Raw genomic sequence first — 86,463 nt, 5'->3', positions numbered from 1 at the left:
CTGCGCCGGAATGACGAGCGAAGAGGCCGTTCGCCGCCTCCGATCATTCTCACCCGCCCAAAACAAAAGCCCGGCTTTCGCCGGGCTTCTGTGTGTACCTTGCGTCGACGACTTAGGCGCCTGCGCCTTCGTCCTCGGTCACGGCCTTCATGGACAGGCGGATACGGCCCTGCTTGTCCACTTCGAGCACCTTGACCTTGACGATGTCGCCTTCCTTGAGCTTGTCGGAGACCTTTTCCACGCGCTCGCTGGAGATCTGCGAGACGTGCACCAGGCCGTCCTTGCCCGGCATGATGGTCACGAACGCGCCGAAGTCCATCAGCTTGGCAACCTTGCCTTCGTAGATGCGGCCCGGCTCGACGTCGGAGACGATCTGCTCGATGCGCGCCTTGGCGGCGTTGGCTGCTTCGCGGTTGACCGAGGCGATGATCACGGTGCCGTCATCGCTGATGTCGATGGTGGTGCCGGTCTCTTCGGTGATCGAACGGATGGTTGCGCCACCCTTGCCGATCACTTCGCGGATCTTGTCCGGATGGATCTTGATGGTGAGCAGGCGCGGGGCGAACTCGCTCATCTCGGTGCGGGCGGTGCTGATCACCTTGGCCATTTCGCCGAGGATGTGCAGACGACCACGCTTGGCCTGTTCCAGCGCCACCTTCATGATCTCTTCGGTGATGCCGTCGATCTTGATGTCCATCTGCAGCGCGGAGATGCCATCGGCACTACCGGCTACCTTGAAGTCCATGTCGCCGAGGTGATCTTCGTCACCCAGGATGTCCGACAGCACGACGAAGTCGCTGCCTTCCTTGACCAGACCCATGGCGATACCGGCGACCGGCGACTTCAGCGGAACGCCCGCGTCCATCATGGCCAGCGACGAACCGCACACCGAAGCCATCGACGAGGAGCCGTTGGATTCGGTGATTTCCGAAACCACGCGCACCACGTACGGGAATTCTTCGATGGACGGCTTGACCGCCTGCACGCCGCGCTTGGCGAGGCGGCCGTGGCCGATTTCGCGACGCTTCGGCGCGCCGAAGCGACCGGCTTCACCGACCGAGAACGGCGGGAAGTTGTAGTGGAACAGGAACGGATCCTTCGACTCGCCTTCCGGCGCATCGATGATCTGCGCATCACGGGTGGTGCCCAGCGTGGTCACGACCAGCGCCTGGGTTTCGCCGCGGGTGAACAGCGCCGAACCATGGGTGCGCGGCAGCACGCCGACACGGATGGAGATCGGGCGGACGTCGTCGAGGTTGCGACCGTCGATGCGGATCTTGGTCTTGAGGACGCCGTCGCGCATGGTGCGGTATTCGAGCTCGGCGAATTCCTTCGACAGCTCGGCCTTGTCCCAGCCCTTGGCTTCGACGTCGGCGGCCAGCGAGGCGAGCACGTCGCTCTTGATGGCAGCGATGGCGTCGCGGCGCTGCAGCTTGTCGCGCACCTGGAAGGCGGCTTCCAGCTGGTTGCCGACGGCGCCGGTGAGGGCGGCGATCAGCGACTCGTTGCGGGCCGGAGCGGACCATGCCATGGACGGACGAGCCGCCTCGGTGGCCAGCTCGGCGATGGCGCGGACGGCCACCTGCAGCTGCTGGTGACCAAACACCACGGCGCCGAGCATCACTTCCTCGGACAGCAGCTTGGCTTCGGACTCCACCATCAGCACGGCGTTGGCCGTACCGGCGACGACCAGGTCAAGCTCGGAGGTCTTGAGCTCGGTGGCAGTCGGGTTGAGCAGGTACTTGCCGTTGGCGTAACCGACGCGGGCAGCGCCAATCGGACCCTTGAACGGGATACCGGCGAGGCTCAGCGCCGCGGAGGCGCCCAGCATGGCCGGGATGTCGCCGTCGATTTCCGGGTTCAGCGACACGACCTGTGCGATGACCTGCACTTCGTTCTTGAACTCTTCCGGGAACAGCGGGCGGACCGGACGATCGATCAGACGCGAGGTCAGCGTCTCCTTCTCGGTCGGGCGGCCTTCGCGCTTGAAGAAGCCACCCGGGATACGGCCCGCGGAGTAGAACTTCTCGACGTAGTCGACGGTGAGCGGGAAGAAATCCTGCCCTTCCTTCGCCTTGGCATTGGCCACCACGGTGACCAGCACAACCGTGCCGCCCATGCTGACCATGACGGCACCAGAAGCCTGGCGGGCGATTTCGCCCGTCTCCAGTGTGACTTCGTGATTACCGAACTGGAATGACTTGGTTACTTTCGCCACTGTCTTTTCCTGAATTGGGAAGTGCGGCCAGAGTTGGCCGCTTTTTGACCTTCGCGCTCACGAATGAACGCGAACATCAACACTTAGCGACGGAGGCCGAGGCGCTCGATGAGGCCCTGGTAGCGAGCCAGGTCACGATCCTTCAGGTAGGCAAGCAGACGCTTGCGCTGGTTGACCAGCTTGAGCAGGCCGCGGCGGGAATGGTGATCCTGCTTGTGCGCCTTGAAGTGGTCGGTGAGGTGGTCGATGCGGGCCGACAGCAGGGCGACCTGCACTTCCGGCGAACCCGTATCGTTCGGCACGCGGCCGAAGTCAGCGATGATTTTGCCGGTCTGTTCAGCGGTAAGGGACATTGGTATCTCTTCCTAAAAAAGCGGTGCGAAGCTTGCGCAACGTCACGTTGGTGACGTTGCGCAAGCTTCGCCTTGATGAATGAAAAGTCTGGAACAAGCTCCGTATTGTAGCGACCGGAGCCCTATGACAACAAGACCGTCATAGTCAGTGGCTAGGTTTACCGTCCGGGGACAGGTTAAAACCCCGCACGATGCACAGTTTTCCGCCCACCGTCTCGCTCAGGGCGAGCAGGCGGCCGTCGTCGGCGAACACCGCATGCCGGCCAGCCAGGGCCGGATCCACTGGAATCTGCTGCCCCTGTGAGACGGCCAGGCTCTGCCCGGCGTCCAGGTGCATGGCGGGCAGATCGGCCAGGGCCGCGGAGACCGGCAACAGGTACGGCAACAGTGCCTCGTCGCCCTGCTCCAGTGCCGCCTGCAGCTGCTCCACCGTGACCATGGCCGGTTCTCGGAACGGTTCCACCCATAGCCGGCGCAGCGCGGTCAGATGGGCGCCACAGCCCAGGTCCTCGCCCAGGTCGACGGCCAAACTGCGCACATAGGTGCCCGAGCCACATTCGACGTAAAGCGTGAGGCTGTCAGCGGTGCGCGACACCACCTCCAGCCGGTAGACCTCCACCTCGCGCGAGGGCACGTCCACGGCCTCGCCACGGCGCGCCTTCACATACAGCGGCTCGCCGTCCAGCTTGATGGCGGAATAGATCGGGGGTACCTGGGTGATGCGTCCGCGCAGCTTGGCCAGTGAGGCCTCGATGACCTCGTCGGTGAGCGCAGGCACCGGCCGCTCCTGCACGATCTCGCCTTCAAGGTCTGCCGTTGACGTGGTGGCGCCCAGCCGGCACTCGGCCAGATAGGCCTTGCGCGAGCCCAGCAGCATGCCGGCCAGCTTGGTCGCCTCGCCGAAGCACAGCGGCAGCAGGCCGGTGGCGAGCGGATCGAGCGCGCCGGTGTGGCCGCCCTTCTCCGCCCGGAAAATACCTTTGCGTACGACCTGCAGGGCCGCGTTGGAGCTGAGCTCCAGCGGCTTGTCCAGCAGCACGATGCCGTGCAGGTCGCGGAAACGAATCTTGCGCTTCATGGGGGTTTTAGTTCTTGAAGCCTGTTCTGGAACTCACGTCAACGCTTGCTTCCCTCACCGTCATTCCGGCGAAAGCCGGAATCCAGTGCCTTTCGCTCTTGGGTTGCGCATAAAAAGGCGCTGGATTCCGGCTTTCGCCGGAATGACGGTGAAGGGTGACGAACGTCGAGGTGAGACGCGCGCAGACGCTCAGCCCTTCTCGCCTTCGCCTTCGCCCTCGCCTTCCTCATCCGCAGCCGGCATGCGTGCAGCTTCCTGCCGCAACAGGGTCTCGATGCGCTCGCCCTTGTCGACCGAGTCGTCGTACTTGAAGCGCAGCTCCGGCACGCGGCGCAGGCGCATGGTGCGGGACAGCTCGCGGCGAAATTCCACCGCCAGCTCTTTCAGCGCCTTCATGGCTTCGAGGGAACGCTCCGGCTGCAAGGCCGTGATCCACACCGTTGCCCAGTCGAGATCGCGGGTGACTTCCACGTCTGACACGCTCATCAATGGCAGGCCGTGGTCGCGCACGGCGGCATGGACCAGCAGGCCCAGCTCGCGGCGCAGTTCGGCGCCGACGCGGTCGGTACGTTTGAAATCGCGTGAGGGCATGGGGGTGCTCCTAGGTGTTTGCGCTCATCCCTGAACGCGAGGATCAAAAAGCGGCCGCCCATGGCCACACTCTTCAATGTGAGTGCCCACCAGCATGGCGGGACCCGAAAAAACGAAAGCGAGCGATGTGGTCATCCACACCGCCCGCCTCAATACCACCACTGCAAGTGTCGGCCCGGCGTGCGGGCCGTCCACTGTTACAGCGTGCGGGCCACCTCGATACGCTCGAAGCATTCGATCTGGTCGCCGACCTTGACGTCGTTGTACTGCTTCACGGCGATACCGCATTCCATGCCGTTGCGCACTTCGTCGACCAGGTCCTTGAAGCGACGCAGCGATTCCAGTTCGCCCTGGAACACCACGGTGTTGTCGCGCAACACGCGGATCGGCTTGCTGCGCTTGACCGTGCCTTCGATGACCATGCAACCGGCCACCGCGCCGAACTTGGAGCTGCGGAACACCTCGCGGACCTGCGCCACGCCGATGATCTCTTCGCGCACTTCCTTGCCCAGCAGACCGGAAGCGGCCTGCTTCACCTGGTCGATCACGTCGTAGATGATCGAGAAGTAACGGACATCGAGGCCCGAGGTATCGATCACCTTGCGCGCCGACGCATCGGCACGGACGTTGAAGCCGATCACCAGCGCCTTGGAGGCGGCGGCGAGGGTGGCGTCGGACTCGGTGATGCCGCCGACGCCGGCCGCGATCACGTTGACCTTCACGTTCTCGTTGCCGATCTGGCTGAGCGATTCGCGCAGTGCCTGCACCGAACCCTGCACGTCGGCCTTGACCAGGATGTTGAGCGTCTGCTGCTCTGCGCCCTGGGCCATCTGCGCCATGATGTCTTCAAGGCGGTTGGCCTTGCTGACCATGCGCGTTTCGCGACGCTTGAGCTGACGCTCGGCGGCCACTTCACGAGCGAGGCGTTCGTCGGCCACCACCACGAAGTCGTCACCGGCTTCCGGCACGCCGGACAGACCCAGCACCTGCACCGGAATGGACGGACCGGCTTCCTGCACGGTCTTGCCGGCTTCGTCGATCAGCGCACGCATGCGGCCATACTCGATACCGCAGACGACGAAGTCGCCGCGCTTGAGCGTGCCCTGCTGTACCAACACCGTCGCCACCGGGCCGCGACCGCGGTCCAGGCTGGATTCGATCACCACGCCGGAGGCGGGGCCATCTTCCACGGCGGTCAGCTCCATCACTTCGGCCTGCACCGAAATGGCGTCGAGCAGATCGTCGATGCCCATGCCGGTCTTGGCCGAGACCGGCACGAACGGGGTGTCGCCACCCCACTCTTCCGGAATCACTTCCAGATTGCCGAGGCCCTGCTTGACGTGGTCCGGATTGGCGTCGGACTTGTCCATCTTGTTGAGCGCCACGATCAGCGGCACCTTGGCGGCACGTGCATGCTGCACGGCTTCGGCCGTCTGCGGCATGACGCCGTCATCAGCTGCCACGACCAGCACCACGATATCCGTGGACTGGGCGCCGCGGGCACGCATCGAGGTGAACGCCGCGTGGCCTGGGGTATCCAGGAAGGTGATCACGCCCTTGGGCGTTTCCACGTGGTACGCACCGATGTGCTGGGTGATGCCACCGGCTTCGCCCGAGGCGACCTTGGTGCGGCGGATGTAATCCAGCAGCGAGGTCTTGCCGTGGTCGACGTGGCCCATGATGGTGACCACCGGCGGACGCGGCTTCTTCTCGCCCTCGAGCTCGGCGTTCTGCGTGTGGGCAGCCAGCGCGGCTTCGGCGTTGTTCTCGCTCGCCGCGACCGGGGTATGGCCCAGCTCTTCGACCACCAGCACCGCGGTGTCGTGGTCGATGGTCTGGTTGATGGTGGCCATCACGCCCATCTTGAAGAGGGCCTTGACCACTTCCGAACCCTTGACCGCCATCTTGTTGGCCAGGTCGGCCACCACGTTGTGGTCACCGATCACGACTTCGCGCACCACCGCAGCGGTGGGACGGGTGAAGCCATGCGGGCCGCTGGAGGACGGGCTGCTATACCGCGAGGTATCGCGGCTCGGGCCACGGCCGGCCTTGCCGCCACGCTTGTTGTTGCTGGAGCGGCGCGCACGGTCGGCGTCGCTCAGGTGCATCTCGCCTGCGGCGAAGCGCTTGCCACCGGGGCCTTCCTCGCGCTCGCGGGCATAACGGGTCTTGTTGCTGCTGCCAGCCGGTGCCGCGGCGCCTGCTGCTGCATTGGGAGCACCCGGCGTACGGGGTGCACCTGCGGCGGGCGCTGCTGCCGGAGCGGGGGCCGGAGCCGGAGCGGGCGCAGCCGCCACGACCACGACCTTCTTCTCGCGGCGACGCGGCTCGTGGATGGTCGGCACGATCATGCCCAGCGCGCTGTGATCGATGCGCTGGACCGACTGTTCGACCGGAGCCTGCTTTTCGGCGACTTCGGCGCTGACCGGCTCGACCGTCACCGGCGTGGGCTCGCTGCGAGTCGGTGCGGAAGCAGCTTCGGCAGCCACCTGGCGCTCCTGCTGTTCCCTGGCGCGCGCGGCGGCCTCAGCCTCGGCCTGCTGGCGACGCTGTTCTTCTTCGGCCTCGCGCTGGCGCTGAGCCTCGTCGGCGCGCTGCTGGGCTTCTTCCTGGCGGCGGCGATCCGCATCCAGGCGCTCGTTTTCTTCGTGGTCGCGCTGCGTCTGAGATTCCTGCAGCTTGCGCACGGCGTCTTCGCGCTCGACGTCATTGCCCGCTTCTTCGGCGATGACGCTGCGCTTGACGTAGGTCCGCTTGGCGCGCACTTCGACGTTCACCGTCTTGGCGCTGGCAGCGGCACCGCGGCCGCCCGGCGTGGCGACTTTGAGCTCGCTGACCTTGCGACGCTTGAGGGTGATCTGGCGGGGCGAGCTGTCGTCCGCTTCCGCGGGACTGATCTCGGTTTTGCCATGGGTACGGCGCAGGAAGCCCAGCAGCTTCACCTTTTCGGTGCTGCTGATGATCTGCTCCGGATCGGAGAATTTCATACCAGCTTCGCCCAGCTGCCCAAGCAGCCTGTCCACCGGCATGCCAAGTACCTTGGCAAGTTGTTTGATCGTTACGTCCGACATCGTGTTCTTTCTCCGCCGTTCCCGCGCTTAACGTCCGTGCGGCTTCGCCTGCACAGCCAACCCATCCATGGTGGAGGCATCTCAGCCCTCCTCGGTGCGCTCTTCCAGAGCGCTACCGCCCGCGGTTAGCCACCTTTCTCCAGACGAGCGATCATCGGCGCACGTGCTGCCATGATCAGCGCCGCAGCGCGTTCCTCGTCCATGCCATCGATGTCGATCAGGTCATCAACCGCGAGGTCGGCCAGATCGTCCACCGAGACCACTTCACGCGAAGCCAGCGCAAACGCGGTGGCTTCGTCCATGCCCGGCAGATGCAGGAGTTCGTCGGACGGCTGATGCTCGTCGATGCCCTCTTCCACGGCCAGTGCTTCGGTGAGCAGCGCGTCGCGGGCGCGGGCGCGGAGCTCTTCAACAATGTCTTCGTCGAAACCTTCCACGGCCAGCAGCTCGGCGCTCGGCACATAGGCGATTTCTTCGACGCTGGAGAAGCCTTCCTGCACGAGGATGTTGGCGATCTCCTGGTCCACTTCCAGCTTTTCCATGAACAGCTGGCGGGCGGATTCCTGTTCGGCCTCGCTCTTGGCGGCGACCTGGTCCTGCGTCATCACGTTGAGCTGCCAGCCGGTGAGCTTGCTGGCCAGGCGCACGTTCTGGCCACCGCGACCGATGGCCTGGGACAGCTTGTCCTCGGCCACGGCGATGTCCATCGAGTGCTTCTCTTCGTCCATGATAATGGACTGCACTTCAGCCGGCGCCATGGCGTTGATGACGTACTGGGCCTGGTTTTCGTGCCACAGGATGATGTCCACGCGCTCGCCATTGAGCTCGTTGGACACGGCCTGCACACGCGAACCGCGCATGCCGATGCAGGCGCCGATGGGATCGGTGCGGGTATCGTGCGCGACCACGGCGATCTTGGCGCGGTCGCCCGGATCGCGGGCACAGCCCTTGATCTCGACCAGGCCCTGGCCCACTTCCGGCACTTCGAGCTTGAACAGCTCGATCATGAACTCCGGCGCGGCGCGCGACACGAACAGCTGCGGGCCGCGGGCCTCGGAACGGACTTCGTAGAGGTAACCGCGCACGCGGTCGCCGACACGGGCCGATTCGCGCGGAATGGTGCGGTCGCGCGGGATGAAGGCCTCGGCATTGCTGCCCAGGTCCAGATAGACATTGCCGCGCTCGACGCGCTTGACGATGCCGGTGACCAGCTCGCCCACGCGTTCGCGGAAGGCGTCGACCACCTGCATGCGCTCGGCTTCGCGTACGCGCTGCACGATCACCTGCTTGGCGGCCTGCGCGGCGATGCGGCCGAATTCGGCGTTCTCGATCTGCGTCTCGATGTACTCGCCCACCTCGGCGCCTTCGCGCTCGTCGACGGCGTCCATCAGGCGCACCTGGTGGTACGGCGATTCCATCTCACCGTCGTCGGCGATGATTTCCCAGCGACGGAAGGTTTCGTAATCGCCGGTGTGGCGATCGATGACCACGCGGATATCCGGATCTTCGTCCGGATAGCGCTTCTTGGCGGCGGACGCGAGTGCCGCTTCCATGGCCTGGAAAATCACTTCACGCGGCACGCCTTTTTCATTGGCAACCGCGTCAACCACCAGCAAAAGTTCTTTGCTCATTGCAGCAACTCCGTAGACGCCGCCGGCGCCCCATCGGTTTTAAGTTGATTTACTTCGCGGCCTTCTTGCCCGGGGCTTTACCCGGCTTGGGCTGCGGCACATAACCGAGCGCCACCCAGTCGGGCACCACACGCGCGCTTTCCACGGCGTCATGGTCGAACTCGAAGGTCTTGCCTTCGGCTTCCAGCGAGATCCGCTCGCCTTCGACCGAGATCACCTTGCCGCGCAAGCGGCGACGTCCTTCCATGGGCGCCTTGAGCAAAATCTTCACTTCCGTTCCCGCCACCTTGGCGAACTGCGCCGCCGTGAACAACGGACGGTCGATGCCGGGCGAGGAAACTTCCAACACGTAATGACCCGGGATCGGATCTTCCACATCGAGCATGGCCGAGATTTCGCGGCTCGCCGCCTCGCAATCCTCGACGTTGATCTCGCGGCCTTCGATGTCGAGGAAGACACGCAGGGTACTCTGCCCCTGCGACGGGGTGAACTCCACGCCGATGCATTCCAGGCCAAGATCGGCCAGAACTTCCGTAAAGCGTTGAGCCAGTGCCTGCGTATCCATGATTGCCCTACCGTTACTGATCGCCAGAAACAAAAAATGGGCTCAAGCGGCCCATTCCATGCTCTTGAATAAGAGCGTCTCGCCGATGTCCCGACCCATCCAGACTCTTTCGGGGCACCTGGGGCGCAGCCAGCATCTAAGCGGCTTGTGACGCACGTGCGACGCTTCCTTGCGCCCAACAAAAAAGCCTCACGAGGAGGCTTTCTTGTTCTAAGAAAGATCTGGTAGCGGGGGTAGGATTCGAACCTACGACCTTCGGGTTATGAGCCCGACGAGCTGCCAGACTGCTCCACCCCGCATCAGAGTCCGCAAAGATTAGCGAGATGGCCGAATTCTTGCAAGCCTTTTCGCTAACTAATTTCACTTCATCGCCAAGAAAGCGTAACGGAGATGCGGCCGTCACGCCCCCAAATCAAGCAGTCTTCAGCCGACGAAAACGCTCTGGCACCAGCCGAACAGCGGGCCCCAGACGATGCCGAGCACCAGCAGCGCCAGCACATTCAAGGACAGTACCAGGCGTACCGAGACGTCCTTCTGCAGGTGCACTTCGGTGCCTTCCACCGGCTTGTCGAAGTACATCACCTTGACCACGCGCAGGTAGTAGTAGAGGCCGATGATGGCGAACACCGCGCCGACCAGGGCAAGCCACAGGTAGCCGGCATGGATCGCGGCCTGGAACACCAGCAGCTTGCCGAAGAAGCCGAACAGCGGCGGTACGCCGGCCAGCGAGAACATCACCAGCATCATCAGGAACGCAGCCCACGGCGAGCGCTGGTTGAGGCCCTTGAGATCGTCGATCTCTTCGCACTCGAAGCCGGCACGCGCCAGCGCCAGGATCATGCCGAACGCCGCGGCACTGGTGATCGCATAGCTGATCGCATAGAACAGCGACGCGGCATAGCCTTCCGGACCGGCATTGACCAGACCAACCAGCAGATAACCCATGTGCGAGATGGTCGAATAGGCCAGCAGGCGCTTGAGGTTGGTCTGCACGATGGCGACGATGTTGCCGATCGCCAGCGACAACACGGCCAGGCACGCCAGCATCAGCTGCCAGTGCTGGGACAGGTCGCCCAGACCCGAGGCCAGCAAGCGGTAGGCCATACCGAACGCCGCCAGTTTCTGCGCGGAACCGATGAAGACCGTCACCGCCGTCGGCGAACCCTGGTACACGTCCGGGATCCACATGTGGAACGGCGCGGCACCGAGCTTGAAGCCGATACCCACGATCATGAAGATCAGGCCGAACACCAGCAGATGCGGCATGCCGGTGTGGCCGGCCGCCGTGTGCAGGCGCACGAGGTCGAGCGTGCCGGTGGCGCCGTAGACCATCGACATGCCGTACAGCAGCATGCCCGAGGCCAGCGCACCCAGCACGAAGTACTTGATGGCCGCTTCCGAGGACAGACGCGAATCGCGGTTGAGCGCGACCAGCGCGTACGACGACAGCGTCAGCAGTTCCAGGCCCAGGTACACCATGATCAGGTTGCCGGCGGACACCAGCAGCATGATGCCGATCACCGCAAAGATGGTCAGCGTGTAGAACTCGCCCACGAACAGCTTGCGATCCTGCAGATAGGGCTTGGCGTAGAAGAACACCAGCACCGTGGTCAGCAGCGAGAAGACCTTGAGGATCTCCGCGACGCCGTCGCGGATGAACATGCCGTTGAACGCCGTGACCGCCTGGCTGGGCTGGCCGGCGACGACCAGGTAGATGGCCACCAGCAGGACGGCGATCGACAGCCAGTGCAGCACCGGGCGCTGCTCGGGCTTCATGAAGGCATCCAGCAACAGCAGCAAGCACGCTGCCGCCACCAGATAGAACTCCGGCAACAGGATCAGTATGTCATTGAGATTCGGCATGATCAGTCCTGCTTAAATCTTGTGGTTGCCAAGCTGGGTCACCAGCTGCGTGACCGACGAATCCATCAGGTGGATCAGCGGCTGCGGCCAGATGCCTAGGGCGAACACGGCTGCGGCGAACGCGCCCAGCACAAACCATTCGCGTCCGTTGAGGTCCTTCATCTCCGCCACGTGCGGATTGGTGATGTCACCCCACAGCACGCGCTTGACCATGTACAGCGTGTACGCGGCACCGATGATCAGGGTGAAGGCGGCGAAGAAGGCGATCAGCGGATTGGCCTGGAAGCTGGCCAGGATCACCTGGAATTCGCCCACGAAACCGCTGGTACCCGGCAGGCCGCTGTTGGCCATGGCGAACACCACGTAGAAGAAGCCGAACCACGGCATCACGTTGATGACGCCGCCGTAGTCCTTGATCTGGCGGGTGTGCATGCGGTCGTACAGGACGCCAATGCACGAGAACATCGCGCCCGAGACGAAGCCGTGCGAGATCATCTGCACCATCGCACCCTGCATGCCCAGCTTGGCGGCATCGAGGTTGTTGCTGCCGCGCACCAGCATGAAGGCGATGAAGATGCCCAGCGTCACGAAGCCCATGTGCGCCACGGACGAATACGCCACCAGCTTCTTCATGTCCTCCTGCACCAGCGCGATGTAGCCGATGTAGACCACCGCGATCAGGCTGAGCCCAATCACCACCCAGGCGTACGCATCAGCGGCGTCCGGCGTGATCGGCAGCGAGAAGCGCAGGAAACCGTAGCCACCGATCTTCAGCATCACCGCGGCCAGCACCACCGAACCGCCGGTGGGCGCTTCCACGTGGGCATCCGGCAACCACGTATGCACCGGCACCATCGGCACCTTCACCGCGAAGGCGATCAGGAAGGCGAAGAACAGCCAGGTCTGCTCCTTCATGCTCAGCGGCAGCGCCGCCAGCGTGGCCAGGTCGAACGAACCGGCCTTCAGGTACAGGTAGATCAGGCCCACCAGCATGAAGATGGAGCCGAAGAACGTGTAGATGAAGAACTTCAGCGTGGCATAGACGCGACGCGGACCACCCCAGACACCGATGAGGATGAACATCGGGATCAGCATGGCCTCGAAGAACACGTAGAACAGCAACGCGTCGGTGGCGCAGAACACGCCGATCATCAGGCCCTCGAGCACCAGCATGGCGGACATGTACTGGTGCGGGTTGGTCTGGATGACCTCCCACGCGCCCACGATCACCAGGATGCCGACGAAGCTGGTCAGCAGGATCAGGGCCACCGAAATGCCGTCGACCGCCAGGTTGTAGTGGACGCCCAGCGAGGCGATCCACACATGGCTTTCGGCGAGCTGCTTGGTGGCGTCTGCCGCGTTGTACAGCGGCAGCATGTAGAGGCTGAGCACGAAGGTGAGGACGGCGACCGCCAGGGCGATCCAACGCGCAGCGTTGGGTCGGCCGGAGCCGGCGAGCAGCACCGGGATGGCACCCACCACGGGGAGCCAGATCAGCAGGCTGAGCAAATGATTGAACATGGAGCAGGTTCCCTTATTGCCCGACCAGCCAATACCCGCCAAGCAGCAGGATAAGGCCGAGAATCATCGCGAAGGCGTAGTGATAGAGATAGCCGGACTGCAGGCGACGCATACCACCTGCAATACGGTCGACCAGACCCGCCGAACCATTGACCAGCACGCCGTCGATAACCGCTGCATCGCCGCCCTTCCACAGGGCACGACCCAGCGCCATACCGCCGCGCGCGAAGACGATGAAATACACCGCGTCGAACCAGTACTTGTGGTTGAGCAGGTTATAGATCGGCTTGAGCGCGTTCTTGATGCGATCGGCCACGGACGGGTTGAACAGGTAGATGTAGGTCTGGATCGCGAACGCGGTCAGCACCAGCAGGAACGGCAGCTGCAGGAAGCCATGCAACGCCATGCCCACCGAACCGTGGAACTCCTTGGCCAGCTCGCCGAGGACATTGTTCGCCTCGTTGACGTGGATGGCCGAACCGAACCACTCGCCGTAAAGCATCGGCTGGATGGCGAGGAAGCCCACGATGATCGACGGGATCGCCAGCAGGATCAGCGGCAGCGTCACCACCCACGGCGACTCCTTCGGCGTCTCGTGCATGATGCCCTGCTCGTGATGACCGTGGTCATCCTTGTGCGAGACATGATGGTGCTCGTCGTGCGCGGCATGGTCGTCGTGGCCGTGAGCATGACCGTGGCCATGATCGTGCACCACCACGAAGCGCTCCTTGCCGTGGAAGGTCAGGTACATCTGGCGGAAGGTGTACAGCGCGGTCACGAAGGCGCCGGCCATCACGCAGAAGTAGGCGTAGGTGGCACCCCAGCGATGCGACTCGCCCACCGCTTCGATGATGGCGTCCTTGGAATAGAAGCCCGCGAAGAACGGCACGCCGCACAGCGCCAGCGAACCGATCCACATGGTGATCCAGGTGATCGGCATGTACTTGCGCAGGCCGCCCATGTAGCGCATGTCCTGCTCATGGTGCATGGCAATGATGACCGAGCCGGCACCCAGGAACAGCAGCGCCTTGAAGAAGGCATGCGTCATCAGGTGGAACACGGCGCCGGCATAAGCGGACACGCCCAGCGCCACCGTCATATAGCCCAGCTGCGACAGCGTGGAGTACGCGACGACGCGCTTGATGTCGTTCTGCACGATGCCGATCAGGCCGGTGAACAGCGCGCCGGTGGCGCCGATGATCATCACGAAGCTGAGCGCGGTTTCCGACAGTTCGAAGATGGGCGACATGCGCGCCACCATGAAGATGCCGGCGGTCACCATGGTCGCGGCGTGGATCAGTGCCGAGATCGGGGTGGGACCTTCCATCGAATCGGGCAGCCACACGTGCAGCGGCACCTGGGCGGACTTGCCCATCGCGCCGATGAACAGGCAGATGCAGATGACGGTAGCAGCATCCCAATGCGTGTTCTGGGTGATCTGCAGGGTCTTGCCCACCAGCGTCGGCGCCGCGGCGAAGGCCGTGGTGTAGTCGAGCGTGCCCAGGAAATACAGCACGCCGGCGATGCCGAGCAGGAAGCCGAAGTCGCCCACGCGGTTGACCAGGAACGCCTTGAGGTTGGCGAAGATCGCCGTCGGGCGCTTGTACCAGAAGCCGATCAGCAGGTACGACACCAGGCCCACCGCTTCCCAGCCGAAGAACAGCTGCATGAAGTTGTTGCTCATCACGAGCATCAACATCGAGAAGGTGAACAGCGAGATGTAGCTGAAGAAGCGCTGGTAGCCCGGATCATCGGCCATGTAGCCGATGGTGTAGATGTGCACCAGCAGCGACACGAAGGTCACCACCACCATCATCATGGCGGTCAGGCGATCGATCATGAAGCCGACGTGGGCGCTGTAGTTGCCGATCTCGAACCAGGTGTAGATGTTCTGGTTATAGATCGGTGCGCCGCCCGAGGTGAGCTGGTACAGCACGTAGAACGACAGGCCGCAGGCGATCGCCACGCCCAGGATGGTCACGCTGTGCGAGCCGGCGCGACCGATGAAGCGACCGAAGAAGCCCGCCAGCAGGCAGCCGACGAGCGGTGCCAGGGCGATGGTCAGCAGAATGGAGGTAGACAATTCCATCGGGTCAGCCCTTCATGCTGTCGATTTCGGCGACGTTGATGGTGCTGCGGTTGCGGAACAGCAGGACCAGGATCGCCAGGCCGATGGCGGTTTCCGCCGCAGCCACGGTGAGGATGAAGAACACGAACACCTGCCCTGCCACGTCACCCAGGAAACGGGAGAACGCGACGAAGTTGATGTTCACCGCCAGCAGCATCAGCTCGATCGACATCAGCAGCACGATGACGTTCTTGCGATTGATGAACAGACTGGCCAGCGCGATGCAGAACAGCACGGCGCCGAGCACGATGAAGTGCGAAAGCGTGATCATGGGGTGGTCTCCTTGCCCGGTGCCGGCTGGGGCGCGGCGGGAACTTCCGCCGCCATCTTCACCACGCGGACGCGGTCACGCGGGTTGACGCGAACCTGCTGCGAGGCCTGCTGGTGACGCACGCCGGTGCGCTGGCGCAGGGTCAGTACCACGGCGGCCACCACACCCACGGTCAGGATCAGCGCGGCCACTTCGAACGGCAGCAGGAACTGCGTGTAGAGCGCATTGCCCAGCCAGGCGGTGTTGGACATACCGGCCACGGTGGCGGGGTCGGCGCCCATCACGGCCTGGTGCATCGCACGCACGCCGATCAGCGCGAGCATTTCGCCCAGCATGACCAGGGCCACGATGATGCCGACCGGCAGGTATTTGATGAAGCCCTCGCGCACGTGCTCCTGCTTGATGTCCAGCATCATCACCACGAACAGGAACAGCACCATCACCGCGCCCACGTAGACCACGATCAGGGCAATGGCGAGGAATTCGGCTTCGGCCAGCAGCCAGATGCAGGCGGTGCTGAAGAAGGTGAGCACCAGCGACAGCACGGCATGCACCGTGTTGCGCAGCGTGATCACGCCCAGCGCCGCCACCACGGTGACGGCCGCGAAGGCGTAGAAGCACACGAGTTGGAACATATTCGGATCGATCATGATGTCCCGTCCTCAGCGATACGCGGCGTCTTGAGCGCGGGCAGCCGCGATGTCCTGCTCGAAGCGATCGCCGATGGCGAGCAGCTGCGGCTTGGTCACCACGTTCTCGCCACGCTGCTCGAAGTGGTACTCATGGATGTGCGTCTCGACGATCGAATCGACCGGGCAGCTCTCTTCGCAGAAGCCGCAGAAGATGCACTTGAACAGGTCGATGTCATAACGCGTGGTGCGGCGCTGGCCGTCACTCTCGCGCGGGGCGGAGTCGATGGTGATGGCGAGCGCCGGGCACACCGCCTCGCACAGCTTGCACGCGATGCAGCGCTCTTCGCCGTTGGCGTAGCGACGCAGCGCATGCAGGCCGCGGAAGCGGTTGGACTTGGGGATGTGCTCCATCGGATAGCGCATGGTGTACTTGGGGCTGAACATGTAACGCATGGTCAGGCCCAAGCCCTTGAACAGCTCGATAAGCAGCAGGCTTTTGAAATAGTGAGTTACGCGGGACATGTTTCTTCAGCCTCCCGTGCCGACGGTGACCCAGCCGAAAAACTTCATGCAGCCGGCGACGAGGACCCAGACGATGGTGATGGGAATGAATACCTTCCAGCCCAGACGCATGATCTGGTCATAGCGGTAACGCGGGAAGCTCGCGCGGAACCACAGGAACATGAAGGCAAAGACGAACACCTTGACGAACAGCCACAGCACGCTCGCCTGCCCCACGATGCCCCACGAGGCCGGCAGCGGCGACAGCCAGCCGCCCATGAACAGGATCGGCGCCAGGAAGCTGATCAGGATCATGTTGGCGTATTCGGCCAGGAAGAACAGCGCGAACGCCGAGCCCGAATACTCCACGTGGAAGCCGGCGACGATTTCCGACTCGCCTTCGGCCACGTCGAACGGCGCGCGGTTAGTTTCAGCCACGCCCGAGATGAAGTAGATGACGAACACCGGCAGCAGCGGCCACATGAACCAGTCGAAGATGCCCTTGCTGCCGGCCTGCGCATGCACGATGTCGGTCAGGTTCAGGGAACCGGCCAGCACCAGCACGCAGACCAGGCACAGGCCCATGGCCAGTTCGTACGAGATCACCTGTGCCGCCGAACGCATGGCACCCAGCAGCGCGTAGCGCGAGTTGGACGCCCAGCCGGCCAGGATGATGCCGTACACGCCTAGCGAGGTCATCGCCAGCAGGTACAGCAGGCCGGCGTTGACGTTGGCCAGCACCAGCTTGTCGTTGAAGGGAATCACCGCCCAGGCGGCCAGCGCCGGGATCAGTGCGATCAGCGGCGCCATGTAGTACAGGGCCCGGTTCGCGCTGGTCGGAAGAATCACTTCCTTGATCAGCAGCTTGGTGACGTCCGCAAAGGCCTGCAGCAGGCCGAACGGGCCGACCTTGTTGGGCCCCATGCGCACGTGCATCCAGCCGAGCACCTTGCGCTCCCACCACACGTACAGCGCCACCGTGATGACCAGCGGCAGGACGATGCACAGGATGTAGACGATCGGCAAGCCGACTTGATTGATGAGCTGATCGAGCATGCGTTTACACCTTGCTCAGGGTGAGGGCTGCGCCGTAAGGCGGCAGCGAGACAGTGTCGTCGTGTGCGGCTTCGATCCAGGCCGCGCCATCGGGCACGGTCGCATCGATCGCCAGCGGCAGCACCGCGTCGCTCACGCGCACGGCATCGCCCTCGTCCAGGCCCAGGCGCTTGGCTTCATCCGCGTTGAGGCGGACGGCCGGCGCACGGTTGAGCGGGTGCTTGCTGAGTGCGGTCGCGCGACGGAGCACGGCATCGGACCGGTAGATCGGCCAGGTGGCGAGGCGGCTCAGGCCACCTGTCGACGGACGCGAGGACAGCTCGGCGCGCGGCTGATGCGCACGCTCGCTGATGCCTTCGCGCAGGCCGGCCAGGTCGTCGAACTCGAAACCGGCCAGCTTCATCACGCCGCCCAGTGCACGCAGCACCTTCCAGCCCGGACGCGCATCGCCCGGCGCCTTCGCACCGGCGGCCACGCTCTGCGCCAGGCCATCGACATTGACCAGGGTGCCGTCGATTTCCGGCAACAGGCCGATCGGCAGGATCACTTCGGCCACCTCGCGCAGCGCATCGCTGGCATAGGCGGTGAACGCCACCACCTTCTGCGCGCCCTTGAGCGACTTCAGCAAGGCAGCGCCGTCGGCCACGTCCTGCGGCTCGACGCCGTACAGCACATACGCCTTGCGCGGCTGGGCCAGCATGGCCTGCGCGTCGAGGCCGCCATTGCCCGGCAGCACGCCGACGCGGCCCAGGCCGACGGCGTTCGCACCGACCGGCAGTTCGTTGTAAGCGGCACCCGTCGCCTGCGCGATGAACTGCGCCACGGCACGCAGCCACGAGGCCTGCGGATGGGTGACGGCGGCTTCGCCGAGGATGACGACCGCGCTGCCGCTCTTCAGATCGGCAATCGCGTCCTTGTCACCCTCGTCGCACGACGCAGCGTGGATCGCATCGGCCAGGGCGGCCGGTGCGGTGGCACCCGCTTCGACCACGCCCTTGGCCAGCGACAGCAGCGCATCGACCAAGGCCTGCGGCGCCACGATGGCTTCGCCGGTCAGCTTGTAATTGAAGTTGAAGCTCGCCGGATTGACGGCGTAGACCTTGGCGCCCTTCTTCACCGCCTGATGGATGCGGTGATTGAGCAGCGGCATCTCGTGACGCAGGTCGGAACCGACGAGCAGCGCCGCCTTGATCTTGTCCAGCTCGGCAACCGGCTTGGCGAACGCCGTGGCGATCGCGTTGTCGGCAAAGTCCAGCTGACGCACGCGGTGATCGATATGCGCACTGCCAAGACCACGGGCCAGGCGCACCAGCAGGTCGCCCTCCTCGTTGGTGGTGGCTGGATGCACCAGCACGCCCAGCTCGCTGCCCGGCACGGCCTTGAGCGATTCCACGGCAGCGCTCAGCGCGTCGTCCCAGGTGGTGGTGACCCACTGGCCATTGCGCTTGACCTGCGGTGCGCCGACGCGATCGGCGGCGTACAGGCCCTGATGGCTGTAACGGTCGCGGTCGGAGAGCCAGCACTCGTTGATCGATTCGTTGTCGCGCGGCACCGTGCGCAGCACTTCACCGCGGCGCGTGTGCAGCCACAGGTTGGAGCCCAGCGCATCGTGATAGGCCACGGACGGCTTGGCGATCAGCTCCCAGGCGCGTGCCTGGAACTGGAACGGCTTGTTGGTCAGCGCGCCCACCGGGCAGACGTCGATGATGTTGCCCGACAGTTCCGTCTCGATGGTCTTGCCGATGTAGGTGCCGATCTGCAGGTTGTCGCCACGGCTCATGCCGCCCAGCTCGTACGTACCGGCGATTTCGCTGGTGAAGCGCACGCAGCGCGTGCACTGGATGCAGCGGGTCATCTCGGTGGCGACCAGCGGACCGAGGTTTTCATCGGCGATGGTGCGCTTGCGTTCGGTGTAGCGCGACACGCTGCGGCCATAGCCCAGCGCGACGTCCTGCAGTTCGCACTCGCCGCCCTGATCGCAGATCGGGCAATCCAGCGGGTGGTTGATCAGCAGGAACTCCATCACGTCCTTCTGGAACTTCAGGGCGGAGTCGGAGCGCGTGGTGACCTTCATGCCTTCGGCCACCGGGGTGGCGCAGGCCGGCTGCGGCTTGGGCATGGGCTTGCCGCCCATCTCCACTTCCACCAGGCACATGCGGCAATTGGCGGCGATCGGCAGCTTGCGGTGATAGCAGAAACGAGGAATGTTGATGCCGATGGCATCAGCCGCCTCGATGATCATGGCGCCCTTGCGGATCTGCGTGGGCTTGCCATCGACCTCGATGTTGATGAGGTCTAGGTTCGGTGCTGCGGGCTGCGCACTCATGCGGCGGCTCCAAGCTTGTCGTCGACGATGGAGCGACCGTTGACGATGTAGTACTCAAATTCATCCCAGAACTGGCGCAGGAAGCCCTGCACCGGCCACGCCGCGGCTTCGCCGAACGCGCAGATGGTGTGGCCTTCGATCTGGCCGGCAATGGCCTTAAGACGATGCAGGTCTTCCATGGTGCCGTTGCCTTCCACGATGCGATCCAGCACGCGGTGCATCCAGCCGGTGCCTTCGCGGCACGGCGTGCACTGGCCGCAGCTTTCCTTGTGGAAGAACTGCGAGATGCGGCGGGTGAAGCGCACCGTGCAGACGGTGTCGTCGAGCACCACGATGGCGCCCGAGCCCAGGCCCGTCTTGAGGTCGCGCAGCGTGTCGTAGTCGAACGGCAGGCCCTTCAGCTGTTCCGCGCGCAGCACCGGCATCGACACGCCGCCGGGAATCGCACCCTTCAGCGTACGGCCCGGACGCAGGCCACCGGCCATTTCCAGCAGCTCGTCGAACGTCGTGCCCAGCGGCACTTCGAAGTTGCCACCCTTCTGCACGCAACCGGAGACCGAGAAGATCTTCGGACCGCCGTTCTTGGTCTTGCTCTGCGCCAGGAACCAGTCCGCACCCTTGCGCAGGATGGCCGGCACCGAGGCATAGGTTTCGGTGTTGTTGATCGTGCTGGGCTTGCCGTACAGGCCAAAGTTGGCCGGGAACGGCGGCTTGAAGCGCGGCTGGCCCTTCTTGCCTTCCAGCGATTCCATCAGCGCGGTTTCTTCGCCGCAGATGTAGGCACCGGCGCCGAGTGCGCCATAGATGTCCACATCAAGGCCGGTGCCCTGGATATTCTTGCCCAGCAGACCGGCGGCGTAGGCTTCCTTCAGCGCCTCTTCGAAATGCTCGAACGGCTCGTGATGGAATTCGCCACGCAGGTAGTTGTAGGCCACGGTAGAACCGGTGCAATAGCACGCGATCGCCATGCCTTCGATCACCGCATGCGGGTTGAAGCGCAGGATGTCGCGGTCCTTGCAGGTGCCCGGCTCCGATTCGTCGGAGTTGCAGAGGATGTACTTCTGCATGGTGCCCTTGGGCATGAAGGACCACTTCAGGCCGGTCGGGAAGCCTGCGCCGCCGCGGCCGCGCAGATTGCTCTTCTTGATCTCGTCGATCAGGGCGGTCGGGTCGGGCTTCTCGGCGAGGATTTTCTTCCACGCTTCATAGCCACCCACCTGGGTGTAGCTGTCCATCGCCCACGGCTTGTCGAAATGCAGCGTGGTGTAGACGACCTGATGTTCTTGGGGTGCGGGTCCGTAAGCCATTGCGCCCAGCCCTTATTTCAAACCATCGAGGATTTCATCGATCTTCTGGATCGAGAGTCGCTCGTGGTAGTGACCATTGACGGTCATCGCCGGCGCGCTGGCGCAGGCGGCGATGCATTCTTCTTCGCGCTTCAGATAGACGCGGCCATCGGCGGTGCTTTCGCCCAGCTTGATGCCCAGCTTCTGCTCGCAATGTTTCACCAGATCATCGGCGCCATTGAGCCAGCACGAGACGTTGGTGCAGATGGCCACATTGTTGCGGCCCACCGGCTTGGTCTCGAGCATCGAGTAGAAGCTCGCCACCTCGTACGCCCACACGGCAGGCAGGTCGAGGTACTTGGCAACGGCGGTGATCAGCTCGTCGGTGAGGAAGCCTTCGTTCTGTTCCTGCGCGGCAAACAGCGCCTGGATCAGCGCCGAGCGCTTGCGGTCGGGAGGAAAACGGGCAACCCACTCCTCGATGTGATGACGAGTGTGTTCGTTCAGTACGACGAGCGGGTCGACGTTCTTGACCTGCGCGTAATTTCCGGTGGCTTTCATGTGTGGTTTCCTCCGGGCTCAGCGATCGACTTCGCCGAACACGAGGTCATAAGTACCGATCATCGCCACCACGTCGGCCAGCATGTGGCCGCGTACGGTGACGTCCATCGAGGACAGATGGGCGAAGCCCGGCGCGCGCAGATGCACGCGGAACGGCTTGTTCGCACCATCGGATACCAGGTAGCAACCGAACTCACCCTTCGGTGCTTCCACGGCGGCATAGGTTTCGCCCGCAGGCACGCCATAGCCTTCCGTGAACAGCTTGAAGTGATGGATCAGTGCTTCCATGTCCTCCTTCATGCTTTCGCGATGCGGCGGCGCCACCTTGTAGTTCTGCACGATCACAGGACCCGGGTTGGCCTTCAGCCACTTCACGCACTGCTGGATGATGCGGTTGGACTGGCGCATTTCTTCCACGCGCACCAGGTAACGGTCGTAGCAGTCGCCGCCCACGCCCACCGGGATGTCGAAATCAACTTCGGCGTACTTGGCGTACGGCTGCTTCTTGCGCAGATCCCATTCGATGCCCGAACCGCGCAGCATCACGCCGGTCATGCCCCAGGCCTGCGCCTTTTCCGGCGGGATCACGCCGATGCCGACCGTGCGCTGCTTCCAGATGCGGTTGTTGGTGAGCAGTTCTTCGTACTCGTCGACCTTGGTCGGGAAGTCGCTGGTGAACGCTTCCAGATAGTCGAGCATCGAACCTTCGCGCCAGGAATTCAGGCGCTTGAGGTCCTTGCCCTTGTGCCAGGGCGACTCGCGGTACTGCGACATGTGGTTGGGCAGGTCGCGGTAGACGCCACCCGGACGGTAATAGGTCGCGTGCATGCGCGCGCCCGACACCGCCTCGTAGACGTCCATCAGTTCCTCGCGCTCACGGAACGCGTACAGGAACACCGCCATCGCACCCAGGTCGAGCGCGTTGGAACCGATCCACATCAGGTGATTGAGGATGCGGGTGATCTCGTCGAACATCGTGCGGATGTACTGCGCACGCTCCGGCACCTCGATACCCAGCAGGGTTTCGATGGAACGCACGTAAGCGTGCTCGTTGCACATCATCGACACGTAGTCGAGGCGATCCATGTAGCCGATCGACTGATTGAACGGCTTGGATTCGGCCAGCTTCTCGGTACCGCGGTGGAGCAGACCGATATGCGGATCGGCACGAACCACGGTTTCGCCGTCCATCTCCAGCACCAGGCGCAGCACGCCGTGCGCAGCGGGATGCTGCGGGCCGAAGTTCATGGTGTAGTTGCGGATCTCTTGCATGATCAGTTATTCCGCCAGTTATCGGCCGCTTCGGCCTTGGCCTGCAGCAGGTCGGCATCGTCACGGATGACGCGCGGCACCAGCACGCGCGGCTCGATCGACACGGGTTCGTACACCACGCGCTTCTGCTCGGGGTCGTAACGCACTTCGACATTGCCGATCAGCGGGAAGTCCTTGCGGAACGGGTGACCCACGAAGCCGTAGTCGGTAAGGATGCGGCGCAGATCCGGGTGACCGTCGTAGATGATGCCGTACAGGTCGAACGACTCGCGCTCGAACCAGTTCACGCCCGGCCAGATGCCGGTCAGCGAGGGCACGATCGGCAGCGTGTCGTCTTCGCAGAACACGCGCAGACGCAGGCGCTGGTTGTTCTCCAGCGACAGGATGTGCACGACCGAGGCGAAGCGGCGCGGTGAGGATTCGGCATGCGGACGGTCAGCCCACTTGAAGCGGCCCACGGCCTCGCCTTCCACGCCACGCGAGAAGCCGGTGCCGGACACGGTTTCGGTGTCCCATTCGGTCTGGCCGTAGCCCAGGTAATCGATGCCGCAGACGTCGATCGGCACGCCAAAGCGGAACGAGGCTTCGTCGCGCAAAGCCGTGGCCACCGCGAGCAGGTCGGCGGCGGCCACTTCGGCGGTGACTTCGTTGCGGACGACGCTGATCGTCAGCGTGTCGCCGAATCGCGCGGACAGACGCTCGGCCAGCGAGTTGAAAGAGGTATCAGTCATGCTCTGCTGCGCCTTTGTCAGGAACGCGCGATGGTGTTGGTGCGGCGGATCTTCTTCTGCAACTGCAGGATGCCGTGGATCAGCGCTTCGGCCGTCGGCGGGCAGCCCGGCACGTAGATGTCCACCGGCACGATGCGGTCGCAGCCACGCACCACGGAGTACGAGTAGTGGTAGTAGCCGCCGCCATTGGCGCAGCTACCCATGGAGATGACCCACTTCGGATCGGGCATCTGGTCATAGACCTTGCGCAACGCCGGGGCCATCTTGTTGACCAGCGTGCCGGCCACGATCATCACGTCGGACTGGCGCGGGCTGGGGCGGAACACCACGCCGTAGCGGTCCAGGTCCAGGCGCGCGGCGCCGGCATGCATCATTTCCACGGCGCAGCAGGCCAGACCAAAGGTCATCGGCCACATCGAACCGGTGCGCGCCCAGTTCATCAGGGCGTCGACGCTGGTCGTGGCGAAGCCGCGCTGCATGACAGGGTTGTCTTCGGCCGGACGCAGGATGTCGTCCACCAGGTTCAACGGCTGCGGGTTGTGCATCACCCGGTCAAGCGACGAGATCACTCCCATTCCAGTGCTCCCTTCTTCCACACGTAAGCAAAACCAATGACAAGGAGCAGCAGGAACAGCGCCATTTCAATCAGCGCGATCAGGCCGATCTTCTGGAACACCACCGCCCACGGGAACAGGAAGGCGATTTCCAGATCGAAGATGATGAAAAGAATCGCCAACAGGTAGTAGCGCACGTCAAAACGCATGCGCGCGTCTTCGAAGGCTTCGAAGCCGCACTCGTACGGCGAGAGTTTCTCTGCTTCGGGGCGACGCGGACCTGCCAGCAGGCCAATGGCCAGCAGCACCACGCCAAGGCCGGCGGCAACGCCGATGAAGAGCAGAATGGGCCAGTATTCGGCAAGCACGGTGAAACGTACCTCCGCGCCTTCATTGGCGCATCAGTGACCGTCGGGGAAACGGTCCGCGGAACTTGGGTTCGGCATGGCCCGCAAGGGCCAAAGGCTAGGCGCCACGATCACCTGCATTGGGGGCAGCGAGCGTCCGACTTCCCTCGATCTGAATCGAGGGATCGCGACATTGTATCAGTGCGCTTAACAACAACAAGCCTTGACGGCTATTTGGAAGGAGATTTGCAGGGGTTTCTTCCAGCGGTCGTAAGCCATTGCGACCAAGGTCTTAGAGCCTGCTCACGATCTCCTCGTAGCCCGCGTTGTTCTTGAGTGGCCCCAGCCGGCAGCGCGTGGCGCCACGCGCTGCCGGCTGGGGGCCACTCAAGAACAACCCTTCGGGCCGGGTCTGTTTGCCCCCAGGACCGCGTCATCACTCAGTCGTGTACGGACGTACACTCCATCGTTCTTCCTTGTCCTGGGCGCAAACAGATCCCGGCGCGGGCCACGAGGAGATTGTGAACAGGCTCTACATGGTATGCGTCGGGCGCTCGGATCCGGTCAGGCCGGCCAGGATGTTCTCAATCCGGGTACGCGCCACTTCGCCATCGGACGATTCGTTGAACTGCACGCCGATGCCGGCCGTGCGGTTGCCCTGCGCACCGACCGGGGTGACCCAGACCACCTTGCCGGCCACCGACAGGCGCTCGCCTTCATCGGTGAGGTTGATCAGCAGCACCACCTCGTCGCCGAGGGCGTACTTCTGGGCCGTGGGGGCGAACAGGCCACCGTGCTTCAGATAAGGCATATAGGCGTTGTAGAGCGACGCCGTGTCCTTGATCTTCAACGAAATGATGCCCTGGCGGGCGGCAATGGCCGGATTCATGACTGCTCCTGTACGCCGCTGATGCAGCGCCCCTCAGCCGCATCGTAGCGAGCGGCCGGCCTTGGCCACAAGCGAGATGTCGACGGAATGTGACGGCGCTAGAGCTCGCACCAGCCCCAGCGGTCGAAGATCCAGGGCGACGGCAGATTCATGTGCAGCTTGAGGAAGCGCGGCCCCGGAGCGGCCGGATCCAAACCGTGCAGCACGTAACGTCCCTGCCCGTCCATGCTCAGCGGCGCCTGGCGCCACGGCCATTGGCGGACGCCGCGCTCGTCGACCAGGGTCAGGCGCAGCCAGCGCTGGAGCAGGCGCGATGGCTGCCATGGCAGGACGGCCGATTCGGCCGCCACCGATGTCCCGCGAACCGCCTGATACCGCTCGCCTCGATCGGCCAGACGGCGCATGCGCTTGCCGCTCAAGGCCATCTGGCTGCGATGGCAGGCGAGAGCGGCCATCTTGGTGGCGTGAATACCGACTGAGGAATCGAGCTTCACCCTGCCCTTGCCGGTGACTTCCTGACCGTGCACCAGGTAGGCCAGCATGCGCGGCGCCTCGCCGTCGGCACCGGCTACCGCCAGCCGGGTCAGCACATGGGCGGCGCCGTGATCGGGATGGTGATCGCCCAGCGCGGGCAAGGCGACCAGGGTGGGACGAAACGCCTCCAGGCACTGGACCACCATCTCGACACTGGCATCGAGCTGATCGCAAAGCCGACGGGTGATGCCCATGTCCGGCCAGCCCAGTGGCTGCAATGCCTCGCCGGTCACGCCCAATTGGGCCAGCGCCTGGGTGACCTCGGTACGCCGGCGCTCACCCCAGCGGCGGCGCTCGTCGGCGCCGATGCGCAGCCGGCGTTCCACCCAACGCTGCGGCCAGGGATTGTTGTCGCCATTGGTGAGCAGCAGGATCTGCACCTCGCCGCCGGCCTGGCGCACCTGCAGGATCAGCTCGCCGGTCGCGATCGATTCGTCATCCGGGTGCGGCGCGACGACCAGCAGTCGCGTCCGGGCATTCAGGCTCAAGCTCATATCAGCCTCCCGTGACAGGAGGCGCCGGACGCCAGCCGCGATCGAAGGCCTGCGACCACACATACGCCACGGGCGTGCCGCCGCTGAGCACCAGATGGTGGGTGCCGCGGCCCAGGAACCAGTGGTCCGCCGGCGGGGCGCCATCGAGGCTGCCGCTGAGGCGCTGGTGTCCATCGGTCACCACGTAGTCTCCGGGTACATTCACATCGATGGTCTGCTGGGGCTGATGATCGGCAAGCATACGGCCGGCGATCCAGATGTCGCCGCCCGCCTGCACATAATTGAGCATCACGAAGCGCGCGCTCGACGGCGGCAGGCGACGCAACACCACCAGCATGGTCCGATGGTTGACCAGGTCGTCGACGATGGTGTCGGCCATCTGCCCACGGCGCAGGCGCCGCATGGCCAGGCTCTCCAGCACGGGGTAGTAAGGGCGCATGCGGAAGATCGAGTCGCCCTTGGGGTCCATCACCGTGTCGGTTTCGTTCGTGTAGCGCAGCACGCTCGACAGCTCGTTGCGCTGTTCGGCCAGGTCGTCCTGCCACGGCGGCGCATAGGCTATGACGGTCGCCATTTCTGCCACCAGCAACACCAGCAACAACGCGCCGCGCAAGATCGGCCGCGTGTTCAGCCATTGCCAGGTCGCTGCCAGGCCGGCAGAGGCAATCGCGAGCGTCGGCAGCACCGGCAGGAAATCCTGCTTGGTAATGAGCGGCCAGATAAACCAGATCAGCAGCAGGTACAGACCACCCTGCAAGGCAAAGAACACGGTCCAGTCGAAACCGCCTTCCGAACGCTGGCGCGCTTCGCGCACGCAGAAGACCACCAGCACCGCCGCGAAAATCAGAAACCACAAACCTTGCTGCGCCGCATGCCGTTTGTTGGCGCCGCCGATGTTGTACTCGGCCAGCCCATACCAGGCGTCTTCCAGCAAGCCATGCGTGCCCAGCCAGATCGTCCAGATCGCCGGCACCACCAGCACACCCACCAAGGCCGCGATCCAGCAGCGCACACCGGCACGCGGCGCATGCGACGGACGCATCAGCCGCACCACGCCAGCCGAAACGATGGTGGTGACCAGCAGCACCAGCGTTTTCTGCGATACCGACAACGCGCAGCCCATCGCCAGGCCGGCGATGAAGTAACGCCACAGGCGCGGCGGCGCTCCTGCCACGAACGCCATGCCCAGCAGCCACATCGCCATCCACATGTCGTCGGTGCGGAACTGTCCGCTGACCACGAAGAAGCGCGGGAACAAACCGGCCACCAGCACGACCACGGCAGCGACGCGCCACCCGTAGAGCCGCTGCGCCATCCAGCCTGCCGAACCCAGCGCAATCACATACCAGAACTGCATGGCCAGGCGCAGCCAGGTCAGCACATCGGGACGGTTGTCCAGCCACTTGAGCAAGGGCGAGTGCAGCCAGCCGAATAGCGGGCCATGGTTGTCGAACACATCGCGGTACGGCAGCAGCCCTTGCGTCCACGCCCATGCCACGTGCGCGTGCTGCGCTTCGTCGGAGTTGAGCGTGTACGCATTGAGCCATGCCAGTCGAAGGACCAGCAGGAACAAGAGCGAAATCCACGGCCAAATGGGGAGCTGGCGTTGGGAGGCAAACTTCATCGGCGAAGCGTAGGCAGGCGGCCTGTCAGCGGCCTTTCCCTAGGGGAAACGCGGTGACTGCCACATGGTTGTCACGCTGGCCTCAGTGCCAGCGTGCAAGCAATTCCAACAGGAGCAGATCGCCGCGCAAGGGACCACGCAGTGATTCGCGCGTGCGATTGGCCGCCATATACCACTGGTCGAGCCCTTCGGCGTCCAGCTGACTGGCCAGCGGCCCCTGCCCCGCGGTGGCGCGCAACTTCAACTCTTCGGCCGCCGCCTGAGCGGCAAACCACAGGCGCTGCTGCGGCTCGTTGTCGAGCCAGCGGCGCGCCACTTCCATGGCCTCGCCACGTCCCGCCGCCAGCGCGCCGAGATCCTTGCGGACCTCCTGCCGACGCACGAGCGCACCTTGTTCGGCCCACGCGCGCGCCATGCCGGGATTGCCGCCTGCCGCATCGAGCGCAGCGGCAGCATCCTTGACGCCTTGCTGCTCCAGCCAGGCCAGCGCCTGCTCGCGCGGCGGCAAGTGAAATTCAATGCGCTGGCAGCGGCTGCGGATGGTCTGCGGCAGGCGCCAGGGCGCATCGGCGACCAGCAGCAGCAAGGTCTGCGGCGAGGGTTCTTCCAGCGTCTTGAGCAAGGCGTTCGCCGCCGCCGTGTTCATCGCATCGGCCGGATCGATGCACACGATCTGCCAGCCGCCGAACTGGCTGGACATGGCCAGGCGGGCGGACAGCTCGCGCACCTGGTCGACTACGATCTCGCTGCGCTGCACGCCGTCCTTGCGCAGGCCAAAACTCAGCGTGGCGAAATCCGGATGCGTGCCCGCCGCAAACAACAGGCAGCTGCGGCACTTGCCGCACGGCTCGCCGTGTTGCGGATGCTGGCACAGCAGACCCTCGGCGAAGCGGCGCATGAAGTCGCGCTTGCCCAGGCCTTCCGGCCCGCACAGCAGGAGCGCGTGCGGCATCGCATTGCGCTCACGCCGCGCCTGCAGGCGCTCCCAATGCTCCTCATGCCAGGGCATCACGCTCATGCGGTGGCTCCGAATAGATGATGCGTGGCATCGATGGCGGCAGCCAGCACTTCCGGCGGCGTCAGCGTGGCGTCGATGATGCGAAAGCGCACCGGCTCCACCGCGGCGCGCGCACGATAAGCCGCACGCACGCGCTCAAAAAAGGTATCGCCTTCGACTTCGATGCGATCGGCTTCGCCGCGCCCAGCGGCGCGGGCACGTCCGGTGGCGACGGGAAGATCCAGCAACAGGGTCAGGTCGGGCGTCAGACCGTGCGTCGCCCATTGTTCAAGCGTGGCGATGCGCTCGTTCGGCACACCGCGGCCACCGCCCTGGTAGGCATAGCTCGCATCGGTGAAACGGTCGCACAGCACCCACTGCCCCGCCGCCAGCGCCGGTTCGATGCATTCGCGCACCAGCTGCGCGCGCGAGGCGAACATCAGCAGCAATTCGGATTCGGCGCACATGCCGCGATGCGCCGGGTCGAGCACGATGGCCCGCACTGCCTCACCGAGCGGCGTGCCGCCGGGTTCGCGCGTCTGCACCAGATCCACACCCTGCGCGCGCAAGTGCTGCTGCAGGCCAGCGAGCAGCGTGCTCTTGCCGGCGCCTTCGCCGCCCTCAAGGGTGATCAACTTGCCTCGTGTCATTGGCATCGCTTCAGCTGAAAACAGGCCACGTTGCGATTGTGCTCGTCCAGCGTACTGGAGAACACATGCGTGCCGTCGCCACGCGCCACAAAGTAAAGCTCCGAACCCGGGGCCGGATGCAGGGCCGCTTCAATGGCGGGCTTGCCGGCCATGGCGATCGGCGTCGGCGGCAGGCCGGCGCGGGTATAAGTGTTGTACGGCGTATCGGTAGTCAGGTCGGACTTGTGGATATTGCCGGTGTACGACTCGCCCATGCCGTAGATCACCGTGGGGTCGGTCTGCAGCAGCATATGCGTCTGCAGCCGGCGCACGAATACACCGGCGATGCGCGCACGCTCATCGGCGCGGCCGGTTTCCTTCTCCACGATGGAGGCCAGGATCAGCGCGTCATACGGCGTGGCCAGCGGCACGTCATTGTCGCGTTGTGCCCACAGCGAGTCCAGCATCTTCGCCATCGCGGCGTGCGCGCGGCGCAGGATGTCCAGGTCGCTGTCGCCCTTCACATAGGCATAGGTCTCGGGCAGAAAGCGTCCCTCGGGCATTTCGCCCGGCGCGCCGATCTTGGCCATCAGCGCGGCATCATCCAAGCCCGCACCATCCTGCTTAAGACGATCCGCCTTTGCCAAAGCCTGGCGCAGGTCGCGGAAGTTCCAGCCGTCGACGATGGTGAAATTGCGCTGCAGGACTTTGCCTGCGGCCATATTGAGCAACAGCTCGCGCGGCGTCATGCCCGCGGTCAGCGCATATTCGCCGGCATGCAAGCGGCCGGCCACGCGCAGTTGCTCGGCCAGCACGCGCCAATACAGCGGGCGTGTCTCGGTCACGTGCTGCTCGCGCAACTGACCAACCACATCGCGCAGGCTGCTGCCCTTGGCCACATCGACGCTGGGCGTCTGCGGCGACACCGCCAGCGGCGTGCCGACGAAACGCTGGTAATCCATCCATCCGTAGGCGACGCCACCGGCGACTGCCAGCAACACCAGCACGATCAGGCTGCGCCAGAGCGCCCGCCCCTGCATCTTGTGTCCACTCATGCCTGCTCCATCGGAAAACCCAGGCCGCGCCAATGCTGTTGCAAAGCGCGGGTGACCGGCCCGGCAACATACACGGTATCGCCCACGGCCTGAACAGGCAGGATGCCGCGTACGCTGGAACTGAGGAAGACCTCACGGGCACGGGCAAGCTCCACCGGACGCAGGCCCTGGATGCGTACACCCGGGCGGCTGGCGAGTATTTCGGCGCGAGCCACGCCCGCCACGCCGCAGCGGTCCAGCGCCGGCGTGACCAGGGCGCCATCGAGCACGGCGAACAGATTGCTCATGGTGCCCGAGATGACTTGCCCCTCGGCATCGCAAAGCAGGCCTTCGGCCACCGTGGGATCGGACCATTCGGCGCGCGCCAGCACCTGCTCCAGGCGATTGAGGTGCTTCATGCCGGCCAGCAGCGGCTGCGCGGCCAGGCGGGTGTCGCACCAGCGCACGCGCAGGCCCTCGCGATAGGCATCACCGGTCATGGCCGGCGCGTCGAAGCCGGTCACCACGCGGGTCGGCGCAACGGCCTGAGGCGGGGCATAGCCGCGCTCTCCAAGCCCGCGCGTCAGCGTGATGCGCACGACCGCATCGTCCATGCCTTCGATCACCAGCGCCGCTTCGCGTGCCAGTTGCGGCGCGTCGGGCGCTGGCAGGCGCAAGCGGATGCAGCTCTCGCGCAAACGGTCCATGTGCCGCGGCCACAGTGGCGCCACGCCATCGACGAAGCGAACGGTTTCGAACAGGCCGTCGCCGTAGGACAAGCCGCGATCAAATGCCGAGACGGTGACAGACGGCGCACCGTTGACCAGTACGCGGTCCGTCATCAGCCCTGCACTCCCAATGCGCGCAGCAGACCGCGCGCCTTGGCGCGCGTTTCGTCCAGCTCTTTATCCGCCACCGAGTCAGCCACGATGCCCGCGCCTGCGCGCAGCGTGACGTCGGAACCTGCCAGGGTGAACGTGCGGATCAGGATATTGAGATCGAGATCGCCGTTGCGATCCAGGTAGCCGAGTGCGCCGGTATACGCGCCACGCGGCGCATCTTCCAGCGCGGCGATGATCTCCATGCAGCGCACCTTGGGACAGCCCGTGATGGTGCCACCCGGGAACGTGGCGGCAATCACTTCACCCGGCGTCACCGCGTCGCGCAGGCGACCGCGCACGTTCGACACGATGTGATGCACGTGGGCGTAACTCTCCACCACCATCAGCTCGTTCACTTCGACCGTACCCGGCACGCAGACGCGTCCCAGGTCGTTGCGTTCGAGATCGATCAGCATCACGTGCTCGGCGCGCTCCTTGGGATGCGTGCTAAGTTCAAGGATGCGGGCGGTGTCGTCGTCGCCCGGCGTGCGCGGCCGCGTGCCGGCGATAGGACGCGTCTGCGCCAGGCCATCGCGCACTTCGACCAGACGCTCGGGCGAGGAACTCACCACCGCCCATTCGGGCTGCTGGAACAGGCCCGCGAACGGCGCCGGGTTGGCTTGCCGCAGCGACAGATACAACTGCGCAGGCGAAACAGGCTTGGCGTAATGCGCATGCCAGGCCCGCGAGAGATTCACCTGGAAAATATCGCCGGCGTGCAGATGTTCATGGATGCGCGCCACGCCATCGAGAAACAGCGCAGGCTCGTCCTCGCTGCACGCATCGGGTGCAGGCAGCGCAGGCAGTTCGATCGCTGCGCAGAGATCGGCTTCCATGGCATCGAGCAGATCGTGATGCCCCTGCTCCGCCACCAGCACCGTGCAGCCACGCGCGTGGTCGACGATCACCGCCGCCGGACAGCGCATTGCCACTGCCGTCGGCAACACCGTCGACGAACGAAGCTGCAGGCGCGTTTCGATCTCGCCAACCAGCTCATAGGCGAGAAACAGCAGCCAGCCGCCATGGAACGGCAAATCGCTTGAGTCATCACGCGGCAACCGTGCCGCACGCCATGCCTGATCCAGCGCGCCGAGAAAACCGCCCTGCATCGACTCGCCCTGACCGTCGATGAGTTGCCCATCGGCACGCAGGGTCAACGCTTCCTGCGGAAACGCGAACAGAATGTCGTAGCGCGACTGCGGCGTACCATGGGTCACGCTCTGCAGCAGGCCCGGATAGCGCCCCGGAAATGCAGCGGCCGGCGCGAGGAGATCGCGCCGGCCGTGCAGGGTCTTGCGATGTAGCGTGGTCACTTCGCTCAAATGCGACGGAATGCCAGCGTACCGTTGGTGCCGCCGAAGCCAAACGAGTTGGAGATGGCCACGTCGAACTTCGCTTCGCGCGCGATGTGCGGCACGAAATCCAGATCGCAGCCTTCGCCCGGCTCGTCCAGGTTGATGGTCGGCGGCAGCACCTGGTCGCGCAGGGCGAGGATGGTGAAGATCGCTTCCACACCGCCAGCGGCACCGAGCAGGTGACCGGTGGCCGACTTGGTCGAGCTCATCGCCAGCTTGTAGGCGTGGTCGCCGAACACGCGCTTGGCGGCCAGCACTTCACCCAGGTCGCCCAGCGGCGTGGAGGTGCCGTGCGCGTTGACGTATTGCACGTCGGTCGGGTTCAGATGGCCATCCTTCAGCGCCGTATCCATGCTGCGCGCCGCACCTTCGCCACCTTCGCTCGGGGCGGTGATGTGGAAGGCGTCGCCGCTCATGCCGAAACCGACCAGCTCCGCGTAAATCTTCGCGCCGCGCGCCTTGGCGTGTTCGTACTCTTCCAGCACCAGCACGCCGGCGCCGTCGGACAGCACGAAACCATCGCGGTCCTTGTCCCACGGACGGCTGGCCTTGGTCGGCTCGTCGTTGCGCGTGGACATGGCCTTGGCCGAGCAGAAGCCCGCCATCGCCGTACCGGTGGTGGCGAACTCGGCGCCGCCGGCGATCATCACGTCGGCATCGCCGTACTGGATCATGCGCGCGGCCAGGCCGATGTTGTGCGTACCGGTGGTGCAGGCGGTGACGCAGGCGATGTTCGGGCCCTTCAGGCCGTACATGATCGACAAGTGACCGGACACCATGTTGATGATCGAGGACGGCACGAAGAACGGCGACACGCGACGCGGTCCCTTGTCGTGCAGTTCGATCGACGTATGTTCGATGGTGTGCAGGCCGCCGATACCGGCTGCCACGGCCACGCCGATGCGCGGTGCGTTCGCTTCCGTCACTTCCAGGCCGGAATCGCGCAGGGCTTGCGTGCCCGCGGCGATGCCGTAGTGGATGAACGGATCCATCTTCTTGATCTCTTTCGGGGCAATCCACTGCGCCGGATCGAAATCACGTACCTGACCGGCGATGCGCGTGGCATAGGCGGTGGCGTCGAAATGGGTAACCTCACCGATGCCGCTGACGCCCTTGAGGATATTGTCCCAGGCGGTCGCGACATCGTTGCCGACCGGGGAAATGATGCCCAGCCCGGTTACAACCACACGTCGTTTGCTCATGCTGATGTTCCCTTGTGTATCCGTGGCTCTGTCGATGGCGGCAGGCAATCTGCGTCATTCGTGGCCACGTCATCCGGGCCGTGCAGTGCGCCGTGCGCACCATACGGGATCGGACGTTGCAAAATGCAGAAACGAAAACTGCGCCAATGTGGCGCAGCTTCCGGTATCGCTAGTGGACAGACGCATGGCGTCGTCGCAGCAGAGCGATCACTCCTTGGTGTGGGCCTTGATGTAGTCAACAGCCTGCTGCACCGTGGTGATCTTCTCGGCCTCTTCGTCCGGGATCTCGGTCTCGAACTCTTCCTCGAGGGCCATTACCAGCTCGACGGTGTCCAGCGAATCAGCGCCCAGATCGTCCACGAACGAAGCGTTCGCCGTGACTTCCTCTTCCTTCACGCCCAGCTGCTCGATGACGATTTTCTTGACGCGCTCTTCGATGGTGCTCATGTTGCCAATACCTCCCAAGGAGTAGTTACCTGATCAACGCCGGACATAAGGCCGACATATGGCCGGCGGATTGTAGTGGTTAAGCCGCGAGGCCGCCATGATCCGCCAGCAATGGTGATACGCAGGCCACGGGGCCGGCGCGAAAGAAGCAATTGTCGCCTAAAACGATGTAGCTTGCGACAACTCCGTGTTAAGCCGGCCCGCGCCGGCGCACCGAACGGCCCATCCCCATAGATGGAGGGCAATCCGGCCGTTTCAAACAATTGGGGGCCAACAGAAGGGCTTGCCGCCCTTTCTTGAGGCCTTACGGCATGTACATACCGCCGTTCACATGCAGCGTCTCGCCGGTGATGTAAGCCGCCGACGGGGACGCCAGAAAGCCCACGGCCTTCGCAATATCCGTCGCCTGACCCAGATGACCGAGCGCAATCTGCCCCAGCAGCGCCGTACGGGCGTCTTCGGGCAGTGCACGTGTCATATCGGTATCGATGAAGCCCGGCGCCACCACATTCACCGTGATGCCACGCGAACCGATCTCGCGCGCCAGCGACTTCGAGAACGCGATGATGCCGGCCTTGGCCGCCGCGTAGTTGGCCTGGCCCGGGTTGCCGGTCACGCCGACCACCGAGGCGATCGAGATGATGCGGCCCTTGCGCGCCTTCATCATGCCGCGCATCACCGCCTTGGAGGCGCGGTACACCGAGGTGAGATTGGTATCGAGGATGGCCTGCCAGTCTTCATCGCGCATGCGCATCAGCAGCTGGTCGCGGGTGATGCCGGCATTGTTGACCAGGATCGAGACCGGGCCGAATTCCTTGGCGATGCCGTCGATCAGCGCATCGATGGAGGCGCCATCGGTCACGTTGAGCATGCGGCCGTGGCCGCCGTGCGCGGCAAGACGCTCGCCGATCGCCGCCGCACCGCTGTCGCTGGTGGCGGTGCCGATGACCGTGGCGCCCTGCGCCGCCAGTTCATCCGCAATCGCCGCACCGATGCCGCGGCTGGCGCCGGTGACGAGGGCGATTTCACCTTGCAGTGTCTTGCTCATCTGTCATTTCCTTTGGATGGCTAGACGGCGATCCGTCCAGCCGCATGAATCGGGAAAGTAGCGGGACTCAGGCCCACTCGGTGCGGGCAGCTTCCAGCTCGGCCGGCGTACCGATGGCGCGCGCTTCCACGCTCTTGTCGATGCGCTTGATCAGGCCGGCCAGCACCTTGCCCGGGCCAGCTTCGGCGATGCGCGTCGCGCCGCCTGCGACCAGCGCCTGCACGCATTGCGTCCAGCGCACCGGCAGGTACAGCTGGCGCTGCAGCGCGCCGCGGATGTCTTCCAGCGTGTCGTAGCTGCGCGCCTCGGCGTTCTGCACCACCGGCACGGACGGCAACGTCCAGTGGATCGACGCCATGCGCTCCCCCAGCCGATCGGCCGCATCGCGCATCAGTGCGCAATGCGAAGGCACCGACACGGCCAGCTTGATGGCCTTCTTCACGCCCTGCTCCGCCAGCTTGGCCAGCGCGCGATCCACCGCTTCGGCATTGCCCGCGATGACGAGCTGACCGGGCGAATTGAAATTGGCGGGCGCGACGACCTGACCGTCTGCGACTTCGTCGCACACGGCGGCAATCTGCGCATCGTCACCACCAAGAATGGCCGCCATCGCGCCGACGCCCGGCGGCACGGCGGCCTGCATCAGGCGGCCGCGCTCGGCGACCAGTGCAGCGGCGTCATGCAGCGACAGCGCACCAGCGCACACCAGCGCGCTGTACTCGCCCAGGCTGTGGCCGGCCATCTGCGCCGGCGTCGCGCCACCGAGCTTCTGCCACACGCGCCACACCGCCACGCTGGCGGCCAGCAGCGCCGGCTGCGTGTTCTCAGTGCGATTGAGGTCCTCTTCCGGACCCTGCTGGCTGAGCGCCCACAGGTCGATGCCAGCGCCCTGCGATGCCTCGTCGAACGTAGCCTTCACTTCCGCATGCACGGCGGCCAGCTCGGCCAGCATGCCCACGGATTGCGAACCCTGGCCCGGGAAAACGAAAGCGAGCGTAGCGGCGGTATCGGTCATGGATGGGGTTTTCTGAAATCGAAAAACGGAATGGTGCCAGTAATCAGCGCCATACGCAGCTGTATTTGGTCGATTGTGACAAACGGGACCATCCAGCTTTGTGTGGGAGCGCACCCTGTGCGCGACTGCAACGCCCCTCATTCAGCCATGAGGCCGGTCGCGCACAGGGTGCGCTCCTACAGAAAAACAAAGGCCGCCCCGGAGGCGGCCTTGCATGTCATGCGATGGGGCAATCAATAACGCAGCAGCGCCGACGCCCACGTGAATCCGCCACCAAACGCTTCCAGCAACAGATTCTGGCCACGCTTGACCTTGCCCGAACGCACCGCGTAATCCAGCGCCAGCGGCACCGAGCCGGACGAGGTATTGGCGTGTTCCTGCACGGTGACGATCACCTGCTCCATCGGCATCTTCAGGCGCTTGGCGGTTGCCTCGATGATGCGCAGGTTGGCCTGGTGCGGGATCAGCCAGTCGATCTGCGACTCGTCCATGCCGGCGGCCTGCAAGGTTTCATCGACCAGCGAGTCGAGCGTCTTGACGGCGACCTTGAACACTTCACGGCCGGCCATGTTGATGCGCACGCCGTGGTTGGGCTCGTCCTTGAAGCCGACCGAGACACCGACCGGGTTGTACAGCAGATGCTTAAAGCCACCGTCCGCATGCAGCAGCGTGGCGTAGATGCCCGGCTCTTCCGAGGCCTCCAGCACCACGGCGCCAGCGCCGTCGCCGAACAGCACGCAGGTTTCGCGCTCGGTCCAGTCGACCATGCGGGTCAGCGTTTCCGCGCCGATCACCAGCACTTTCTTGGACTGGCCGCTGCGGATGAACTTGTCGGCAATGCCCAGCGCGTAGACGAAGCCCGAGCAGGCGGCATTGACGTCGAACGCCGCGCAACCGTTGGCGCCCAGGCGATGCTGAACCAGGCAGGCGGTCGACGGAAAAATGATGTCCGGGGTGGTCGTGCCGAGCACGATCAGATCAAGCTCCGACGCCTTGACGCCGGCCGCTTCCAGGGCGCGCTCCGCGGCCTCGGTAGCCAGGTCGCCGGTGGTCTGGCCTTCGGCGGCGATGTGGCGGCGCTGAATGCCGGTGCGGCTGACAATCCATTCGTCACTGGTCTCGACGATCTTCTCGAGATCGGCGTTGGTCACCACTCGCTCAGGCAGTGCGCTGCCGGTGCCGGTGATGCGGGCGTAAATCTGGGCCATTAACTTTCCATGCGACGGGTTGGGAAAAGCGGCCTCAACAGCTCAAGCCAGCTTCCAAACCGCCAACGTTACGTGGGTGATCGCATAAACGCAAAGCGGCGCGAAATCGCGCCGCCATGCGGAACCGTATCCCTTGCGGGTACGATCAATCCTCTTCGACCACCGCGCCGGCGGTCTGGATGACCTTCTTGCCGCGGTAGTAGCCGTCCTTGGTGACGTGGTGGCGCAGATGCACCTCGCCGCTGGTCGGATCGGTCGACAGCTGCACGGTCTTCAGCGCATCGTGCGAACGACGCATGCCGCGGGTGGACGGGGTCTTGCGGCTCTTGGCAACGGCCATGGCGAATCTCCAGCTAAATCAGTTTTTCTTGAGTTCGCGCAAAACCGCGAACGGGTTATCGGAACGCCCTTCGCTGGAGACTTCCTCCGGCGTGGGGCCTACTACGTCTTCAGGCAGTGTGCTGTCCGGATTGACCGGGACCAGCGGCAGCGCCAACAACAATTCGTCTTCGATGACTTCCAGCAAGTTGAGCTTGCTGTCGTCGGCGATCAGCAGCGGCTCGACGTTCGGCGGCAGGGCCGCTTCATCGCGCTCGGAGCGGATCAATCCCAGCCGGCTGTCGACCGTCATGGGCAGTACAAACGGCTCCAGGCTGCGCTGGCAGGTCAGCGTGACAGGAACCTGGACACGCACGTCGAGGTAGGCCGTACCAAACTCGTCGCGGCCAAAATCCAGCTCGTAGTGCGCCGTCCCTTCCGTACCGGCCAAGGCCTCGCCCAGTCGCTTCATGGCGACGACGGGGAATTCCCCCTGGAACGAACGCCGCGCCGAGACCATGCGCCAAGCGTCCACGGACTCTGGCAGTGTCACGGACATAGACCCGAAATCTTAGAATTACAACACCTTGAAGTCAACGGGTAGGCACGCCGCAGACCACCCTGAACGCCAATTTTGCCTGAACCGCCCCGGTACGGCAGACTTTGGACACCCTCTCCTGCGAGCTGGCCGCCCGTGAACCCCTACCTGACGCTCGGCATTGCTGCGCTGCTGATCCTTGCCGCTGCCCTGGTCGGGGCGACCCTGGCCTCGCGGCGCCGTGCTGATCGCCGGACGCAAAGCCTGCTGCAGCTGCTGGACCTGGCCGACCGGGTGGAGGCGGATCTCAAGACCTGCCGAGCCGGCCTGCAGCAGGCCCACGCCGTCATGTCGCTCAATCCGGACCTGCCCGCCAGCAGCGAACAGGAGGCTCGCCACGCGATCGACGCGGGCCTGCGCTCTCTGCTGCAACAGCGCATCTGGATCCGCGACGCCGCGCCGAAAGCCTCGCAAGAGGAACTCGATAAGGCCGTCGCATCCATGAATGATACCCGCGATCGGCTGCGGCCGCTGCTGGCCGCCCTGGATCGCGCCCAGCACGACCTGGACAGCGCCATGCGCGAACACCTGCGCCGCGAGCACGACGCATGAGCCTGCCCACCCTGGTGCTGGGCTCGACCTCGCGCTATCGGGCCGAGCTGCTGCGCCGCATCGTCGCCGATTTCGAACAACGCGCTCCGGGCACCGACGAAACCGCCCTGCCCGACGAGACGCCACGCGCTCGCGCCAGCCGGCTGGCGATCGCCAAGGCCCGCGCAGCAGCGGAGGGTCTCGACGATGCGCTGGTGATCGGTTCGGACCAGGTTGCCGAACTGGGCGGCCTGGTGCTCGACAAACCCGGCACCGCCGAACGCGCCCGTGCGCAGCTGCTGGCGAGCTCCGGCCGCGAAGTGCATTTCCATACGGCACTGTGTCTGCACGACACGCGCACCGGCGAGGATCGCGTGCATGTCGACCACACGGTCGTCATGTTCCGCAGCCTGACCGTGGACGAGATCGATCGCTACATCGAACGCGAGCAACCGCTCGACTGCGCCGGCAGCTTCAAGTGCGAAGGGCTGGGCATCAGCCTGTTCGAGCGCATCGACAACCAGGATCCTTCCGCCTTGATCGGTTTGCCGCTGATTGCACTCGCGCGCATGCTGCGCGAAGCGGGCCTCGCCCTGCCCTGATCGAACGCTACTGCCCGTTCGCCGCCGCGCTTTGCCAGATCACACACGCATCGCTGGACGTTGCCACGGCAGGCAACGATGACGGCACGGTTCCCGCGTAAAAGGCGATGCGACGACGCCCTTCGAACAGATCCAGCCGCGTCAGCGGCGCAGGCTGGACGATGCGGCTGCACAGCCCGCGCAACCAGTCCGCCCGCTCATGCACGCGCAGCGCTTTTTCGTCGACCGCAAGCAAGACGGCTTCGCCAGCATGTCGTCGACGCAAGGCGGTTTCATCGAGTTCCCACCAGGCCAGCTGCGGTGCGCGTCCATGCTTGATGTTGAGCGGACTGTCGAGCACATAGACCGGCACGCGGCCGCCCAGCTGGAAATCGATTTCCGCCGCGAGCATGAAGTTGTCGGCAACCAGCACGCGCGGATGCGCGGCAAGCAGTTCGCGCGCCATGTCGCCGCTTTCGCGCCAGCCGACGAAACGGGCCGGGAAGGCTTTGACGCCCGCCAACACGCGCGCACCGTGGTCGCTGGCGGCCAGGCCGAGATAGGTGAGACCGCCGATCAGTCCCACTGCGGCCAGCACAAACGCAGCGGTCAGCCAGGCCTGACGCCACGGCTGTCGTTCGCGCAGCAAAACCGGCAGGGCGGCCAGCAGCGGCAGATAACCGGGCAAAGGCCAGTGCGCGCGGAAGCGCACGTCGTCGGCAAACAGCCCCAGCACGAAGTAGACGACGATGAAGCAGCCAGACACGATGGCGATAAGGTCCCACGGCCGACCCTCGTCACGACGACGCCAGCTCACCCATGCTGCCCACAGCAGCAACAGGTACAACAACGGCGTGCAGGCCACCGCCTGCTCCAGCGGCTGCACCAGGGCATCGGCATGGAATTGCCAGGGATTGCGTTCGACCAGTTGGAAGGCCAGGCCCGCGGCATGTTGCTGCCAATTGGAAATGACCAGCGGAACCAGGCCCAACGCGGCGACTGTCAAAGCCAGCCATAGCCCCGGGCGGCGCCACAGCGCCCGCCCCCGTGGCGTCATCAGGCAAAACAGCAGGCCGGCCAGCATCGGCATGGCGGCGCGGTAATGGGTCAGCCAGCAGACGCCAAGCGACAGGCCAAGCAGCAGCCAGTCGCGCCAATAGTCGCGATCCAGCGCCCGCATCAGGCCCAGCAGGGCCGCCATGATCGCCACGGTCAGCGGCACGTCCGGCAGGGCGAGCACACCCAGGCTGCCCGCCAGCGGCAAAACCAGGCACAGCAGGCCGGCCTGCCAGCCGGTGCGCTCGTCGAACGCTTCGCGGGCAACGGCGCGCACCAACCATGGCAGGCCGCTGCCGATCAGCAGGAAGGGCCAGCGCATGCCGAACACACCGTGCCCGGCCACGCTCTCGCCCAAGCGGATCAGCAGGGCCGTGAGCGGTGGCAGGTCGCTATAACCCCAGGCGAGGCGGCGGCTCTCCTGCCAGTAGAACGCCTCGTCACCAAACGGTGACAGGCTTGCAGCAAGCATGATCTTGACCACGCAGAGCACTGCGAAGGCGATCACGAACACCGCTCGCCAGCGCGAGAAACCCACGGCTACACTGGGGGCGTCACGCATGTGCTGTGTTCCGCATCACCCTTCCCCGCTGCCAGAAACCCATGTCCGCCATTACTCCGCTACACGAAGAATCACTACGCACGCGGCTGGAGGCCAGCATGGCCCAGGTCAACCGCGTGCTGCTGGGCAAGCCGCGGCAGGTCAAGCTGGCCTTCACCTGCCTGCTCGCCGGCGGCCATCTTCTGCTGGAAGACGTGCCTGGCGTCGGCAAGACCACGCTGGCCCATGCGCTGGCCGCCAGTTTTGAGCTGGATTTCCAGCGCGTGCAGTTCACCAGCGACCTGCTGCCCTCGGACATTATCGGGGTGAGCGTCTACGAGCGCGAGACGGGACAGTTCCGTTTCCATCCAGGCCCGATCTTCACCGGCCTGCTGCTGGCCGATGAAATCAATCGCGCCACGCCCAAGACGCAGAGCGCCCTGCTCGAGTCGATGGCGGAAGGCCAGGTCACGGTGGACGGCCAGACGCATATCCTGCCGCAGCCCTTCTTCGTGGTGGCCACGCAGAACCCGCTCGACCTGGCCGGCACGTTTCCGCTGCCGGACTCGCAGCTGGACCGCTTCATGTTGCGCGTTTCGCTGGACTATCCCGACGCCGCCGCCGAACGCGCGCTGCTGACTGGCAGCGATCGACGCGACCTGCTCGCACAACTGACGCCGCAGTTGGATGTGGCCGGCCTGGCCGAACTGGCCCGTCGGGCGCAATCGGTGACCGCCAGCTCGGCGCTGCTCGATTATCTGCAAGCTCTGCTTGCCGCCAGCCGACGCCATGCCGACGTTCGCGTAGGCCTGTCCCCGCGCGCCGGCCTGGCGCTGCTGAGCGCGGCACGCGCATGGGCCATGCTGAGCGGCCGCCAGCATGTGTTGCCGGAGGACATCCAGGCGCTGTTCGTACCGCTGGCGGCGCATCGCCTGGTCACCACGCGGGGCGCGAGCGGCGACAGCCTCGCGCGCAGCCTGCTTGCCGACGTCGCGGTGGACTAATGCTCGCCGCGATTCGTCGCGTCCAGACCTGGGCAGAACGACGCCTGCCCGCCCTCACTCGATACAAGCGCACCGAACCTCTGCCGATCGTCCTGCATCGGCGGCGCGTCTACATCGTGCCGACGGCGTTTGGCGCGGCCTTTACCGTGCTCCTGCTGATCATGCTGGTGGGCGCGTTGAACTACACCAACAACGCCGCGCTGATGCTCACCTGCCTGCTCGGTTCGGCCACGTCCGCGAGCATGCTGATCGCGTTTCGCAGCCTGGATGGACTCAAGCTCACCGGCATCCGGCAAGGCCAGGCGATCGCTGGCGAGCCCATGGCGATCACCCTGGTCTTCAGCGGCAGCGGGCACGCGCATCTCTCAGTGCACGCAGACATGAACGACCAGGCCGAGGCCTTCACCGTCGAGGCACACGGCGAAACCCTGGTGTCCCTGCAGCTCGATACCCATCGCCGTGGCTGGCGTCCGATGCCGCGCATCAAACTGTGGAGCAACTGGCCGCTCGGGCTGTTCCATGCCTGGAGCTGGATTCATCCCGACCAGTCCGTGCTGGTGTGGCCGCACCCCGAAACCGGCGGCCCGCCGCCGGTGATGCCCGGCGATGCCAGCCAGCAGCAACGCCTGCATCAGGGCGAGGATATTGCGGCCCTGCGCGCCTATCGCGCCGGCGACCCCCAGCGGCATATCGCGTGGAAACACAGCGCGCGCCACGACAACCTGCTGGTGAAGGATTTCGAACAGCCCGAGGCGCAGGAGGAGTGGCATCTGGACTGGCGCCAGCTCGCCCAGCTCAGTCCCGAGTCGCGCATCGAGCGCCTGGCCCGCTGGCTGGGCGAAGCGGAGACAGTGGGACGGCCCACCAGTTTGTGGCTGCCCACCGAGGACATCAGTCTGGGGCATGGCCGCAGCCACTACAGCCACTGCATGAATGCCCTGGCACGGATGCCGTGATGCGTCTATCCCTGTTCCGGCACAGACACCAGGCGCCGCTGGAGCGACGCCCGTTCGACCTGTTGTGCATCACCGTCACCGTGGTGCTTGGCGTGCACGCCCCGCATCTGCCGGCGTGGTTCACGCTCGCGCTCGCGGTGATGCTTGGACTGCGCTGGTGGCAGCGCCGCCAGCGGCCCGGTCGTGCGCCGACCTATCTGAAACTGTCGCTGCTGGCGCTGCTGACCGCGGCGGTGATTTCCCACTACAGCACCATCTTCGGACGCGAACCTGGCGCCGCACTGGTGGCAGGCCTGCTGGTACTGAAGGTGTTCGAAACGGAGACGCCGCGGGACGCGCGCGTCGGCGCGGCGTTCTCCTGCTTTGCGCTGATGACGGCGCTGCTGTTCGACCAGGGCATGGTGGCCACCGTACTGGTGGCGCTAGGCCTGCTGCCCGCCCTGGCCACGCTGCGCGCGCTGCAGCCGGCGCGGCCCGCCAGCAGTCTTCCACGCGAATTGCTGCCGGCGCTCAAGCTGCTGGCCGCCTCGCTGCCGATGGCCCTGCTGGCCTTCATCTTTGTGCCCCGGCTGAGCTCGCCGTTGTGGGGCGCGCCCAACAGCACGCAAGGCCGTACCGGCCTGAGTGCAGACATGTCGCCCGGCGACTTCGCCGAACTCTTGCTGGACGACCGACCCGCCATGCGCGTGTCCTTCGTCGGCGCGCCACCGCCCAATCAGCAGCGCTACTTCCGCGCGTATGTCCTTTCCAACTACGACGGTCGCACCTGGAACGGCAGCGAGCGCAACGGCACGCCAGGAGCCGTCGAACACGGCCCGATCACCCAATACACCGTGACCCTTGAGGCAACCGGTCAACGCGTGCTGCCGGCGCTCGACGTGCCGCTCGAGGCGCCGACCCAGGCAAGCATGAGCGCGGACCGCGAAATGCGCGCCGATCGTCCGGTCAACGATCCCCTCGTCTACTCGCTGCGCTCGGCGTCCAGCTACCGCCTGCAAGGGCAGCTCAGCGAGCGCGAGCGACGACGCGCCCTGCAGCTGCCGCCGGGTTTCGACCCGCAGGCACGAGCGCTGGGGCAACGATGGCGTGCGCAATACGGCGCCAACGAAGCGGCGATTGCCCAGGCCGCCATGACGCTGTTCCATGACGGCGGCTTCAGTTACACGCTGGCGCCCGCGCCGCTGGGGCGCAACACGGTCGACGATTTCCTGTTCGGCACGCACGAAGGATTCTGCGAGCACTACGCCTCCTCCTTCGTCGTGCTGATGCGTGCGGCCGGCATCCCTGCCCGGGTCGTCACCGGTTACCAGGGCGGCTACTGGAACAGCATGGGCAACTACCTGCTGGTGCGCCAGGCCGATGCCCACGCATGGAGCGAAGTCTGGTTGCCTGAACGTGGCTGGGTGCGCATGGATCCTACCGCCGCCGTGCGCCCGGAACGGGTCAGCCAGGGATCCGCGGCAGCCAATGCCAAGGCTACTGACTGGCCACCCAACCAATGGTGGCTGTCGTGGCGTAACCGTTGGGACATCGTCAACCAGTGGTGGAACCAAGGCGTTATCGGCTTTGACACGATGAGGCAGCGCGGGCTGCTGACGCCGTTTGGTGTGAACGACACCAGCGTCGGCATGTTGGGCTTGCTGCTCGCCATCGGCGGTTCGCTATTTGCTGTAGGCGGTTTGCTATGGGCCATGTGGCAACGTCCTGAAGCCGATCGCGCACATACAAGCATGCGAATGCTGGAAAAACGATTGGCCTCGGCAGGCGTGATCCGCCGACACAGCGAAGGACCGCAGCACTACTTCAGCCGCGCCGCGCGGGCCCTCCCCAGCCAACGCGAGCAGCTGGAACACCTGATGAGGACTTATCTGGAACTGCGTTACGCGCACGACGAACCGCCAGCTGACTTGCTTAAAAACTTTCGACAGGCTGCGCGGGACTTTCGACCGCGTCGCGTGGTCAAATGATATTGAACCGTGGATGCGCCGCATCCACCACACGATGGAGAAGCGTCATGTCCATGTACAAGCCGTTGATTCTCGCGACCGCCGTGGCCACGCTGGCGGCCTGCGCAACGGTGCCGCAACCGCTGCAGGGCACGTTCACCCAGGTCAACTCCGTTGCCGCCCAACAGGAAGCCAACGGAGCCGCCGGCGCCCAGGTTCGCTGGGGCGGCCAGATCATCGAGACCAAACCCGGTCCGCAGGAAACCTGCTTCTACGTACTGCAGCGTCCGCTGGATGACCAGGCGCGCCCGGAGTCGGCGAGCACGGACGGCGAAACGCAGGGCCGCTTCGTGGCCTGCCGCGCCGGCTTCTATGATCCGGAAGTGTTTACCACCGGTCGCGACATCACCGTCACCGGCGTTATCCAGGGCACGATGTCCGAGAAGGTCGGCGAGTACAACTACGCCTATCCGCGCATCGAAGCCAACGTGGTGTACCTGTGGCCCAAGCGCGTGATCGTGAATTATGGTCCGGGCTACTACGACCCGTTCTGGGGTCCCTACTGGGGTCCGGGCTGGGGCCCGTGGGGTGGCTGGGGTGGTTACTACGGTGGCTATTACGGCGGTTNNGGTTACTACCGCACACGCGTGATCGTGCATCCGGCACCGGTGCCGCACCACTGATCGCATCTAAAGAAAACGCCGGCGAAAGCCGGCGTTTTTTTGTGTGCGAAGCCGTGCCGATTCAGCCTGGCGGCCAATGCATCTGTCGCCCGCCCAGCAGGTGCACGTGCAGATGGAACACCGTCTGCCCGCCATGCTCGTTGCAGTTGATCACGGTGCGATAGCCCTCTTCAGCCAGACCCTCACGACGCGCGTACGCGGCGGCGGCCAGCAACAACTTGCCCAGCAGTTCGGCGTCAGCGGCCGTGGCGCCATCAAGCGTGGCGATCGGCTTCTTGGGCACGAACAGCACATGCACCGGGGCCTGCGGATTGAGATCGCGGAACGCCAGCACCTCATCGTCCTCATAGACGATATCGGCGGGAATTTCACGGCGGATGATCTTGCCGAAGATGGTGTCGCCCATGACTGATTCCTTCGCTCTTATGACAACCGCAACAGCATACCTTGTGCACCTGGCGCCACCAGTTTGAATCCGAACTTTGCGTAGAGTTCGTGCGCCGTGCCGTCCGCAATCAGGGCGACCATGGTGCGCGCCGGAGCACGCGCATGCACTTCGTCCATCAGTGCCTGCATGATGCGTCGCCCCAGGCCCTCGCCCTGCCAGGCCGGCGTCACTGCGATATCGACAACGAACAGGAACAGGCCGCCGTCGCCCACGACGCGCCCCATGCCGATCAGTTCGCCCGCGTGGCGCACGCACACCGAGCACCAACTCGCCGGCAGGCCGAGCGCCGCGCCCTCTTCCGACATCAGGCTCAGGCCGGCGGCGCTGCGCAGCGCGCGGTATTCCTGGTTGCCGGGAATCTCCAGGCTGAGCGTGGGCGTCATCGCCTCAGTCCAGCGACTGGCGGCTGCCGAACGCGTGGGCCAAGGTGCCGCGATCGACGTATTCGAGCTCGCCACCCAGCGGCACGCCGTGGGCCAGACGCGTCGGTCGCACGTTCGCCGCACGCGCAAGCTGCGCCAGGTAGTGCGCCGTGGCTTCGCCTTCGACGGTGGGATTGGTGGCGATGATCAGTTCCTCGATCTCGCCTTCGCCCAGGCGCTCGGCCAGGCGGTCCAGGCCGAGTTCTTCAGGGCCAAGGCCATCAAGCGGCGACAGTCGACCCAGCAGCACGAAGTACTGGCCGCGATAACCGGTGGCCTGTTCGATCGCGGCCAACTCGGTGGGCGACTCCACCACGCACAACACCTGGCGATCGCGACTGCTGCTCGAGCACAGGTTGCATACCGGCGTCTCGCTGAAATTGCGGCAGCGCGAGCAGTTGCCGATCTCACGCATGGCCTGCTCCATCACCTGCGCCAGGCGCTGCCCGCGTTCGCGGTCGCGCTCCAGCAGATGGAAGGCCATACGCTGCGCACTCTTGCCGCCCACGCCGGGCAGGCAACGCAACGCTTCGATCAGATCGGTGAGTAGCTTGCTCATGAATCCAAAGTCACCCTGTAGGAGCGCACCCTGTGCGCGACCGCGGAATTGCAGCGTTCAACCAGTCGCCGGCTGTCGCGACGGCATCCCCGCTCCGTAGGCTGTCGCGCACAGGGTGCGCTCCCACAGACGAGCGCGTCAGAACGGCATCTTGAAGCCGGGCGGCAGGTTCATACCCGACGTCACGCCACCGAGCTTGTTCTTGCTGACGTCCGCCACCTTGTTCACCGCATCATTGATCGCGGCGGCGACCAGGTCTTCGGCCATTTCCGGATCATCGGCAAACAGCTTGCGGTCGATCTGCACGCGACGCACTTCATGCACGCCGGTCATCAGCACGGTGACCAAACCACCGCCGGCGCTGCCGGTGACTTCGAGCTTGGCGATCTCTTCCTGCGCACGCTTCATTTCTTCCTGCATGCGCTGGGCCTGCTGCATCAGCTGACCGATCTGTCCTCTCATGGGTAACTCCGCTATCTCGTTCAGTGTTCAAACGGCTTGATCGACTGGGGCACCACTCGCGCGCCGAATTCGCGCTTGAGCGACTGCACCAGGGGATCTTCCTCGATGGCCTGCTCGGCAGCCGACTGGGCTGCGACGCGGGCGGTGGCGGCGCGGGCCGCAGGGGTCTGGCCGGCGGCGCCGTGTTCTTCGACGAAGCGCAGCTTCACGCGCTCGCCCAGCGCCTGGCCGACGCGTTCTTCCATCTGGCCGATCATGGGTTCGACCGCCAGATGCATGTGGATGGGTTGCAGGGCGAGCACCAGGGTGTGGCCCTCGCGATCGCGCAGCACGGCATTCTGGGCCAGCTGGCCCAGTGGTCCGCGCAGGTTGGCCTGTTCGATCAGGCTTTCCCAATGCGGCAGAGCGCGTGCGTCGACGGCCACCGGGGCGCGCGGTGCGGGAGCGGCGGTGACCGGTGCAGCCACCGGCGGCACCGGCGCAGCACGTGCGGGTGACGGCTCGGCCACGCTGGCCATGTGCATGCGTTCGTTGGCTACCGGTGCGGCGGCACGCGGCGCAGGCGTGGTCGCACGTGCGGCAGTGCCCGCCGAAGGCCGCTCAGCCGGCGCACCACCGCCATCGGCGGGACGGAACGCCAGCATGCGCAGCATGGCCATCTCAAAACCGGTACGCGCGTCAGGCGCAAGGGCCAGGTCGCGGCGACCGCTGGTGGCGATCTGGTAGTACAGCTGCACGTCTTCCGGCGCCAGCTGCAGCGCCAGTTCGATGAGCGCGCTGTCGTCGTTGCCGTTGTCTTCCGGACGATAGCCCGGCACCAGCTGGATCAGCTGGATGCGATGCAGCACGCTGGCCAGGTCATCCAGCACACCGCCGAAATCCGGCGAGAACGAGGCGATGCGTGTGCACTCGGCCATCAAGGCTTCGCCATCGCCGGCAGCCAGCGCCTGCAGCAGGCCAAGCACCTGCCCGCGCGCGACGCTGCCCAGCATGGCGCGCACGTCGTCGACGCGCAGCGAGCCGCCGCCATAGGCGATGGCCTGGTCCAGCAGCGAGAGACCGTCGCGCAACGAACCATCCGCGCCGCGCGCGAGTTCGGCAATCGCCGCGTCTTCGTACGCGATGTTTTCCGCGCCGAGGATGTGGCGCATCTGCCCGGAGATCTGCTCCGGCAGCAGGCGCTTGAGGTTGAACTTCAGGCAGCGCGACAGCACCGTCACCGGCAGCTTCTGCGGGTCGGTGGTGGCGAGCAGGAATTTGACGTGCGGCGGCGGCTCTTCCAGCGTCTTCAGCAAGGCGTTGAACGCCGGCTTGGAGAGCATGTGCACTTCGTCCACCAGGTAGACCTTGAAGCGACCGCGCGCCGGTGCGTACTGCGCGTTCTCGATCACCTCGCGCACGTCGTCCACGCCGGTGTTGCTGGCCGCGTCGATTTCCAGCAGATCCACGAAGCGGCCCTGGTCTACGGCCGTGCAGACCGCGCACTCGCCGCAGGGATCGGCCGATTCGCCACGCTCGCAGTTCAGCGACTTGGCGAAAATGCGCGCAATCGTGGTCTTGCCCACGCCGCGGGTACCGGTGAACAGATAGGCGTGGTGCATGCGACCGGTGTCGAGCGCATTGGTGAGCGCGCGCACCACATGCTCCTGCCCGACCAGTTCAGCGAACTTGCGGGGGCGCCACTTGCGAGCGAGTACCTGATAAGACATACCGTGCCTATCTTTGGGCGAAAGTCGATTGTGCCAAGTCGCGGACAGCAAGTCAGTAACGGCCGGCTCATCCGGCAGTATGACGCGAAGGCATCGAGGGGGGCCTGAAAAGGCGGCGGCCCTGCCAGCCACACCCCGGCACCCGAATCATTCGCTACCGTTGCTCCCTTCCGGGCCTGGCGGAATTTACGAACTATCGTCGCGGGGGGACCGACAGGGCCACCATAGAGACGTACGTTGTGCGTCGACTCAAGGCCGACGCCAGGTTTCACTCACTGGCGGAGAGGGCGGGATTCGAACCCGCGATACGGGGATAAGCCGTATACACACTTTCCAGGCGTGCTCCTTCAACCACTCGGACACCTCTCCGCAATGGTGAAACCCCTTGCCAGCGCCCATAGGCCCCGGCAAAGAAGCGAGAGGATAGCGGGGCCGGGCCGTTCATACAAGATAGCGGCCCACTCCCAGACTCATTCCTGGGGCGCGTCCCGCAGGAAAACCGGCAAGTCGGTCGCCGGCGGCTTCACGGGCACCTGGTAGAACATATCGGCCACAAAACCGCGGTGATAGGTGGCGTGATTGACCACGTGCAGCACCATCTCCTCGCGGCTCATGCGCCCTTCCCCGCCGCCGATGAACTGGAAGGTGACGACCTCGGCGGCCTGCGCCGGCGTGAGCGCGCTGGCGTACTCCAGGTACCAGCCATTCATGGCCTGCTGACGCGACCGCAGCTCGTCGAACGGCAGCGGTTCGGGCGTGTTGCGACTGGTATAGCCGTGCACCCGACCCTGCAGATGCGCCTGGAAGATGTCGTCGACCACCCAGCTGTGACTGAGCGTGCGCAACATGTTTCCGAAGATGGTGGCGCGCGGCGCGGTGGAGGCGCCTTCCGGCAGGGCGGCCACGGCGTCATAGATCAGCTCGTCGGCCCAGGCGCGATATCGCAGCAGCTTGCGCAGGTGTGGCGTGGACATGGATCGGAGGTCCTGCAGTGGAGTCAACCGGCGTCGGGCCGCAGTGGCGTCGGCGCAGGCAAGGCAACGCGCTCGCCGGTGCGAGCTACGGTGTATCCCTGCGCCGCCAGTGCCTGACCATCGGCCTCGCTGCCGTAGTGATACAACCGCAGGCGCGCACGCCATGCTTGGGGATATTCGCGCTCGATGTCGTCGATGCCGGTATGCGACGGATTACCTATCAGACCGCAATCGTGGGCAATGAGTTCCGTGCCGGCCGCAACGCGGGCAAGCACTTCGGGAATCGGACGCGTGTCGCCCGTATAGGCAAAACTGCCCGCCAGCGCGACACCGTACGACGTGCCCGCCATGTGGTGGCGCGTACCGAACACGTCGAACCACAGCCCATCTAGCCAGAAGCCGCGCGTGCACGGCACCAGCCGGAACGCTTCCCAGAAATTGACGCCGCCCTCGGCCAGCACGTTCGGATAATCCGCCACGCGCGCCTGCAGCCAGGGCAGCAGCCCGGCATGCACGAACACCTGCGTGCGGCCCCTCCACTGCTCGTCGAACCACAGGCGGAAGAACAGCCGCTCCATGCCGCCGATGTGGTCCATATGCGTATGCGTGATGTACAGCGCACGCGGCGGCTCGCCATACGCGGCGACGTAGCGATCCAGCGTGTCCGGACCGCAATCGATCAGCAACAGCGGCTTGCCGTCGCGCTCAAGCACCACGGCCGAGGAACCCAGTTCCACGGCGTGCGCCGCACCCACACCCAGGAAATGCAGGGACCAGTTCATGCTCTCAGCGTACGCTCGTAGCGATAGATCAGGGGTTTCCACAACTGCTCGTCGAACGCGGCCTCGCCTTGTGCCGCCGCGCCCAGCTTCAGCAGCGAACGACGCAGACGCTGCAGATTGGCCTGCTGCCAGCTCTGGGCAGGTTCGCGCAGACAGCCGCGGTCGAAGTCGATCAGGTAAAGCTCATCGCTGGTCACCAGCACATTGTGGGCATTGAGGTCGGCATGCCAGATGCCCGCGCGATGGAATCGCGCCACCAGCGCGCCGACCAGCTCGGCCATTTCACCGTCCAGCTGCCCGGCAGCCAGACACTCGGCCAGCGTTTGCGCATGGGCGATGCGACGGGTGATCAGGTCGGCGGTATAAAACCAGCCATGACGCCGGTAACGGCAGGCGACGGGCTGCGCGCTGGGCAGTCCGCGCGAGGCGATAAAGCCCAGCAGCCGAAATTCGGCGAAGCAACGCGTGTGCTGCGCGCCGCGCCACAGGTAGCGGTCGCCCATCAGCTTGGCCACCATGCCGCCGCGCCGATAGTGCCGCAGCACGCATTCACCGGCTGAGGTATCGATGATGGCCACGCCGCCGCGACCACCCGATTGCTGCCGCAAACCACCGCGTTCGCGCCATGCTGCGGGCTCGAACCAATCGTCTTCGACTTGTGGGGACACCGCGGCGTCGAACAGAATCACACCAGCGGCGCTTTCGCGAATTCGTTCCTGCATCGCCTTCTGCGCGTCAGACGCCCGCCCCGAGCCCTAAGTCAGATGATTCTAGCCTAATGCCCACCCCCACCTCGATCTGCCTGCTGCGCACCTCTGCCATTGGCGACGTCACCCACGTCGTCCCGCTGGTGCGAACCCTCCAGGCGGCGTGGCCACAGACCGAGCTGACCTGGCTTGTGGGCAAGCTCGAACGCAAGCTGGTGGGCGACCTGCCCGGCGTCAACTTCGTCACCTTCGACAAGGGCGCAGGCCTGACCGGCATGCGCGCCGTCGGCGCCGCGTTGAAAGGGCAACGCTTTGACGCCCTGCTGCAGATGCAGGTGGCGCTGCGTTCCAACCTGCTCAGCCTGTTCATCAAGGCCGATCGCCGCATCGGCTACGACCAGGCGCGCGCCAAGGATGGCCACGGCCTGGTGATCGGCGAACGCATCCCCGCCCGCACCGGCGAACACGTGCTGGATGCGATGGGCAGCTTCTGCGAACCGCTGGGCCTCAAGCAGACCCAGGTGCGCTGGGATATTCCCATCCCCGAAGAAGCGCATGCATGGGCCGCCGAACAGCTGCCCGGCGCGCAGCCGACCTTGCTGGTCAGCCCGACCTCCAGTCATGCGCTGCGCAATTGGCAGCCCGAACGCTACGCCGCCGTGATGGATCACGCCGCCACGAAAAACTGGCGCGTGGTGCTGGTAGGCGGCCCTTCGGCCCTTGAACGCAGCATGGCCGATGCCGTGCTAGCCGCCTGCCGCCATGCACCGCTCGACCTCACCGGCAAGGACACGCTCAAGAAGATGATGGCCATGCTGGTGCGCGCGCCCATCCTGCTCACCCCCGACTCCGGCCCCATGCACATGGCCAACACGGTCGGCTGCAAAGTGCTGGGCCTGCACGCCGCCAGCAACCCGAACCGCTCGGGCCCCTATTCCGACCGCCGCTGGTGCGTGGACAAATACAACGAAGCCTCGCTCGCCTTCCTCGGCAAACCCGCCAGCGAGATCGCCTGGGGCACCAAGATCGAGAAGCCCGGCGTGATGGATCTGATCGCCGTCGATGAGGTGATCGAGCGATTCGAGGCGTGCGCAGCGCACCTTGGGCTTTCCTGAAGCGCCTCTCCCTGTGGGAGCGCACCCTGTGCGCGACTGGCACGTTGCGTCAGTCGCGCACAGGGTGCGCTCCCGCAAGGGAAATGAGGCGTGATTACTTCGCCTTGTAATCCTGATACGACTTTTCTTCCACCAGCTGCGAACCGAGCTTGAGGTTGATCTCGCGCTTCACCGCCGCGCGGTCGTCGTTCTGGAAGTACACGGCGCGGGCCAGTTCGATGAACTCGGCGTCGAAGGCCTGGGCCTTTTCCTTCAGGCGGATGCGGTCTTCGATATCCCACAGCGACTCGTTCACGGCCAGCAGGCGGGCGCGTTCGGCGCTGATGTCGGTCTGCGAGGCCGGGTGGCTGGCCCAGGTGGCGTTGAGCAGGTCCAGCTCGGTGCGCACGTTGGCCAGCTTGGCGGCGTCGGTGATCTGCTTGGATTTGATTTCCAGGATGGTGATCTTGTCGATCAGCTCGCCGTAAGAAACCGGGACTTGGATAAGGCTCATGACAGCTCCGAGGATGCAGGGCTTGCGCAACGTGCCGCAGGGGTCACGGCAGTCGGGCGGAAAAGTGCACATGATAGAGGTTCTTGGTCGAATCATTCAGTCCGCCATTCAGCCTGCCTCGCTAGACTGGTGACGCAACGCCCACCCAATGGAGAGAGAGAGTCCATGTTCACCCCCCGTATCGCCGTGTTGTCCCTGGCAGCCCTGCTGGCTATCAGCCCGTTTGCCGCCAGCGCCCAGTCCCAGCAGCCGGCGCGCAACGGCGTGTTGGTACGCAACGACGGCATCTATATCCGCTGTGACCAGTGCGGCACGGTGGAATCGATCGACCAGAACATCACCCAGGGCAACGACCACAGCATGGCCGGCACCATCATCGGCGGCATCGCCGGTGGCGTGCTGGGCAACCAGGTCGGCAAGGGCAAGGGCAACACCCTGGCCACCGTGGCCGGCGCCGTCGGCGGCGGCTACGCAGGCAACCGCATCGGCGCCAACAGCGGCCGTCCGAACGCCAGCTACAGCTTGCGCATCCGCATGGGCAATGGCTCCTATGCCAATGTGACGGTGCCCGATGCCAGCGCGATCCGCACCGGCGATCTGGTGCAGATCGACCCGCAGGGCAATATCACCCGCATCCAGTAAGTCGCTGCACGATGCAAACAAAAAGCCGGCCTGCGAAGGCCGGCTTTTTTTGTGGTTGAGGTCAGCGCCTTTAACGGCGCAGGCGCGCGGCGATGTCGTCGAAGAAGGCTTTCGGCAAAACCGCCCGCACCGGCACCGACCACCAATGGGCCTGCGCGAAGGACCGGCATTTCACGGCATCTTTTTCAGTCATCAAGACCGGCTTGCCATCGAACGGGAAATCGTTCGGCATAAACGCGTGGTGATCGGGAAACGGATGCTCGATCACCTGCAGTCCCTGCGCACGCAGGCTTGCGAAGAAGCGCGCGGGGTTGCCGATCGCAGCGATCGCATGCACGGCCTGGCCGGCAAAATCCGCCAGCGGTTTGGCATGATCGTCGACCAGCGCGCGGGCCATGCCGCCGTGCAGTTCCATCGCGATATCGCCGGGCGCCACGGCGTCGCCGTTGCAGACGCGATAGTCGACCTGCTGCAGGCGCGACATGGGCTCGCGCAGTGGGCCGGCCGGCAACAAGCGGCCGTTGCCGAAGCGGCGCACGCCGTCGATCACGCAGATTTCCAGATCGCGCGCCAACGCATAGTGCTGCAGGCCATCGTCGGCGATCACGACATCGCAACCGGCGTCGATCAGCAGCTTCGCCGCCGCGGGTCGATCGCGCCCCACCGCCACCGGCACGCCGCTGGCGCGGATCAGGCAGGGTTCATCGCCGACTTGCGACGGTTCGGCCGACGCATCCAGCAGCAAGGGAAGTTTTTGCGTGCCGCCGTAGCCGCGGCTGACTACGCCCGGCGCATAGCCGCGCTCGCGCAGTCCTTCGGCCAGGGCGATGGTCAACGGTGTCTTGCCGGTGCCGCCCACGCTCAGGTTGCCGATCACGATCACCGGCACCGTCAGGCGCACGCTACGCAGTACGCCCACGCGATAGAGCGCACGCCGCAGCGCGGTGATCGCGCCGTAGAGCAGCGACAGCGGCCACGTCCACCAGGGTGCACGCGCTGTGCCGTACCAAGCCGATTCGAGACGTTCGGCCGTCGTCATGCCATCGCCTCAGTCACTGGCCTGGCTGTGGAATTGCATGCGATGCAGCGCGGCATAGTGGCCGTTCAAGGCCAGCAAGTCCGCATGCGTGCCGCGCTCGACGATGCGGCCCTGGTCCATCACGGCAATCTGGTCGGCATGCTCGATGGTGGACAGGCGATGGGCGATCACCAGCGTCGTGCGGTCCTTCATCAGGCCCTGCAGCGCTTGCTGGATCAGGCGCTCGGATTCGGTATCCAGCGCACTGGTCGCTTCGTCCAGCACGAGGATCGGTGCGTTCTTGAGGATCGCGCGGGCGATCGCCAGGCGCTGACGCTGGCCGCCAGAAAGAAGATTGCCGCCCTGCCCGATCACGCTATGGATGCCTTGTGGCATCTTCTGGATGAATTCCCAAGCATTGGCAGCCTGGGCCGCGGCGATGATGTCGCTTTCACTCGCACTGGCGAGTTCGCCATAGGCGATGTTTTCCGCCACCGTGCCATCGAACAACACCACGCTCTGCCCCACCCAGGCGATCTGCCGGCGCAACGAGGCCAGCGTGATGCTCTCGTAGTCTTCGCCATCGAGCAGGATCTGGCCGGTGGTCGGCGCATTGAAGCGAGGCAGCAGGCTGACCAGGCTGCTCTTGCCGCTGCCCGAGCGCCCCACCAGTGCGGTGACCGTGCCCGGCGCGCAGTGCAGGTCGATGCCGCGCAAGGCTTCGAACTCGCCGCGCGGATACACCAGTCCCACATCTTCGAAGCGAATGTCGCCCTGGGTGCGTTCCAGCACACGCGTGCCTACGTCCACCTCGGGCGCCGTATCGATGATCTCGAACAGGTTTTCGGCCGCGGAAATGCCGCTCTGGATATTCGACTGGATATTCGCCAGCCGTTTCAGCGACGGCATCAGGCCGCCCATGGCGGTCAGCACGGTGATGAACACACCGGCGGTCATGTGCTGGATTTCGAACGGCCGCGTGGCCAAAAACACCATCACTGCAAGCGCCAGCGCCGCCACGGTCTGGATCGCCGTGCTCGACTGCGCGTTGGTGGAAGCAATCTTGAGGTTCAGTCGCCGCGTGCTGTCGGTGACGTCCCTGAAACGCGCGGCCGCCTGCTCTTGGCCACCGTAGATGCGAATCTCGCGGTGCGCCTCGACCGATTCTTCGACCGTGCCGGTCACCGAGCCCATCATGCCCTGGATGCGGCGACTGATCGAACGATAGCGACGGCTGACAATGCCCGCGATCAACATGATCAGCGGCACCATCACGAACAACGCCAGCGTGAGGTACGCACTCGTGCTCAGCATCACGTAGATGAAGCCGATCACGGTGACGCCTTCGGTCACCACCACCTTCACCGAATCAGTCGAGGCGGACGCCACCTGCTCACTGGTATAGGTGATGCGCGATACCTGATGGCCGGAATGCTCCTGGCCAAAGAACGTCGCCGGCAGGCGCAGATACGCGCCAAACACATCGCGCTGCATCGCGTTGACCACGTTGCGGCCGATGTAGGACACGCCGTAGCTGCTGGCGAAGGTGCCTACACCGCGGACCAGGAAGATCAGCACGATCCAGATCGGCATCCAGAAAATCAACACCGGATCCTTGTCGACAAACAGCTTGTCGATCATCGGCTTCAGCAGCTTGGTGAACACGGCCAGGCCGCCGCCGTCGACAATCATGCCGACGATGGCGATCACGCCCACCACCCAGAAGCGCCTGGTGTAACCGAACAGGCGCTTGTAGATCTGGCGCGTGTGCGCGTCCCAGATCTTTACCTTGCCGTTGCTCACTGAGCGTTATCCGCCTGGCTGGGCGTCGTGGCGATGGACAACTTGGTAAAGCCAAGCTGGCCCAGCGCGTCCATGGCGGTGACGACGTTCTGATGCGGGGTCATGGCGTCCGCACGGATGGTGACCTGGCGCTCGCGATCATCACCGACCACATTGGCGATGGCCTGCTTGAGCGGCTCGACGCCTTCGCCATGCACCTCGTCGCTGCCCACGAAGAAGTGGCCGTCGCGGTCCACCACCACGGTGAGCGCGGGGGCCTGCATGTCGCGCTCTTCCGCGCTGGCCTTGGGCAGGGTCACCTGCAGGCGCGAGTGCTGGATGAACGTGGTGGTCAACACGAAGAACATCAGCAGGGTAAGCAGCACGTCGATCAGCGAGATCACGTTGATCTCGAAGTCGTCTTGCCGACGGTCGTTGCCGATACGCATGCGTCAGCTCGCGCTCGACTCGGTGGCTGCCGCGGCGCGCGGCGCGCGCGTGCGGGGCGCAGGCGTGGGCTGGTTGACGGTGAGCTCGTCGAGCAACTCGGTCGCCTGCTTTTCCATGGCTACGCAGTAGCCGGCCACCTTGGAGCGGAAATAGCGATGCAGCACGTAAGCCGGAATGGCGACGATCAGGCCGGTAGCGGTACAGATCAGCGCTTCGCCGATGCCGCCAGCCATCTTCATGGGATCGCCCACGCCGCCGTGCAGCACTTCCATGAACATCCGGATCAGGCCGATCACGGTGCCGAGCAGGCCGAGCAGCGGGCCGATCAGCGCGATCGTGCCCAGCGTGTTGAGGTAGCGTTCCATGCGATGAACGACATGGCGGCCGGTGTCCTCGATGCGCTCCTTGATCAGCTCGCGCGGACGGTTGCGCACGGCCAACGCCGAGGCCAGCAGCTCGCCCAGCGGCGAACCGTTGGCGAGGGTGGTGAGGTGGTTCGGATCGAGCTGGCCCGAACGCGCCCAGTTGCGCACTTCCTCGCCCAGGCCGGGCGGCAGCACCGACTTGCGGCGCAGGGTCCAGCAACGCTCCAGCACGATCGCCAGGGCGACCGCCGAACAGATCAGGATGGGCAGCATCGCCCAGCCACCAGCCATCAAGATATCCAGCACAACGACTCCGAGCCACTTCGCCAGTCAGGAGGGACGCATCATAACAGTCTCGTCCGATCGTTCCGCGGCACCGGTGGCAGTTGCGAGAGCCCCTTTTTGGGGCCTCAGATGGCCTCTGGCAAGGTCCCAGGCTCATTCGCGCCAGTAGCGAGACTGGCGCTGCCGCCAGGTGGCGGCGACATGGGGCGGGCGGTCCGGCGGTGCGTCGACCTGGATGGCCCCGGCGGTGGCGGTGTTCAGCCAGGGCACGCCGGCCTCGTCGTAGCGCTTGATGACGACTGCGCTCGGATGGTGGAAGCGATTGCGCCAGCCGGCCGAGACCAGGGCCAACGCGGGCGCTGATGCCTGGATGAAGGCCGCGCTGGACGAGGTCTTGCTGCCGTGATGTGGCACCGTGATCACCAGCGGCGGCCCTGGCGGAAGCGATGCAGCCACCGTCGGCTCGACGGCTGCGGTGATATCGCCAGTCAGCAGCGCACGGCCACCCCGCCCTTCCACCAGCAGCACGCAGGAGCGGTCATTGGCCGGACTGCCGCTCCCGCCGGAGGCAAGTACGCGCAGGCTCACGCCATCCCACTGCCAGGTCTTGCCGACCTCACAGGCCGCCATGGGTATGGGCAATCGCTCAGGCTCGCCCGAGATACGTTCGGCGGCGGGAAATGCCGCGGCCACGGCCGGCATGCCGCCTGCGTGATCGTTATCGGCGTGGCTGGCCACGATCAAGTCGAGCTGCCTGATGCCTAGTGCGTGCAGCGAAGGCAGCACCGCCGCCTCGCCCAGATCGAAATCCGACGGATAGCGCGCACCCGCGTCGTAGACGAGCGCGTGATGCTCGGTGCGTATCACCACGGACAAGCCCTGCCCCACGTCCAGCATCCACAGCTGGAAGCCGCCCTGCGTGGGCAGCGTTCGCGACGGAAACAACAGCGGCAGGAACAGCAGACCACCCAGCCATCGCATGGGCACACCGCGCGGTACGAACAGCCACAGTGCGCCCAGGGTCGCCAGCACCAGCGCCCAGCCGCTGACTTCGGGCAGATACCAATGCGCGCCCGGCCAGGTCGCCATCCGCTCAAGCAGCCACCACTGCGCGTGCGCCAGCCACGCCGCAGCGGCAAACACCGGCTGCGCCAGTGGCGGACAGATCGCCAACGAGATCATGCCGATCAACGCGGCGGGCACGATGACGAAGCTCACGAACGGCACGGCGATCAGGTTCGAAAGAGCGCCGACCAGGGACGCCTCGCCGAAGAACCACATCGTCAGCGGCAACAGCGACAGCGTCATCACCAGCTGGCCGGCCGACAACTCATGCAGGAAACCGCGAAGCCCCTTGCCGCGTATCGACAGGCTCAACATCAAGAATGCCACGCCGATGAAGGACAGCCAGAAGCCCGCCGACAGCATCGACAAGGGATCGACCAGCAACACCACCAACAGCGCCAGCGAGAGCGTCTGCGCGCCCGTCGGATGACGCCGCGAACAACGCGCCAGCGCCACGATCGCGATCATCAATAAAGTGCGTACGGTCGGCAGGCCAAAGCCGGCGAGTGCACTGTATACCGCGGCCACCACCATGGCCGCGACGGCTTGCGCCTGGACACGGGGGAGTCGCCGTCCGCAGCGTGGCACCAGCAGATAGACAAGCCGCGCCAACCACACGCCGAACAAGGCGGCCACGCCCACATGAAATCCCGAGATGGCGATGAGGTGTGGAATACCGTTGGCCCGCGCCACTTCCCAGTCGTGCTGACTCAAGCCGCGCGTATCGCCCACGGAAAAGGTCTGCAGCAAGGCCGCATCGTGAGCATCGCCCACGCGCACAGCAATCGCGCGACTGATGGCAGCCCGCACGCGGTTGATGCAGAAACCCGTGCTTTCCAGCGACGTATTGTCCGCACCTTCGCGCACGTAACCCACCGCCACGATGTGGCGTTCGAGCGCGCTGCGTTCGCCATCGGCACCGCCGGGATTGAGCAGCCCGCGTGGCCGCTTGAGGCGCAGGCTGAGTCGCCAGCGACTGCAGGGCCGGATCTCCGGCGCGTTGCGGTACCAATTCACGCGGACGCGTCCGTGCAAGGGCAACGGCGTACCGCCGACTGCCGCATGTTCGAGATCGAGCAAAAAACCGGTGGCGTCATTGCCGAGGAGCGGGAGATCGGCGACATGTCCCACAACCGTGATGTCCTGCCCCTCTCGCTCGCGCGGCAGGCGTGCATCCATGGCGGCGCCACCACGCCAGCACGCCCAGGCGATGCCGAACAGACACCAGGCCAGCGCACGCCCATAGGCACCGAGGCGAAGGATGATGCAAGCACCCGCGGCGAGTACGCCGCATGACCAGGCCGGCGGCAACACCACCAGCCACTGCACGACAAGCACGCCGAGCAGCAACATGATCGCCGGTACCAGCGCGCCATCCTTGCGCATTGCCGTCCCCTTCCCTGCGGAGGGGATCAGGTTAATGCGTGCGAATCAACGGCGGCGCCGAAAAACCTGTAGGCCTCAAACACGAAGGCCGCCTTGCGGCGGCCTCGGTGCTCAGGCGTGGATCTTTTCCACCAGGCTGCCGTTGTGCAGCTCCAGCGTGCGATCCATGCGCTTGGCGAGGCGATTGTCGTGCGTGACCAGGATGAAGCTGGTGCCGATCTCGCGATTGAGCTCGATCATCAGGTCATAGACCTGCGCCGCATTGGTCTCGTCGAGATTGCCAGTGGGCTCATCGCCCAACACCACGGCCGGACGCGTCACCAGCGCGCGCGCCACCGCACTGCGCTGGCGCTCGCCGCCCGAGAGTTCGGACGGCTTGTGATTCAAGCGCTGGCCCAGTCCCACCCGCCCCAGCAGCTCCGCTGCCTGTCGTTCCGCTTCGCTGATGGACACACCGCGGATCAACAGCGGCATGCACACGTTCTCCAGCGCGGTGAACTCCGGCAGCAGATGGTGGAACTGGTAGATGAAACCCATCGAGCGATTGCGCACCCGGCCGCGCTCGGCGTCGGAAAGGCTGGAGAGGTTGCGCCCGTCCACTTCCACCTCGCCGCGCGTCAGCGTGTCCAGGCCGCCCAGGATATGCAGCAGCGTGCTCTTGCCCGAACCGGACGCACCCACGATGGCCAGCGTCTCGCTGCGCTTCAGCGTGAAACTCACGTCGGACAGCACGTCGGTTTTCAGATCGCCTTCTTCGTACGTCTTGGCGATATGGCTTGCGCGCATCACCACGTCATTGGCGGAACTCATCGGCTTATTCATAACGCAGCGCCTGCGCGGGCTGGGTGCGCGACGCACGCCAAGCGGGGTAGAGGGTGGCCAGCAAGGAGAACAGGAAGGTGATCAGCGCCACCCAGCCCACGTCGCTCGCCAGCAGTTTGCTCGGCAGCTCGCTGATGTAATAGACGTCCGGCGAGAGGAAGGTGACGCCGGTGACGTGCTCGATCCACTTCACGATGCCAGGCAGCTTCCAGGACAGCAGCGAACCCAGGCCCACGCCGAAGCCGATGCCGACAAAGCCGACCAGCACGCCCTGCACCATGAACATGCCCATGATGCTGCGTGGTGTCGACCCGAGGGTTCGCAGGATGGCGATATCCGCCTGCTTGTCGGTCACCAGCATCATCAGCATCGAGATGAGGTTGATCACGGCGACCAGGATGATCAGCGAGAGGATGATGAACATCACCTTCTTCTCCATCGAAATGGCGGAGAAGAAGTTGGCGTGGCTATCCATCCAGGTATCCACGCGATAGACCTGGCCCAGTTGATCGGCAAGCTCGCGCGCCACTTCGCGCGCGTTGAACATGTCATCGAGTTTCAAGCGAATGCCGGTGGGACCACCCAAGCGATTGAGTCGCTCGGCGTCGGTCATGTTGACCAGTGCGAGCCCCGAATCGAATTCCTGCATGCCCATCTCGAACACGCCCGACACGGTGAAGGTACGCAGGTTCGGCACGCTGCCCGTGATCGGCGATGACTGGAACGCCGGCACCGCGACGATGACCTTGTCGCCCACCGCCACACCCAGCTGCATCGCCAGTTCGCGGCCCAGCACGATATGCCAGCTGCCCGGGGTCAGTTCGTTGAGCTTGCCTTCGACCATGTGCTGGTCGAGGTCGGAAACCTTGGGCTCCTGCGCCGGCTCGATGCCGCGCAGCACACCGCCGGTGGAACGCCGTGCCTGCAGAAAGGCCTCGCTCTCCACGTAAGGTGCGGCGCCCAGCACATGCTTGTTGGCGCCGGCAATCTTCACTGCACGCGGCCAGTCCTGCACGGCCTCACCCGGCATGCCGGAAACCGTGGCATGCGAGATGGCGCCGAGGATGCGCGAGCGCAACTCGTCATCGAAGCCGTTCATCACCGACATCACCGTGATCAACGCGGTCACGCTGATGGCGATGCAGACGATGGAGACGGTGGAGATGAAGGAGATGAATTGATTGCGACGCTTGGCGCGGGTGTAACGCAGGCCAATAAAAAGCTCTAGCGGTCGGAACATTAGGGCGGTCGCTTATGGGTTTCGAAGGGGCTGACGGCCCGAATGCTGCCGATTATCGCCTGTAACGCGGCTAAACCGTAGGACCGCGGCCGGCGGCGTAAGTGCCCGATGCCTCAACCTGGGCCAGCCGCATGCGCAGGCGGCGCCGGATATCGGCATCGCTGTTGTCGGGCGCCAGCAGCAGCGCGACGTGGCCCCTGCCGGCCAGCGACAGCCGCAGCCATACGGCCTGCTCGCCGATCACCCGATACGATGAGAGCGTGGCCGCACTGTCCTGATCGCCCCGCAAACGCAGGCTCCAGCTGCCATCACGCCCCCAGCCCGCTGCCTGCACCGATAGGCCGGACCAGCGCAACAAAGTGCGCCAGAGGGCAAGGCCTATCGCCAAGGCGATCGCGAGCGCGACCGGCCAAGGAGCGGCAGACATCCACACGGCAAGCGCGGCCAAGGTTGAAAGAAACCACAGCAGGCGCCCTAGCCAGCGCGAGGGCCGATATTCAAAGCCGATGGCGGGCGCGGATGTCATCGATGATCGCCTGCCAGTCCGGGCGCGTCGCCTGGGCGTGGCCCATCACCCAGTCCCACAGGTCCGGGTCCTGCACGTCGAGCAGTTCATCGAAGGCCTGGCGCTGGGCCTCATCGGCATCGGCAAAGCGCTCGTCGAGCCAGCCGCCGAACAGGGCGTCAAGCTCGCGCGTGCCGCGGCGGGTGCGCCAGCGGAGGCGCTTGATGCGGGCTTCGTCCATTGCGACACGCCTCCTGGCTTCTACTTCCTCTCCCCTCCGGGGAGAGGATTGAGGTGAGGGGCCAATCTTGCCTCAGTTCTTACTTGGCTCGTAGCAAGGCTTTCTCGAGCACCCGCCCCTCACCCTACCCTCTCCCCGCAGGGGAGAGGGAAAGAGCGACGTCTTAAGTCCGACGCTCAACGATCAACTTCTTGATCTCCGCAATCGCCTTAGCCGGGTTCAGACCCTTCGGGCAGGTGCGGGCGCAGTTCATGATCGTGTGGCAGCGATACAGCTTGAACGGATCTTCCAGATCATCCAGGCGCGCACCGGTGTCCTCGTCGCGGCTGTCGATGATCCAGCGATACGCTTGCAGCAGGATGGCCGGACCGAGATAACGGTCGCCGTTCCACCAGTAGCTCGGGCAGCTGGTCGAGCAGCAGGCGCACAGGATGCACTCATACAGACCGTCGAGTTTCTTGCGGTCTTCCGGCGACTGCAGGCGCTCTTTGTCGGCCGGGGCCGGGCTCTGCGTGCGCAGCCACGGCTTGATCGACGCGAACTGGGCGTAGAAGTGCGTGAGGTCGGGCACCAGATCCTTCACCACCGGCATATGCGGCAGCGGATAGATCTTCACGTCGCCCGAGGCGCAATCCTCGATCGCCTTGGTGCAGGCCAGCGTGTTGGTGCCGTCGATGTTCATCGCACACGAACCGCAGATGCCTTCGCGGCACGAACGGCGCAGGGTGAGCGTCGAGTCGATCTCGTTCTTGATCTTCAGCAGCGCGTCCAGAACCATCGGGCCGCACGCCGCCATGTCGACTTCATACGTATCGATGCGCGGGTTCTGGCCGTCGTCCGGGCTCCAGCGATAGATGCGGAACATACGCGGCTTCTTGGCGTCCTTGGCCGGATAGTGTTTGCCCGGCTGGACCTTGGAATTCTTGGGAAGCGAAAACTCAGCCACAGTGGCTCTCCAGTCCGGGTATCAGTAAGTACGCTTTTTCGGCGGAACGACGTCGACGTCTTTCGTCATGGTGTACATGTGCACCGGACGGAAATCGAAGTTGGTCTTGCCGTTCTCGTCGACCGAAACCATGGTGTGCTTCTGCCACTCATGGTCATCGCGGTCCGGGAAGTCTTCACGGGCATGCGCGCCGCGGCTCTCGTGACGCTGCTCGGCCGAGTACATGGTGGCCACCGCCTGGTCGAGCAGGTTGGCCAGTTCCAGCGTTTCGATCAGGTCGGAGTTCCACACCAGCGAACGATCGCTGACGCCCACGTCCTTGAACGACTCGCGCACCTTGGAGATCTTCTCGCAGCCTTCCTTGAGCGACTCGCCGGTGCGGAACACGGCCGCATCGGACTGCATCGTGCGCTGCATTTCGGCGCGGATCTTCGCGGTCGGCAGGCTGCCCTTGGCATTGCGCAGGCCGTCGAAGCGGGCCAAGGCCTTGTCCAGCACGCTGGCCGGCAGGTCCTTGTGGGCCGTGTCCGGCTTGATGATCTCGGCGCAGCGGTGCGACACCGAGCGACCGAACACCACCAGGTCGAGCAGCGAGTTGGAGCCCAGGCGGTTGGCGCCATGCACGGACACGCAAGCCGCTTCGCCGATGGCGAACAGGCCCGGCACCACGGCATCGACGTCGTCGCCGCGCTTCTGCACCACTTCGCCGTGATAGTTGGTGGGGATGCCGCCCATGTTGTAGTGGACGGTCGGGATCACCGGGATCGGTTCCTTGGTCACGTCCACGCCGGCAAAGATGCGCGCCGACTCGGCGATGCCGGGCAGCCGTTCGTGGATCACGTTCGCGCCCAGGTGCATCAGGTTGATGTGGATGTGATCCTTGTGCTCGCCCACGCCGCGGCCTTCGCGGATTTCCATCGTCATGGCGCGGCTGACCACGTCACGCGAAGCGAGGTCCTTGGCGTTGGGCGCATAGCGCTCCATAAAGCGCTCGCCGTTGGAGTTGGTGAGGTAACCACCTTCGCCACGCACGCCTTCGGTGATCAGGCAGCCCGAACCGTAGATGCCGGTCGGGTGGAACTGCACGAACTCCATGTCCTGCAGCGCAAGGCCCGCGCGCAGCACCATGCCGCCACCGTCGCCGGTGCAGGTATGCGCCGAGGTGGCGCTGAAGTAGGCGCGGCCGTAGCCGCCGGTCGCCAGCACCACCGCGTGGCCGCGGAAGAAGTGCAAGGTGCCTTCGTTCATGTCCAGCGCGAGCACGCCGCGGCACACACCTTCTTCGTCGAAGATGAGGTCGATGGCGAAGTACTCGATGAAGAACGTGGCGTCATGCGCCAGCGCCTGCTGGTACAGCGTATGCAGGATGGCGTGACCGGTACGGTCGGCCGCGGCGCAGGTGCGCTGCGCGGTGCCCTTGCCGTAGTGCGTGGTCATGCCGCCGAACGGACGCTGGTAGATCTTGCCTTCCTCGGTGCGCGAGAACGGCACGCCGTAGTGTTCCAGCTCGATGATGGCCGGAATCGCCTCACGGCACATGTACTCGATCGCGTCCTGGTCGCCGAGCCAGTCCGAACCCTTGATCGTGTCGTAGAAGTGGAAGCGCCAGTCGTCCTCGCCCATGTTGCCGAGCGCGGCGGAGATGCCGCCCTGCGCCGCCACGGTGTGCGAACGGGTCGGGAACACCTTGGTGATGCACGCGGCCTTGAGGCCCTTCTCGGCCAGGCCGAAGGTGGCGCGCAGGCCCGCGCCACCGGCGCCGACCACGATCACGTCGTACTTATGCTGTTGGATCTTGTAGCTTTCCATCGAATCAGGCTCCCAGCGCCACGCGCAGCACGGCCATCAAGGTGGCCAAGGTGCCAAGCACCGCAATGAACTTCACCAGCACCAGGAGGGCGACCTCCACCCAGCGGGTATGCACGTAATCTTCGATCACCACCTGCAGGCCGAGCACCGCGTGCCAGCACATGGCGAGCACGAAGGCCACCAGCAGCAAGGCGTTCCACGGCTTGGCGACGATGCCGCGCGCCGTGGCGTAGTCGGCGTGCAGCGCGCAAAGCACGGTCAGCACAAACCAGATGCCGAGGAACACCAGCGCCGCGGCGGTGATGCGCTGCGTCCACCAATGACCGACACCGGACTGCGCCGAGCCCAGGCCGCGGGCGCGCTTCAAGGGATTGCGCAACTGCTTGCGCACGTCGTACTGCGGACCGTTGGCGCTCATGCGGCACCTCCGGCGGTCAGCACGTAAGCCCACACGATGATGGTCAGCACGACGCTGCCGATGATCGAGAGCCAGCTGGAACGGACGAACTGCGGAATGGCGTAGCCCATGCCACCGTCCTGGATCAGATGACGGATGCCGTTGCACAGGTGGAAGAACAGCGCCCAGCTCCAGCCGATCATCAGGATCATGCCGATCGGGCTGCCCAGGCAGGTCTTGAACTGGTTATAGCTGTCTTCGCCGCTGGCGAGGGAGAACACACCCCACAACACGAGCAAGGTGCCGACGGAAAGGGCAATGCCGGTGGCGCGATGCACGATGGAGGTCACCATCTGCACTTGCCACTTATATATGCCCATGTGGGGAGAGAGCGGTCGTTGCGTGTCTGCCATGGCGGCTATCCTGGGTGGAATCGCTGATGCCCTTTACCGCCCTTCCCGTTCCGACGACGCCGACCAGAGCCGGCTCGGCGAATCAGAAGTCGATACAGCGCCCGTTCTTTTCCCAATCGCCGTAGCGGGTGGGATCCGGGGCCGCTCGCTCCGTCGAAGTCTTGTCCGTGGCCGGAACCGCGGGCACGGGAGCCTGTTCCGCTGGCGCGGACGCGGGCTTGGACTCAGTTTGGGAGGAGGTATCGGACATGGTGTATGAAAGCCGTAAAAGCGTAATACCTGCGTTAATGCAGCACAACCTTGACGACAGTGCGCTGCTCTGCCAGTAGGGCAGCACCCTTGTGACTTGCCTCCCCCGCCCTTACCTCCCCCTCTTATGCCTACCGACCTCTCCGCCCAGACCCTGTTGATCGAAGGCACTGACGCTGTTGCCTTTGCGCAAGCCCAGTTCACCAGCGATGTCCAGTCGCTTGCCGTCGGCCGCTGGCAGTTTGGCGCATGGCTCGATGCCCAGGGCCGCGTGCTTGCCTTGTTCCACCTCGCGCGACTCGCCGACGACTCGTTGCTGCTGCTGTTGCGCGGCGGCGATGCATCGTCGATGGCGACATCGCTGCAACGCTTCGTGTTTCGTTCCAAGCTCAAGCTGAGCGTGTTCGAACCGCGCGCACTTGCTACCGGCGCAGCAATGGAGACGTACGCCGTACATCGTGAAGGCGATGCGTACGTGTTCGGTTGCGGTGATCACAGCGTGATCGTCGGCGCTGCCGTTGCCGACGATGCGTGGCGAGTGTTGCAGGTACGCGCAGGCTGGCCATGGTTGCCCGATGACGCCTTGGGCGCGTTGCTGCCACCGGCCATTTCGCTCGAGCGTCTGCAAGCCGTTGCATTCGACAAAGGCTGTTATCCCGGCCAGGAAATCGTTGCGCGCCTGCACTACCGCGGTGGACACAAGCGGCATATGCATTGCGTCGTATTGTCGCAGTTTGTGAGCGGGGGCACCGTGCTGCACCGTAACGGTGACAAGAACATTCAACTGCTCGATGTGTCGCGCGACGATGCAACCTTTCAGGCGCTCGCAGTCATAGACGATGGTCTAATGCAATCGCTTGACGATGCATCGCGCATCGACACTGACGAAGGCATTCGTTTGCATGTTGTGCAGAGTTGGTCTGCATGATGAAAACAAACTGGCGCAAAGATTCACGAAGCGAGATGGCAATGTGAGTGTGACGTGAACCTGAACTGCAAGGCACTTGCCAGATCAGAAACCGGCCACTAGTCTCGCCAACCAATTCGACAGACACCCACAGCCCTGGGTGTCCACATACGCGACGAACCGGAGGGGTCCGGATCAGCGCGACCCGACAGAGATGTCGGTGTATCCAGTCCGCCCATGGCGCGGATGACGTTGCAGGCAACGCGGTCCTTAGTACCCGATCTATGCCCTTGCAGCACCACAAGTTTTGAGTGGCACCGGAACAGCCGCTCGACTGGCCACAATCCCGTGGCAAACCGCCTGACCACAAGTTTCGGTCGCGGCGATCAATCCAGGTGGAACGGCCTGCCCGCCCGTCCACCGCAACGGCGCGCGAAGTCAGCAGTACCGACCTCGCGCGTACAGCACGTTGGAGGCAGACTCAATGAAACTTTCCATGCTGTTGTGGTTAGCGTCCGTGCTACCCCAGCCCCTCGCGGACCAGACCTGCCTGGCCACGACGGTGTATCTCGAGGCACGCAGTGAATCGACCCTCGGCCAGTACGCCGTGGCCGAAGTTGCTCTTCGTCGTCGCGATCGCGGCACGTGGGGCGACAATGTTTGCGAGGTGGTCAAGTCACCGCGACAGTTCGCACTGACGACCACCGCAAGCACATTCGAAGTGACCGATCTCAACTCCTGGACCAAGGCGTGGAAGATTGCTGGCGATTCGATCAGCAATTGGAGCCTGCCAAAGGGAGAGCGCACCGTGTACGTGCCGCAAGCAGATCATTTCGCGACGCTTGCCGTCACCACCGCGTGGTCCACGAAACGCGTCAAGACCATTGGCGAACACGCGTTCTACGCGGTCAGCAACTAAGCAAACCCCTCCCCATAAAAAAAGGCCCTCGCAAGAGGGCCTTTTTATTTGGACGTCCAGACGTCTTTACGTCAGAGTCGATAGACGAGGTTATTGCGGATCTGCACGTAGTCACCAGGACGGACCTGGGGATCTGCTGCCTGCGTCACCGTGGCATAGCGACCGTCGTCCAGCTTGATGGTGACCTGCCATGCGACATCGGGACCGCTATTGTTCTTGCCGACCTGATTGCCGATGGCGCCGCCCGCCACCGCACCAGCCACGGTGGTCAGGGCCTTGCCGCTGCCGCCACCGAACTGGTTGCCGATCACGCCGCCAGCGATGCCGCCGATGACCATGCCCAGCGGCGACGATTCCTTCTGGGTCTGGATCTGCCGCACGTCACTGACCACGCCACACTGCTCGCAACGGTTGGAAGCGCCGCTGTAAGCCACCTGGCGCTGCGGTGGCGTTTCGCAACCGGACAGCAGCGCAACAGCAGATACCAGTCCTACGACAGCCAAATGTCTAAGCAGTGTTTGCATGGCGTGAATCCTCAGTGAGCGTCGGAAACGGCTACCACACCTTCCTGTACCTGCAGCCTGTCACCCGGATCGTGATCCATTCGTACAGTGCGGGTCACGCCGTTGTACTCGTAACTCACATCGTATGCCACCACCTTGTCGCCAGCACTGCCGGCCACGGTGGTGCACTTACGCTGCGTGGTCTGCTGCGTCGCGTTTGCCTGGTGATTGGCCTGGATTTCATGGCCTGCGTAGCCACCGCCGACAGCGCCTGCCACGGTCGCCAGGGTGCGGCCCTTGCCGCCGCCGACCTGGTTGCCGAGCAAGCCACCCGCCACGGCACCAATGGCCGTACCAGCAATCTGGTGGGTGTCCTGCACCGGCTTGTGCGTGGTCACCACCTCGTCATGACATACCTGCTGCGGCGCACTCGCGGCCTCACGGACCGGCGTCACGCTCGTCACGCGCGCGTACTTGGCACCATCGGCAGCCCCTTGCTGCTGCGCGGCGGCGCCCACGCCACCGTCAGCATTCGCGTCTCGATTACACGCCGAAAGACCCACCATCAATACACCGGCGAAACCGACATGCAGCGCCGAAACGACCAACCTGTTCATAATGCTCTCCTAGTGGGACCAGCGGAGCGCCCCCGCTCCTGCTTGAATTCGATCCCAGCGCAATCATTGAACCTCTGGTTCACTGAATGCTCGCTTAGACCGAAGCCGCTCATTGTTTCAAATTCAGGATGCCCCGTACTGTGCTCGAACTCACCGACAGCCACGCGCACATCGATGATGCGAGTTTTGCCCCTGATCGGGACGCCATGTTCGAGCGTGCGCGCGACGCCGGCATCAGGCACATCGTGGTTCCGGCGATCGACCGCGCCTCGTGGCCGCGCATCGCTGCGCTGGCCGCCAATCATGCCTGCGTGCTGCCCGCGTATGGCATGCATCCGATGTATCTGGACGAACATCGCCCCGGGCACCTCGATGTACTCACCGCCTGGCTGAAGACGCATCGCGCCGTCGCCGTGGGTGAGATCGGCCTGGATTATTTCCTGCCCGAACTCGACGTCGAGCAGCAGCGGTTCTATTTCCAGCAGCAATTGCAGATCGCGCGCGACTTCGACCTGCCGGTGATCGTCCATGCACGGCGCGCCATGGATGAAGTCACCTCCACCATGCGCCGCATGGGTGGATTGCGTGGCGTGGTTCACAGTTTTTCGGGCAGCCAGCAGCAGGCCGAGCGACTATGGGAGCTGGGCTTTCATCTGGGCATCGGCGGACCGGTGACGTATGAGCGCGCACAACGACTTCGTCACATCGTCGCGACCATGCCTGTCGAACGATTGCTGCTGGAGACGGATGCACCCGACCAGCCCGGCGCCTGCCATCGCGGCGAGCGCAACGAGCCCTCGAACATGGTCGAAGTGCTGCATGTGATCGCCGAGCTGCGCGGCGTGAGCCCCGAGGTCCTCGCCGAAGCCACCACCCGCAACGCCCGGAATCTGTTCCGGTTCGATTGACCCTTGCGGGCCGCTCGAGCCCGGTGCTAGCCTAATTACTTCACTGGCGAACTATTCTTTGGTGAAATGAAGCGCATGCATGAGTGCCTCGACCATATGGACGAGGGAATTGGTCGCGTCAGCGAGATCTTTCCGGACCTTCCCGTCCAGGAAGTCGTACTCACGCGCCTGTTGCTGCTGGTCGGCGGCACCCTGCTCGGCGAGCTGGAAAGCAAGCTCAAGCCACACGGCTTGAACGACAGCGATTTCCGCACGCTGATGATGATCTACAGCAGCCCGACCGGCAGCGCGACGCCCACCGAGTTGTGCGAATACGCGCAGCAAGGCGCCACCAACATGACGCGCATCGCCAACGTGCTGGTCAAGGGCGGCCTGATCACGCGGGCCACCAGTGCCGAAGATCGCCGCCGGGTCGTACTCAGCATCACCACGGCCGGCAAGCGTCTGGTGCGAAAGATTCTTCCGCCGCTCTTCCCGAACGTTCATGGCGCGTTCGCCTCGTTGAGTGCCGCTGACAAGCGCACGCTCGACCGCCTGCTGCGCCAGATCGCCGTCAACATCGATACGCTCACTCAGCCGGACGCTGGTCCATGACTCCTTACTCCCCCATTCGCCACGGCATCGGCCGCCGCGCGCTGCTTGCCTGCGCGATTGCTGTTGCCGTCGCGGGCTGCTCCATCCCCGCCAAGTTGAACCGGCCGCCGGTGCGCGACGACGTGCCGCTCGCCGGCCTGCAAACCGGCCATCGCGCCGGCTGGCCCGATGCCGCGTGGTGGAAGCAGTACAACGATCCGCAGCTCGACCAGCTGATCGATCTGGCGATGAAGGATTCGCCGGATCTGGCCCAGGCCAAGTCGCGCGTGGATTCGGCGCAGCAGAATATCCATGCGGCGACGGCGCAGGCAGGGCTCAGCGTGAACGGCAGCGCGCAGGTCGAACGCCAGCGCTTGAGCGAAACCGGCCTGATTCCGCCGAAATTCCTCGGTTTCACCTGGTACAACCAGGGCGATATCGGCGTGCAGGCGCAATACGACTTCGACTGGTGGGGCAAGAAGCGCAACACCATCGAGTCGGCGGTGGACCAGGCGCATGCGGCCGAAGCGCAACACAGCGCCGCCGCGCTCGCGATCCAGAGCAATGTGGCTGACACCTACTTCGGCTGGCTCGCCGATCAGAGCCGCATCGCCCTGGCCAAGCAAACCGTACAGACGGCCGAACAGCTCGAGCAGATCGCGCAGCTGCGCGTGAAGCAAGGCGTGGATCGTCCAGATACGGTGCAGTCGGCCAAGGCGCAAACCGCCTCCGCGCGACAGATGCTGGTGGTGCTCGAAAGTTCCGCGCACATTCGTGAGGCGGCGCTCGCCAGCCTGTGCGGCGTGTCGCCGGCGCAGTTGCCCGCCCTGCAGCCACGCGCCCTTCCTGAGGTCACCACCGGACTGCCGGACAACGTCGGCGTCGACCTGATCGCGCGCCGTCCGGATATCGCCGCCAGCCTTTGGCAAGTGGATTCGGCGCTGCGCCAGACCGATGTGGCGCGCGCGGAATTCTTCCCCGACATCAGCATCAGCGCGATGGCCGGCCTGTCGAGTATCGACCTCGACAAGATGTTCAACGCCGGCAGCCGCGTGTTCGGCCTGACCCCTGCCCTGCACCTGCCGATCTTCACCGGCGGCCTGCTGGAGGCGAACTACGGGGTCAGCAAGGCGCAGCTCGACGCCGCCGTGGCGCAGTACAACAGCTCGGTGCTGAGCGCCGCGCGCGATGTGGCCACGCAAAGCCTGACCGCGGACCAGATCCAGGGCCGCCGCAAGGAACAGGCCCGCGAAATTGCCGCCAACCAGCAGCTGCTCGCCAACGCGCAATCGCGCGTCAAGCGTGGCGTGAGCGACAGCCGCGAAACATTGAGCGCGCAGGCGCAGCTCCTGCAGGAACAGGACAGCGACGTGAGCCTGCAAGGCCAGGCGCTCTCCACCGATATCTCGCTGATCAAGGCCCTGGGCGGCGGTTACCGCGCCAGCCTGCCGGCACAGGCATCCAGCGACCACCCCTCTTCCCCTTTGAACCTTTCCGGAGACGCCCCGAATGAGCGCCACTGATTCTGACGTCAAGAACAACAACGACAACGACAGCGGCATGGCGGCGAAGGATCCGGCCAAGCGCCGTCGCGCGCTGTTGATCGTCACGGCGGTCTTTGTACTGGCCGGTGTGGCGTGGCTGCTGCTGTGGCTGTTCGTGTTCTCCACCCGCGAGAAGACCGACAACGCCTATGTCGGCGGCAACCAGGTGGCGATTTCCGCGCAGGTGCCTGGCATCGTGGTGGCCATCCTGGCTGACGACACGCAGCGCGTCGAAGCCGGCCAAGTGCTGGTGAAGCTCGACAACACCGACGCCGACGTCCGCCTGCAGCAACTGAGCAGTGCGCTCGCGCAGGCCGTGCGCCAGGTGCGCCAACAGACCGAGTCCGCCACCAGCGCCGATGCGCAGGTGGCCAAGGCCCGCGTTGACCTGAAGAAGGCGCAGGCCGATCTCGCCCGGCGCGCCCCGCTGGTGGCCGCCCAGGCCGAAGCGCCGGAAACCGTGCAGCACCTGCGCGATACCGTCGACCAGGCGCAGGCCTCGCTCGATGCGGCGCAAGCACAGGCTGCTGCCTCGCATGCCGCCATCGAAGGCACGCGCATCGCGACCAACCCGGCGGTGGAGCAGGCGCGTGCCAACTATCGTTCGGCCTGGATCGCCGCACAGCGCAACAACATCTACGCGCCGGTCACCGGCTATGTGGCCCAGCGCAGCGTGCAGGTGGGCAACAGCGTGCAGCCCGGCCAGCAGTTGATGGCGGTGGTGCCGCTGCACGACTTGTGGGTGGATGCGAACTTCAAGGAAAACCAGCTGCGCCACATCCGCGTGGGCCAGCCGGCCAAGGTCGAGGCGGACGTCTACGGCGGCAGCGTCGAATTCCACGGCAAGGTGATCGGCCTGGGCGCCGGCACCGGCAGCGTGTTCTCCCTGCTGCCGGCGCAGAACGCCACCGGCAACTGGATCAAGGTGGTGCAGCGTGTGCCGGTGCGCATCGCGCTGGACGACAAGGAGCTCGACGAGCATCCGCTGCGCGTTGGCCTGTCCACCGATGTCACCGTCAACATCACCGACGACAAGGGCGCCATGAATGCCGCGCTCGGCAACGGCAAGCCGATCGCGGCCACTTCGGTGTACGACCAGATGGCCAGCAAGGCCGACGAAGAGGCCGAGAAGATCATCCAGGCCAACCTCGGTCAGCACGACGCCAACTGATAAAGCGATCCCATGGCCGCCAACCCCACCGAAGACAAGCCGCTACCGCCCTTGCACGGTACCGCGCTGGTCTTGCTGACCATCGCCGTCGCCTTCAGCACTTTCATGGAAGTGCTGGACATGACCATCGTCAACGTGGCTGTGCCGCATATCGCGGGCAGCCTGGGTGTGAGTGCGAGCGAAGGCACCTGGACGATCAGCTCGTACTCGCTGGCCAGCGCCATCATGCAGCCGCTCACCGGCTGGATCGCGCGCCGCTTCGGCGAGGTGAAAACCTTTGTCGTCTCGGTCGGCCTGTTCGTGGTGTTTTCCATGATGTGCGGCCTGGCCACCTCGATGCCGATGCTGGTGTTCGCGCGCCTGATGCAGGGCGCGGGCTCGGGCCCGATGGTGGCGTTGTCGCTGACCCTGCTGCTGGCGAGCTATCCGAAGACCAAGCAAGGCGTCGCGCTGGCCCTGTGGGCGATGACGGTGGTGGTGGCGCCGATCTTCGGCCCGATCCTGGGCGGTTGGCTGACCGACAACTTCTCGTGGCCGTGGATTTTCTACATCAACCTGCCGGTGGGCATCCTGGCCGGCGTGATCACCTGGACCTTGCTGCGCAAGCGTGAAACCAAGACCTACCAGTCGCCCATCGACGTGATCGGCCTGGTGCTGCTGGTGGTCGGCGTCGGCTCGCTGCAGTTCATGCTGGACAACGGCAACGACCACGACTGGTTCTCCTCGCCGATGATCACCACGCTGGGCCTGATCGCGCTGATCTGCCTGGTGTTCCTGGTGGTGTGGGAACTGCACGCCAAACACCCGGTGGTGGAACTGGGCCTGTTCAAGGAGCGCAACTTCACCGCGGGCGTGGTGGCCCTGTCGCTGGGCATGTTCGCGTTCTTCGGCATCAACGTGGTGTTTCCGCTGTGGCTACAGACCACGCTGGGCTATACCGCCACCTGGGCCGGCCTGGCCACGGCGCCGGTGGGCATCCTTGCCTTCCTGCTCTCGCCCATCCTCGGGCGCAATATGCACCGGCTGGAACTGCGCGCGGTGGTGACGTTTGCCTTCGTGGTGTTCGCCGCCACCTCGTACTGGTTCTCCACCTACGACAGCTCGGCCTCGTTCAACTCACTGGTGTGGCCGCGCTTCGTGATGGGCATTGCCATCCCCTGCTTCTTCATCCCGCTCAACCAGATCTATCTGGCGGGACTGCCCGCGCATGAAATTGCCAGCGCCAGTGGCCTGGCCAATTTCTTCCGCACCCTGGGTTCGAGCGTGTCTACCGCGGTGACCGTGACGCTATGGCAGCACCGCGGCATCCTGCACCACGCCACGCTGACCGAGAACGTCACCAGCGCCAGCCAGCCGGCCACCCAGATCCTGTCCCAGCTCACCCATGCCGGCAGTAGCCAGACCCAGGCGCTGGGCGTCGTGGATCAGCTGGTGAACCGCGAAGCCCTCACCCTGGCGGTGAACGACATCTTCCTGCTGTGCGCCATCCTGTTCGTGGTGCTGATCCCGGTGATCTGGCTGGCCAAGCCGCCGTTTGGCTCGGCAGGTGGCCCCGGCGGGCATTAAGCGATGCCGGAACGTTCCTAATCCGGCACAAACCTGCAACAACCGGCAGGTATTTGATCTAACAGCAATTGCTGCAACTGGCCAGTGCAGCAATTAATACCACTTGGGCGACTGGTGCGCCGCAATACCTTCTGCTAGTTTGTGTGCATGGCACAAACGATGCGCACCATTAAGAAGTATCCGAACCGTCGACTCTACGACACGGAAATCTCCAGCTACATCACGCTGGAGGAAGTCCGTCAGCTGGTGCTCGACAACGAAACCTTCGAAGTCCGTGACGCCAAGAGCGGTGAGGATCTCACCCGCTCGGTGCTGTTGCAGATCATCTCCGAGCACGAGGAAAAGGGGCAGCCGATGCTCTCTCCCCAGCTGCTCAGCCAGATCATCCGCTTCTACGGCGACTCGCTGCAGGGTTTCATGGGGCCTTACCTGGAGCGCAGCCTGCAGGTCTTCCTCGACCAGCAGCAGCAGTTCCGCACCCAGCTGAACAGCCTGCTGGGCCAGACGCCATGGTCCATGCTCAATGACCTGACCGAGCGCAACATGGATGCCTGGCGCAACATGCAGCGCGGCCTGATCGACGCCGCCACCCAGGGCCAGCCGCCGCGCAGCGGCACCAAGAAGCCCGGCTGATACGCCGCGACCGGCGCGCAGGCGCCGGTCTCCCCTGCCGTCTCACTCACCGCTGCAGCACAACACGTGCTGCCCTGCGGCATGTGCACGAGTCCTTCACATGAATTCCCACACCCGCAACGCACGCGTTGCCATCGTCACTGGCGGCATCGGCGGCCTTGGTACGGAAATCTGCCGGCAGCTGGCGCAGGCCGGGCGGCAGGTGATTGCCGTTGACCTGGCCGGCCGCGACGAACGGCTCCACGCGTTCCAGCACGAGCTGGCCGATCTCAATGGCGCGGTGAAGTTCGAGCCTGCCGACGTCAGCCACTTCGATGGCTGCGCCGAGCTGATCGGACGGGTGGAACGGCAGCACGGCAACGTGGACATCCTGGTCAACGCCGCCGGCATCACCCGCGACACCAGCCTGCGCAAGATGACACCGCAGCAATGGCACGAGCTGATGCGGGTGAACCTGGATGGCGTCTTCAATATGTGCCGCAACGTGGTCGAAGGCATGACCACGCGCGGTTTTGGCCGCATCGTGAACCTGAGCTCGGTCAACGGGCAGACCGGACAGTTCGGCCAGACCAACTATTCCGCCGCCAAGGCCGGCGTGCACGGCTTCGGCATGGCGCTGGCGCGCGAGACGGCGCGCAAGGGCGTGACCGTGAACACCGTATCGCCGGGCTACTGCGATACGGCGCTGGTGGCGGCGGTGCCGCAGGATATTCGCGAGCAGATTATCTCGGATATTCCGGTGGGCCGGCTTGGTTCGCCGGGGGATATTGCCCGTGCCGTGGCCTTTCTGACCGCGGATGACGCCGGTTACATCACGGGTGCGAACCTGCCGGTCAACGGCGGGTATTTCATGAGTTTTTGAGCGGCGCTAGCCATTGTCGCGCAGGCCACCCACCGCCTTGCCGCACTGCGCATCGCTCACCCGCCCGCGACACGCTACTCTCAGCGCTTTAAGCGTTGCGACCTCATAGCGGAGCTCCATGGCGAAGCATCTCACTCTCATCGGCGGCGGCCTGGTCGGCGCCTTGCTGGCGCAGCAATTGGCGGGACGTGGTTTCGCCGTCGACGTCTTCGAAAAACGCCCTGACCCGCGCATTGCCGGCTTTACCGGTGGCCGCTCGATCAATCTCGCGCTGGCCGAGCGCGGTCTGCAGGCGCTGCGCAAGGCCGGCCTCGCCGACGACGTGCTGCAGCGCGCGGTGATGATGCGCGGACGCATGGTGCACACCACCGACGGCCGCTCCGGCCTGCAACGCTACGGCGTCGACGATAGCGAGGTGATTTGGTCCGTCTCGCGCGGCGCACTCAATATGCTGCTGCTCGATGCTGCCGAAGCTGCCGGCGTGAAGTTTCATTTCGGGCAATCGCTGGCCGATGCCGATTTCGATCGGCAGTGCCTGCAACTGGTCGACGAACAAGGCGTGACGCGCGAGCTCGACGCCCCGATCGTGATCGGTGCCGACGGTGCGGGCTCCTCGCTGCGTACGGCGATGAATGCGTACTCGCCGCTGGGCGAGCGGGTGGAGTCGCTGGGCCACGCGTACAAGGAGCTGGAAATCCCCTCTGCCGGCGGACTCAGCGCCGAGCTGATCAACCGCAGCGGCGGCCACGACCAGTTCGCGCTGGAGCCGCACGCGCTGCATATCTGGCCACGCGGCGGCTATATGTGCATCGCGCTGCCCAATACCGAGGGCAGCTTCACCGTGACCCTGTTCCTGCCGGCGCAAGGTCCGCATCCGAGCTTCGCCACGCTGGGCGACGCCAGTCATGCGCGTGCGTTCTTCGAGCAGGACTTCCCCGATCTGCTGCCGCTGATTCCGGATTTTGCCAACGATTACGATGGCCACCCGGTTGGCACGCTGTCCACGCTGTACTTGCAGCGCTGGCATCTGGACGGGCGCGCGCTGCTGATCGGCGATGCCGCGCATGCCATCGTGCCGTTCCACGGCCAGGGCATGAATTGCGGTTTCGAAGATACCGTGGTGCTCGCCTCCTTGCTGGCCGAATCGCCGGATGACACCGGCGAGGTGTTTGCCGAATTCCAGCGCATCCGCCAGCCCAACAGCGACGCCATTGCGGCGATGGCGCTGGAAAACTACGTGGAAATGCGCGACTCGGTGGCCGATCCGCACTATCTCGCCAAGCGGGCGCTGGGCGCCCTGCTGGCGGAGCGGGCGCCGGAACATTTCATGGCGCGCTATCGCATGGTCACCTTCACGCATCTACCGTATGCGTATGCCTACGAGCGCGGGCGCGCGCAGGACGTGCTGCTCGACCAGCTGCTGCGTGGTTCGGCCGATGCGGCGTCGGTCGATCTGAACGCCGCCGTCGCCGCGCTGCGCGCCACACTGCCCGCCCTGCCCGATCTGCGGCATGGATGAGGCACTGCTTGCCGCGTACCGGGCCACCGATTATCGGGTGCGCCTGACGCGTGGCGGCTGGGTCGCCATCCAGATTGATCAACCCCTGCCGGAGGAACTGCGCGATCTAGCGCAGGGCTTGCCGTGGGGTTTCATTACGGCGTGGCATCCGTCTTCCAAACTGGCGCCACGCCCGCACAACCGGATCGCCCAGCGCGCCCTGCTGGCCGCATTACGCGCCCTGCCCGAAACGGTGGTCGTTCGCGCCGGACTGGGCGCAAGCCGCGAGGGCCCATGGAAGGAGGCCAGCCTTTGGGTGGTCGGACCGGGTATGCCACAGCTCGACGCGCTGGCCCATCGATTTGGCCAATCTGGCTACGTCCACGGCGAGGGCGCGGCGCCAGCGCGGCTTCGTCTCACACCGCCGGGCTAGGCCATGTCCGCCACGCCTGAAATGCGCTCTGCCATGCACCAGCCAGCTGATGGGTCTGGCGGCACCTCGCCGCATGGACAAGCCTGCCGGGCATTGCGGACAATCGAGGAATGACCGCTTCCCCCGCCATCGCCCCGCCTCTGCTCGAGGCCCGGGCGCTCTCGTTTTACCGCCAGGACGAACCCGTGTTCGGCCCGCTGGACTTCTGCCTGCGCGAGGGTGAAGTGGCCTTGGTGGAAGGCGACAACGGCAGCGGCAAGACCACCTTGCTGCGCATCCTCGCCGGCTTGCTGCATATCGACGAAGGGTCGCTGGACTGGCGCGGCCAGCCTTGGCGTCGCGACGAACATCTGGGCGACACGCAATTTCTTGGTCACCACCTGGGACTGAAATCCGATCTCAGCGCGCGGGAGAACCTCGCCGTAGCGGCAGGTCTGTACGGCACTCGCGATGGACGCAGCGTCGATGGCGTGCTCGCCGATATCGGCCTGGCCGGCTACGAAGACGAACCCGTGCGCCGGCTTTCCGCCGGTCAGAAGAAACGCGCGGCGCTCGCACGCCTGCTGTTGCTGCCAGCCACGCTGTGGCTGCTGGACGAACCGTACGCCAACCTCGATCGCACCGGCATCGAACTGGTCAATCGCCTGCTCACCCAACATGCTGCCGATGGCGGCGCCGCGCTGGTCACCAGCCATGGTGCGGTGAGCTTTCTCAACGGCGAGCCAAAACGGGTGCGCATGCACGCATGAATCACGCGCCGCTCGGTCCCGCCTGCGTCGCCGTCCTGCGCCGCGACCTCACCCTGGCCTGGCGTCGTCGTGGCGACATCGTCATGCCGGTGCTGTATGCGCTGATCGTCATCACGCTGTTTCCGTTTGCGCTGGGGCCGGAGGAAGCGCTGCTGCAGCGTATTGCCGGCGGCGCGGTGCTGGTGACCATGCTGCTGGCCATGCTGCTGGCGCTCGATGCCATGTTCCGCAGCGATATCGAAGACGGATCGCTCGAACAACTCATCCTTTCACCCCAGCCGCTGGCACTCATGCTAGCGATGAAAATTCTTGCGCACTGGATCACCACGGCTTTGCCGCTCATCGTCATCGCGCCGCTGCTGGCGGGCATGCTGCATTTGCCGACCGCGGTGATGCCGGTGCTGGTCTACGCGCTGCTGCTCTCCACGCCGCTGCTGAGCCTGCTCGGTGCGGTGCTGGTGGCGCTCACGGCCGGCTCCAGGCGCTCTGGTATGCTGCTGGCGCTGATGCTGCTGCCGCTGTGCGTACCCGTGGTGATTTTTGCCGCCGGCGCTGTCGCCGCGGCTCAACAAGGGCTGCCGTGGCTCGCGCCCATCGCCTGGCTGGGCGCCGCGCTGGTCATGGCCATGGTGCTGGCCCCGCTGGCTTGCGCCACCGCCCTCCGCATAGCTCTGGACGCTTAAGACAATGGCCAACTGGATACCCTTGTGGGTGCACAAGCTCAGCTCGCCACCGAACTTCTATCGGTTTGCCGGCACGCTGCGACCCTGGGCCCTGGGCATCGCCGTGTTGTTGGGCGCCATCGCGATGTATGGCGGCTTGGTGCTCGCGCCCGCCGACTATCAGCAAGGTGACGCCTACCGCATCATCTTCATCCACGTGCCCTGCGCATGGATGAGCCTGTTCGTTTACGGGCTGATGGCGGTGGCTTCGTTTATTTCGCTGGTCTGGCGCATCAAGCTGGCCGAAGTGGTGGCGATGGAATCGGCGCCGATCGGCGCGGCCTTCACCTTCATCACGCTGGTGACCGGTTCGCTGTGGGGCAAGCCGATGTGGGGCACCTGGTGGACGTGGGATGCACGCCTCACCTCTGAACTGGTGCTGCTGTTTCTTTATCTGGGCGTGATCGGTCTGTATCACTCCTTCGAAGATCGCCGCCAGGGTGCACGCGCCGCGGCCTTCCTCGCCATCATCGGCATCATCAATGTGCCGATCGTGCATTTCTCGGTGAACTGGTGGAACACATTGCACCAGGGTTCCACGATTCGCATCCTCGGTCCGTCAAAGATTAGCACCGCCATGCTGTGGCCGCTGCTCACCATGATGGCCGCCACCAAGTTCTATTACATCGCCAGCCTGTTTGGTCGCGTGCGCACCGATCTGCTGTCGATGGAAAGCGGCAAGGACTGGGTGAAGCAGATCGCCCAACGCGAGGGACAGGCATGAGCACCTTCTTCGCCATGGGCGGTTACGCCATGTATGTGTGGCCTGCCTATGCGGTGTTCTTCATCGTACTTATTGCCGACTACATCAATCCGTGGCTGCGCCGCCGCCGCAACCTGCGCGAGCTGCGCGGTCGCATGGCGCGCCAGGCGGCACGTCAGCAACGCAACCCTACCGCGCCCTAAGACGCACCTACGCGAATGAGCATGAACCCCACACGCAAGCGCAGGCTTACCATCGTCCTACTCGTGATAGCCGCCGCCCTGGTAGCGGTGGCGCTGATCGTGTTCGCCCTGCAGCAGAACATGAATTACCTGTTCACGCCCAGCCAGGTGCAGACGGGACAAGCCACCAGCTACAAGACCTTCCGCCTGGGCGGCATGGTCAAGTCCGGCTCGATCCAGCGCAGCAAGGAATCGCTGAAGGTCACCTTCACCGTGGTCGATGCGAGCGGCTCGATGCCCGTCGAATACACCGGCATCCTGCCCGACCTGTTTCGCGACAATCAGTCCGTGATCGCCACCGGCCACATGGACAACGCCCGCTTCATCGCCACCGAAGTGCTGGCCAAGCATGACGAAACCTATATGCCCAAAGAGCTGAAGGACGCCATGGCCAAGGCCCACGAAGGCAAGAAAGTGAACGAGGAAGCCGGACAGGACAAACCGCAATGACCCCCGAACTTGGCCAACTCGCCCTGATCCTCGCGCTGCTGCTCGCACTGGCCCAAGGCGTGCTGCCGCTGATCGGCGCCTGGAGCGGCAGCCGCGCGCTGATGTCGGTGGCCCGCCCTGCGGCGGCAGGACAGGCCGTATTCGTCGCGCTCGCCTTCGGACTGTTGGTGTGGTCGTTCCTCACGTTCGACTTTTCGGTGCAGTACGTCGCCGACAATTCCAACCTTGCCTTGCCGTGGTACTACCGTGTCGCCGCCGTGTGGGGCGCGCACGAAGGTTCGCTGCTGCTGTGGATCTTCATCCTCAATCTGTGGACGCTCGCGCTCGCTGCACTGAGTCGCAACCTGCCTGAAGTGTTCGTGGCGCGCGTGCTCGGCGTGCTGGGCCTGGTGGCAGTTGGTTTTCTAGCCTTCATCATCTTCACCTCCAACCCGTTTGCACGCCTGTTGCCGATGCCGCCCGATGGCGGTGATCTGAACCCGGTGCTGCAGGATCCGGGCATGACGTTCCATCCGCCGGTGCTCTACATGGGCTACGTCGGTTTCTCGGTGGCGTTTGCGTTCTCCATCGCTGCGCTGTTGGGGGGCGAACTGGAACAGGCCTGGGTGCGCTGGGCGCGTCCGTGGACGAACGTGGCCTGGGGCTTCCTCACCGCCGGCATCGTCGCGGGCAGCTGGTGGGCGTATGCCGAGCTGGGCTGGGGCGGCTGGTGGTTCTGGGATCCGGTGGAGAACGCGAGCTTCATGCCGTGGCTGGTGGGTGCTGCGCTGATCCACGCGCAGGCCGTGACGGAGAAGCGCGGCGGTCTGCGTGCCTGGACCATCCTGCTTTCCATCTTCGCGTTCTCGCTCTCGTTGCTGGGTACGTTCCTGGTGCGTTCGGGCGTGCTCACCTCGGTGCATGCGTTTGCCTCCGATCCGCGCCGTGGCCTGTTCATCCTCTGCTTCCTCGCCATCGTGGTGGGCGGTTCGCTGCTGCTCTATGCGATGCGCGCACCGAAAGTGGCGGGCGGCAAGCCATTCGCCGTGGTCTCGCGTGAAACAGCGATCCTGGTCGGCAACCTGATGCTTACCGTGGCCGCCGCCATGGTGCTGCTCGGCACGCTGTTCCCCTTGCTGGGCGATGCGTTGAATCTCGGCAAGATCTCAGTAGGCCCGCCCTACTTCGGTTTCCTGTTCACCCTGCTGATGCTGCCGATCGTGCTGTTGCTGCCGTTCGGCCCGTACCTGCGCTGGGGCAAGAGCGATGTGCCGGTGCTGAAAAAAGTGATGCTGCGCGCCGGACTGGCGGCCATCGCCTGCGCCATCGTCGCGGCGTTCGTCACCAGCGGCGAAAGCAAGGCGATTGCCGGCACCGCCGCCGCGGTGTGGTGCGGCTTCGGCACCCTGCTTTACGTGATCAAGCGTTGGCGCGAGATGCCCGCCGGTCGGCGCTATCCCGCCGAGATGGCCGGCATGCTGCTCGCGCATTTCGGCGTGGGCGTCTTCCTTGCCGGCGTACTGCTCACCAATGCGCTGAGCGTGGAGCGTGACGTGCGCGTGGCGCCGGGCCAGACCGAAAGCATCGGCGGCTACGAATTCCGCTTCGACGGCGTGCAGCATACGCAGGGCCCCAACTGGCAGGGCGACCAAGGCACGGTCACTGTCACGCGCAACGGCAGCACCGTGGCCGTGATGCATCCGCAGAAACGCACCTACCTGCGCGGCCAGGTGCAGACGGAATCGGCAATCAATCCGGGCCTGTTCCGCGATCTCTACGTGGCGCTGGGCGAACCGATGGATGCGAAGCAGCCCGAAGGCGCGTGGGCATTGCGTCTTTACGACAAGCCGTTCGTACGCTGGATCTGGGCCGGTGGTCTGCTGATGATGCTGGGCGGTTTCTTTGCCGCGGCCGATCGTCGCTTCCGCACCAAGCGCGTGGCCGAGACGGCAACGGTGCCGGCAACCACGCTGCAGGAGTCGCGCGCATGAGCCGCCTGATTCCCTTCTTCGGCTTCCTGCTGCTGGTGGCCTTGTTCGGCTTCGGCATCTGGTGGAACACCCAGCACGACCAGCGCGAAGTGCCTTCGCCGCTGATCAACAAACCGGCGCCGGCCTTCGTGCTGCCCAAGCTGGACGATCCCGCGCAGACCGTCAGCCGCGACGCCATGCTGGGCAAGCCTTACCTGATCAACGTGTTCGCCAGCTGGTGCATCGCCTGCGGCGAGGAACATCCCGTGCTGATGACCGAAGGCAAGACCATCGGTGTGCCGGTGGTCGGCTACAACTACAAAGATGCGCCGGAAGACGCCAAGGACTGGCTGGCCAAGCACGGCAATCCGTACGACATGATCATCGTCGATCGCGAAGGCCGTACCGCGATTGATTTCGGCGTGTATGGCGCACCGGAAAGTTTTCTGGTCGATGGCAAGGGCGTGATCCGCTACAAGCGCATCGGCCCGCTGACGCCTGAGGTGATTGCGAAGGAATTGAAGCCGGCGATTGCGGCGTTGTCCAAGGAACAGCCATGATCCGCCGCCTTTTTGTGGGAGCGCACCCTGTGCGCGACAATCCTACGAGGCGGCCAGCCTGGCGTCGCGCACAGGGTGCGCTCCCACAGGTTCTTCTGTTGTTCCTCGTCGCCAGCATCGCCTTCGCCCAGGCCATCGACCCCCTGCCCTTCAAAGACCACGCCCAGGAAGTCCGCTTCCAAAGCCTCACGCGCGAACTGCGTTGCCTGGTCTGCCAGAACGAAAACCTCGCCGACTCCAACGCCGACCTCGCGCGCGACCTGCGGCACGAAGTGTTCAACCTGATGCAGCAGGGCAAGAGCGACGAGGAGATCAAGCAATACCTGGTCGATCGCTATTCCGATTTCGTGTTGTACGACCCTCCGGTAAAAACCAGCACGCTGCTGCTGTGGTTTGGACCGTTGGTGATCTTGCTGGCCGGTGCGGCCGTAGTGGTGGTCACGGTGCGCCGGCGCGGACGCGCGGCGGTCACCGTCACCGACGACAAGCCGACCGATGAAGGGGACGACTGGTGAGGCTGGCTTTTTATCTGATCGCCGCGGCGATGATCGTTGCGGCGCTTTTGCTCGTGTTGCTGCCGCTGGTACGTCACGGACGCCGACTCGGCCGTCCGCGCGGCGTCTTTGCGCTCGCCATGATCGTGGCGTTCTGTCTTCCCCTCGCTGCGATCGGCCTTTACCTCGCGGTAGGCACGCCCGTCGTGCTCGATGGCGTGCCCAAGTCCGACGCCGGCATGAGCATCGACCAGGCAGTCGACGAGTTGAACGCACACCTTGTGCAGAAACCGGACGATCTGCAAGGCTGGATGCTGCTGGGACAGACCTATAGCGTGATGCATCGCGCCGCCGATGCTCGCCATGCGTACGACGAGGCCCTGCGCATCGATCCCAACAACAGCGCCGCCATGGTCGGCTGGGCCGAGGCCGATTCGCTGCTGCGCGAGGATCACCGCATCGACGGCCGCGCGCAGGAACTGCTCGAACGCGCGGTGAAGATCGACCCACAAAGCCAGCGCGGCCTGTGGCTGCTGGGCATCAGCCAGTTCCAGCACGATCAATATGCGCAAGCCGCCGCCACCTGGCGCCAGCTGCAGCCGCAACTAGATCCGGACTCCAACGTGGCCAAGGCGGTGGCCGAGCAGATTGCCGTCGCCGATGCGCGCGTCAAGGACCCGGGCAAGACCGCGACCGAAGCGCCTGCCGCCGCCAACGCTCAACCGTCACTGCAGGTGCAAGTGGCGCTCGCACCGGCGCTCAAGAACAAGCTGGCCGCAGGCGATACGCTGTTCGTCTACGCGCGCGCCGAGCACGGCCCGCCGATGCCGCTGGCCGTGGCCAAGCTGGACGCCAACGCCCTGCCCGCCACCGTCACCTTGAACGACACGATGGGCATGACGCCGCAACTCAAACTATCCTCGGTGCCACGCGTGTTCGTGGGCGCCCGCATCAGCAAGAGCGGCCAGGCCATCGCCCAGCCGGGCGACCTGGAAGGCGATGCCGGCGTGGTTGCGGTGAGCACGCAATCGCCGATCAAGATCAGCA

Annotated in this window: 90 protein-coding genes, 2 tRNA genes and 1 other RNA gene (1 of these 93 only partly in view); 28 read left to right on the top strand and 65 right to left on the bottom strand. The window is 64.8% G+C overall.

The window, feature by feature from the left end:
• Window positions 1-112: 112 nt before the first annotated feature.
• The 37 genes from pnp to Y882_RS01735 form a co-directional block, all read right to left on the bottom strand.
• A complete protein-coding gene (pnp, locus tag Y882_RS01915) occupies window positions 113-2,218 on the bottom strand; it encodes a polyribonucleotide nucleotidyltransferase (protein WP_046970174.1) in 2,106 nt (701 codons plus the stop codon).
• Between the two features lie 83 nt (window positions 2,219-2,301).
• Window positions 2,302-2,571 (bottom strand): 30S ribosomal protein S15, encoded by a 270-nt coding sequence (gene rpsO, locus Y882_RS01910; RefSeq protein ID WP_019464706.1) that lies wholly within the window; start codon window positions 2,569-2,571, stop codon window positions 2,302-2,304.
• A 145-nt stretch (window positions 2,572-2,716) separates the two neighbouring features.
• Window positions 2,717-3,649: a tRNA pseudouridine(55) synthase TruB gene (gene truB, locus Y882_RS01905; RefSeq protein WP_046970173.1), complete on the bottom strand. Its 933-nt coding sequence runs from the start codon at window positions 3,647-3,649 to the stop codon at window positions 2,717-2,719.
• Window positions 3,650-3,838: 189 nt separating this feature from the next.
• Window positions 3,839-4,240: a 30S ribosome-binding factor RbfA gene (gene rbfA / locus Y882_RS01900; protein WP_046970172.1), complete on the bottom strand. Its 402-nt coding sequence runs from the start codon at window positions 4,238-4,240 to the stop codon at window positions 3,839-3,841.
• Between the two features lie 197 nt (window positions 4,241-4,437).
• Window positions 4,438-7,311 carry a translation initiation factor IF-2 gene (gene infB, locus Y882_RS01895; protein WP_046970171.1) on the bottom strand — a complete coding sequence of 958 codons (2,874 nt, stop codon included), beginning with the start codon at window positions 7,309-7,311 and terminating at the stop codon, window positions 4,438-4,440.
• Window positions 7,312-7,436: 125 nt separating this feature from the next.
• The gene (gene nusA / locus Y882_RS01890) at window positions 7,437-8,942 is read right to left on the bottom strand and encodes a transcription termination factor NusA (protein WP_046970170.1); all 1,506 of its coding nucleotides are present in this window, start codon (window positions 8,940-8,942) and stop codon (window positions 7,437-7,439) included.
• Between the two features lie 49 nt (window positions 8,943-8,991).
• The gene (locus Y882_RS01885) at window positions 8,992-9,507 is read right to left on the bottom strand and encodes a ribosome maturation factor RimP (RefSeq protein WP_046970169.1); all 516 of its coding nucleotides are present in this window, start codon (window positions 9,505-9,507) and stop codon (window positions 8,992-8,994) included.
• 222 nt (window positions 9,508-9,729) lie between these two features.
• A tRNA-Met gene (locus Y882_RS01880) sits at window positions 9,730-9,806 on the bottom strand.
• Window positions 9,807-9,930: 124 nt separating this feature from the next.
• Window positions 9,931-11,370 carry an NADH-quinone oxidoreductase subunit NuoN gene (gene nuoN, locus Y882_RS01875; RefSeq protein WP_046970168.1) on the bottom strand — a complete coding sequence of 480 codons (1,440 nt, stop codon included), beginning with the start codon at window positions 11,368-11,370 and terminating at the stop codon, window positions 9,931-9,933.
• Window positions 11,371-11,382: 12 nt separating this feature from the next.
• Entirely contained in the window at window positions 11,383-12,891 is a 1,509-nt protein-coding gene (locus Y882_RS01870; protein ID WP_046970167.1) for an NADH-quinone oxidoreductase subunit M, read from the bottom strand.
• A gap of 13 nt (window positions 12,892-12,904) precedes the next feature.
• On the bottom strand, window positions 12,905-14,980 hold the full coding sequence (gene nuoL, locus Y882_RS01865; protein ID WP_046970166.1) for an NADH-quinone oxidoreductase subunit L: 2,076 nt from the start codon (window positions 14,978-14,980) through the stop codon (window positions 12,905-12,907).
• Window positions 14,981-14,984: 4 nt separating this feature from the next.
• Complete coding sequence (nuoK, locus tag Y882_RS01860; protein WP_046970165.1) at window positions 14,985-15,290, bottom strand: NADH-quinone oxidoreductase subunit NuoK; 306 nt, start codon at window positions 15,288-15,290, stop codon at window positions 14,985-14,987.
• The gene (locus tag Y882_RS01855) at window positions 15,287-15,940 is read right to left on the bottom strand and encodes an NADH-quinone oxidoreductase subunit J (protein ID WP_046970164.1); all 654 of its coding nucleotides are present in this window, start codon (window positions 15,938-15,940) and stop codon (window positions 15,287-15,289) included. The genes nuoK and Y882_RS01855 overlap by 4 nt, the downstream gene beginning before the upstream one ends.
• Before the next feature lie 12 nt (window positions 15,941-15,952).
• Window positions 15,953-16,444: an NADH-quinone oxidoreductase subunit NuoI gene (gene nuoI, locus Y882_RS01850; protein WP_046970163.1), complete on the bottom strand. Its 492-nt coding sequence runs from the start codon at window positions 16,442-16,444 to the stop codon at window positions 15,953-15,955.
• Between the two features lie 6 nt (window positions 16,445-16,450).
• Window positions 16,451-17,479: an NADH-quinone oxidoreductase subunit NuoH gene (gene nuoH / locus Y882_RS01845; RefSeq protein ID WP_046970162.1), complete on the bottom strand. Its 1,029-nt coding sequence runs from the start codon at window positions 17,477-17,479 to the stop codon at window positions 16,451-16,453.
• 4 nt (window positions 17,480-17,483) lie between these two features.
• The gene (gene nuoG / locus Y882_RS01840; protein ID WP_046970161.1) at window positions 17,484-19,805 is read right to left on the bottom strand and encodes an NADH-quinone oxidoreductase subunit NuoG; all 2,322 of its coding nucleotides are present in this window, start codon (window positions 19,803-19,805) and stop codon (window positions 17,484-17,486) included.
• Entirely contained in the window at window positions 19,802-21,112 is a 1,311-nt protein-coding gene (nuoF, locus tag Y882_RS01835) for an NADH-quinone oxidoreductase subunit NuoF (RefSeq protein WP_046970160.1), read from the bottom strand. Before nuoF ends, nuoG begins: the two co-directional genes overlap by 4 nt.
• 12 nt (window positions 21,113-21,124) lie before the next feature.
• Window positions 21,125-21,652: an NADH-quinone oxidoreductase subunit NuoE gene (gene nuoE, locus Y882_RS01830; protein WP_046970159.1), complete on the bottom strand. Its 528-nt coding sequence runs from the start codon at window positions 21,650-21,652 to the stop codon at window positions 21,125-21,127.
• 18 nt (window positions 21,653-21,670) lie between these two features.
• Window positions 21,671-22,924, bottom strand: coding sequence for an NADH-quinone oxidoreductase subunit D (locus Y882_RS01825; RefSeq protein WP_046970158.1), 1,254 nt, complete (start codon window positions 22,922-22,924; stop codon window positions 21,671-21,673).
• Between the two features lie 2 nt (window positions 22,925-22,926).
• A complete protein-coding gene (locus Y882_RS01820) occupies window positions 22,927-23,655 on the bottom strand; it encodes an NADH-quinone oxidoreductase subunit C (protein WP_046970157.1) in 729 nt (242 codons plus the stop codon).
• Between the two features lie 17 nt (window positions 23,656-23,672).
• Window positions 23,673-24,230: a NuoB/complex I 20 kDa subunit family protein gene (locus Y882_RS01815; RefSeq protein WP_046970156.1), complete on the bottom strand. Its 558-nt coding sequence runs from the start codon at window positions 24,228-24,230 to the stop codon at window positions 23,673-23,675.
• Window positions 24,221-24,577 carry an NADH-quinone oxidoreductase subunit A gene (locus tag Y882_RS01810; protein WP_046970155.1) on the bottom strand — a complete coding sequence of 119 codons (357 nt, stop codon included), beginning with the start codon at window positions 24,575-24,577 and terminating at the stop codon, window positions 24,221-24,223. Before Y882_RS01810 ends, Y882_RS01815 begins: the two co-directional genes overlap by 10 nt.
• Window positions 24,578-25,088: 511 nt before the next feature.
• Complete coding sequence (locus Y882_RS01805) at window positions 25,089-25,445, bottom strand: PilZ domain-containing protein (RefSeq protein WP_046970154.1); 357 nt, start codon at window positions 25,443-25,445, stop codon at window positions 25,089-25,091.
• Window positions 25,446-25,543: 98 nt separating this feature from the next.
• Entirely contained in the window at window positions 25,544-26,473 is a 930-nt protein-coding gene (locus Y882_RS01800; protein ID WP_046970153.1) for a PIG-L deacetylase family protein, read from the bottom strand.
• 1 nt (window position 26,474) lies between these two features.
• Window positions 26,475-28,046 (bottom strand): ArnT family glycosyltransferase, encoded by a 1,572-nt coding sequence (locus Y882_RS01795; RefSeq protein ID WP_162207380.1) that lies wholly within the window; start codon window positions 28,044-28,046, stop codon window positions 26,475-26,477.
• A 133-nt stretch (window positions 28,047-28,179) separates the two neighbouring features.
• Window positions 28,180-29,115: a DNA polymerase III subunit delta' gene (gene holB, locus Y882_RS01790; RefSeq protein WP_046970151.1), complete on the bottom strand. Its 936-nt coding sequence runs from the start codon at window positions 29,113-29,115 to the stop codon at window positions 28,180-28,182.
• Window positions 29,112-29,750 (bottom strand): dTMP kinase, encoded by a 639-nt coding sequence (gene tmk / locus Y882_RS01785; protein WP_046970150.1) that lies wholly within the window; start codon window positions 29,748-29,750, stop codon window positions 29,112-29,114. Before tmk ends, holB begins: the two co-directional genes overlap by 4 nt.
• Entirely contained in the window at window positions 29,741-30,778 is a 1,038-nt protein-coding gene (mltG, locus tag Y882_RS01780) for an endolytic transglycosylase MltG (protein WP_046970149.1), read from the bottom strand. Before mltG ends, tmk begins: the two co-directional genes overlap by 10 nt.
• Entirely contained in the window at window positions 30,775-31,599 is an 825-nt protein-coding gene (pabC, locus tag Y882_RS01775) for an aminodeoxychorismate lyase (protein ID WP_046970148.1), read from the bottom strand. Before pabC ends, mltG begins: the two co-directional genes overlap by 4 nt.
• Window positions 31,599-32,951, bottom strand: coding sequence for an aminodeoxychorismate synthase component I (locus Y882_RS01770; RefSeq protein ID WP_046970188.1), 1,353 nt, complete (start codon window positions 32,949-32,951; stop codon window positions 31,599-31,601). Before Y882_RS01770 ends, pabC begins: the two co-directional genes overlap by 1 nt.
• 5 nt (window positions 32,952-32,956) lie before the next feature.
• Window positions 32,957-34,195, bottom strand: coding sequence for a beta-ketoacyl-ACP synthase II (fabF, locus tag Y882_RS01765; RefSeq protein ID WP_046970147.1), 1,239 nt, complete (start codon window positions 34,193-34,195; stop codon window positions 32,957-32,959).
• Window positions 34,196-34,402: 207 nt separating this feature from the next.
• On the bottom strand, window positions 34,403-34,642 hold the full coding sequence (acpP, locus tag Y882_RS01760) for an acyl carrier protein (protein ID WP_019466215.1): 240 nt from the start codon (window positions 34,640-34,642) through the stop codon (window positions 34,403-34,405).
• A 304-nt stretch (window positions 34,643-34,946) separates the two neighbouring features.
• Window positions 34,947-35,690: a 3-oxoacyl-ACP reductase FabG gene (fabG, locus tag Y882_RS01755; RefSeq protein WP_046970146.1), complete on the bottom strand. Its 744-nt coding sequence runs from the start codon at window positions 35,688-35,690 to the stop codon at window positions 34,947-34,949.
• Between the two features lie 67 nt (window positions 35,691-35,757).
• The gene (gene fabD / locus Y882_RS01750) at window positions 35,758-36,705 is read right to left on the bottom strand and encodes an ACP S-malonyltransferase (RefSeq protein ID WP_046970145.1); all 948 of its coding nucleotides are present in this window, start codon (window positions 36,703-36,705) and stop codon (window positions 35,758-35,760) included.
• Window positions 36,706-36,938: 233 nt separating this feature from the next.
• Window positions 36,939-37,913 carry a beta-ketoacyl-ACP synthase III gene (locus tag Y882_RS01745; protein ID WP_046970144.1) on the bottom strand — a complete coding sequence of 325 codons (975 nt, stop codon included), beginning with the start codon at window positions 37,911-37,913 and terminating at the stop codon, window positions 36,939-36,941.
• A 145-nt stretch (window positions 37,914-38,058) separates the two neighbouring features.
• Window positions 38,059-38,253 carry a 50S ribosomal protein L32 gene (rpmF, locus tag Y882_RS01740; RefSeq protein WP_046970143.1) on the bottom strand — a complete coding sequence of 65 codons (195 nt, stop codon included), beginning with the start codon at window positions 38,251-38,253 and terminating at the stop codon, window positions 38,059-38,061.
• An 18-nt stretch (window positions 38,254-38,271) separates the two neighbouring features.
• Complete coding sequence (locus Y882_RS01735; protein ID WP_046970142.1) at window positions 38,272-38,790, bottom strand: YceD family protein; 519 nt, start codon at window positions 38,788-38,790, stop codon at window positions 38,272-38,274.
• Window positions 38,791-38,925: 135 nt separating this feature from the next.
• On the opposite strand from Y882_RS01735, the gene Y882_RS01730 reads away from it, so the two are divergent.
• Window positions 38,926-39,381, top strand: a complete 456-nt coding sequence (locus Y882_RS01730) for a hypothetical protein (protein ID WP_046970141.1) — start codon at window positions 38,926-38,928, stop codon at window positions 39,379-39,381.
• Window positions 39,378-39,962, top strand: coding sequence for a Maf family protein (locus tag Y882_RS01725; RefSeq protein ID WP_046970140.1), 585 nt, complete (start codon window positions 39,378-39,380; stop codon window positions 39,960-39,962). Before Y882_RS01730 ends, Y882_RS01725 begins: the two co-directional genes overlap by 4 nt.
• A gap of 7 nt (window positions 39,963-39,969) precedes the next feature.
• On the opposite strand, the gene Y882_RS01720 is transcribed toward Y882_RS01725, so the two are convergent.
• The gene (locus Y882_RS01720; RefSeq protein ID WP_046970139.1) at window positions 39,970-41,559 is read right to left on the bottom strand and encodes a glycosyltransferase family 39 protein; all 1,590 of its coding nucleotides are present in this window, start codon (window positions 41,557-41,559) and stop codon (window positions 39,970-39,972) included.
• A gap of 41 nt (window positions 41,560-41,600) precedes the next feature.
• On the opposite strand from Y882_RS01720, the gene Y882_RS01715 reads away from it, so the two are divergent.
• Genes Y882_RS01715 through Y882_RS01700 form a run of 4 tightly spaced genes read left to right on the top strand, consistent with a single transcriptional unit; the run spans window position 41,601 to window position 46,127 of the window.
• Window positions 41,601-42,542, top strand: a complete 942-nt coding sequence (locus tag Y882_RS01715; RefSeq protein WP_046970138.1) for an AAA family ATPase — start codon at window positions 41,601-41,603, stop codon at window positions 42,540-42,542.
• Complete coding sequence (locus Y882_RS01710) at window positions 42,542-43,498, top strand: DUF58 domain-containing protein (protein WP_046970137.1); 957 nt, start codon at window positions 42,542-42,544, stop codon at window positions 43,496-43,498. The genes Y882_RS01715 and Y882_RS01710 overlap by 1 nt, the downstream gene beginning before the upstream one ends.
• Complete coding sequence (locus Y882_RS01705) at window positions 43,498-45,465, top strand: transglutaminase TgpA family protein (RefSeq protein ID WP_046970136.1); 1,968 nt, start codon at window positions 43,498-43,500, stop codon at window positions 45,463-45,465. The genes Y882_RS01710 and Y882_RS01705 overlap by 1 nt, the downstream gene beginning before the upstream one ends.
• Complete coding sequence (locus Y882_RS01700; protein WP_425479390.1) at window positions 45,462-46,127, top strand: Slp family lipoprotein; 666 nt, start codon at window positions 45,462-45,464, stop codon at window positions 46,125-46,127. The genes Y882_RS01705 and Y882_RS01700 overlap by 4 nt, the downstream gene beginning before the upstream one ends.
• A gap of 61 nt (window positions 46,128-46,188) precedes the next feature.
• Here the strand turns inward: Y882_RS01700 and Y882_RS01695 are convergent, their stop codons facing one another.
• From Y882_RS01695 to Y882_RS01655, 10 genes are all read right to left on the bottom strand, one after another.
• Window positions 46,189-46,533 (bottom strand): histidine triad nucleotide-binding protein, encoded by a 345-nt coding sequence (locus Y882_RS01695; RefSeq protein WP_046970134.1) that lies wholly within the window; start codon window positions 46,531-46,533, stop codon window positions 46,189-46,191.
• Between the two features lie 17 nt (window positions 46,534-46,550).
• Window positions 46,551-46,958 carry a GNAT family N-acetyltransferase gene (locus Y882_RS01690; RefSeq protein ID WP_046970133.1) on the bottom strand — a complete coding sequence of 136 codons (408 nt, stop codon included), beginning with the start codon at window positions 46,956-46,958 and terminating at the stop codon, window positions 46,551-46,553.
• A 4-nt stretch (window positions 46,959-46,962) separates the two neighbouring features.
• Entirely contained in the window at window positions 46,963-47,556 is a 594-nt protein-coding gene (gene recR, locus Y882_RS01685; RefSeq protein WP_046970132.1) for a recombination mediator RecR, read from the bottom strand.
• Between the two features lie 138 nt (window positions 47,557-47,694).
• Window positions 47,695-48,018, bottom strand: a complete 324-nt coding sequence (locus Y882_RS01680; RefSeq protein WP_046970131.1) for a YbaB/EbfC family nucleoid-associated protein — start codon at window positions 48,016-48,018, stop codon at window positions 47,695-47,697.
• A gap of 20 nt (window positions 48,019-48,038) precedes the next feature.
• On the bottom strand, window positions 48,039-49,727 hold the full coding sequence (gene dnaX, locus Y882_RS01675) for a DNA polymerase III subunit gamma/tau (protein ID WP_046970130.1): 1,689 nt from the start codon (window positions 49,725-49,727) through the stop codon (window positions 48,039-48,041).
• A gap of 119 nt (window positions 49,728-49,846) precedes the next feature.
• An RNA gene (ffs, locus tag Y882_RS19120) (signal recognition particle sRNA small type) lies at window positions 49,847-49,943 on the bottom strand.
• 60 nt (window positions 49,944-50,003) lie between these two features.
• Window positions 50,004-50,096, bottom strand: a tRNA-Ser gene (locus Y882_RS01670).
• A 101-nt stretch (window positions 50,097-50,197) separates the two neighbouring features.
• On the bottom strand, window positions 50,198-50,701 hold the full coding sequence (locus Y882_RS01665) for a DinB family protein (RefSeq protein WP_156171298.1): 504 nt from the start codon (window positions 50,699-50,701) through the stop codon (window positions 50,198-50,200).
• A gap of 23 nt (window positions 50,702-50,724) precedes the next feature.
• On the bottom strand, window positions 50,725-51,483 hold the full coding sequence (locus Y882_RS01660; protein WP_046970128.1) for an MBL fold metallo-hydrolase: 759 nt from the start codon (window positions 51,481-51,483) through the stop codon (window positions 50,725-50,727).
• A complete protein-coding gene (locus tag Y882_RS01655) occupies window positions 51,480-52,205 on the bottom strand; it encodes a 3-deoxy-D-manno-octulosonic acid kinase (RefSeq protein ID WP_046970127.1) in 726 nt (241 codons plus the stop codon). Before Y882_RS01655 ends, Y882_RS01660 begins: the two co-directional genes overlap by 4 nt.
• A gap of 56 nt (window positions 52,206-52,261) precedes the next feature.
• Between Y882_RS01655 and Y882_RS01650 the strand changes: the two genes are divergently transcribed.
• Window positions 52,262-53,305, top strand: coding sequence for a glycosyltransferase family 9 protein (locus Y882_RS01650; RefSeq protein WP_046970126.1), 1,044 nt, complete (start codon window positions 52,262-52,264; stop codon window positions 53,303-53,305).
• Window positions 53,306-53,399: 94 nt separating this feature from the next.
• Here the strand turns inward: Y882_RS01650 and Y882_RS01645 are convergent, their stop codons facing one another.
• Complete coding sequence (locus tag Y882_RS01645; RefSeq protein ID WP_046970125.1) at window positions 53,400-53,798, bottom strand: DUF6165 family protein; 399 nt, start codon at window positions 53,796-53,798, stop codon at window positions 53,400-53,402.
• 165 nt (window positions 53,799-53,963) lie between these two features.
• Between Y882_RS01645 and Y882_RS01640 the strand changes: the two genes are divergently transcribed.
• Window positions 53,964-54,440 (top strand): glycine zipper 2TM domain-containing protein, encoded by a 477-nt coding sequence (locus tag Y882_RS01640; RefSeq protein ID WP_052949583.1) that lies wholly within the window; start codon window positions 53,964-53,966, stop codon window positions 54,438-54,440.
• A gap of 70 nt (window positions 54,441-54,510) precedes the next feature.
• Here Y882_RS01640 and lpxK read toward each other — a convergent pair whose 3' ends face one another.
• The 14 genes from lpxK to Y882_RS19115 all read right to left on the bottom strand — a co-directional run bounded on the left by lpxK (window position 54,511) and on the right by Y882_RS19115 (window position 67,414).
• The gene (lpxK, locus tag Y882_RS01635) at window positions 54,511-55,479 is read right to left on the bottom strand and encodes a tetraacyldisaccharide 4'-kinase (protein WP_046970124.1); all 969 of its coding nucleotides are present in this window, start codon (window positions 55,477-55,479) and stop codon (window positions 54,511-54,513) included.
• 9 nt (window positions 55,480-55,488) lie between these two features.
• Window positions 55,489-57,261, bottom strand: coding sequence for a lipid A export permease/ATP-binding protein MsbA (gene msbA, locus Y882_RS01630; RefSeq protein ID WP_046970123.1), 1,773 nt, complete (start codon window positions 57,259-57,261; stop codon window positions 55,489-55,491).
• Window positions 57,258-57,689: an ExbD/TolR family protein gene (locus Y882_RS01625; RefSeq protein ID WP_046970122.1), complete on the bottom strand. Its 432-nt coding sequence runs from the start codon at window positions 57,687-57,689 to the stop codon at window positions 57,258-57,260. The genes msbA and Y882_RS01625 overlap by 4 nt, the downstream gene beginning before the upstream one ends.
• 3 nt (window positions 57,690-57,692) lie before the next feature.
• A complete protein-coding gene (locus tag Y882_RS01620) occupies window positions 57,693-58,346 on the bottom strand; it encodes a MotA/TolQ/ExbB proton channel family protein (RefSeq protein ID WP_046970186.1) in 654 nt (217 codons plus the stop codon).
• A gap of 147 nt (window positions 58,347-58,493) precedes the next feature.
• Window positions 58,494-60,791: a DNA internalization-related competence protein ComEC/Rec2 gene (locus Y882_RS01615; RefSeq protein WP_046970121.1), complete on the bottom strand. Its 2,298-nt coding sequence runs from the start codon at window positions 60,789-60,791 to the stop codon at window positions 58,494-58,496.
• A gap of 111 nt (window positions 60,792-60,902) precedes the next feature.
• Window positions 60,903-61,601 carry a lipoprotein-releasing ABC transporter ATP-binding protein LolD gene (lolD, locus tag Y882_RS01610; RefSeq protein WP_046970120.1) on the bottom strand — a complete coding sequence of 233 codons (699 nt, stop codon included), beginning with the start codon at window positions 61,599-61,601 and terminating at the stop codon, window positions 60,903-60,905.
• A 4-nt stretch (window positions 61,602-61,605) separates the two neighbouring features.
• Window positions 61,606-62,853 carry a lipoprotein-releasing ABC transporter permease subunit gene (locus Y882_RS01605; protein WP_046970119.1) on the bottom strand — a complete coding sequence of 416 codons (1,248 nt, stop codon included), beginning with the start codon at window positions 62,851-62,853 and terminating at the stop codon, window positions 61,606-61,608.
• Between the two features lie 70 nt (window positions 62,854-62,923).
• The gene (locus Y882_RS01600) at window positions 62,924-63,379 is read right to left on the bottom strand and encodes a protein YgfX (protein WP_046970118.1); all 456 of its coding nucleotides are present in this window, start codon (window positions 63,377-63,379) and stop codon (window positions 62,924-62,926) included.
• Window positions 63,351-63,599 (bottom strand): FAD assembly factor SdhE, encoded by a 249-nt coding sequence (locus Y882_RS01595; RefSeq protein WP_046970117.1) that lies wholly within the window; start codon window positions 63,597-63,599, stop codon window positions 63,351-63,353. Before Y882_RS01595 ends, Y882_RS01600 begins: the two co-directional genes overlap by 29 nt.
• Window positions 63,600-63,762: 163 nt before the next feature.
• Window positions 63,763-64,545 carry a succinate dehydrogenase iron-sulfur subunit gene (locus Y882_RS01590; protein WP_046970116.1) on the bottom strand — a complete coding sequence of 261 codons (783 nt, stop codon included), beginning with the start codon at window positions 64,543-64,545 and terminating at the stop codon, window positions 63,763-63,765.
• 21 nt (window positions 64,546-64,566) lie between these two features.
• Window positions 64,567-66,354 carry a succinate dehydrogenase flavoprotein subunit gene (gene sdhA / locus Y882_RS01585; RefSeq protein ID WP_046970115.1) on the bottom strand — a complete coding sequence of 596 codons (1,788 nt, stop codon included), beginning with the start codon at window positions 66,352-66,354 and terminating at the stop codon, window positions 64,567-64,569.
• 4 nt (window positions 66,355-66,358) lie between these two features.
• Window positions 66,359-66,772: a succinate dehydrogenase, hydrophobic membrane anchor protein gene (sdhD, locus tag Y882_RS01580; RefSeq protein ID WP_046970114.1), complete on the bottom strand. Its 414-nt coding sequence runs from the start codon at window positions 66,770-66,772 to the stop codon at window positions 66,359-66,361.
• A complete protein-coding gene (gene sdhC / locus Y882_RS01575) occupies window positions 66,769-67,164 on the bottom strand; it encodes a succinate dehydrogenase, cytochrome b556 subunit (RefSeq protein ID WP_046970113.1) in 396 nt (131 codons plus the stop codon). Before sdhC ends, sdhD begins: the two co-directional genes overlap by 4 nt.
• 82 nt (window positions 67,165-67,246) lie before the next feature.
• On the bottom strand, window positions 67,247-67,414 hold the full coding sequence (locus Y882_RS19115) for a DUF1674 domain-containing protein (RefSeq protein ID WP_082120892.1): 168 nt from the start codon (window positions 67,412-67,414) through the stop codon (window positions 67,247-67,249).
• Window positions 67,415-67,684: 270 nt separating this feature from the next.
• Here Y882_RS19115 and ygfZ point away from each other — a divergent pair, with 270 nt between their 5' ends.
• Together ygfZ and Y882_RS01565 are read left to right on the top strand one after the other, a co-directional pair.
• Window positions 67,685-68,341 (top strand): CAF17-like 4Fe-4S cluster assembly/insertion protein YgfZ, encoded by a 657-nt coding sequence (gene ygfZ / locus Y882_RS01570; protein ID WP_244466154.1) that lies wholly within the window; start codon window positions 67,685-67,687, stop codon window positions 68,339-68,341.
• 463 nt (window positions 68,342-68,804) lie between these two features.
• Complete coding sequence (locus Y882_RS01565; protein WP_046970111.1) at window positions 68,805-69,239, top strand: cell wall hydrolase; 435 nt, start codon at window positions 68,805-68,807, stop codon at window positions 69,237-69,239.
• 71 nt (window positions 69,240-69,310) lie between these two features.
• Here Y882_RS01565 and Y882_RS01560 read toward each other — a convergent pair whose 3' ends face one another.
• Together Y882_RS01560 and Y882_RS01555 are read right to left on the bottom strand one after the other, a co-directional pair.
• Window positions 69,311-69,763 (bottom strand): outer membrane lipoprotein, encoded by a 453-nt coding sequence (locus Y882_RS01560; RefSeq protein WP_046970110.1) that lies wholly within the window; start codon window positions 69,761-69,763, stop codon window positions 69,311-69,313.
• 11 nt (window positions 69,764-69,774) lie between these two features.
• Window positions 69,775-70,359, bottom strand: a complete 585-nt coding sequence (locus Y882_RS01555; RefSeq protein ID WP_046970109.1) for a glycine zipper 2TM domain-containing protein — start codon at window positions 70,357-70,359, stop codon at window positions 69,775-69,777.
• A gap of 140 nt (window positions 70,360-70,499) precedes the next feature.
• Between Y882_RS01555 and Y882_RS01550 the strand changes: the two genes are divergently transcribed.
• The 18 genes from Y882_RS01550 to Y882_RS01465 form a co-directional block, all read left to right on the top strand.
• On the top strand, window positions 70,500-71,267 hold the full coding sequence (locus Y882_RS01550) for a TatD family hydrolase (RefSeq protein WP_082120890.1): 768 nt from the start codon (window positions 70,500-70,502) through the stop codon (window positions 71,265-71,267).
• 75 nt (window positions 71,268-71,342) lie between these two features.
• The gene (locus Y882_RS01545) at window positions 71,343-71,861 is read left to right on the top strand and encodes a MarR family winged helix-turn-helix transcriptional regulator (protein ID WP_342018462.1); all 519 of its coding nucleotides are present in this window, start codon (window positions 71,343-71,345) and stop codon (window positions 71,859-71,861) included.
• Window positions 71,858-73,363: an efflux transporter outer membrane subunit gene (locus tag Y882_RS01540; RefSeq protein WP_046970106.1), complete on the top strand. Its 1,506-nt coding sequence runs from the start codon at window positions 71,858-71,860 to the stop codon at window positions 73,361-73,363. Before Y882_RS01545 ends, Y882_RS01540 begins: the two co-directional genes overlap by 4 nt.
• Window positions 73,350-74,555: an HlyD/EmrA/EmrK family protein gene (locus tag Y882_RS01535; RefSeq protein ID WP_046970105.1), complete on the top strand. Its 1,206-nt coding sequence runs from the start codon at window positions 73,350-73,352 to the stop codon at window positions 74,553-74,555. The genes Y882_RS01540 and Y882_RS01535 overlap by 14 nt, the downstream gene beginning before the upstream one ends.
• Before the next feature lie 12 nt (window positions 74,556-74,567).
• Window positions 74,568-76,121 (top strand): DHA2 family efflux MFS transporter permease subunit, encoded by a 1,554-nt coding sequence (locus Y882_RS01530; protein WP_046970104.1) that lies wholly within the window; start codon window positions 74,568-74,570, stop codon window positions 76,119-76,121.
• Between the two features lie 147 nt (window positions 76,122-76,268).
• Window positions 76,269-76,754 (top strand): polyhydroxyalkanoate synthesis repressor PhaR, encoded by a 486-nt coding sequence (gene phaR / locus Y882_RS01525; RefSeq protein WP_046970103.1) that lies wholly within the window; start codon window positions 76,269-76,271, stop codon window positions 76,752-76,754.
• 100 nt (window positions 76,755-76,854) lie between these two features.
• Window positions 76,855-77,616: an acetoacetyl-CoA reductase gene (gene phbB / locus Y882_RS01520; protein ID WP_046970102.1), complete on the top strand. Its 762-nt coding sequence runs from the start codon at window positions 76,855-76,857 to the stop codon at window positions 77,614-77,616.
• A 118-nt stretch (window positions 77,617-77,734) separates the two neighbouring features.
• Window positions 77,735-79,135: an FAD-dependent oxidoreductase gene (locus tag Y882_RS01515; RefSeq protein ID WP_046970101.1), complete on the top strand. Its 1,401-nt coding sequence runs from the start codon at window positions 77,735-77,737 to the stop codon at window positions 79,133-79,135.
• Window positions 79,128-79,547: a DUF3293 domain-containing protein gene (locus Y882_RS01510; RefSeq protein WP_046970100.1), complete on the top strand. Its 420-nt coding sequence runs from the start codon at window positions 79,128-79,130 to the stop codon at window positions 79,545-79,547. Before Y882_RS01515 ends, Y882_RS01510 begins: the two co-directional genes overlap by 8 nt.
• Window positions 79,548-79,657: 110 nt before the next feature.
• Entirely contained in the window at window positions 79,658-80,296 is a 639-nt protein-coding gene (ccmA, locus tag Y882_RS01505; RefSeq protein ID WP_046970099.1) for a cytochrome c biogenesis heme-transporting ATPase CcmA, read from the top strand.
• Window positions 80,293-80,979 (top strand): heme exporter protein CcmB, encoded by a 687-nt coding sequence (ccmB, locus tag Y882_RS01500; protein ID WP_046970098.1) that lies wholly within the window; start codon window positions 80,293-80,295, stop codon window positions 80,977-80,979. Before ccmA ends, ccmB begins: the two co-directional genes overlap by 4 nt.
• A gap of 4 nt (window positions 80,980-80,983) precedes the next feature.
• Entirely contained in the window at window positions 80,984-81,742 is a 759-nt protein-coding gene (locus tag Y882_RS01495; protein ID WP_046970097.1) for a heme ABC transporter permease, read from the top strand.
• Complete coding sequence (ccmD, locus tag Y882_RS01490; protein WP_046970096.1) at window positions 81,739-81,924, top strand: heme exporter protein CcmD; 186 nt, start codon at window positions 81,739-81,741, stop codon at window positions 81,922-81,924. The genes Y882_RS01495 and ccmD overlap by 4 nt, the downstream gene beginning before the upstream one ends.
• A 21-nt stretch (window positions 81,925-81,945) precedes the next feature.
• Complete coding sequence (ccmE, locus tag Y882_RS01485; RefSeq protein WP_211259103.1) at window positions 81,946-82,413, top strand: cytochrome c maturation protein CcmE; 468 nt, start codon at window positions 81,946-81,948, stop codon at window positions 82,411-82,413.
• A complete protein-coding gene (locus Y882_RS01480) occupies window positions 82,410-84,383 on the top strand; it encodes a heme lyase CcmF/NrfE family subunit (protein ID WP_046970094.1) in 1,974 nt (657 codons plus the stop codon). The genes ccmE and Y882_RS01480 overlap by 4 nt, the downstream gene beginning before the upstream one ends.
• Window positions 84,380-84,922, top strand: a complete 543-nt coding sequence (locus tag Y882_RS01475; RefSeq protein WP_046970093.1) for a DsbE family thiol:disulfide interchange protein — start codon at window positions 84,380-84,382, stop codon at window positions 84,920-84,922. The genes Y882_RS01480 and Y882_RS01475 overlap by 4 nt, the downstream gene beginning before the upstream one ends.
• Window positions 84,919-85,437 carry a cytochrome c-type biogenesis protein gene (locus Y882_RS01470; RefSeq protein ID WP_425479389.1) on the top strand — a complete coding sequence of 173 codons (519 nt, stop codon included), beginning with the start codon at window positions 84,919-84,921 and terminating at the stop codon, window positions 85,435-85,437. The genes Y882_RS01475 and Y882_RS01470 overlap by 4 nt, the downstream gene beginning before the upstream one ends.
• A protein-coding gene (locus Y882_RS01465) for a tetratricopeptide repeat protein (RefSeq protein ID WP_046970092.1) crosses the window boundary here: on the top strand, window positions 85,434-86,463 show its 5' portion. The gene runs 20 nt beyond the window's last position; only the first 1,030 of its 1,050 coding nucleotides appear in the window; the start codon lies at window positions 85,434-85,436; the stop codon falls past the right edge of the window. Before Y882_RS01470 ends, Y882_RS01465 begins: the two co-directional genes overlap by 4 nt.

This window comes from Dyella japonica DSM 16301, assembly GCF_001010355.1.
Lineage (GTDB): Bacteria > Pseudomonadota > Gammaproteobacteria > Xanthomonadales > Rhodanobacteraceae > Dyella > Dyella japonica.
Note: the sequence above shows the minus strand (reverse complement) of the source record. Positions and strands in the feature narration are given on the sequence as shown.

What these genes read in the sequence shown, in the direction of transcription:
- rpsO (WP_019464706.1), bottom strand. Translation starts at nt 2,571, where the DNA reads ATGTCCCTTACCGCTGAACAGACCGGCAAAATCATCGCTGACTTCGGC.
- truB (WP_046970173.1), bottom strand. Translation starts at nt 3,649, where the DNA reads ATGAAGCGCAAGATTCGTTTCCGCGACCTGCACGGCATCGTGCTGCTG.
- rbfA (WP_046970172.1), bottom strand. Translation starts at nt 4,240, where the DNA reads ATGCCCTCACGCGATTTCAAACGTACCGACCGCGTCGGCGCCGAACTG.
- infB (WP_046970171.1), bottom strand. Translation starts at nt 7,311, where the DNA reads ATGTCGGACGTAACGATCAAACAACTTGCCAAGGTACTTGGCATGCCG.
- nusA (WP_046970170.1), bottom strand. Translation starts at nt 8,942, where the DNA reads ATGAGCAAAGAACTTTTGCTGGTGGTTGACGCGGTTGCCAATGAAAAA.
- Y882_RS01885 (WP_046970169.1), bottom strand. Translation starts at nt 9,507, where the DNA reads ATGGATACGCAGGCACTGGCTCAACGCTTTACGGAAGTTCTGGCCGAT.
- nuoN (WP_046970168.1), bottom strand. Translation starts at nt 11,370, where the DNA reads ATGCCGAATCTCAATGACATACTGATCCTGTTGCCGGAGTTCTATCTG.
- Y882_RS01870 (WP_046970167.1), bottom strand. Translation starts at nt 12,891, where the DNA reads ATGTTCAATCATTTGCTCAGCCTGCTGATCTGGCTCCCCGTGGTGGGT.
- nuoL (WP_046970166.1), bottom strand. Translation starts at nt 14,980, where the DNA reads ATGGAATTGTCTACCTCCATTCTGCTGACCATCGCCCTGGCACCGCTC.
- nuoK (WP_046970165.1), bottom strand. Translation starts at nt 15,290, where the DNA reads ATGATCACGCTTTCGCACTTCATCGTGCTCGGCGCCGTGCTGTTCTGC.
- Y882_RS01855 (WP_046970164.1), bottom strand. Translation starts at nt 15,940, where the DNA reads ATGATCGATCCGAATATGTTCCAACTCGTGTGCTTCTACGCCTTCGCG.
- nuoI (WP_046970163.1), bottom strand. Translation starts at nt 16,444, where the DNA reads ATGTCCCGCGTAACTCACTATTTCAAAAGCCTGCTGCTTATCGAGCTG.
- nuoH (WP_046970162.1), bottom strand. Translation starts at nt 17,479, where the DNA reads ATGCTCGATCAGCTCATCAATCAAGTCGGCTTGCCGATCGTCTACATC.
- nuoG (WP_046970161.1), bottom strand. Translation starts at nt 19,805, where the DNA reads ATGAGTGCGCAGCCCGCAGCACCGAACCTAGACCTCATCAACATCGAG.
- nuoF (WP_046970160.1), bottom strand. Translation starts at nt 21,112, where the DNA reads ATGGCTTACGGACCCGCACCCCAAGAACATCAGGTCGTCTACACCACG.
- nuoE (WP_046970159.1), bottom strand. Translation starts at nt 21,652, where the DNA reads ATGAAAGCCACCGGAAATTACGCGCAGGTCAAGAACGTCGACCCGCTC.
- Y882_RS01825 (WP_046970158.1), bottom strand. Translation starts at nt 22,924, where the DNA reads ATGCAAGAGATCCGCAACTACACCATGAACTTCGGCCCGCAGCATCCC.
- Y882_RS01820 (WP_046970157.1), bottom strand. Translation starts at nt 23,655, where the DNA reads ATGACTGATACCTCTTTCAACTCGCTGGCCGAGCGTCTGTCCGCGCGA.
- Y882_RS01815 (WP_046970156.1), bottom strand. Translation starts at nt 24,230, where the DNA reads ATGGGAGTGATCTCGTCGCTTGACCGGGTGATGCACAACCCGCAGCCG.
- Y882_RS01805 (WP_046970154.1), bottom strand. Translation starts at nt 25,445, where the DNA reads ATGAATCCGGCCATTGCCGCCCGCCAGGGCATCATTTCGTTGAAGATC.
- Y882_RS01800 (WP_046970153.1), bottom strand. Translation starts at nt 26,473, where the DNA reads ATGAGCTTGAGCCTGAATGCCCGGACGCGACTGCTGGTCGTCGCGCCG.
- holB (WP_046970151.1), bottom strand. Translation starts at nt 29,115, where the DNA reads ATGAGCGTGATGCCCTGGCATGAGGAGCATTGGGAGCGCCTGCAGGCG.
- tmk (WP_046970150.1), bottom strand. Translation starts at nt 29,750, where the DNA reads ATGCCAATGACACGAGGCAAGTTGATCACCCTTGAGGGCGGCGAAGGC.
- mltG (WP_046970149.1), bottom strand. Translation starts at nt 30,778, where the DNA reads ATGAGTGGACACAAGATGCAGGGGCGGGCGCTCTGGCGCAGCCTGATC.
- pabC (WP_046970148.1), bottom strand. Translation starts at nt 31,599, where the DNA reads ATGACGGACCGCGTACTGGTCAACGGTGCGCCGTCTGTCACCGTCTCG.
- fabF (WP_046970147.1), bottom strand. Translation starts at nt 34,195, where the DNA reads ATGAGCAAACGACGTGTGGTTGTAACCGGGCTGGGCATCATTTCCCCG.
- acpP (WP_019466215.1), bottom strand. Translation starts at nt 34,642, where the DNA reads ATGAGCACCATCGAAGAGCGCGTCAAGAAAATCGTCATCGAGCAGCTG.
- fabG (WP_046970146.1), bottom strand. Translation starts at nt 35,690, where the DNA reads ATGAGCAAGACACTGCAAGGTGAAATCGCCCTCGTCACCGGCGCCAGC.
- fabD (WP_046970145.1), bottom strand. Translation starts at nt 36,705, where the DNA reads ATGACCGATACCGCCGCTACGCTCGCTTTCGTTTTCCCGGGCCAGGGT.
- Y882_RS01745 (WP_046970144.1), bottom strand. Translation starts at nt 37,913, where the DNA reads ATGGCCCAGATTTACGCCCGCATCACCGGCACCGGCAGCGCACTGCCT.
- rpmF (WP_046970143.1), bottom strand. Translation starts at nt 38,253, where the DNA reads ATGGCCGTTGCCAAGAGCCGCAAGACCCCGTCCACCCGCGGCATGCGT.
- Y882_RS01735 (WP_046970142.1), bottom strand. Translation starts at nt 38,790, where the DNA reads ATGTCCGTGACACTGCCAGAGTCCGTGGACGCTTGGCGCATGGTCTCG.
- Y882_RS01725 (WP_046970140.1), top strand. Translation starts at nt 39,378, where the DNA reads ATGAGCCTGCCCACCCTGGTGCTGGGCTCGACCTCGCGCTATCGGGCC.
- Y882_RS01720 (WP_046970139.1), bottom strand. Translation starts at nt 41,559, where the DNA reads ATGCGTGACGCCCCCAGTGTAGCCGTGGGTTTCTCGCGCTGGCGAGCG.
- Y882_RS01715 (WP_046970138.1), top strand. Translation starts at nt 41,601, where the DNA reads ATGTCCGCCATTACTCCGCTACACGAAGAATCACTACGCACGCGGCTG.
- Y882_RS01710 (WP_046970137.1), top strand. Translation starts at nt 42,542, where the DNA reads ATGCTCGCCGCGATTCGTCGCGTCCAGACCTGGGCAGAACGACGCCTG.
- Y882_RS01705 (WP_046970136.1), top strand. Translation starts at nt 43,498, where the DNA reads ATGCGTCTATCCCTGTTCCGGCACAGACACCAGGCGCCGCTGGAGCGA.
- Y882_RS01695 (WP_046970134.1), bottom strand. Translation starts at nt 46,533, where the DNA reads ATGGGCGACACCATCTTCGGCAAGATCATCCGCCGTGAAATTCCCGCC.
- Y882_RS01690 (WP_046970133.1), bottom strand. Translation starts at nt 46,958, where the DNA reads ATGACGCCCACGCTCAGCCTGGAGATTCCCGGCAACCAGGAATACCGC.
- recR (WP_046970132.1), bottom strand. Translation starts at nt 47,556, where the DNA reads ATGAGCAAGCTACTCACCGATCTGATCGAAGCGTTGCGTTGCCTGCCC.
- Y882_RS01680 (WP_046970131.1), bottom strand. Translation starts at nt 48,018, where the DNA reads ATGAGAGGACAGATCGGTCAGCTGATGCAGCAGGCCCAGCGCATGCAG.
- dnaX (WP_046970130.1), bottom strand. Translation starts at nt 49,727, where the DNA reads ATGTCTTATCAGGTACTCGCTCGCAAGTGGCGCCCCCGCAAGTTCGCT.
- Y882_RS01665 (WP_156171298.1), bottom strand. Translation starts at nt 50,701, where the DNA reads ATGTCCACGCCACACCTGCGCAAGCTGCTGCGATATCGCGCCTGGGCC.
- Y882_RS01660 (WP_046970128.1), bottom strand. Translation starts at nt 51,483, where the DNA reads ATGAACTGGTCCCTGCATTTCCTGGGTGTGGGTGCGGCGCACGCCGTG.
- Y882_RS01655 (WP_046970127.1), bottom strand. Translation starts at nt 52,205, where the DNA reads ATGCAGGAACGAATTCGCGAAAGCGCCGCTGGTGTGATTCTGTTCGAC.
- Y882_RS01650 (WP_046970126.1), top strand. Translation starts at nt 52,262, where the DNA reads ATGCCCACCCCCACCTCGATCTGCCTGCTGCGCACCTCTGCCATTGGC.
- Y882_RS01645 (WP_046970125.1), bottom strand. Translation starts at nt 53,798, where the DNA reads ATGAGCCTTATCCAAGTCCCGGTTTCTTACGGCGAGCTGATCGACAAG.
- Y882_RS01640 (WP_052949583.1), top strand. Translation starts at nt 53,964, where the DNA reads ATGTTCACCCCCCGTATCGCCGTGTTGTCCCTGGCAGCCCTGCTGGCT.
- lpxK (WP_046970124.1), bottom strand. Translation starts at nt 55,479, where the DNA reads ATGACGACGGCCGAACGTCTCGAATCGGCTTGGTACGGCACAGCGCGT.
- Y882_RS01625 (WP_046970122.1), bottom strand. Translation starts at nt 57,689, where the DNA reads ATGCGTATCGGCAACGACCGTCGGCAAGACGACTTCGAGATCAACGTG.
- Y882_RS01620 (WP_046970186.1), bottom strand. Translation starts at nt 58,346, where the DNA reads ATGGCTGGTGGCTGGGCGATGCTGCCCATCCTGATCTGTTCGGCGGTC.
- Y882_RS01615 (WP_046970121.1), bottom strand. Translation starts at nt 60,791, where the DNA reads ATGCGCAAGGATGGCGCGCTGGTACCGGCGATCATGTTGCTGCTCGGC.
- lolD (WP_046970120.1), bottom strand. Translation starts at nt 61,601, where the DNA reads ATGAGTTCCGCCAATGACGTGGTGATGCGCGCAAGCCATATCGCCAAG.
- Y882_RS01605 (WP_046970119.1), bottom strand. Translation starts at nt 62,853, where the DNA reads ATGTTCCGACCGCTAGAGCTTTTTATTGGCCTGCGTTACACCCGCGCC.
- Y882_RS01600 (WP_046970118.1), bottom strand. Translation starts at nt 63,379, where the DNA reads ATGACATCCGCGCCCGCCATCGGCTTTGAATATCGGCCCTCGCGCTGG.
- Y882_RS01595 (WP_046970117.1), bottom strand. Translation starts at nt 63,599, where the DNA reads ATGGACGAAGCCCGCATCAAGCGCCTCCGCTGGCGCACCCGCCGCGGC.
- sdhA (WP_046970115.1), bottom strand. Translation starts at nt 66,354, where the DNA reads ATGGAAAGCTACAAGATCCAACAGCATAAGTACGACGTGATCGTGGTC.
- sdhD (WP_046970114.1), bottom strand. Translation starts at nt 66,772, where the DNA reads ATGAGCGCCAACGGTCCGCAGTACGACGTGCGCAAGCAGTTGCGCAAT.
- sdhC (WP_046970113.1), bottom strand. Translation starts at nt 67,164, where the DNA reads ATGGCAGACACGCAACGACCGCTCTCTCCCCACATGGGCATATATAAG.
- Y882_RS19115 (WP_082120892.1), bottom strand. Translation starts at nt 67,414, where the DNA reads ATGTCCGATACCTCCTCCCAAACTGAGTCCAAGCCCGCGTCCGCGCCA.
- Y882_RS01565 (WP_046970111.1), top strand. Translation starts at nt 68,805, where the DNA reads ATGAAACTTTCCATGCTGTTGTGGTTAGCGTCCGTGCTACCCCAGCCC.
- Y882_RS01560 (WP_046970110.1), bottom strand. Translation starts at nt 69,763, where the DNA reads ATGCAAACACTGCTTAGACATTTGGCTGTCGTAGGACTGGTATCTGCT.
- Y882_RS01555 (WP_046970109.1), bottom strand. Translation starts at nt 70,359, where the DNA reads ATGAACAGGTTGGTCGTTTCGGCGCTGCATGTCGGTTTCGCCGGTGTA.
- Y882_RS01545 (WP_342018462.1), top strand. Translation starts at nt 71,343, where the DNA reads ATGCATGAGTGCCTCGACCATATGGACGAGGGAATTGGTCGCGTCAGC.
- Y882_RS01540 (WP_046970106.1), top strand. Translation starts at nt 71,858, where the DNA reads ATGACTCCTTACTCCCCCATTCGCCACGGCATCGGCCGCCGCGCGCTG.
- Y882_RS01535 (WP_046970105.1), top strand. Translation starts at nt 73,350, where the DNA reads ATGAGCGCCACTGATTCTGACGTCAAGAACAACAACGACAACGACAGC.
- Y882_RS01530 (WP_046970104.1), top strand. Translation starts at nt 74,568, where the DNA reads ATGGCCGCCAACCCCACCGAAGACAAGCCGCTACCGCCCTTGCACGGT.
- phaR (WP_046970103.1), top strand. Translation starts at nt 76,269, where the DNA reads ATGGCACAAACGATGCGCACCATTAAGAAGTATCCGAACCGTCGACTC.
- phbB (WP_046970102.1), top strand. Translation starts at nt 76,855, where the DNA reads ATGAATTCCCACACCCGCAACGCACGCGTTGCCATCGTCACTGGCGGC.
- Y882_RS01515 (WP_046970101.1), top strand. Translation starts at nt 77,735, where the DNA reads ATGGCGAAGCATCTCACTCTCATCGGCGGCGGCCTGGTCGGCGCCTTG.
- Y882_RS01510 (WP_046970100.1), top strand. Translation starts at nt 79,128, where the DNA reads ATGGATGAGGCACTGCTTGCCGCGTACCGGGCCACCGATTATCGGGTG.
- ccmA (WP_046970099.1), top strand. Translation starts at nt 79,658, where the DNA reads ATGACCGCTTCCCCCGCCATCGCCCCGCCTCTGCTCGAGGCCCGGGCG.
- ccmB (WP_046970098.1), top strand. Translation starts at nt 80,293, where the DNA reads ATGAATCACGCGCCGCTCGGTCCCGCCTGCGTCGCCGTCCTGCGCCGC.
- Y882_RS01495 (WP_046970097.1), top strand. Translation starts at nt 80,984, where the DNA reads ATGGCCAACTGGATACCCTTGTGGGTGCACAAGCTCAGCTCGCCACCG.
- ccmD (WP_046970096.1), top strand. Translation starts at nt 81,739, where the DNA reads ATGAGCACCTTCTTCGCCATGGGCGGTTACGCCATGTATGTGTGGCCT.
- ccmE (WP_211259103.1), top strand. Translation starts at nt 81,946, where the DNA reads ATGAACCCCACACGCAAGCGCAGGCTTACCATCGTCCTACTCGTGATA.
- Y882_RS01480 (WP_046970094.1), top strand. Translation starts at nt 82,410, where the DNA reads ATGACCCCCGAACTTGGCCAACTCGCCCTGATCCTCGCGCTGCTGCTC.
- Y882_RS01475 (WP_046970093.1), top strand. Translation starts at nt 84,380, where the DNA reads ATGAGCCGCCTGATTCCCTTCTTCGGCTTCCTGCTGCTGGTGGCCTTG.
- Y882_RS01470 (WP_425479389.1), top strand. Translation starts at nt 84,919, where the DNA reads ATGATCCGCCGCCTTTTTGTGGGAGCGCACCCTGTGCGCGACAATCCT.